The organism is Bosea vaviloviae, from assembly GCF_001741865.1.
In the GTDB taxonomy this organism is placed as follows: Bacteria; Pseudomonadota; Alphaproteobacteria; order Rhizobiales; family Beijerinckiaceae; genus Allobosea; species Allobosea vaviloviae.
The window spans coordinates 3,576,714-3,689,312 of the sequence record NZ_CP017147.1 but is presented as its reverse complement, the minus strand read 5'-3'; the positions used below and the strand labels follow the sequence as shown (position 1 = coordinate 3,689,312).

The window sequence follows — 112,599 nt, the reverse complement described above, 5'->3', positions numbered from 1 at the left end:
AGGATTTTGATTGCATCGGCTTGTCCCGAAAACCGGTTCCCACTTTTCAGGCCGATGCTCCAGAGCGTTTTCCAGCGAAGTCGACACCGGCTCTCGTGAAGACAGCGCGTTAGAACAACGAGCTGGAGCTGTTGAACGATCCAATGGGATCGGGAACTGCTCCAGCCGCGTCAGGCGCCGTCGGGAACAGGCTGAGGCGCCAGGACGCTGCGCAGGATGCGCTGGCACTCGCCGAGCTCGGTCAAGACAGCTGACAGCACTGTCAGATCGTCGAGGCCCTCAGGCGGAACCGGACGCGAATGCTGCGGCGCGAACTCCTGATGCGGCTCGCCCTCCTGCGGATAGGCGGCCATGGCATGAACCGCCCCGGCATCGCCCTGCATCCCTGTCGCTGGCGCAGATGCCCGCTCCGGCCCCGGTGGGCCGACCGGCGCGCCGCGGCCAATCGCCTGGACATGGCGCGGCCCCTGCTCCTTGAGGATGCGCTGCAGCCCCTTGATGGTGTAGCCTTCGCCGTAAAGCAGGCGGCGAATGCCCTTCAGCAGCGCGACGTCGTCGGGACGATAATAGCGCCGCCCACCGCCGCGCTTGAGCGGCTTGATCTGCGTGAAGCGCGTTTCCCAGAAACGCAGCACATGTTGAGGAATGTCGAGGTCTTCTGCGACCTCGCTGATCGTCCGGAAGGCATCTACGCTCTTGGTGTCCATGTCGGCCTCATCGCCGGTGTGGAACTCCAGGCTCACTCGTCTTCGCCCTCACCCAACTGTCCGTTGATGCGCGCCTTCATCACATTCGAAGGCTTGAACACCATGACGCGACGCGGCTCAATCGGGACTTCGACTCCCGTCTTCGGATTACGCCCGATTCGCTCGCCCTTGTCTCGCACGACGAAGGATCCGAAAGAGGATAACTTGACGTTCTCGCCGCGCGCGACCGCGTCACAGATTTCGTCCAGCACCGCCTCGACGAGCTTCGACGACTCCGTCCGCGACAGACCGATCTTCTGATAGACAGCCTCGCACAGATCGGCGCGAGTAACCGTTTGCCCCGCCATTCATATCCTCCAAGGCGTTATGTCGGCCAGCGGGCATGCCGCCTGCCCTTCGCCAATATGGATGGCGGACGCTAGGCGTCCCGGCTGCGCCGGTCAATCCTAGAACACCCGCCAACTCACCCAAATTTTGGAAATTCGTTAGAAAAACCAAGTAAATCCGTCATAATCTGACGGATTTCCCGCGTCGTGCTTCACCACCGGATCAAGGCTGACCCCCAGGTGAAACCGCCGCCCATGGCCTCGATCAGGACGAGCTGTCCGCGCTTGATGCGGCCATCGTGATGCGCTTCGGCAAGCGCCAGCGGAATCGAGGCCGCCGAGGTGTTGCCATGCCGGTCAACGGTGACGACGACGCGCTCATGGTCGATGCCGAGCTTGTGGGCGGTGGCGTCGATGATGCGACGATTGGCCTGATGCGGCACGAACCAGTCGATATCGGCGCCAGTCAGCCCCGTCTCCTCGAAGGTGTGCCGGACCGTCTCCGCCAGATTGACGACGGCGTGGCGGAAGACCTCCTTGCCCTCCATGCGCAGGAAGCCGACGGTCTTGGTCGAACCCGCGCCGCCATCGACATAGAGCTTGTCCTTGTAGCGGCCATCCGAGCGGATATGGGTCGCCAGCACGCCGCGATCGGCGAGCGTGCCCTCGCCGGGCCCCGCTTTCAGCACGACCGCGCCGGCGCCATCGCCGAAGAGGACGCAAGTGGTGCGGTCCTCCCAGTCGAGGATGCGCGAGAAGGTCTCCGCGCCGATGACGAGTGCGGCCTTGGCGGCGCCCGTGGACAGGAACTTGTCGGCCGTCGCGAGCGCGAAGACGAAGCCCGAGCAGACGGCCTGGAGATCGAAGGCGACGCCGCCATTGATGCCGAGCGCGGCCTGGACCTGCGTCGCGGTCGCGGGAAAGGTGTGATCGGGCGTCGCGGTCGCGACGATGATCAGGTCGATCTCGGAGGCGTCCATGCCGGCGTCAGCGAGTGCAGCCTGCGCCGCCTTCAGGGCCAGCGCCGAGGTCGCCTCGTCATCGGCCGCGACATGGCGCTGGCGGATGCCGGTGCGCTGCACGATCCACTCATCGGTCGTGTCGACGCGCTGTGCCAGCTCGGCGTTGGTGACGATGCGTTGTGGCAGATAGGAGCCGCAGCCGCACAGAATGGAGCGCAGAATGGACAAGAAAGCTGTTCCCTATTCGGCGGTGGCGGCCTGCTGCGCCGCCGCCTCCGGCCGCGCAGTCGCGGCCACCATCTCGCGGACCTTCGCCATCAGGTTCTCGCGAGCCATTTCATAGCCCAATTCGGCCGCGCTGGCGAAGCCGATGGCGTCGGTGCCGCCATGGCTCTTGATGACGATGCCTTCGAGCCCGAGGAAGACGCCGCCATTGACCTTGCGCGGATCCATCTTGTCCCTGAGCGCGGCAAAGGCGCTGCGCGCGAAGAGATAGCCGATCTTGGCCATCAGCGAATGGCTCATCGCCGCGCGCAGATAGGAGCTGATCTGGCGCGCAGTGCCCTCGGCCGTCTTCAGCGCGATATTGCCGGTGAAGCCCTCGGTGACCACGACGTCGACCGTGCCTTTGCCGAGATCGTCGCCCTCGACGAAGCCATGATAGGCCAGATGCGGCAGGTTGCTCTCGCGCAGGATGCGGCCGGCTTCCTTCACCGCCTCGACGCCCTTGATCTCCTCGACGCCGACATTGAGCAGGCCGACCGTCGGGCGGTCGATATCGAAGACGACGCGGGCCATGGCAGCGCCCATCACCGCGAGATCGACGAGGTGGCGGGCATCGGCGCCGATCGTGGCGCCGACATCGAGCACGATGCTCTCACCGCGCACAGTCGGCCACAGGCATGCGATCGCCGGGCGGTCGACCTGCGGCATCGACTTCAGGCAGAATTTCGACATCGCCATCAGCGCGCCGGTGTTGCCGGCCGAGATCGTGACATCGGCCTCGCCGATCTTGGTCGCGTCGATGGCACGCCACATCGAGGATTTGTAGCGACCATAGCGCAGCGCCTGACTCGGCTTGTCGTCCATCTTCACCGACACATCCGTGTGGTGGAAGGTGGTGACCGCCTTGAGCCTGGGATGCGCGTCGAGCAAGGGCATGACCTGCGCCTGGTCGCCGAAGATCACGAAACGCGCATCGGGACGCCGCTCCAGCGTCAAGGCAGCGCCGGGAATGACCACGGATGGGCCGTGGTCTCCGCCCATCGCATCGAGCGCGATTGTAACCGGACGTGTCATGAGGTGATGGTGGATCCTGGGAGCGGCCGCCCTTCTTCTGGAGGCAGCGCGTTGCGGGCCGGACAATAGCGACTTGAGCCGCCGCTGCAAGCCGCCGCGAAGGCTCCTGCCCGCCTCATTGTTCGCGTTTCAGCTTGGCCAGCACCGCAAAAGGCGATTCGAGGCGGGGACCGGCTGGCGCCGCGTCGAAGCTCACGCCGGGCTTGCGCGGATAGGGATCGAGTGCCAGCGCCAGGAATTCCAGCGTGACCGCGCCCAGATCGATGACGCCGTCGAGGATGGGCTCCGGCGGATCGGCCTCGTTCAGCCTGACCTCGATGTCGATCTTGTCTTCATCGCCGGCATCGCCGCGCCTTGCAGCCGCCCGCGCCTCTTCCTCCGGCGCGAAATCGAGCTTCACCGGAACCGTGATCGCGACCGGGAAGGACTCGAGCGTGACCACGCAGATCTGGTGCGCCTTCGCCTGGATCGTGCCCTCGAGTTTGACCTTCTCGCCATTGCGCGAAAGCGTGTAGCGCGCCTCCAATGCCTCCAGCGAGGCCAGATCGAGCGCGGCGGCGATGCGCGGCAAGGCATCGGCTGGAGCGGAGACCGTGACGTCGCCGGGGCGCAGCTTGATGCCCTCGACGCGAATGGGTTGGCTCAGGGGCAAGCTCTTTTGCGGATCAGGCGACATGGCTTTGCTCCAACTGCGCCAGGGCCGGAAACAGCTCGGGCTCGCTCAGGATCGCATCGAGCGCGCGGCTCGAGAGCCGCACCTGCGCCTGTCTCATATAATCCGCCAGGATCGCGGCGCCCTCGCCCTGGCTCGCATTGCGGCGCAGCGCTTCGGTCAGCGCCTCCGGCTCCGCCGAGACCAGGGCTGCTTCATAGGCCTTGATCCGGCCGAAGAAACTCTGGGCGATCTTCTTCATCCGCTTGGGCACCGCGATGTCGCTGATGCCGCCATTGCGGAATCCGAGTTCGAGATAGGCAAAGCAGGCATCGACGAAATCCTGCGCCAGATCGGCGGCCGGCGCCGGCAATTCACGCAGGCGGCGCAGCACCAGGAAGGTGTGCAGCGTCAGCGATTCGAAGCGCCCCTCGAAAGTGTCGGGAATGCCGCCTTCGATATAGAAGGCCGGCCGCCGCGACGCCTCGGCGACGCGCGCGAACAAGGCGTTCACCGGTGCGAGCCGGGCTTCACGCTTGCCGAATAGGCCGAACATTACGCAGCCATCTCCTTGCGAAGGTCCCAAGCGGGTCCTTGCCTTGCCAAAGCCATGCTCGGGCGTTACGCCAAGCCTTACCCATTTGACAAGCGGCTTGGGCTTTCGCCCTTGACGCCACGGCCTGGATTTGAGTCCCAATGACCCTCACCAATCGCCGCGCGGCCCTGCTCGGCATCCTTGCGACATCGTCCCTGGCATTGGCGGGCTGCGGCCCGGACGCCGGCGGCTTCATGCTCCCGACCTCTGCGGGCCTCAATGAGGAATATACGCGCGGCTTCGTCATGGATGACGCCCTCATCGCCCAGATCAAACCGGGCATGGACGTACAGGCCGTGCTGACGGCGCTCGGCACGCCATCGACCACCTCCACGGTCGGCAACCGGACCTTCTACTACATCAGCCAGACGGTGCGCCGGCGCTTCCAGTTCCAGGATCTGAGCGTGGTCGACCAGAAGGTGCTGGTGATCTATTTCAACAAGGCCTTCAAGGTCGAGCGTATCGCCAATTACGGCCTGCAGGACGGCGTGCCCTTCGACTTCATCAGCCGCACCACCCCGACCGGCGGCGAGGAGCAGAGCTTCCTGCGCAACCTCTTCAAGGGCGTCACCAAATTCGCGCCATTCGGTGCGTGACAGTCCAAACGGTCTGACGAAACACAAAACCCGCGGCCGTCGCCGCGGGTTTTTCTTTAGGGCGCAGGTCTTTCTTTGAGGCGCATTTGCCTCATTCAGGCGCGAACCGCCGGCTTTCGCTCGGGCAGCGTCATCGCGGCGACCCCGAGCACGACCAGAGCGAGCCCCGCCCAGACTGTCGGGCTCAAGCTCTCGCCGAGGAACAGGATGCCGATGGCAACCCCGATCGGCACGCGCAGATAGGACACGGCCGTGGTCCCGACCGCGCCGAGCGTCCGGATCAGGCGGAAATAGATCGCGAAAGCGAGCGCCGTCGAGAACACCGCAAGCGCAAGCAGCGCCATGAGCGACTCGTGGGAGGGCGCCAGCGTCCAGGGCCGGTCGATGACAAGTGCGAATGGCAGTAGCACGGCAGCGCCCATCAACATGGAGCCGGCGGCCGGCAGGAGCGGATCCATGCCGCCGAAATTCCGGCCAAACAGCGCGGCGCAGGCGTAACACATGGTCGCCAGCACGATCGCCAGTTGCGGCACGACGGCGCTGCCCAAACCGGCAAAGGCCTGGACGCCGACGATCAGGCTGATCCCGGCCACGCCTGCCAGAACGCCCAGCGCCTTGCGCGTGTCCGGACGCTTGCCCGGCGCGAGCACCAGCCCGATCAGGAAAACGAAGACGGGCGTGGTTCCGTTCAGGATCGAGGCGAGGCCGGCATCGACGCTGCGCTCGGCCCAGGCGATCAGCGTGAAGGGCACGACGCTGTTGAGGCAGGCCTGCACCAGGAAGCGCCGCCAACTCGCGACATCGCGCGGTAGCTTCACACCCCGCCAGCGGATGATGGCGAGCAGGATCGCACCGGCAATCAGCGTGCGCGCCGCGATCAGGGTCAAGGGCGGGATCGTCTCCACGCCGATCTTGATGAAGCTGTAGGAGCCGCCCCAGAGCGTGGCGAGAACCAGCAGCAAGACGAGCTCGGTGGCGCGGTTCGCCTCGGCAGCAGGGGTGGTCAGGGCTTGCGGCGTCATGGCTCTCTCCTTGGTTGGAGGGACCATGTCACAGCCGGCATCCCGGAACTTGCAGGAACGCTACGGTTAGGACCGTAGCTTCACCGATTGATTCAGGTAGGCGAGAATTCGATTCAGCACACGAATCCAAGCCTTTGATATAGCGCGAATATTTTTGTCCGCGGACGCCCCCTACAGACTCTCGGCGATCACGTCGACGTCGCGCGCCGCATGGAGCACGCGCAGGATTTCGAGGTTTGTCTCTCCAATCCGATAGAAGATCAGATAATCCCGATGAGGCGCACGCCGAACATTGCGGGCGGCATGGCGTGGCAGAATTGGATACCGCTCGGGTTGCGACACCAGCCTTGCGCAAAATTGCTCAAGCGCTGTCACAAAGCGCAACATCCATCGCCGACTGTCGCGAGCAATGTCGTCGCCGATCTCCTGAAGGTCCCGGCGCGCCGTCGGCGTGAACCAAGCTTCACTCCGGTTTGCCGCTCTCGCCGTCGTAGCGGGCGCGCAACTCGGCAAAGACATCGCCGCCCGCGATCAGATGGCCGGCATCCGCCTCGACCAAGCCGGCCTCAAGCGCCTGATCGAGTGCCATCAGGCGTTTCTCACGCTCCTCGACGAGGCGGACACCTTCCCGCAGCACTTCGCTCTTCGAATTGTACCGCCCCGAGGCGACGAGCGTCTCGACGATGCCTTCAAGGCGGTGTCCCAGTTCCGCACTGACGGCCATGAGATCCTCCGACGTTTGCCCGAACCCATATCTATTATTGCCTCCGGTTTCGTGCAAGCCGCCTCCCGCCTGAGCCCGGTCAAACAATGAAAAACCCCGCGGATCGCTCCGCGGGGTCCATTTCGTTGCGCAATGCGCAACCGCTCAGGAATGCGCCAGGATCGCCAGCAGCAGCAATGCGATGATGTTGGTGATCTTGATCGCCGGGTTCACGGCGGGGCCCGCCGTGTCCTTGTAGGGGTCGCCGACGGTGTCGCCGGTCACTGAGGCCTTGTGCGCCTCGGAGCCCTTCATGTGGCGCACGCCGTCCTTGTCGACAAAACCGTCCTCGAAGGACTTCTTGGCGTTGTCCCAGGCGCCGCCGCCCGAGGTCATCGAGATGGCGACGAAAATACCGGTGACGATGACGCCCATCAGCATCGCGCCGACGGAGGCGAAGGCCTGGTTCTTTCCGGCGATGGCGTTGATCGCGAAGAAGGTCACGATCGGCGCGAGCACAGGCAGTAGCGAGGGCACGATCATCTCCTTGATCGCAGCCTTGGTCAGCAGGTCGACGGCGCGCGCATAATCGGGCCGCTCGGTGCCGTCCATGATGCCGGGCTTCTCCTTGAACTGACGCCTGACCTCCTCCACCACCGAGCCGGCGGCGCGGCCGACCGCGGTCATGCCCATGCCGGCAAAGAGGAAGGGGATCAGGCCGCCGAGCAGCAGGCCGACGACGACATAGGGGTTCGACAGCGAGAAATCGACGGTGACGCCCTTGAAGTACTGGAACGTCGTCGAGCCCGCCTTGTTGGCCTCGCCGATGAAGAAGTTGAGGTCGGAGGTGTAAGCGGCAAACAGCACCAGGGCGCCGAGGCCGGCGGAGCCGATCGCATAGCCCTTGGTGATCGCCTTGGTGGTGTTGCCGACAGCGTCGAGGGCGTCGGTGGAGTGGCGCACCTCCTTGGGCAGGCCCGCCATTTCGGCGATACCGCCGGCATTGTCGGTGACCGGGCCGAAGGCGTCGAGCGCCACGACCACGCCAGCCAGCGCCAGCATGGCCGTGGTGGCGATGGCGATGCCGAACAAGCCGGCCAAGCCATAGGAAACGATGATGCCGGCGATGATCACGATGGTCGGCAGCGCGGTCGATTCCAAGGAGACCGCGAGGCCCTGGATGACGTTGGTGCCGTGGCCGGTCACCGAGGCCTGCGCAATCGAGACGACCGGGCGCTTGCCGGTGCCGGTGTAGTATTCGGTGATGACGACGATGAGCAGCGTCACCGCCAGGCCGACCAGCGCGCAACCGAAGAGGCCGCCCGAAGTGAAGGTGACGCCCTGCACCGTGGTGAACGAGGCCGAGAAGCCGCCGAACATCAGGTAGTTGACCGCCGCGATCGCGCCGATCGAGAGCACGCCGGCTGCGATGAAGCCCTTGTAGAGCGCGCCCATGATCGACTGGTTGGCGCCGAGCTTGACGAAGAAGGTGCCGATGATCGAGGTGACGATGCAGGATGCGCCGATCGCCATCGGGTAGAGCATCATGGTGCCCAGCGTCGCCTGTCCCGCGAAGAAGATCGCGGCGAGAACCATGGTCGCGACCAGCGTCACCGCATAGGTCTCGAACAAGTCGGCCGCCATGCCGGCGCAGTCGCCGACATTGTCGCCGACATTGTCGGCAATGGTGGCGGGGTTGCGCGGGTCGTCCTCGGGGATTCCGGCCTCGACCTTGCCGACGAGGTCGGCGCCGACATCGGCGCCCTTGGTGAAGATGCCGCCGCCGAGACGGGCGAAGATCGAGATCAGCGAGGCGCCGAAACCGAGCGCGACGAGCGAGTCGATGACGGTGCGGCTCGATGGGGTGAAGCCGAGGAACGAGGTCAGGACGCCGTAATAGACCGCCACGCCGAGCAGCGCGAGGCCCGCCACAAGCATGCCGGTGACAGCGCCCGCCTTGAAGGCGACGTCGAGGCCGTCGCCCAGCGACTGCATCGCCGCCTGCGCCGTGCGGACATTGGCCCGGACAGAGACGTTCATGCCGATGAAGCCGGCGAGGCCCGAAAGCACCGCGCCGATCAGGAAGCCGATCGCGACCCATTGTCCGAGCAGATAGGCCAGCACCGCGAAGAGCACGACGCCGACGATCGCGATGGTCATGTATTGGCGCTTGAGATAGGCCTGCGCGCCCTCGGCGACCGCAGCGGAAATCTCCTGCATGCGCTGGTTGCCGGCATCGCGCTTCATCACGTCGCCATAGGCCCAGACGCCATATGCGATCGACAGCGCACTTAAGACTATGATTGTAAGCAGAGCTGACATTGGTTTCCTGACCTTGAGCTTCTCGACCCGCGGAGAGGCTTTGCGCTCCCCTTAACGTTCTTGGACGCCTGACTCATGAAAATGCGAGGCCTAAGGACTCAGGCCCCGCATGGGTCTCGCCAGTGTCAGTCGAATTTGTGCCAAGTTTCCGACAGAATCGCAAACCCTGTGATTGCGTTTTGGTCCAGTTCGAAAGCTTGCCGACGCTTGGACCAAAACAGGTCCGGAGAAAGGCGGAAAGCCGAGGCCGGCCTTGTCTCCGACGATGGGCCAAAACCCGCTCTAACTCTTTGATGAGAGACGGATTCAGATTTCAGATGGGATCACTCTGTGATGCCATCTGACATCATCCGGCTCTGGGGCGGTTCCCGACACGTCAGCCGGCACAAGGACGGGTTCCGATCCGATCGGATCGTTCAGCCGCTCCAGCTCTTTGTTTTAGCGCGTTTTCTCCGCGCAAACGCTTCGCGTTTGTCGCGAGGGAACCGGGGTCCACTTCGCTCGAGAACGCTCTGGTCGTTCACATGCGCTCGCCGGGCAATCGGCTGGCCTGCTGCACCCAGTCGATGAGCTGAGCCTCATCGAGCTGGTCGCCCTCCCGGATGTCGAGATAGCGCGTGTCCTGGCTCTTGGACGCTCCAGGCGGAACAGGATGCAGCGCCGCCCCACGGAAGAAAGCCACTTTGACGTATTTCGTGAAGCAATGGACCCCGAGGAACCAGCCCTGCCCCTCGACGCCGTATAGCGGCGAGTTCCATTTCACTGCCTTGCGCAGATCGGGGACGGTACGAGCGATAAGCGCGTCGAGGCGGTGTCCGATATCGCGCTTCCAACCCGGCATGGCCGCGATATAGGCCTGGACGGGAGCGTCGCCCTCGCCCTTCACAATCTGAGGGTTGCCGCCCGCCAGCAGGGGCGTTTTGCCGGTTGTCGCCAATTGTCCGGACGCCTTGCTGGACATCGCATCAACTCCGCTGATCTTGCCCCGTTCGGCAGATCTCGCCCCGCTCGGCAAGTCAGTCCGATCCTCCGCGGCTCAGGATATCCCACCCTGATCGAGCGAGCAGCCATCTCCCGAAAAGTTCATCCGCCCGAGCGGTCGTTACGCCAGGGCGGAACCGGTCATAACGCGACGTCGCGATTGACGTTCTTGTAGAGCAGATAGCAGGCGTCGCCGAAGCCAGCCGGGTAGAATTGCTGCGGGCAGTAGCCGCCCATCCAGATGAAATCCTGCGCCCAGATCTCGTGCCACTCCGTGCCGAGGAAATAGAGCCCCTGCCCCTCCAGCATATAGAGCCCGTGCTCCATCACATGGGTTTCGACATCGGGGAAACATGTGCCCGGCTTGAACCACATCAGGTTCATCTCGAAGTCGAAGCGCATGTCGCCATAGGGCAGCAGGAACTGGAAGCCGCGCCCCTCCAGCCCGGTGTGATTGGTAACCGGCACGGCGTCGCGATGCGAGACGATCGGCTCCGGCGCCGACAGGTCGATCGCTTCATAGCGCTTGCGCAAGGCCAGCACGCGTGCCGGCTCAGGCCCCTCATTGCGCAAGGAGAAGGCAACTCCGGCCGGGACATAGGCGAAGCCGCCTGAGGTCAAGGCCTGGGCGGGGTCGCTATCGACCGCAAACTGCACCTGCCCGGACAGGACATAGTAGAAATGCTGGATACCGTCCTCGCGGAAGGGCTGGCGCGTGCCGCCGCCGGGCTCGATCTCCAGCACATATTGCGCGAAGCGCGCGCCCATCACGGGGGCGGTCAGGATGCGGCCGATGGTGCGCTCGAATTGCGGCAGGCGGCTGACCAGCACGCCCTCGGGCGGCATGAAGGCATAGTTTTGGCGGACCACGCCGCGATTATGGCCGATCGCTCCGGGAGGAATATGCCCGGCGGCGACAGGAAACTGGTGGGGGCGCATCATTCTTCTCCAGATCGACAACCGTCGCGTCGCGGCAAGATTCTCGCCGGCAAGACTCAAGCGGGCAAGATTCAGCACCGCAAGGCTCAGGCCGGCACGGCCCGCCGCGACAAGCCCTGCCAGGCGACCAGCACCAGCGCAACCGCGACCGGCGGGAAGACGAGCCAGTTGACGCTGTCCCAGCCACCGGCGTTGAGCAGGCCGCCCGACGAGAACGAGGCAATCGCGACCGAGCCGAAGACCAGGAAGTCATTCGCCGCCTGAACCTTCACCCGTTCCTCCGGCCGGTAGCAGTCGGTGACCAATGCGGTCGCGCCGATGAAGCCGAAATTCCAGCCAAGGCCAAGCAGGACCAGCGCGCCCCAGAAATGCGCGACGCTCAGGCCGGTCAGGCCGACGATCGCGGCCAGCGCCGTCAGCAGGAGCCCGATCGCCGTGATCTTTTCCTTGCCGAAACGGGCTATCAGCCTGCCGGTGAAGAAGCTCGGCCCGAACATCGAGAGCACATGCCATTGGATGCCGAGCGCGGCATCGCCGACCGAGTGGCCGCAGGCGACCATGGCGAGCGGCGCCGCAGTCATGACGAAGCTCATCAGGCCGTAGGCGACAAGCGCAGCGGTGACCGAGGCGATGAAGCGCGGCTGGCGCATGATCTCACCAAGCGGGCGGCCACCGGTCTTGGCGGCGGCGGCGACCGGCGGCGCGCGCAGCCGCATCACCACCAGCATGGCGATCAGCGCCAGACAGCCTTGCGCCAGGAAACTTGCAGCGAAAGGCGCTGATGGTGTCAGATCGCGCGTCCAATAGACCGATTGCGGGCCGATGACGCCCGCCGCAATGCCGCCGACCATCACCCAGGAGATGGCGCGCGGCTTGAAGCTCTCGCTCGCCGTATCGGCGGCGGCGAAGCGGTAGCTCTGGACGAAGGAGCCGTAGAGACCGCAGGTGAAGGTGCCGAGGCAGAACAGCCAGAACAGGCGTTCGGTCGCCCCCGCAGCTGCAAGGCTTCCGCCCGCCGCACCGATCAGCGTGCCGATGAGGTAGCCGCCGCGCCGGCCGAGCCGGCGCATCAGGATGGCGGCTGGAATGACGCCGGTGGCGATGCCGAGCTGCAGCAGGCTGACCGGCACGGTGGCGAAGGTCTTGTCGGCGACGAGGCTTGCCCCGACGATGCCGCCCAGCGAGATCACGATCGCCGGATTGGCGCCGCCGAGCGCCTGCGCAAAAGCCAGCACCAGGGTGTTGCGCTTGGCGAGGGCGTCGCCGTCACTGAGGGGAACGTGCTGGTTCATTGATGCGCCGCCCTAGCCATGGCAGCGCTTGCAACGGCCGCCTTTTTAAAAATGAGCGAAGGAGCCCTGCGCGAAGCTTCGCGCCCTGCCCTTTTCGCGATAGTTCACCGCGCCTTCGTCCGTCACCCGGCCGATCGCGACGAGCGCGACGCCCGCAGCCTCCGCCGCAACGATCAGGGAAAGATATTCTCTTTCAGATGCCGTGCAGAGAATTTCGTAATCGTCCCCGCCCGTCCACGCCAGTTCCGCCAGAGCGGGATCGGCCATGATCGCGGCGCGGGCCGCAGCCGAGAGCGGGACCATGTCGAGATCGATCTCGGCGCCTGCTTTCGAGGCCTTGAGCAGCTTGGCAAGGTCGCCGACAAGCCCATCGGACACATCCATCGCCGCCGAAGCATGGACCTGCAGCGCAGTGGCCAATGCCAGCCGCGGTTGCGGATGCAGATAGCGGTCGGCGAGGAAATGGCGATGCTCCTCGCTGAGCCGGGCGACCCAAGCTAGCTTGCCCGGCCCATGCGCCTGAAGCCCGAGCGCCCCGTCACCGATCGTGCCGGAGACCAGGATGACGTCCCCAGGCTTGGCGCCCGAGCGCGGCACCATCCGGCCGGCCGGAACGCTGCCGAAGGCGGTGATCGAGAGGATCAAGGGTCCAGGCGTCGAGACCGTGTCGCCGCCGATGAGCGGGCAAGCCCCCTCTCCCGCGATCCGTGCGAGCCCCTGCGCGAAGTCCGCGAGCCAGGCTTCGGTCCAGCCATGCGGCAAAGCCAGGCTCAGCACGAAGCCTTCGGGCTTGGCGCCCTTGGCTGCGAGGTCGGAGAGGTTCACCGCGAGCGCCTTGCGCGCGATCGAGGCCGCGGGATCATCGGCGAAGAAATGCTCGCCGGCGACCAGCGCGTCGGTCGTCACCACCGTCTCATAGCCGCGCGCCGGCTTGAGCAAGCCGGCATCATCGACGAGGCCGAGCCCGCCTGCTCCCGCGATGGGCGCGAAATAACGGGCGATCAACTCGAATTCGCCGGGTCTGGTTGTATCGCTCAAGGCCGTCCTCGCGACTGCATCCTACGACCCTACCCGTCAGTGCGAGATCACGCCGCCGGCTGATCGAACTCGTCGGCGCGGAAGTCGCGGGCCATCTTGTCGAGCACGGCGTTGATCATGCCGATCTCCTCGCCCTCATAGAAGGCGCGCGCGACCGCGACATATTCCGAGATCACCGCACGCGCCGGCACATCCTTGCGGAAGGCGAGCTCATAGGCGCCGGCGCGCAGCACGGCGCGCACCACCGCCTCGACGCGCTTCAGCGGCCAGCCGGAGGCGAGCACCTCGTCGACCGAGCGATCGACCAGGCGCTGCTCGCGGACCACGCCGCCGAGCAGGTCGCGGAAGAAAGCCAGCTCGGCCTTGGGCAGTTCGATCTCCTCGACCTCCTTGCCGATCCAGAAGGCCTCGAACTCGGCCATGGCCTCGATCACGCCGCGCCCGCCGATCTCCATCTCGTAGAGCGCCTGCACGACGGAAAGCCGCGCGCCTCGTCGCATCTCGGCCCGGCTCATTTGGATTGCTCCGCCAGGGAGCGCTTGTAGCGCAGCACCGCGAGCGCCGCTTCAGCCGCACCGCCGCCCTTGTCCATCTCGGAGCGGTTGGCGCGCGCCCAGGCCTGCGCCTCGTTCTCGACGGTCAGGATGCCGTTGCCCAGCGGCAGAGCGAAGGCCACGGAGATGTCCATCAGGGCGCGCGAGCTTTCGCCGGCGACGATGTCGTAATGGCCGGTCTCGCCGCGAATGACGGTGCCCAGCGCCACGACCGCCTCATAGGGGTCGACAGCCTCATCAGCAGCGCGCAGGCCGATGATGATGGCGGACGGAATTTCGAGCGCGCCCGGCACGGTGACGACGTCGACACGGCAATCGGCCTTGTCGAGCACGGCAAGGGCGCCTTCGAGCAATTCGTTGGCGAGCTTCTCGTAGAAACGCGCCTCGATCACGAGCACGCGGGCGCCGTCCAGCGAGACGGCAGGAGTTGCGGCCTTGTCGGCCGAGATTTGCCGGGGTCCGGCCATGGTTGTTTATCCTCTTGAAGGCGAAGAGCGCCTGGCGCGAAAAGCCCAAAGCACTCGCAGCCCTCATCCTGAGGAGCCGTTTCGTCAGAAATGGCGTCTCGAAGGATGGTCCAGTACGCTCTGGAGCATCCTTCGAGACGCCGCTGCGCGGCTCCTCAGGATGAGGGCTGTGTTGAGACCGGCTCTTAGCCCTGCGGGCGCGCCTCTGCAAGCCGCGCAGCGTAGCGCGCCATCAGATCGACCTCGAGATGGATCGGATCGCCCGCCTTGCGCTGCCCCCAGGTGGTGACGCTGAAGGAGTGCGGAATCAGCAGCACGGTGAAGACATCGTCCTCGACGCTGTTGACCGTGAGCGAGGTGCCGTCGAGGCAGATCGAGCCCTTGGTCGCGATGAAGGGAGCGAGCCCTTGCGGCGCGCGGATATGGAAACGCGCCGTCGCGCCCCATTGTTCGTCGGGATTGGCCTCGATCGGATCGATCTTCAGGATCGTGGCGACGCCATCGACATGGCCGGTGACGAGATGGCCGCCGAGCTCGTCGCCGACCTTGAGCGAGCGCTCGAGATTGACCCGCGTGCCGGGCGCCCAGTCGCCGACCAGTGTCTTGGAGAGTGTCTCCGCCGCCGCCTCGACCTGGAAGATGCAGCCGGGCTCGCCATCGCTGCGCGGCCGCAGGCCCGTGACCGTCAGGCAGACGCCGGCGCAGGCGATCGAAGCACCGATCTCGATGCCGGCAGCGTCATAGGGGCTGGCGATGGCAAGCCGCTTCAGGCTGGGCCCCTTGGCCTCAGCTTCCACGACGGTGCCGATGGCGGTGACGATGCCGGTGAACATCAGGCGGTCCTCACAAAATTCTCGAAATGGTCGTGGCCGATCAGGCCGCTATCGGCAAGTCGGTAGAGATCGGGGTTCGCCAGCATCGCCGCAAGGCCCGGACGCACGGCAACGATGCCGGGGTGGCCCAGCACTTTCGGAGATGTCGAGACAATGACCTCATCGGCGAAACCGGCAAGGGCGAGTTTCTCGCCGATGGTGGGCCCACCCTCGGAAAAGACGCGGTTGATGCCGCGCGCTCCCAGCAATTGGAGCATCTCCGTCAGATCGAGATGGCCGTCCGCACCGGCCGAGACGCGCATGACCTCGACGCCGGCCGCGACCAGCGCCCGTTCACGCTCGATGGGAGCAGCCTCGGTCGCCACGACCCAGACCGGCACCTCGCCCACTGTGGCGACGAGCTGGGACGACAGCGGCAGCCGAAGCTGCGAATCCAGCACGATCCTGATCGGTGAGCGACCCGCCATGCCGGGCAGGCGCACGGTCAGCAGCGGATCATCGACGAGCACCGAACCGATGCCGAGCATGATCGCATCGTAATGCGCCCGCTGGAGATGGACCCAGGCCGACGCCGCAGGGCAGGATACGGCGATGCGCGTGCCCGCCGCCCCGCCGGCATAGCCGTCCCTGGTACGAGCGACCTTGAACGTCACCATGGGGCGCCCTTGCGTCACCCGCAGGACATAGCCGCGATGGATCCGTTGAGCCTTGGCCTCCAGCACGCCCGTGGTGACGCTGATGCCAGCCGTCCGCAGCAATGCGAAACCGAGCCCGCGAAACCGTGGATTGGGATCGGCCATGGCCGCCACGACGCGCTTCACGCCGGCCAGGATCGAGCGCTCGACGCAAGGTGTCGCGGCGCGGATGGTGCGGTGTGAACAGGGCTCGAGCGTGACATAGAGCGTGCCGCCCGCCGCGGCGTTCGGCCCGGCGCGGTCGAAGGCGTTCGCCTCGCCATGCGGCCGGCCGCCAGGTTGGGTGTGGCCGCGGGCCACGATCACGGGACCATCCGCGGTGTCCTGCGTGACGATGGCGCCGACGCAAGGATTGGTTGATGTCGTGCCCTGCCCGCGCGCGCCGAAATCCAGCGCCTGACGCATGAAGGCGCGGTCGATCGCAGCCTGCTCAGTCATCGTTGCGGGCAGGCGGCGGCGCACTCGCGCCGTCCTCGTCATCGGCGCTGAGCTGGCCCAGGATCTCCTCGAAATCGCGGGCTTCGCGGAAATTGCGGTAGACCGAGGCGAAGCGGACATAGGCGACGTCGTCGAGCGATTTCAGCCCTTCCATCACCAATTCGCCGACGGTCGAGCTCGGGATCTCGCCCTCGCCGGAGCTTTCGAGCTGGCGCACGATGCCGTTGACCATGCGCTCGATCCGCTCCGGCGCGACCGGGCGCTTGCGCAGCGCGACCTCGATCGAGGTCTGCAATTTGTCGCGGTCGAAGGCGGTGCGCCGGCCCGAGCGCTTGACCACGACGAGTTCGCGCAATTGCACGCGCTCGAAGGTGGTGAAGCGCCCGCCGCAATCAGGGCAGACGCGACGACGACGGATCGAGGCGTGATCGTCGGTTGGACGGGAGTCCTTCACCTGCGTGTCGAGAGAGCCGCAATAGGGACAGCGCATGGCGTGCTTTCAGATGGGCTTGATGGTTTCGCGCACCAGTGCGGCCCGCAGGTTGGCACTCGACCATGACGGCCAGCCGGTGCCAGCGAAGTCACGATCATGCGACCAGTTCTCGACTTCTTTCACGCCATACTGCGACATCGTCAGCAGGCGCCGCGAGCCGACGAAATTCAGGACATCCCCGCCACGCAGACCAAGCGCACAGCTCAAGATGATATTCGCATCGACGATCAGAACGGGCGAAGGAGGCTTCACGCGTCGCGTTCTTCCAGCCAACGCTCAAGCGCCGCGGTCTCTTCAGGCGAACGGTCCTTGGTCAAGTCGCGGACGGTCTTCAACAGCTCCGCGACGCGGGCAGCGCGGTCAGAATTCACCACAGCGCCACCGGCCGTGTCCGCGGCGTTCTGGGACGGAAGGGACACGGCTCCGGCGGCGGCAAGCTTGCGCAACTCCTCGATCGTGATCGTCGTCATGGTTGTGCCCGGCTCCTAATCCTTCGGATCATACCATGATCTAGTGACGACGAGGCGGCCCTTTCAATAGATCGGGAAGCGCGCGGTCAGCTCGTGCGCCTTGGCCTTGACGGCCTCTTCGACCGCACCGTTGCCGGCCTCACCATTGATCGCCAGGCCATCCAGCACCTCTGCGATCAGTTCGCCGACCTTCTTGAACTCGGCGACGCCGAAGCCGCGCGAGGTTGCGGCCGGCGTGCCCAGGCGAATGCCCGAGGTCACCATCGGCTTCTCCGGGTCGAAGGGAATGCCGTTCTTGTTGCAGGTGATGTGGGCGCGGCCGAGAGCGGCCTCGGCCGCCTTGCCGGTGACCTTCTTGGAGCGCAGATCGACCAGCATCAGATGGTTGTCGGTGCCGCCGGTGACGAGGTCGAAGCCCTTGGTCTTCAAGGTTTCGGCCAGCGCCTTGGCGTTCTCGACCACGGCGCGAGCGTAGATCTTGAACTCGGGCTGCAGCGCCTCCTGGAAGGAGACCGCCTTGGCGGCGATGACATGCATCAAGGGCCCGCCCTGGATGCCGGGGAAGACGGCCGAGTTGATCTTCTTGGCGATCGCCTCGTCATTGGTCAGCACCATGCCGCCGCGCGGGCCGCGCAGGGTCTTGTGCGTGGTGGTGGTGACGACATGGGCGTGCGGGAATGGCGAAGGATGCGCGCCACCCGCGACCAGCCCGGCGAAATGGGCGATGTCGACCATGAAATAGGCGCCGACCTTGTCGGCGATCTCGCGGAAGCGGGCAAAATCCCAGTGCCGGGCATAGGCCGAGCCGCCGGCGACGATCAGCTTCGGCTTGTTCTCGACGGCGAGGCGCTCCATCGCATCGTAGTCGATCGTCTGGTCGACGACGCAGACGCCATAGGGCACGACCTTGAACCATTTTCCGGACTGGTTGACAGGCGCGCCGTGAGTGAGATGGCCACCGGCGGCGAGGTCGAGGCCCATGAAGGTGTCGCCGGGCTGCAGCAGCGCCATGAACACGGCCTGGTTGGCCTGGCTGCCGGAGTTGGGCTGGACATTGGCGAACTGGCAATCGAACAGCCGGCAGGCGCGCTCGATCGCGAGCTTCTCGGCGATGTCGACGAACTGGCAACCGCCATAATAGCGCCGGCCGACATAGCCCTCGGCGTATTTGTTGGTCATCACCGAGCCCTGCGCCTCCAGCACGGCGCGCGAGACGATGTTCTCCGAGGCGATCAGCTCGATCTCGTCACGCTGGCGACCGAGCTCGAGCTCGATGGCGCGGGCGATCTCGGGGTCGCTATCAGCAAGCGAGGCAGCGAAGAAGGAGTTCGAGAGATGCTTGTCGCTCGCGGCTTCGGTCATATCCGGCTCCTGCTGAAAAAGGTGGCCGCTCACGGCCCGGTCCCGTTGCCGCGTCCCGTATCATGGGGTGGAAATCTGTCCAAGCGATAGATGGTGCGGCTAAAAGGATGGCCAATCGCTGCCCGCCGGGATGTCAGCGCCGCCGCGACGGCTTCAGCCCTTTCCCCGGCTCCCCAAGGGAAGGGTGGTGGACCAGCGTCCCCCGCGAGGCCGACTTCAGGAGCCCGCGGAAGGTCGGGCATTCCAGATGCGTCGGCGCGGGGCAATCGGCGATATGGCGCAGCATGTCACGCAGGGCGCTGAGATCGACGATCTGGCGCTGCAATTCGTCTGCCTTGGCATGAAACCGGGCCCGGGGGAGATCGGGCCGGCCGTCCTGTCCGAACAGGCCCGCGATCTCGACCAGCGAGAAGCCCGCCGCCTTGCCTAGGCTGATGAGCGACAACCTGAGGAGCACGTCGGCATCGAATTGCCGGCGCAACCCGCGCCGTCCGAGCGAACCGATCAGGCCGATCTCCTCGTAATAGCGCAGCGTCGAGGCCGGCACGCCCGAGCGTTGGGCCACTTCCCCGATATCCAGAATCGGCATGCTTGACCTCAAGTTGACTTGAACTTGTAGGCTCTCCCGAACGCAGGATTTCAGCAAGAGGAAAAAACCATGCAGGATTGTCGAGCCACGCCGTCGAACCCGATATGGCGGGACCGGCGCACCATTGCGCTGCTGATGGCGGCATCGCTCACCACGATGGCCAATGCCACGATCAGCCCGGCCCTGCCCGGGCTCGAGCGGCTGTTCTCGGGCGATCCGAACGCCGCGATGCTGACGCGGCTGCTGGTGCCGGCGCCGGCGCTCAGCGTCGCCCTCTGCGCGCCGCTCGCCGGGCTGGTGGCCGACCGGTTCGGACGGCGCGCGATGCTGCTCTCCGGCACGATCCTGTTCGTGATCGCCGGATGCGCCGGTCTCGTCCTGCCGGATCTCCCGACGATCTTCGCCAGCCGCCTCGTGCTCGGCGTCGCGGTCGCCCTGATCATGACGGCGCAAACCGCGCTGGTCGGGGACTATTTCACGGGAAAGGACCGCAATGCGCTGACCGGCCTGCAGATTTCGGCGCGCAATTTCGGCGGCCTGCTCTTCATCTCGCTTGCGGGCTGGGTCGCGACGCTCTCGCCGCGCCTGCCTTTCGCCATCTATGGCCTCGCCGCCGCCTTCCTGCCGCTGATGTGGATCGCGATCGTCGACCCGCCCCGATCAGCGCAATCCATCGACGCCAAACCGGCGGACAGCGCCCCAGGACATCCGCCCTGGCGCACGCGCCTCGCCTTACTGGTTCTCTTGCAGGCGCTGACCAACATGATCTTCTTCGTCATGCCGACCCAATTGTCGTTCTTCCTGGAGGAGCGAGGCTATAACAGCGCGGCCATGACCGGCGCGGCGCTGGCCGTCCTGATGCTGTCGGGCGGCAGTTTTGCGCTGCTCTACCCGCGGATCCAGCGCGCGATCGGCCATGTCGGCATTTTTGCCATGGGCTACGCCGCGATGGCGCTGGGCTTCATGCTGCTACCCTTCACCCTGACAGCCTCCTCCTTCGCGGCAACCGCGGCGATCGGCGCAGGCTACGCTCTGGTCTCGCCCTGCTTCATCGCGCTGGCGCTGGGTCTCGCGCCGATCCGGCGCAGAGGGCTGGCAGGCGGGCTGCTGACCGCCTCCGTCTTCATCGGCCAGTTCTGCTCGCCGCTCCTGAGCACGCCGCTGATCGCGCGCTACGGTTTTGACGGACTGTTCCACGGCGCCGCTTCGCTCCTCCTGGCAATGGCGATCACGGCGGCAGCGGCAGGAGGGCTAAGCTGGCTGCGCCTGCGGTCGGCTGTCACATCGCCGCAGATGCCGGTCTCGCGCTGAGCGCAGTCGAAGATCGGGCGGCGCGCGGCGAGTTCCCTGCCGTGGCTCTCTGCCGCGGCAGAGGGACTCTCCTAAGCGCGCTGCGGGGTGACATCAGCGCGTGCACCCTTCAGAAGGGAGGTGACCCGAGCCTAGGAGCCCCGCCGACAGTGACCCCGGATACAGCCCACAGCTCTTCCGCGCCCGCCCGGCGCTCCCCGCTGAGCGCCTTTCTCGCGAGCGAAGCGGCAGGCGGTGTCCTGCTGATGGTGGTGGCGGCGCTTGCCCTCGTCATCGCGAACTCCCCGGCCGCGCCGGCTTATTTCGGCGCGCTCTCCACCTATGTCGGGGGCCTGAGCGTGCTGCACTGGGTCAATGACGCGCTGATGGCCGTGTTCTTCCTGCTCGTCGGGCTGGAGATCAAGCGCGAATTCCTGGAGGGGCAGCTCTCCTCCTGGTCGCGCAGGGCCCTGCCCGGCATCGCGGCGCTGGGCGGCATGGTCGTCCCGGCGCTGATCTATCTCGCTTTGACGCGCGGCGATGCGGTCGCGATGCGCGGCTGGGCCATTCCCGCCGCGACCGACATCGCCTTTGCGCTCGGCGTGCTGGCCTTGCTCGGCCCGCGCGTGCCGGTCTCGCTCAAAGTCTTCCTGACGGCGCTGGCGATCCTCGACGATCTCGGCGCGGTCGCGATCATCGCGCTGTTCTATACCAGCGACCTGTCGCTGCCGATGCTGGGGCTGGCGGCTTTGTGCATTGCCGGGCTCATCGTCCTCAATCGCCTGAACGTGACGCGCCTGCCGGTCTATCTCACTATTGGCGCCCTGCTCTGGTTCTTCGTGCTGAAGTCGGGCATCCACGCCACGCTGGCCGGCGTCGCCCTGGCGCTCACCATCCCGATCGGCGACGGCTCCGACAGCGACGAGCCCGAGCATTCGCCGCTGCACATGCTCGAGCACGGCCTGCACCCTTGGGTGTCCTATCTGATCGTGCCGATCTTCGGTTTCGCCAATGCCGGCGTCTCTTTCACGGGGATGACGCCGGCGAGCGCGCTGGCGCCAGTGCCGCTGGGCATCGCTCTCGGCCTGTTCCTCGGCAAGCAGATCGGCGTCTTCGGCTTCGCCTGGGCGGCCGTGAAAGCCGGGCTCGGTGCGCTGCCGGCCAAGGCAAATTTCGTGCAGCTCTACGGCGTCGCCCTGCTCTGCGGCATCGGCTTCACCATGAGCCTGTTCATCGGGGCGCTGGCCTTCCCCGGCAATCCCGAACTCGGCGACGCCACCAAGATCGGCGTGCTGCTCGGCTCGGTCATCTCGGCGCTGGCGGGAGCCTTCGTGCTCAAGCTCGCAGGGCGCGGTACCAGCACTTAATGTTGACGGCCGTCAGCGATGACTGACGGCGCTATTCTCTGCCGTCATTCCGGGGCCGCCGAAGGCGTGAGCCCGGAACCCAGAACCGACGCGGCTGCCCCGTGCCTTCTCAGGCAGCCGCGTCGGTTCTGGGTTCCAGGCTCGATCCTGCGGATCGCCCCGGAATGACGGGGGTGTTTCCGAGCCAAGGCAGCACGCCCTCGCAAGCCCACGGCCCCGACAAACGAAAAAGCCCCGGACTGTTCGGTCCGGGGCTTTTCAGATCAGGAAAGGCGATCTCTCAGGCGCGGTGACCTCAGATATCCTGCCTCAGATGTCCTGGTCGCCGTGAAGCTGCGCCACCGGGGCAGGTCCGAGGCCGTCCTTGTTGTAGATGTCGTCGCGGAACTGCACGCCGCCATCGGGCGTCGCCCAGGCGGTGACATAGACCCAGTAGCATGGCACCGGATTGCTGATCCGCGCATTGATGCGCTCGCCGGACTGGATCACCTGGTCGATCTTGGCGCGATCCCAGCCGGGAGTGTCCTTGAGCAGCCAGCCGACATAGTCGCGCACGTTCTGGACGCGCATGCAGCCGGACGAGACGAAGCGGAAATCGTCGCCGAAGATGCCCTTCGCCGGCGTGTCATGCATATAGACGCCATAGGGGCTTGGAATGTTGATGCGGACGACGCCGAGCGAATTGAAGTCGCCGCCGGGGTCCTGCCGGAAGGTGTAGCGCGTCGCCTCGTCGGAGTTCCAATTGACGCGCTCGGGCGGGATCTCGCCATTGGGGCCGATGATGCGGATCTTGCTCTCGGTCAGATAGCCAGGCTCCTTGCGCATCTTCGGGATCAGATCCTTGCGGATGATCGAAGCAGGCACGGTCCAGGTCGGGTTGAAGTTGATCTCGGGGATCTTGGTCTGGAGCAGCGGCGACTGCCGGTCGATCTTGCCGACGCCGGCGGCGTGGCGGGTCGCGACGACGCCGTTCTCGACCGTCTCGACCAGCGCGGCCGGGATATTGGCCACGACATAGCGGTTGCCGAGATTGCCCGACCAGGTGCGCAGCCGGACCACATTGGTCTCGAGCTGGCGGATGCGCCGCTCGATCGGCACGTTGAGTGCGGCCACCGTGGCGCGGGTGATGGCGCCGGTAGTGGAAAGCCCGACCCGAGCCTGGAAGTTGCGTACGCCGGCCTCGACATAGGAATCATAGACGTTGCTGGTGCCGGCATTGGCGTTGAGATCGCCAGTGACCACCAGGCGCTGCCGCAATGCGACGACGCCAGGACCGCTCGAGCCGACGCTCATCTTGTCGGTGAGCTGGAGCATCGGCCAGCCGCCGCGGGAAGCGAGTTCGCGATAGGCGACGATCGCAGCTTCAGTCGCCTGCAGCGATTCCGGCGAGAGCATCGGGGTATGGGAGCGGGCGACGGCGTTGCGTGCCCCGGAATCATAGTTCTGACGCCATTCCGCCTGCTGGGCGAAGGCTGGCAAGGCTGCGGTCGTCGCAGCGCCCGAAAGCAACGCGAGCACGGTCTCGCGGCGGGTCAGGCTCAAATTCGACATCGTATCCCTCATCCTCATCACGGCCCGGACCAGCGCTGGACAGAAGCGCAAGCGCAGCACAGAAGCCGCCCGCCATTGGCGAGCGCCGGTTCTATGAACTACGCTCTCTTACCACGGTTAACGTCTTGTGATGAGCGAGGCATTTTTAGGGCATGGCTACATTCAGTGACGTGCATGACCAGTATTCGGCGAAGAGGATCGGGCGCCGTGTCCCTGGCGCAACAGATCTGCCTGCGCTGGGGCGGCTCCGGCACGGTCGAGGCCGGAGCGATATCGAGGCGCTCAGGCGGAAAACGGCCCGCTTAAGGGCCGGTTGCCGCGTTTTCTTCAGAGCTTGTAGCGGATCTGGTCGGTCCAGAAGCGCTCCAACCGGAGCAGTGCGTTGTTCATGCGCTCGAAGTCGTCCGAGGCGATGCCACCGATCTGCTCCACCGTCTGAACATGCTTGTCGTAGACGCCCTTCACGAGATTGTGCACTTCCGTGCCCTTCTCGGTGAGGCTGATCCGAACCGACCGCCGGTCGATCCGCGAGCGGGCATGGTGCAGATAGCCCAGCTCGACCAACTTCTTGACGTTGTAGGAGACGTTCGAGCCGAGATAATAGCCGCGAGTCCTGAGTTCGCTGGCGCTCAGCTCGGCATCGCCGATATTGTAGAGCAGCAGTGCCTGGACGCTGTTGACGTCATCACGGTTGCGGCGCTCGAATTCATCCTTGATGACGTCGAGCAGGCGGCGGTGCAGCCGCTCCACTAGGGTGAGGGACTCAAGGTAGAGAGGCTTCACCTTGAGATCAACATCGCCGGCCGTGGCAACAGCCGCAGTCTTTACGCTCGCTTTCATGGTATATCTCGCCTGTTGTCTATCGGCCGAGATTTTTCTCCCGGTCCGCTTCTGAAGAACACCATAGGCGGCACGAATGAAAACGAGTTTAAATATCAGGATGAATCAGAGATTTAGCCGTTTCGGTGAATCCAAAGTGAAGCTAGAAAGGCTTAAGCTAAAGCGTTTGTTACCATGACTCGACGGAGTCGATCGTTTCAACCCGCTCAGGAATTCTCGTTCTCGGCGAGCCAGGTCGCCAGGAAATAGGCCAGGACCAGCGCGACATAGGTGCTGATCATCGGCGTCGTCATCGGCAATAGCCGCGGGAAGAAGAAGCCGAGCAGGAGCTGGCTGATCGCCGCCAACAGCCAGAGCACGCCGCCCCATGTGCTGGTCAGCCAGAGGCCGACGGCGGCAACGAGATCGATCACCGCGAAATAGACGATGATCGCCTGGAAGCTGAGCAGCCTCGCCTCGAACGGCATCTCCTCGATGCCCACGCCGAAGATCACGGCCCAGGCGAGCAACCCCTTGGCCATCCAGGCTACCGAGAGCAGGCGCAGGAGCCAGACGAGCACGAGCCGCCAGCGCGTAGCCCGGGCGCGCACGCCCGCCACCGACGTCGCTTGCGCGCCGAGCATTGGCTCGCCATCGCCGCCCAAGCCCATCCTCAGGATTCCAGCTCAAGTTCGTCCGCGCCGAGCGGCGCGAAATAGGCCTCGATCGCAGACGGCGAGACCGCCTCCAGCGAAGCCGGCTCCCAGACCGGCGCATGGTCCTTGTCGACCACGACCGCGCGCACGCCTTCATAGAAGTCATGGCCGCGCACGATCCGCGAGACGATGCGGAACTCGGTCTGCATCGCCTGGGCGAAATCGAGAGCGGTCCCGCGCCGCATCTGCTCGAAGGCGAGCGCGATGCTGGTCGGCGATTTGGTGGCGAGCGTCTGCTGGACCTTGGCGGCGAAGGCGCTGCCGCCCGCGGCGGCGGCAGTCAGCTTCGCGCGGATCGCGGCGAGATCCGGGGCGCCGAAGCAGTCGGCGATGATCGCCCGGTCAGCCGCGAGCTTGGCCGGCCCCGGATCGGAGGCGAAGCCGGCGAGGATCTCATCGAGCGCGCCGGGCTTCGTCAGCGCATCCGCCAGTTCGGCCATCCCTGCGCTCGGCACGGCGTGGGTGGCGAGGCCGAGCGCCAGCGCATCGGCCGCGCCGACGCGATCCCCCGTCAGCGCCAGATAGATGCCGCTCGCACCCGGCAGCCGCGGCAGCGCATAGGTCGCCCCGACATCGGGGAAGAAGCCGATGCCGACCTCCGGCATGGCGAAGAGATAGCGTTCCCCGGCGATGCGGTGGCTGCCATGCAGCGAGATGCCGACACCGCCGCCCATGACGATGCCGTCGATCAGGGAGACATAGGGCTTCGGATAGCTCTTGATGCGGGCGTTGAGGATGTACTCCTCGCGCCAGAAGGTCAGCATCTCGGCATGGCGTCCTTCACGGCCGAGGTCGTGCAGATGCCTGATGTCACCGCCGGCGGAGAAAGCCTTCTCGCTGACGCTGGTCACCACGACGCGCGTCACCTGCGGATCGCGCTCCCAGGCAGCGAGCGCACGAGCGAGCTTGCGCACCATGCCGAGGCTCAGCGCGTTCAGCGCCTTGGGGCGATTGAGGACGACGACGCCGGCCGCGCCGCGCACCTCGCAGATGATCTCGGCGTCCTGCGACATGCGGCAGTCATCCCTTGCGCGTTCGCGGCGGTTCTGGGCTGCGCCGGGCGGACTTGTCAACGCGCAGCCGCGCCCGGCGCATCCTGGCCTTGCGACCACCACCCTGTTTTGGAACCGTTCCGATGTGCTAAAGTCGGATCAAATAGAACATCCCGCGCTCGGCGGGGCGGAGAGAAGTTCCATGGCATTCCGGGTTGTGCAGCCGTTTCCCGCCCCGCAGGCGCGGCAGGACGAGGCGTCCGCGCAAAGGGCCGACTCGCTTGGCTTGACGCGGCGCATGCGGCGCAACCGCAAGGCGGATTGGTCGCGCCGGCTGGTGCGCGAAACCGTGCTGACCACCAACGACCTGATCTGGCCGCTGTTCCTGATCGATTCGTCGCAGGCGCGCAGCGCGATCGCCTGGATGCCGGGTGTCGACCGGCTCAACATCGAGGAGGCGGTGCGCCAGGCCGCTCACGCGGCAAGCCTCGGCATTCCCGCGATCGCGCCCTTCCCCTTCGTCGAGAAGAGCCTGCGCGACGCGACCGCGACCGAGGCGCTGAACACGCGCAATCTGATGTGCCGCGCCGTGCGCGCCATCAAGGCGGAGGTGCCGCAGATCGGCATCATCTGCGATGCGGCGCTCGACCCCTACACCTCCCATGGCCATGACGGCGTGATGGAAGGCGAGAGGATCCTGAACGACGCCAGCGTCCACATCCTGACGCAGCAGGCGCTCGCCCTGGCCGATGCCGGCGCCGATGTGATCGCGCCCTCCGACATGATGGATGGACGCGTCGCCGCGATCCGCGCCGCGCTCGACGCCTCCGGCCATGAGGAGGTGCAGATCATGTCCTATGCGGCAAAATACGCCTCGGCCTATTATGGGCCGTTCCGCGACGCGATCGGCACCAACGCCACGCTGATCGGCGACAAGCGCACCTATCAGATGGACCCGGCCAATTCCGACGAGGCGATCGCCGAGGTCGCGCTCGATCTCGAAGAAGGCGCCGACATGGTGATGATCAAGCCGGGCCTGCCCTATCTCGACATCATCGCGCGGGTGAAGGACCATTTCCGCGTGCCGACCTTCGCCTATCAGGTGTCGGGCGAGTACGCGATGATCATGGCAGCCTCCCTGAATGGCTGGCTCGATGGCGACAAGGCGATGCTGGAGAGCCTGACGGCCTTCAAGCGCGCGGGCGCCGACGGGGTGCTGACCTATTTCGCGCCGCGGGTGGCGGAGATCCTGAAGGCCGGCGGCTGAGCCGACGCAGGGTGTCATCCCGCACGCGCTGCGGCACGCAGTGCTGCTGCGCAGATGCGGGACCGCGTGGCGAGAAGGTGCCCTGTTCCGGCGACGATCCCGTATCTGCATCGCGGCACTTCGCGCCGCAATGCGCCCGGGATGACACCAGTGGCTGGCCTGCTCTAGCGTGGCGCGACATGCGCCCTTTCCTCCTGCCGATTCTGCTCGTCCTGACCCTCGCTGGCTGCAGCGAGAGCTTCGACACCGACCAGCAGCGCCTCTGCCGCGAGGCGATCCCGCCGCTGAACCCGACTGGCACGGAGATCGCGATCGACGGTACCGCCGCGGGCCCGCGCCCCAACGCCCTGCGCATCCTCTACCGGGCTCAAATCGGGAGCGGCGCCGCGCGCCGCCGCAGCATCGACTGTCTCTTCGCCGGCGAAGGCGCGGGCCTCCGGCGCGGCGCCTTGATCGGCATCGCCTCCGACGGCCGGCCGATGAGCGACGCCAGCTTCTATCTGCTGCGGCGCTTCTATCTCGAGGACCGCGCCGAGCCGCCGATCGACCCCGGAGCGCCGCGCAAGGAGGATCTACCAGAGATCGCACCCGCTCTGGCCTATGGCCTGCAGCAGGGCCTGAGCGCCCTGCCCGCGGCCGCGATCTACACGCTCCTCGCTTCGGCCTATGCGCTGATCTACGGGCTGACCGGGCGCATTATCCTGAGCTTCGGCGAGTTCGGGGCGCTGGGCGCATTGGCGAGCGTGGTCGGCGTCGCACTGATCCTCTCGCTGTCATTGTCGACGCCGGCCTCCGGGCTCGCCATCGCATTTGCGGTCGCGATCGCAGTCTGCGCCTTTCACGGCTTCGCCATGGGACGCTTCATCCTGCGCCCGCTCGCACGCGCCACGGGCCAGCAGATGCTGATCGCCACGATCGGCCTCGCCATTGCGCTGTCGGAATATCTGCGGCTCGCGCAGGGGCCGGAACTGCGCTGGCTGCCGCCGGTCTTCAACGAACCCTGGTCGCTGGCCAAAGCGGGCAGCTTCGTCGTCACGATGACGCCGCTCGGCCTCGTGCTGGGCCTGATCGGCCTGGCAACCGCGCTTGGCCTCGTGCTGCTGATCAGGCTCTCGGCCTATGGCCGGGCCTGGCGGGCGGTCTCGGACGACGCCCGCACGGCTGCCCTGTTCGGGGTCGACGCGCGCGCAGTCCACGACAAGGCCCTGATCCTGGCCTGCGCCGCCTGCGGCATCGCCGGCGTGACCGTGACCGCGGTCTATGGCGGCATGGGTTTTGCCGGCGGGTTCACCCTGGGGCTGAAGGCGCTGGTTGCCGCCATTCTCGGCGGCATCGGCTCCGTCGCGGGCGCGGCGCTCGGCGGAATTTGCATCGCGATCTTCGAGGTGATCTGGTCCTCGACCATGCCGCTCGAACAACGCGACATCGCCGTCTACGCCCTGCTCGCCGTGGTTCTGATCCTGCGTCCCGGCGGCTTTTTCGGCGACGGCGCGCTGGCGCCACGACATGTCTGAACGGAGCACACGCATGACCCTGCAGGCAAAGCCGAACGAGCCCTTCGCGATCACGCCGCAGGATATCGAGGCTGCGGCAAGGCGCATCGAAGGGCATGTCCTGCGCACGCCGCTGGTGCCGGCGCCGCGCCTCTCCGAGCTCACCGGCGCAACCATCCTGGTCAAGCACGAGAACATGCAGGCGACGGCCTCCTTCAAGGAGCGCGGCGCGGTCAACAAGCTGCTCAGCCTCGACGAAGACGAGACCGCGCGCGGCGTCATCGCCATGTCGGCCGGCAACCATGCGCAGGCGGTGGCCTATCACGCCCGCCGCTTCGGCATCCCGGCGACGATCGTGATGCCCGAGACGACGCCCCTGGTGAAGGTCGAGAACACGCGCTCGCATGGCGCGCGCGTCGTGCTCTATGGCGAGACGCTTTACGAATCCGCGCAAAAGGCACGCGAACTGGCCAATGCCGAGGGCCTCGTCTTCGTCCACCCCTATGACGACCCCGCGGTGATGGCAGGCCAGGGCACGATCGCCCAGGAGATGCTCGACGACGACCCCGATCTCGACGTGCTGATCATTCCGCTCGGCGGCGGCGGGCTGATGGCGGGCAATGCCGTGGCCGCCAAGGCGCTGAAGCCCGAGATCGAGCTGATCGGCGTGGAAGCGGCGCTCTACCCCTCCTTCTTCAACGCCGTGAACGCCGAGGATCTGGCGATCGGCGGCGCGACATTGGCCGAGGGCATCGCGGTCAAGACGGTCGGCGTGCAGACGCTGCCGATCGTCTCCAGCCTGGTTTCCGACATCGTCCTGGTCAGCGAGGATCTGATCGAGCGCGCCGTCAACGCCTATGCCTGCCTCCAGCACACGCTGGCCGAAGGTGCGGGCGCGGCCGGCCTCGCCGCCATGCTGAAGGAGCCGCAGCGTTATGCTGGCCGCAAGGTCGGGCTCGTGCTCTGCGGCGGCAATATCGACACCCGCCTGCTGGCGGCGATCATGGTGCGCGAATTGGAGCGCGAGGACCGCATCGTCGCCTTCCGCCTCACCACCAGCGACCGACCGGGCCTGCTCGGCAAGGTCGCGAGCCTGCTCGGCGATCAGGGCGCCAATATCCTGGAGGTCAGCCATGGCCGGCTCTTCCTCGACGTTCCCGCCAAGGGCGTGAGCCTCGACGTCACGGTGGAGACGCGCGGAGCCGCGCATTCGCAGGCGATCGAAGCGATGCTGCGCGCCAATGGCTTCGCGCCGCACCGGGTTTTGCCGCGTGGCCTTGCGGAACCAGGACGCTGATCAAACATTGTGGGGAACGGCGCGGCTTTTTTTAAGTTTCCCCCCGCGCCCGAAGCAGGACGACCCTTTCGATGAGCGACCCGCGCTACGGCCAATCCCCGATCACGCCGATCGATCCGCGCCCGTTCCAGGACGTCAGCGGCGTGCTGAGCTCGCGGCTCTTCGCCTGGATCGGCGATATCATCATCCTGTTCTTCTTGGGCTCGCTGATCATCGTGCTGCTCGGGATCCTGGGCATCGTCACCTTCGGCGCGACCTGGCTCCTGATCCCGATCGCGACCGTCGCAACGGCGCTCGGCTACGCCGCGCTGACCATCGGCGGCCCGCGCCAGGCGACCTGGGGCATGCGCATGGCAGGCCTCAAGGTCGAGACCGCCAATGGCGGGCGGCCCGATGGGGTGGCCGCGGCGGTGCATGCGCTGCTGTTCTATGTCGCGGCCGGAACGGTCGCGCTGTGGCTGCTCGATATCGGCTGCGGCTTCGTGCGCGCCGACCGGCGCTTCGGGCATGACCTGCTGACGGGGCTGGTCGTCGTGCGCGGCTGAGCGCCTTCACCGTATTTTCGAGCAAAGTGGGCACCATGCCGTCTCAGCATGGAACCAAGCGTCATCCTGGACAAGCCGCACAAGCGGCGCAGCTCCGGGATCCATCGTAGGGCGCAGCTCGCTATGATGGATCCCGGGACGAAGCTGTGCTTCGCCCCGGATGACGGCGCGTTTCCGAGCCGAGATGACGAACGTTACAAGACGACAAACGTCAGAAACGGTATCGCAGGAGCCGGCCTAGTCTCGCCAGGGGTGCGATCGCGGTGAAGACGCTCACCGCCAGGCGTGCCGGCCATGACATCCTGGCGAGCTGCTGCGGATCGTAGCCATCTGGATCATAAGCCATCAATACGGTCATCAGCTCCAGGCGCGGAACCTGCGCCTGAAGCTCGCGCGGATCGTCGAGCGCCCAATGCAGCGTTGCGCCGGTCGCCCTGACCGAAGGCTGGTTCCCGATGAACCAGAGGCCAAGCCAGCTATAGCCGTCGAAGGCGAGTTCGCCGCTCGCGACATGCTCGGTCAGCCTGCGGAGCAGACGCGGCACCTCCTCCTCGGCGATATAAGGCAGAAGTCCCTCGGCGAGGATCAGTGCCGGGCGGTCCGCCGGCACCTCGCCGAGCCAGGCCGGGTCCGTCACCGAGGCGCCGATCAGGCTGTAGCCTTCGCGCTCCGGGTAGAGGCGCCGGCGCAATGCGACGACTTCGGGATAATCGACATCGAACCAGCGGATGCCCGGCGGCGGATCGATCCGGAAGATCCGGCTGTCCAGCCCGCAACCGAGATGCAACACGGTCGCGTCGGGATGGCGCGCGATGAAATCGCGGGTCCAGCCGTCGAGGATATGAGCGCGCATCGCCACGCCGATCATCAGATCGCGGTCGATCTTCAGCTTCGCGAAGTCATAATCGATCTTGCTGACGGCCTCGGCTGCGAAGCGATCCTGCAACAGGGAATCCGGCAGAAGGCTCTCTCCGGCCTTGCTGTAGAGCGTGATGAGGAGGGTTTCTTTTTCCTCGGTCAGCGAGACTTTCTCGATTGTCATCGCGATCACCTCGCGGTCAGGGCGGCCTGCATGGGGCCAGGCACGAAAATGCCCCCCTGCCAGGCAAGACGCAACCGCGACGCGAGTCGCGCGACCTCCCATCGGGCTCGAATCGAGCCGCCGCCCAAACTTTGAGCGAAAATGCCCCGCACCTGGCCAAACAGCCCGACCGAGCCAACCCTGTTCACCCGACGTTCCCATTTCCACACAGCGGGAACATGATCTAGAGTTTGCAGGCAGCAGCAGGTTCGAAGGTTCGAGACGTGACGCGCCCGTTGCGGGATGCCCCGCAATTTTACCTGACGTCGCCGACCACGTGCCCCTATTTGCCGGGGCGCGAGGAGCGCAAAGTGTTCACGCATCTCGTGGGCGCGCGTGCGCGCGACCTCAACGACGTGCTGAGCCAGGGCGGCTTCCGGCGCTCGCAAAGCATCGCCTATCGCCCGGCTTGCGAGACCTGCCGGGCCTGCGTCTCGGTGCGGGTCTGCGTCGACGACTTCCGCCCATCGCGCGGCTTCCGCAAGGTGGCCTCGCGCAACAGCGACCTGGTCGGCCAGGTGCTGCCGCCGCAGCCGCGCTCCGAGCATTATTCGCTGTTCCGCTCCTATCTCGACGAACGCCACCCCGAGGGCGGCATGGCGACGATGTCGGCGCTAGATTTCGCGATGATGGTCGAGGACAGCCATGTCGAGACATCGCTGATCGAATATCGTCGGCGCGGTCCCGATAGCGGCTTCACCGGCCGCGGCCAGGGCGATCTCTTCGCGATGGCGCTGACCGACACGCTGAGCGACGGGCTCTCGATGGTCTATTCGGTGTTCGACCCCAATCTGGAGGCGCGTTCGCTCGGCACCTATATGGTGCTCGACCATATCGAGCGGGCCCGCAAGCTCGGCCTGCCCTATGTCTATCTCGGCTATTGGGTCGAGGGCTCGCCCAAGATGGCCTACAAGGCCCGCTTCTTGCCCCAGGAACGCCTGTCTCCCTTGGGCTGGGAACGCGTCGACTAATTCTGACCTAAACCGATTGAAACGCATTCGCGCCGCGCGAAAAACGCGCTTGCGGCGGCCCTGCCCTGCCCGCACTCTGACGCCAACCGGTCCGGGCGACGCATTCGTCGCATGCAGAGACCAGCGCGGAGGAACCATGAGCGAAGACCTGACCCTGCGGCTCGAGCGCTGCTACACCGGCATCATCCATGACGTGATGCGCGCCATGGGGCTGACCGATTTCACCCTGCCGCCGGAACTGCGCCCGCTCCTGCCTGGAACCAAGCTGGCGGGCCCCGCCTTCACCGTCGAAGGCAAGACCGGCGAGTTCGATGCGCATGAGACCCTGCTCGGCTGGACCGGCCTGCTCTCGGCCGCCAGGCCCGGCCATGTCTGGGTCTGCCAGCCCAACACCGAGGAGGTTGCGCTGATGGGCGAGCTCTCGGCCGAGACGCTGAAGAACAAGGGCGTGCGCGGCTGCGTCATCGACGGCCTCTCGCGCGACACCGAATTCATGATCGAGATGGGCTTCCAGGCCTATTTCAAGGCCTATACACCACGCGACATCGTCGGTTTCTGGCTGCCCAAGACGATCGACGAACCGATCAAGATCGGCACCGTCTGGATCCGGCCGGGCGACTACATCCTCGGCGACCGCGACGGCGTGGTGCGGATTCCCATCGAGGTGATCGAGGAGGTTCTGGACAAGTCCGAAGCCGCGATCTCGACCGAGAACAAGGTCCGCACCGCGATCCTGGCCGGCACCGACCCGCAAGCCGCTTATCTGCAGTTCGGCAAATTCTGATGAGCACGCAAATTCTGATGAGCACACAAGGTCCGATCAGCACGCATGATCCGCGCCTGATCCTGCTCGACCCGCGAGACAACGTCTTCGTCGCGCGGATGCGGCTGCCCGCAGGCGAGGCGATCGAGACCGGCGCAGGCAAGGCAGCCCTCGACCGCGACATCCCGCTCGCCCACAAGATCGCGCGATGGGCGATCGCGCCTGGCGAGAAGATCCTGAAATATGGCGCGCCGATCGGCGTCGCCACGGTCGCGATCGCGGCGGGTTGCCATGTCCATGTCCAGAACATCAAGAGCGATTACACGCCGACCTATCATCTCGAAGACGAGCGCCAGCAAGACGAACGCAAGGACGACGAACGCAAGACGGGGATGAACGCATGACCGAGCTTGCCGGCTATCTGCGCTCAGACGGGCGCAAGGGCATCCGCAACACCGTCGCGGTCGCCTATCTCGTCGAATGCGCCCATCATGTCGCCCGTGAGATTGCCCTGCCCTGGCGCGAGAACGACGTCCACGTCATCGGCTTTCCCGGCTGCTATCCCAATGCCTATGCCGAAAAGATGATGGAGCGGCTCTGCACCCACCCCAATGTCGGGGCGGTGCTGATGGTCTCGCTCGGCTGCGAGAGCTTCAACAAATATGCACTCGAGCGCGTCGTCGCGGCCTCGGGCCGGCCGGTGAAGACGATCATCATCCAGGGCACCGGCGGCACCCGCGCCTCGATCAAGGAGGGGCGCGCCTGGGTCGAGACGCAGCGCGCCGTGCTCGACCGGCAGGAAACCGTGCCGATGGCGGTCTCCGAGCTCATTATCGGCACGGTTTGCGGCGGCTCCGACGGCACTTCCGGCATCACCGGAAACCCGGCGGCGGGGCGCGCCTTCGATCAGCTCATCACCGAGGGCGCTGCCTGCATTTTTGAAGAAACCGGCGAATTGATCGGCTGCGAGCACATCATGGCGGCGCGCGCGATCACGCCCGAGCTCGGCCGGATTCTGGAGCAGTCCGTCGCCAAGGCGGCGCGCTATTACGCCACGCTGGGCTATGGCTCCTTTGCCGCCGGCAATGCCGAGGGTGGGCTCTCGACCATCGAGGAGAAATCGATGGGCGCCTATGCCAAATCGGGGGCATCAGCCATTTCCGGCCTGCTCAAGCCCGGCGACATCCCGCCGCGCGGGGGCTTGTATCTGCTCGATGTCGTGCCCGATGGCGAGGTGCGCTTCGGCTTCCCCAACATAAACGACAATGCCGAGATCGCGGAGCTGATCGCCTGCGGCGCGCATTGCGTGCTGTTCGTGACGGGGCGCGGCTCGGTCGTCGGCTCGGCGATTTCGCCCGTCGTGAAAATCTGCGCCAATCCCGAGACCTATCGGCGCATGCAAGACGACATGGATGTCGATGCCGGCCGCATTCTCGAGGGGCGCGCCGGGCTCGATCAGATCGGCACGGAAATCCGCGACCTCGTGGTCTCATTGGGCCAGGGTGCGCGCACCAAGTCGGAGGAACTCGGGCATCAGGAATTCATCCTGACCTATAAGAGCTTCGAGCCGCTCGGCCCGTCCTGCCTGCCGGCTGGCTGACGGCGCCTGCCCTCGCCGGAGCCATTCCCGATCCAGCTGGGTCGGGAATGGCTCCGGCCTTTCATTTTAACGCGTTTTCTCCGCGCAAACGCTTCGCGTTTGTCGCGAGGGAACCGGCGTCCACTTCGCTCGAAAACGCTCCGGCCGCCGCAGCGAGAGGTTTTGTTCACGCCAATATGGGGCAATTGTTGCGCGGGAAGCGCCTTGAGCCACAATGAGGCAAGCTTCGCGCAAGCTTGGCATGCTCTGGTAACGGCTTGGGGGCGTCATGCTGGACTCCTTGTACAAACTCGCAAGTGAAACCTCGTCGGAGTCGCGCCGTCGGCTGCTCCACGTGGTCACGAAGCTGTTTTTCTACGATCCTGACCCGACGGTGACGTCGAAATATCACTATGGCGAGATCGCGCTCTCGTCGCTGGGGCACATCAACAGGCGAGCACGCCAGACCTATGCGGACGAGGTCGCGGCGGAACCGAACCTGCCGCGCAGCGTCGCCAATGCCCTGGCCGGCGACCCCGATAGCGAGGTTGCGCGCCTCGTCCTGCGGCTTTCGCCGGTCCTGACCGATCGCGACCTCGCCGCCATCGCCCTGAACCAATCGCAGGACCACCTCACCGCAATCGCCGAACGTGCGCGCCTGTCGGAAAAAGTGACCGATATCCTGGTCGAGCGCGGCGACAACGGCGTGCTGAAGACGGTTGGCGGTAATGAGGGCGCGCAATTCTCCGACAACGGCTTCGAGCATCTGCTGGAGCGCGGCCGCGAGGAGCCGGAGATTAACCGGACGGTCGCGGTCCGCTCGGATCTCACGCAGGAGCGCGCCGAGCGCGTGATGCGCATCCTCGCCGAGCTCGGCGGTGAAGACGCGGGCGGCACTAACGCGAATAGCGAGGCCGGCGCCATCGCCCAGCAGGCTCGCCAGCAGCGGATCGAGGTGACCGGCCTCCTGACGGATCTGGCAGAAAAGACGCGCTTGCTGGACGACGTGCTGCTCATGCTCGCAGAGGAAGATCGCGCCTATCATCTCGCCCAGGTCATCGCTCGGGAGGCGGAGATCGCGGTCGAGCATGCGCTTCGAACCCTGTTGCGCCGGGACACCAACGGCATTGCCCTGGCCTGCCGCGCGCTGGATGTCGGCTATCCCGCCTTTGCGGCGATCCTGGCCCTGCGGGCGCGGCGATTGATGTTCGCCAACAAACGCATCGAGGACGACCTGCGTCACTACGCCCAGATCGACTCGGCCGCGGCCGAGCGCGGCATGCGCTTCACCCGCATGAAGGCCAAGCTCTCGGGGGACGGGACGAGCAAGACGATCGAGCTTCAGACCGGTGGCCAGCGGCGGTCCTGATCATCTACGCGCCGTCATTTCGGGCGCAGATGCGGCTCGTCGGGAACGACGGCGCGGATGATGGCAGGCGGTCGCCGGATTGGCGATTGACCAAACGGATGACCCGCCTTAGCCGGTGGCTATGGGCGGGATGATCGACAGGATCAGGCTGGGACGCAGCGCAGTTGCGCTGGTCCTGGCTTATGCGCTCATCCTGCAAGGCGTGCTCTATGCGATCGGGGCTGGTCTGGCCGCCTCGCCCGCGAACAAGCTGACGCATGTTCTCTGCACGCCGGGCTCCACGGTCACGCAAGAGAGTCCGGGCATCCCGGCTCCGACGCCCGATTGCTGCGTCATGGGCTGCGCCTCGTTCGCGGGCGCGCTGCCTGCGCCCGCTGCCATCGCCCTGCCCGCACGCATCAACCGCTTCGCTGCGGTGGAAACGGCAGAGCGCCGCCCGACCGCGCCGTTGCGCGCCGCGCTCCTCTACCCCCTGGGCGCGCGCGCCCCACCCGTCCTGAGCTGAACCAGCCCGTTCGTCTCCAGCTCAGGATCCCTTCCATGACCACCGTTTCCACGGCGGAGGCCGCGCCCATGCGCGCCGCCGACCGCGCCGCTTCCTTCTATCGCGCCGTCTGGCGCTGGCATTTCTATGCCGGACTGATGACGCTGCCCTTCCTCATCTTGCTCGCCGTGACGGGCGGGCTCTATCTCTTCCACCATGATCTCGACGGGCTGATCCATCGCGATCTGAAGCAGGTCGAGCGGCGCGCGGAGGCGCCGCGCAAACCGAGCGAGATCGTCGCCCAGGCCGTAGCGAGCGTTCCGGGCCGAGCCGTCAAATACGTTCCCCCTGAATCTGCGTCCGCCTCGGCCGAGGTCACCATCCGCGATGCGGCCGGCGCGCGACAGGTCGTCTATGTCGACCCCTACGACGCCCGCGTGCTCGGCACGCTCAGTGACCGGGGAACCGTGATGTGGGTGGTGCGGCAGCTGCACAGCCTGGCCTATTTCGGGCCGGTCGCGAACGGCGTGATCGAGATCGTCGGCGGCTGGTCGATCCTGCTGGTCGCGACCGGCGTCTATCTGTGGTGGCCGCGCAGAGGCGGCGGAGGCGTGGTCACGGTGCGGGGACAGCCGCGCCAGCGCGTGTTCTGGCGCGATCTCCACGCCATCACCGGCATCTTCGCCGGGGTCCTCATCGTTTTTCTCGCGATCTCAGGCATGCCCTGGTCGGTGTTCTGGGGCGCCAAGGTCAATGAATGGGCCAATGGCAACAATTTCGGCTATCCGGCCGGCGTGCGCGTCGCGGTGCCGATGTCGGACGATCCCCTGCACCAGCATGGCCCGACCGCCTGGTCGCTCGAACAGGCGAAGATGCCGGAATCGAGCGCAAATCCCGGGCAGGCGATCGGCCTCGACGCCGCCATTGCGCGCTTCGATGCGCTTCGCCTCGCACCCGGATATGCCGTGAACCTGCCCTCCGGCCCCAAGGGCGTCTACACCGGCTCGGTCTATCCCAACGACCTGTCGCGCCAGCGCGTGGTCCATCTCGACCAATATAGCGGCGAGCCATTGATCGATATGGGCTATGCCGATTACGGCCTCTTCGGCAAGGCGCTGGAATGGGGCATCAACGTCCATATGGGCCAGGAGTTCGGGCTGGCGAACCAGCTCCTGATGCTCGCGGCCTGCATCGCGATCATCCTGCTCTCGGTCTCGGCCGGCGTCATGTGGTGGAAGCGCCGCCCGGCTGGGCGCCTCGGCGTGCCACCGCTGCCGGCCCGGCCGGGAACGCTCTACGGCGTCTTCGCCATCCTGGCGATCGGCGGCGTGATCTTCCCGCTTGTCGGCGCATCGCTGATCGCGATGCTGCTCCTCGACCGCCTGCTTTCAAGAAGAAACTCAACCTGAAGTTGTATTGGCGCTCTTCTTGCGATGTTTTCGCGAGAGGAGCTTGGCAAGCACACGGAAAACTCATCGATTTCACGGCGATACTCGCGAAACGAGCGGCCCGCTTAAGAGTAAAGCAAGTGCTGGTGCGGCATTTTGCCGAAACGTCAATCATCCCGAGGATCCGATGCTGCGTTTCCTGACCCAGATGCCGGCCGACATGTCGTCGGATTCGCGCCGGCAGCTGCTGAACGCCGTCACGGACCTGTTCCTGCTCGACGACGAGCCGACCGAGATCGCCAAGGAGCATTACGGCCAGATCGCGCTGCACACGCTGCCCCGCCTCGAAGGCGACGGCCGCAAGCACTATGCCGAGCAGGTCGCGGAAATGGAGAGCCTGCCGCGCGAGGTCGCAACCTCGCTGGCCGGCGACCCCGACAGCGAGGTCGCGCGCCTCGTGCTGAAGCTCTCGCCGGTGCTGACCGACGCCGATCTCGCCGCCATCGCCGTCAGCCAGTCGCAGCGCCACCTCGCCGCCATCGCCGAGCGCGGCCGGCTGTCGGAAAGCGTGACCGACATCCTGGTCGAACGCGGCGATCGGACCGTGCTCGAGACCGTCAGCGGCAATGAAGGCGCCAACCTTTCCGACAAGGGCTTCGAACGCCTGATCGAGCGCGGCGCCGGCGATGCCGGAATCGGCCTTGCCCTCTCGACACGCTCCAATCTGAGCCCGAGCCGGGCCAGCCGCGTGATGCGCATCGTCGAGGAGCTCAGCGACGAGAATGGGCTCTGGTCCAAGCCCAATGACGAGGCCGTGACGCTCGCGCGGCAGGCGCGCCAGCATCGGATGGAAGTGAAATTGCTGCTGGTCGATCTCGCCGCCGAGAAGCGCGCGCTCGACGATGTCGTCATCATGCTCGCCGAGGAGGATCGCGCCTATCATCTGGCGCAAGTCTTCGCGCAGGTCGGCGAGATCAGCATCGAGCAGTCGCTGCGAATCCTGATGCAGCGCGACGTCAGCGGCATTGCGGTGCTGTGCCGCGCCCTGAACCTCGGCGCGCCCGCTTTTGAGGCGATCCTGACGCTACGCGCGTTGCGCCTGATCTTCGCCAGGAAGGCCGCCGAAGACGACCTGAAGAGCTATATGAAGCTCGATTCGGCGACGGCGGAGCGCACGCTGCGTTTCCTCAAGCTCAGGCTGAAACTGGCCTGAAACGCAGCCGGCAGGCGACCGGCCACAAAACCGCGACAATCGCCGCCCTTTCTGGTATCTGTTCCACGGTTGGTCGCGAGGATGCCTTCGACGTGAGATGTTCGCTTCTCTCCGGCGCGTTATGCGCGCTCGCCTTGAGCGCGGCGGGCGCCCAGGCGCAGGTCTTCCTGCCCTTCAGCACTTTTGACGCCCTGCCCTCCTTCGCCTGGTCGGAGCCGACGCTCGCGCCCGGCGGCGTGAAATGGGAGGGCAACTATGCCCGCATCTCCAGCGGTTTCCAGGTGACGAGCTCGAAGCGGCTAGGCACCTCGGCCGGCCCGACCTTCGGGCTCGAGGCCGGGACGATGCGCCGCGACGGCAATTTCGTCTACGGCATCGTCGGCGCGCTGCAATACATGCCCGCGATCGGCGGCTACGGCACGCCGAGCTTCGGCAATGTCGCCTATACCCGCGACTTCGCCGGCGCCTTCCAGATCAAGGCCGGCGTGCTCGCGACGCCCGACGTCCTGCTCTACACCAAGGTCGGCATGTCGGCCGCCAACGAGACGCTGCGCTTCGGAGGCTCGCCCTGGTCGGCCCCGTTCTCGCGCTCGGATATCGCGCTCAGGCCCGAGGCCTATGTCGGAGCCGAATGGGCGGTGACGAATAATCTGACGCTGGGGCTCGAAGTCGGTGTCGTCGGGCAGGCGATCCGCTGAGATTTTGATTCAAGCGGTTGTGGAGCTGATTCCGCAGACGACTGTAAACGCTTGAAAGATCTGAGATTTCCAAGAAGAGCGCGGGGAACCCCTCTCCTGTAAGGAGAGGGGCAGGGGTGAGGTGTAGGCCCCTGGACCAGTTGCGTGACGACCTTACCGTCATTGCGAGCGAAGCGAAGCAATCCAGGAAGGCTCGCTCTACGGCCCTTAGATTGCTTCGCTTCGCTCGCAATGACGACGGAACAGCGGTGAGGTCACAGCCAAAGCGTCAAACGGCCGACCCCTCACCCTGCCCTCTCCCTACGGGAGAGGGTTCCCCGCGGTTCCTCGCGTCGTCCTCTACCCCCCGAACTTGTTGTTCTTGGCGAAGCCTTTTGGCGGCAGGCGGCCGGATTCGCCGCGGTGGCCGAGCCATTCCATCAGCTCGCTCTGCGCCACGGTCCAGGTCCGGCCCGAGGTGTCGCGCCAGGTCAAGCCGTCCGCCAGCTTGAAGACCTTGGCGTCGGAGACGCCGCCGTCCTTGTAGCGCTGCAGGCGCACGCCCTTGCCGCGCGCCATCTCGGCCACTTCCGAAATCGGGAAGCAGTTGAGCTTGCGGTTCTCGCCGATGATCGCGACATGGTCGCCCTCCGCCGGCACGGCGAGCAGGGCAAGCACCGGCGTCTCGACATTGAGCACCTGCCGACCCTTGCGGGTGTTGGCCACGACATCGTCGGTCGAGGCGACGAAGCCGCGCCCATCCGTCGTCACCATCAGGAGCTTCAGCCCCGGCCGATACGGGAAGGCCGAGACGATTTCGGCGGTCTCCTCGAGCTCGATCATCAGGCGGATCGGATCACCGAAGCCGCGCCCTCCGGGAAGCTTGGACGCCTCCAGGGTGAAGACCTTGCCGTTCGAGGCCAGCACCAGGAGCTTGGCCGTCGTCTCCGTGAAGAAGGCCGTCTTCAGCCCGTCATCGCCCTTGAAAGTCAGCGTCGACTGATCCTGGACATGGCCCTTCAGCGCCCGGATCCAGCCCTTCTTCGAGATCACCACCGTCACCGGCTCGCGCTCGACCATGGCCTGGGTCAGGTCGACATCGGTCGTGTCGGGCATATCGGCGAAGGAGGTGCGGCGCTTTCCGATCACCGTCTCGGGGCCGAAGATCTTCTTCACCTCGCGGATGTCGTGCTGGATGAGCTTCCACTGGACCGGCTCCGATCCCAGCAGCTCCTCGATCTGGCCCTTCTCCTTGGTCAATTCGTCGAGCTCTGTCTTGAGCTGCATCTCCTCCAGCTTACGCAGCGAACGCAGCCGGGTGTCGAGAATGGCGTTGGCCTGGAGCTCGGACAGCTCGAAGAATCGCATCAGCTCGACCTTGGGCTCATCCTCCTCGCGGATGATCTTGATGACCCGATCGAGGTCGAGATAGACGATCAAGAGGCCGCGCAGGATCTCCAGCCGCTTGTCGATCTGGCCGAGCCGGAAGCGCGAGCGGCGCAGCAGCACCTCGCGGCGATGGTCGAGCCAGGCGCGCAGGGCCTCATTGAGGCCGAGCACGCGCGGCACCACCCCGCCGGTCAGCACGTTCATGTTCATCGAGATGCGCGCCTCCAGCTCCGAGAGCCGGAAGAGCGATTCCATCATCAGATTGGGATCGACATTGCGGGCGCGCGGCTCGATGACGACGCGGATGTCCTCCGCCGACTCGTCACGCAGGTCGGCGACCAGAGGCAGCTTCTTGTCGTTGAGCAGCTCGGCGATCTTCTCGATTAGCCGGCCCTTCTGGACCATGTAGGGAATCTCGGTGACGACGACCTGCCAGGCGCCGCGCTCCAGATCCTCCTTGACCCAGCGCGCCCGGGTGCGGAAGGCGCCGCGCCCGGTGCGGTAGGTCTCGGCCATCGAGGCCCGGGTCTCGACGATGATGCCGCCGGTCGGGAAATCCGGCCCCTGCACGAAGGTCATCAATTGTTCGGAAGAGGTTTCCGGGTGCTGGATCAGATAGAGCGCGGCGTCGCAGAGTTCGGCGGCGTTGTGCGGCGGGATCGAGGTCGCCATGCCGACCGCGATGCCTTGCGAACCATTGGCGAGCAGATTCGGGAAGGCGGCGGGGAGGACGATGGGCTCCTCATCCTCCCCGTTGTAAGTCTCGCGGAAGTCGACCGCGTCCTCCTCGATGCCGTCGAGCAGGAGGCGCGCGACCTCGGTCATGCGCGCTTCGGTATAACGATAGGCGGCGGCGTTATCGCCGTCGATATTGCCGAAATTGCCCTGCCCATCGACGAGCGGATAGCGCTGGGCGAAATCCTGGGCGAGACGCACCAGCGCGTCATAGACCGACTGATCGCCATGCGGGTGGAACTTACCGATGACGTCGCCGACGATACGGGCGCATTTCTTGTGGACCTGGCCGGGGTCGAGCCGGAGCAGCCGCATGGCGTGCAGGATGCGGCGATGGACCGGCTTCAGACCGTCGCGCGCATCCGGCAGGGCGCGATGCATGATGGTGGAGAGCGCATAGGCGAGATAGCGCTCTTCCAGCGCGGTCTTCAGATCGATGCGCTCGGATTCATCCTCCGGCGGCGGCTCGACAGGCTTGCCCATGGGAATACCTTACCAACTCTCGGCGCAGTCCATTCCACAGCCCTCATCCTGAGGAGCCGCGCAAGCGGCGTTTCGAAGGATACGGGTTGAGGGAAACAGCGCGAATCACTTCGCACGACGATGCCGGCTGCGTACAGGCTTCGCCAAGCACACAGGCCCACAAACGCGGAAAAATCAGTGGATTTTCGTCGCCAGTTCGACCAGTCGCGCCCGCTCGGCCGGCTCGGCCAGCCCGCGCGGCTCGTAGAGATGGCGGCGCAGGAAGAAGCCGGTCAGCGCGAAGCCCGCCGCGATGTCGGTCGCAGTCGGCGCGCGAGCGCCCTGCCCCTCCCAGAGGAAGGCTGGAAGCGCGAGCAGGCGATCGCGATAGGGCTCGGCCGCCCGGCTGCTGACCGCCTTGCCGGATTTCGGCGAGACATGGCTGAGATCGTCCATAGCTCCCGTCACGGCGCAGCGCGTGAGATCGAGGCCAAATCCCAGCTCCGACAACATCGCCACCTCGAAACGCACCACCAGCGCCGGCGCCAGGCGCGGTTCGTCGAGATGCTGGATCAGGACGGCGAGCCCCTCATGCAGCGCCGGATGAGGATCGCGCTCCGGCAGCAGGCGCAGCAGCGCCGCGACCGTCGCCAGCCCGTAGAGCGCGACCGGCGCCTCGATCAATCGCGCCGCATGCGATTTCAGCAGCTCGACCTTGTACTCGCCGAGATGTTCGTCGAGCCGCGCCCGCCAGGTCAGCGAGACGGCGTTGCCGGGCTGGAGCGAGGCCTGCACCTTCGACGAGCGGCCGCCGCGCACGAGGCCGAGATGGCGGCCATGTGCGAGCGTCATCACCTCCAGGATCACGGAGCTCTCGCCATGCTGGCGCTGCCCGATGATCGTACCTTCGTCGGTCCATTCCATCGGCGCAGTTAGAGCAGGATGCGCGAGAGTTTCCAGCAAATCTGTACGCGCAATGGCCACGACAAGGGCCCAACCCTAGCGCCTCGGGTTCGACGCCAGCGCCGCGACGCATGACCGGCCAATTGCCCGACACCGGCCCGTCGGGCATTGCGGATGTTCAGATGGCGCCCACCGTCACAGCTAGAGGATTGATCATGGATCTCGATCTCGCTTCACGAACCGCTCTCGTCACCGGGGCAAGCTCGGGCATCGGCGCCGGAATCGCCCGCGTGCTCGCCAGGGAAGGCGCCCATGTCGCCGTGACGGCGCGGCGCGGCGAGCTCCTGGAAAAGCTGGTGCAGGAGATTACGGCTGCCGGCGGGCGGCCTCCGGTGATCGTGCTCGGCGATATCACGGATGCCGGCGATGTCGCCCGTATCGTCAGCGAGGCGACAGCCGCGCTCGGCCGGATCGACATTCTGGCCAACAGTGCCGGCGGTTCCAGGCCGATCGCGACCGATGCCGCCGATGCCGCCTGGGACGAGGCCTTCGCCCTCAACTTCACGGCCGCGCGGCGCTTGACCGAAGCCGTGCTGCCGGCGATGCGGGCGCGGCGCTGGGGCCGGATCGTCAACATCAGCGGCTCGATGGAGCCGCGCAGCCTGAACGCGGCGAGCGCGGCCAAGGCCGCGCTGCATCTCTGGGCGAAGGGGCTGTCCTGCGATGTCGCCGCCGAGGGCGTCACCATCAACACGATCCCGCCCGGCCGGATCAACAGCGAGCAGATCCTCACCAGGCTGCACCCCACGCAGGAAGCCCGCCAGGCCTTCATCGCCCGCAACATCCCGGCCGGCTATTTCGGCGAGCCCGAGGATATCGGGCATCTCGTGGCCTTCCTGGCCTCGCCGCAGGCGCGCTACATCACCGGCGCCGTCATCCCGGTCGATGGCGGCATGCACTTCTTCGCGCATTGAGAGCGAGCATCCAGCTCAGCACCGGCAAGGCTAAGAACGAGGCTCCGTCATCCGGCGCGACCGCAGGCCGTCATTGCGAGGAGCAAAGCGACGAAGCAATCCAGGGGTGGCAGAGCTCGACGTCCCCCAGGATTGCTTCGCGGAGCCTGTACTCGGGCTTGCCGAAGGCAAGACCCGGGTGCTCGCAATGACGCTTCAAGCCGCTCGAAAACGCTCTACCCCACCACACGCTCGACCCGGCTGATCACCCGCTTCTCGCGCAATTCGCTGATGATGGCGCTGAGATGCTTCAGGTCCCAGACCGTCAGATCGATCGTCACATCGGTGAAGTCCGCATTCGGGCGCACCATCGCGACCGCGTCGATATTGCCGTCATGCTCGGCGATCGTCGTGGTGATCTGGGCGAGCGAGCCGGGCTCGTTGATCGAGTTCAGCTTGATGCGGGCCGGAAAGCGCTGCGGCGCCTTGTCGTCGAGATCCCAGCGCACATCGAGCCAACGCTCGGGCTCGTTGTCGAAGGCGGCGAGCGCGGTCGACTGGATCGGGTAGATCGTCACCCCCTCACCCGGCGTCAGGATGCCGACGATGCGGTCTCCTGGTACGGCGCCGCCATCGGGCGCGAAGCGCACCGGCAGATCGCCGCCGAGTCCGCGGATCGGGATGGCGGTGCTGTCGGCGTCGGGCGCCTCGCCCGGCAGCTTGAATTTGAGGTTGTCGCCCTTGCGCAGCTCGAACCAGCCCTTGCCGTTGCCTGTGGTCGCGCCGGCCGATTTCGTCTCGGGCGCGCCGCGCTTTTCGAGCTCGAGATCGGGATAGACCGCCTTGACCACATCGCCGGAATACATCTCGCCGCGCCCGACGGCCGCCAGCACGTCGTCGACGGCGGTGCGGGCCAGCCGCTTCAGCGAGGCTTTCAGCTTGTCGTCGGAGAACGGCCGTTCGGCGCGGGTGAAGGCACGCTCCAGGATCTGCCGGCCAAGCCCGGCATATTGCCGGCGCACGGCCGCGCGCGTGGCGCGGCGGATGGCGGCGCGGGCCTTGCCGGTGACGACGAGCGATTCCCAGGCAGCCGGCGGCGCCTGCCCCTCGGCGCGGGTGATCTCGACCTCGTCGCCATTCTGCAGCTCGGTCAGGAGCGGGGCGATGCGGCCATTGATCTTGGCGCCGACCGCGCTGTTGCCGACATCGGTGTGGACGGCATAGGCGAAATCGATCGGCGTCGCGCCCCGCGGCAAAGCGATCAAGCGGCCCTTGGGCGTGAAGCAGAAGACCTGGTCGTGGAAGAGCTCGAGCTTGGTGTGCTCCAGGAACTCCTCCGGGCTGTCGCCCTCGGCCAGCAGATCGACCGTGCGCCGGAGCCATTGATAGGCCCGGCTCTCATCGGCGAACTGGGTCAATTCGGTGGTGCGACCGTCCTTGTAATGCGCATGCGCGGCGATGCCGAATTCGGCGATGCGGTCCATGGTGTCGGTGCGGATCTGCAGTTCGACGCGGCTGTGGCCCGGTCCGACCACGGTGGTGTGGATCGAGCGGTAGTCGTTCTGCTTGGGCGTCGAGATGTAATCCTTGTAGCGGCCGGGCACCATCGGCCAGGTCATGTGCACGATTCCGAGCACGCGGTAGCAATCCTCCGCCGAATCCACGATCACGCGAAAGCCGAAAATGTCGGAGAGCTGCTCGAAGGAGACGGATTTGCGCTCCATCTTCTTCCAGATCGAATAGGGCCGCTTGCGCCTGCCTGAGACCTGCGCCTGGATGCCGCGCGCGGCGAGCTTCTCCTTCAGATCCTTTTCGATGATGCCGATGACCTTGCCCTCGCGCTCGGTCACCTCCTCCAGCCGCTTGGTGACGGTGGCGTGCGCCTCGGGCTTGATGTGGCGGAAAGCCAGCTCCTCCAGCTCCTCGCGCAGCTCCTGCATGCCCATGCGCCCGGCGAGCGGAGCGTAGATCTCGGCGGTTTCCTCGGCGATGCGCAGGCGCTTCTCGGGCGCGACGAAATGCAAGGTGCGCATGTTGTGGAGCCGGTCGGCGAGCTTGACCAGCAGCACGCGGACATCGTCGACGATGGCGAGCAGGAGCTTGCGGAAATTCTCGCCCTGCGCCGCCTTCTTGGAGACGAGGTCGAGCTTCTTGATCTTGGTCAGCCCGTCCACCAGCCGGCGGATATCGGGCCCAAACATGCTCTCGATCTCTTCGAGCGTGGCGGCGGTATCCTCGACCGTGTCGTGCAGGACGGCTGCGACGATGGTCGCATCGTCGAGCTTGAGATCGGTCAGGAGAGCTGCGACTTCGAGCGGGTGGGCGAAGAACGGGTCACCCGAGGCGCGTTTCTGCGTGCCATGCGCCCGCATGGCGTAGACATAGGCCCGGTTGAGCAGGTCTTCGTCGGTATTGGGGTTGTAGCTCCTGACCCGGTCAACGAGCTCGTATTGCCGCATCATGCCCATGCGGGCCCTCTGTATCTGCGTAGCGAGACTGCTTGCCTGCTTCTCATTCGATCAATCAATATCGGCGCGGGCGGGGAAGGCGGCAAGGCGGATTCCTGTGTGGCGGGCATGAAAAAGCCCGGCAAGGCCGGGCTTTAGCAAACGCAATGAAGATTTTGCGTGACGATCAGTCCTCGTCGTCGGCGCTCTCGGTCGGCGGCACGAGTCCGTCGAGGCCGCGCAGCAGGTCGTCCTCGCTCATGCGGTCGAACTGGACCTCGGAATCGGGCGTCGAGGCGTTCGGCACCGAGGTCGTCAGCAGCGGCACGGTCTCGGCCTCCGGCTCGTCGACCTCGACATGCTTCTGCAGCGAGTGGATCAGGTCTTCCTTCAGATCCTCGGGCTTCAGCTTCTCGTCGGCGATCTCGCGCAGCGCGACGACCGGGTTCTTGTCGTTGTCGCGGGGAACCAGGATCGACGATCCGGATTGGATCATCCGCGCGCGGTGGCTGGCGAGCAGCACCAGCTCGAAGCGGTTGTCGACCTTGTCGATGCAGTCTTCAACGGTTACGCGAGCCATGGCGCGGCTCCTTCTGATCTTAGCGATGCAGGGGAAGATGATGTGGCCCGGCCATACAGCCAATGCGCGCCGATTGCAAGATTTTGCTGGCACAGCCCGTCCGGCTTTCGCCTCAGCTGCCGCGCATCCGCCTGACCATGTCGTCGAGGCTGGGCTCGCGCGCAGCCGCGCCAGGCGCATGCCCGCCCGCCATCGCCGGCAATTCATGCCTGTCGAGCTGGGCGAAGCGCAGCCGCATCGTCGTGGCGACGCCTTCTCCGAAGGCAATCGCCTCGCGGTTGCCGATCGAGGACAGGAAGTTGATCGTGCTCGCCGAAGCGTCCGAGATCGCCGAGCGGATGATCTGCTGGTCGCGCTCGTTCGACAGGCGCATTGCGAAGATCGTCGAGCATTGCGACAGGATCGTCGGATCGAGTTCGCCGGGCCGCTGCGTCACGACGCCGAGATAGCAGCCATATTTGCGGCCTTCCTTGGCGATGCGGGCAATGGCCTGCCGTGTCGGCGCGAAACCGAGCGCCGGGTCGGACGGCACATAGCGATGCGCCTCCTCGCACAGGACGAGGACTTCATAGGCGCCGTGGCTCGCCACCGCGAGGTCGAAGGCCAGGCGTGACAGCACCGAGGCGACGGCATTGACGACCTCGGACGGCAAGCCGGCAAGCTGGAAAGCGGTGATCGGCCGCCCGTAATGCGGCACGCGGAAGATCTGGCTGACGATCGGCGCCATGGTCTCGATCATGTTGGCGCGGGCGAACATGAAGCGGTAGCGCGGATCCCTGTGGAGCGCCTCGAGACGCACCCTCAGCGAGCGCAGCGATGCCCGTGGCCAGCGCAATTCATGCAGGCCGATCAGTTCGTCGATGACCGTGAAGGCGTCCTTCATCCGGTAGGGTGTCGGCGCGTCGAGCGCGTTGCCCGTCGCCTCCCCCGGATCGCGCGGGCCGCCCATGTCGAGCGGGCGCTTGAGCAGCGATGTGCCGAGATCACGCGCGATATCCAGTGGCGAGGGCGCGCGGTAGCGTTCGCGCGCCGTGGCGATGACCTCGCGCAGGATGTCGGCTTCCTCATCGAGCTGCGGGCGGCCGCGGAAGACGACGTCGCCGAGCTCTTCGAGCCTGAACATCCAGAACGGCAGATCGAGCCCCTCGCTGTCGATCGTCAGCGCCTTGTCGGGAAAGGCATGGGCGTATTCGTTGTGCGGATCGAGGATCAGCACGCGCAGGCGCGGACGGGCGGCCACCGCCTTGCGCAGCAGCAGGGAGACTGCGCTCGACTTGCCGACGCCGGTCGTGCCGAGGACGGCGAAATGACGCGACAGCATGTCCTCGATGCAAACCGTCGCGGGGATGGTCGAATCCTGCGTCAGATGGCCGATGGCCACGCCCGAGCGCGTGCCGAGATCATGGACCAGAGCGAGATCGCCCGCGCGGATGCGATGGGCGATCGCGCCGATCGGCGGATAGCTACTGATGCCGCTCTGGAAGCGCGGCGCCTCGCCATCGATGTCCGAGACTTCGCCCAAGAGCTCGACCTGGACATGAATGGCGTTGTCGGAGGTCTCATCCCAGACCGTCTTGACCGCCGACATCTCGTAGACAAGCCCGACGGTGCGGGTATGCCCCAGGCTGATCGAGATCATCTTGCCGATCGTCCAGGAATCGGGCCCGACCGCGCTGTCTCCGGAAACCATGCTCGCGATCGTCGCGCGCGAGCCGTCGCAGGACACGACGCGGCCCAACGCGCGATCGGGCGGCTGGTTGGCGTCGCGCCGGTCGGCCGCGAGATCGGTTCCGAATTGTACGGTCTTTACTGCAAGCTGCACGCTCACGGCTGCCTTTTCGCTGGTCTGATCGGACTCGGACCATAATCCTGGCCCTTTACGATTGCCTTTAACGGGCCATGGCGTGCGAGCTGCGCTTGCGGATGCGGTTACCAAATCGCCAACAAGAGCAGCGGCATCGGACTCATCAGCGAAACTGGCCGCGCCGATCACATTCCTTGCCTTGAGCCGCGGGCCCCTCGCGTCTATGCACGCGCGACAAGAGCCACGCGCGATAAGAGCGAGGGACGGCGATGACGACGAACCGACTGCGGCTGGGCGTGAACATCGATCACGTCGCGACGGTGCGCAATGCCCGCGGCGGCGCCCTGCCCGATCCGGTGCGCGCCGCGCACCTCGCCATAGCCGCCGGAGCCGACGGGATCACCGCGCATCTGCGCGAGGACCGCCGCCATATCCGCGATGCCGACATCGAACGGCTGATGGCCGAGCTGACCAAACCGTTGAATTTCGAGATGGCGGCGACTGACGAGATGGTCGCGCTGGCGGAGCGCCTCAAGCCGCATGCGGCCTGTCTCGTACCGGAGAAGCGCGAGGAGCGCACCACCGAGGGCGGGCTCGACGTTGTCGGCCAGCGCGCCGCGCTGACCCCGCAGATCGCTCGCCTCAAGGCTGCGGGCTGCCGCGTCTCGCTCTTCATCGAGGCCGACGAGGCGCCGATCGCGATGGCCGCAGCGCTCGGCGCGCCGGTCGTCGAGCTGCATACCGGCAGCTGGTGCCATGCCGTCCAGGATGGCGAGACGGCCAAGGCGGAAGCCGAGTTCCAGCGCCTCGCCAAGGGGGCGGCCCTTGCCGCGACGCTCGGGCTCGAAGTCCATGCCGGGCACGGGCTCGACTACGAGACGGCCCGCATTCTTGCCGGCGTGCCGGGCTTCGTCGAATTCAACATCGGCCATTTCCTCGTCGGCGAAGCGATCTTCATCGGCTTCGAGCAGGCGATCGCGCGGATGCTGCAGGCGATGGACCAAGGTCGCGCCAGGATCTGAGCAAGACGACGCCCCGACAGAAAGCGCCCTGGCATGTTTCGGGGATCGAGAAAGCGAAAACGATGACCGATCGGGACAGGCAGAGCCTCACGATCATTCCGCCGAGCCATCCCTTGCGCGGTCGCGTCGCCCCGCCTGGCTCGAAGTCGATCACGAATCGCGCCTTGCTACTGGCTGCCCTGGCGAAAGGAACCAGCCATCTCACAGGCGCGCTCAAGAGCGATGACACGCGCTATATGGCCGAAGCCTTGCGCGCCATGGGGGTCACGATCGCGGAGCCCGACGAGACGAGCTTCACCGTGACCGGAGACGGCCGGCTGCGGGAGCCCGCCGCGCCGCTCTTCCTTGGCAATGCCGGCACGGCGACGCGGTTTCTGGCAGCGGCCACGGCCCTGATCGACGGGCAGGTCGTGATCGACGGCGACGAGCATATGCGCAAGCGGCCGATCAAGCCGCTCCTGACCGCACTGCGCTCGCTGGGCATCGACGCGACCTCGGAGACCGGCTGCCCGCCTGTCACGATTCGCGGCACGGGCGGTTTCAAAGCTGGTCGCGTCGAGATCGATGGCGGCCTTTCCAGCCAGTATGTGTCCGCGCTCCTGATGCTGGCCGCCTGCGGCTCGGGCCCTGTCGATGTCGTGCTGGCCGGCGACGACATCGGCGCACGCGGCTATATCGAGTTGACGCTTGCAGCGATGGCGGCTTTCGGCGCGCATACCGACCGCCCCGACGCCTCCAGCTGGCGGGTCGCGCCGACCGGCTACCGCGCGGCGGATTTCGCGATTGAACCCGATGCCTCGGCGGCAACCTATCTCTGGGCAGCCGAAGCGCTGACCGGCGGTGCGATAGACCTCGGAATGACAGCCTCAGCCTTCACGCAGCCGGATGCCCGGGCTTACGACGTCATTGCCAGCTTCCCTCGCCTTCCCGCGATCATCGACGGATCGCAGATGCAGGATGCCGTGCCGACACTGGCGGTGCTCGCCGCTTTCAACGAGACGCCGGTACGCTTCACCGGCATCGGCAATCTTCGCGTCAAGGAATGCGATCGGGTGGCTGCGCTCGCCGTCGGCCTGTCCCGGATTCTGCCCGGCCTCGGCCGTGAAGATGGTGACGATCTGCTCGTCGCGTCCGATCCGACACTGGCCGGACGGACCCTGCCGGCATCGATCGACACTTATGCCGATCACCGCATCGCGATGAGCTTTGCCCTGGCCGGATTGAAGCTGCACGGCATCACCATTCTGGATGCGGGCTGCGTCGCCAAGACCTATCCCGATTATTGGCAGGCCCTCGGTTCGCTCGGCGTCGCCTTTGACGGCTAGAGACGGATCAATGCGAAAAACCGGTTTCCACTTTTTCGCGTCCTGCGAGAGCCGGATGATTTCGGATGGGCTCACGAAGTGATCCCATCCGAAGTCTGAATCCGTCTCTCATCTAAGAGTGAGAGCAGGACCAATGCGAAAAACCGGTTTCCACTTTTTCGCGTCCTGCTCTAAATCCGAGACATGATCCTCGGTATCGGCTCCGACCTCTGCGACATCACCCGCATCGAGCAATCGCTCGCCCGGTTCGGCGAGCGCTTCACCCATCGCGTCTTCACCGAGGGTGAGCGCCTGAAATCGGATCGGCGCGCGACGCGGGCCGCGTCCTATGCGCGCCGCTTCGCCGCGAAGGAAGCCTGCTCCAAGGCGCTGGGAACCGGGATGCGGGCCGGCGTATTCTGGCGCGACATGGAGGTTATCAACCTTCCCGGCGGGCGGCCGACATTGCGCCTGACCGGCGGCGCGGCCGAGCGGCTCCTGGCGATGACGCCGCCGGGTCATGAGGCGGTCATCCATGTCTCACTGACCGACGACCCGCCAATGGCCCAGGCCTTCGTCGTGATCGAGGCCCGTGCGAAGGCCGCGAACTCCGCCTGAAAGGACGCCGATGCAACCGTCTTCGCCGATGGAGGCGTCGGACGCCAACGAGGCCAGGCGCAATTTCCACGATCAGGCCGGATATTGCCGCGAGCTCGGCTCACCCTTCACAGCCGAGCTCTGCGATCTGCTAGGCAGCCGCCTCGACCATTCCAGCCGTTTTGGCCGGCGCGTGCTGAACTGGCCGGGCCATGCCCGGGCCGATGCGCTGGCGCTGCGGGCAGCTGGCGCCTTCAACGCGCTGGCGCGGAGCGGACAGGTTCCGGCCTTGCAGGAGGTCTATCCTCCCAAGCAGGGCGATCGCGAAGCGCTCTGGCACGCCTTGGCGCGAACGATCGTCAGCCATGACGCCTTCCTGCACGATTATCTCGACAGCGCTCCGCAGACCAACGAAGTCCGGCGCAGCTCCGCCCTGCTCGGCGGCGGGCTGACCATCGCGCGCGAATTCGGCCTGCCGCTGAGCCTGCTCGAGATCGGCGCGAGCGCCGGGCTCAATCTCGGCTTCGAGCACTATCGTTACGAACTGGGAACGGCCGCTTACGGCCAAGCCGGCTCCGGTGTCGTGATCTGCAGCGAATGGCGCGGTAGCGCGCCCGAGCTTACGACGCCGCTCGCGGTCGTGACGCGGCGCGCCTGCGATCTCAACCCGCTCGACGCGGCCTCGGACCGCGACCGGCAGCGGGTACTGTCCTATATCTGGCCAGACCAGAGCGCGCGGGTGGAAACGACCGAAGCGGCCTTCGATTTCGCCGCGGGGATGCCGTGGCGGGTCGAACAGGGGGACGCCGCAACCTGGGTCGAGGCGCGTCTCGCGGAGCCGACCGAGGCAGGCCTGACGCGTGTGCTGATGCACAGCATCATGTGGCAATACATGCCCGAGGCAACGAAAGAGCGTATCACGGGTGCAATGCGGAAGGCTGGCGAAGCCGCCAGTCTGGAACGCCCCCTCGCCTGGCTCCGCATGGAGGCCGACGGCAGGAAGGAGGGCGCCGCCGTGACGCTGACCACCTGGCCGACCGGCACGGATCGCGAGATCGCCCGGGCCGATTTCCACGGCCGCTGGGTGGCGTGGTCCTGAAGCAGAGCATTGCGCGAAAAAGTGGGTACCGGTTTTTCGCAAGAGCAATGCTCTCAACTTTTAGGATCGGTCACGTTTTTCGTATTCGGACGATGCCGTCCGAATACGACGTGACCGAGTGCATCGGCTCGAAAAGTGGGAACCGGTTTTCGGAACAAGCCGATGCAGAATCAAAACCCTACAGCATCGGACCGATACGATACTCGGTCTGATGCTGTAGGGGCGTCAGGACCAGTCGCTCGTCACTTCTCGTCGTTCAACCAGCGATAGAGGATGCCGCCGAAGGCGCCGCCGAGGATCGGCGCGACCCAGAACAGCCAAAGCTGGGACAAAGCCCATCCGCCGACGAACAAGGCCGGCCCCGTGCTGCGCGCCGGGTTCACCGAGGTGTTGGTCACCGGGATGCTGACCAGATGGATCAGCGTCAGCGCCAGGCCGATCGCGAGCGGTGCGAAGCCGGCGGGAGCCTGCTTGCTGGTCGCGCCGAAGATCACGAAGAGGAAGACCGCCGTCAGGACGAATTCGGCCACCAGCGCCGCAACCAGGCTGTATTTGCCCGGCGAATGGTCGGCATAGCCGTTGGAGGCAAAGCCCTTCGAGACATCAAAGCCCGGCGCGCCGCTGGCGATCACGTAAAGCAGCGCCGCCGCTGCGATGCCGCCGACCACCTGGGCGATGACATAGGGCGGGATCTGGCTTGCCGGAAAGCGCCCGCCGGCCGCGAGCCCGATCGTGACAGCAGGGTTGAAATGGCCGCCGGAGATATGGCCGACAGCATAGGCCATGGTCACGACCGTGAGGCCGAAGGCGAGCGAGACGCCAAGCAACCCGATCCCGACCTGTGGAAACCCGGCGGCAATGACGGCGCTGCCGCAGCCCGCGAATGTCAGCCAGAACGTGCCTATCGCCTCAGCTACATATTTCTTCGTACTCATGGCATTTCCCCCAAGAATCAGTGGCCAGCATGCTGCATCCTAGGGTTGGTGCGGTCAATCGACGCAGTTTGGCCCCTGCCCTGCGTCAAAAGCGGAGTTTGAACTTCCCGAACCGTGCTGCGTTGCAGCAGCGACGGACCAGCGATTTGCCGCTTCACAGGGGGGTGAATGGACCAAGCCGCGAGAATGGACCAAGCCGCGATTTGGCTCAGCAGTACCTGGCTCGGCAATACCTGGCTCGGCATGCCGCTTTCGTTTCTGCCGTCCTGGCTGATCAGCCTCGGGGCCTTCACCCTTGCGGTGGCGCTGGCCCTGCTGGCGCATAGGACTGCCTTCGCCATCCTGACGCGGCTGGTCAGCGGGATGGACCTGTTCTGGCGCTCGCTGGTCTCGCGCACGCATGGGCCGACACGTTTCGCCGTGATAACGGTCGCACTCGGCTTTGCCGCGAGCGTCTCCCCGCTGAGCAATGGGCAAGCGGTGCTGATCCGCCAGATCCTGCTGGTCTGCTTCGTGGCGCTGGTGGGCTGGATCGCCAAGACCGCGCTGCATGTCTGGACGACGGTCTATCTGCGCCGCTTCAAGCTCGATGCCGACGACAATCTCCTGGCGCGCAAGCATGTGACGCAGACCCGCATCCTCCAGCGCGTCGGCGACATCACGATCGTCATCGTGGCGCTCTCGGCCGCGCTGATGACCTTCGACGGCGTCAGGCAATACGGGGTCAGCCTGCTCGCCTCGGCGGGCGCGGCCGGCATCGTCGTCGGCCTGGCGCTCCAACCCGTTTTGAAGAACATCTTCGCCGGCATCCAGCTCGCCGTGACGCAGCCGATCCGCATCGACGATGCCCTGCTGGTCGAGGGCGAATGGGGCAATGTCGAGGAGATCACCTCGACCTATGTCGTCATGCGGCTCTGGGACTGGCGCCGGATGATCCTGCCGCTGAGCTATTTCATCGAGAAGCCGTTCCAGAACTGGACGCGCGACAATGCCGCGCTGATCGGCACCGTGATGCTCTATCTCGACTACGAGACGCCGATCGACGCGCTGCGCGCCAAGGTCGAGGAGATCGCCAACGGCTCGAAGCTGTGGGACCGGCGGGTGGTCAATGTGCAGGTGACGGACTTCCGGCAATCGACGATGGAGGTCCGCATCCTGGTCAGCGCCGGCACCTCGCCACGCGCCTTCGATCTGCGCTGCGAGGTGCGCGAGAAGCTGATCGCCTTCCTGCAGCGCGAGCATCCCCGCTCACTGCCACGCCTGCGCGCCGAGACCATGTCCGTCGAGCCGACAGGCCCCGCCAATGCAGTCATTGCACGGCGCGCCGCCGAATAGCCGTTATTGGCTCTCACTGCGAGCCAGAGCAATGCTCTCACCTTTTGGAATCGATCACGTCGCCTTCGGACGATGCCGTCCGAAGGCGACGTGATCTGGCGGATATGCGGAGCCTTGGCGGCTCGCCGTTGTCCGCAGCGCAACATTCCGCTAGACCGCGCACTATAAGTCGAACCAGGAGCGCCCGCGTGGCCAACGACGCCGACATCAAGAGCAAAGCAGCCCGAGACAAGGGCGCCAAGGACGAAGGCGGCGTTCTCGAGACGATCAAGGTCGTCGTCCAGGCGCTGCTGATCGCACTCGTCATCCGCACGCTGCTGTTCCAGCCGTTCAACATTCCGTCCGGCTCGTTGATCCCGACCCTGCTGATCGGCGATTATCTGTTTGTCTCGAAATATACCTACGGCTACTCCAAGCATTCGGTTCCGTTCAGCCCGCCGCTGTTCGACGGACGCGTCTGGGCGGCCGAGCCCAAGCGCGGCGACATCGCCGTGTTCAAGCTTCCGACCGACAATTCCACCGACTACATCAAGCGCGTCATCGGCCTGCCGGGTGACCGCATCCAGATGATCAACGGCATCCTGCACATCAACAATGTGCCGGTGAAGCGCGAGCGCATCGCTGACTACGTCTCCACCGATAATTGGGGCCGCAGCACGCCGGTCATCCAGTATCGCGAGACCTTGCCCAATGGGGTCAGCCACGAGATCATCGAGCGCGAGGGCGACACCGGCACCTTCGACAACACCCCCGTCTTCCTGGTGCCGCCGGGGCATTTCTTCATGATGGGCGACAACCGCGACAATTCGCTCGACTCGCGCGACCGCAGCGTCGGCTTCGTGCCCTTCGAGAACTTCGTCGGCCGCGCCGAGATCATCTTCTTCTCGATCGAGGACGGCGCCTCGGCCTGGCGCGTCTGGGAATGGCCCTGGACGGTTCGCTGGAACCGCCTGTTCAGCGCGATCAAGTGAGCAAGCCGGGAGAAGGCGGGCGCAAGACGCCAGACCTGGCGAAGCTGGAGACGGCGCTCGGCCATGTCTTCGCCGATCGCACGCTGCTGACCACGGCGCTGACCCATATGAGCGCCGACGGGCCGCGCCTGGGCAGCTATCAGCGCCTGGAGTTCCTCGGCGACCGCGTCCTGGGCCTGAGCGTAGCCGACATGCTGTTTCGGCGTTACCCTCTCGCCGAGGAAGGCGACATGTCGCGCCGGCTGGCCGATCTCGTGCGAAAGGAGACCTGCGCCGAGGTGGCGCTCGCCTGGGATCTGGGCCAGTTCATGCGGCTCGGCGAGGGTGAGATCCTCGGCGGGGCGCGCAAGAACAAGGCGATCCTGGCCGATGCCTGCGAGGCGATCATCGGGGCGGCGTTCATCGATGGAGGCTACGAGGCGGCGCGCGTTCTCGTCGAGCGCGCCTTCGGCGAGCGCCTGCTGAAGCCGGTCCGCCCCTTGCGCGACGCCAAGACGGCGCTGCAGGAATGGGCGCAGGGCCAGGGCTACCCGACGCCGACCTATAGCGAACGCGGCCGCACGGGACCGGACCACGCCCCGGTCTTCCGCGTCGCCGTACGCATCACCGGCCTGGACGACGCCGAAGCGCAGGGCCCGTCCAAGCGGCTGGCCGAGCAGGCGGCGGCAGAGGCCTTCCTGAGGCGCGAAAGCCTCTGGAGCGAAACCATGGAGAACGACAATGGCTGAGGCGGGACACCCCCCCCAGGAGAAACCTCTCCAAGAGACTCGGCCCACACGCTGCGGGTTTGTGGCGTTGATCGGCGCGCCCAATGCCGGCAAGTCGACGCTGCTCAACCAGCTCGTCGGCGCAAAGGTCTCGATCGTCTCGCGCAAGGTGCAGACGACGCGTACGCAGGTGCGCGGCATCGCGCTGTCGGGCGTGGCGCAGGTGATCTTCGTCGACACGCCCGGCATCTTCGCGCCCAAGCGCCGGCTCGACCGCGCCATGGTGACGAGCGCCTGGGGCGGCGCGACCGATGCCGACCTGATCGGCGTGCTGATCGATGTCGAGCGTTTCGACAATGAGGAGAACACCCGCCTGCTGGAGAAGCTCGCCGAGCTGAAGCAGCCGAAGTTCCTGATCCTCAACAAGATCGACCTGGTGGCGAAGGAAAAGCTGCTCCAGATCACCACCCAGGTGAACGAGCTGGGCCGGTTCGAGGCCACTTTCATGATCGCGGCGCTGACCGGCTACGGCGTCAAGGACGTCCTGGCCTGGCTGGAAACGCGGCTGCCGCTCGGCCCCTGGCTCTATCCGGAAGACCAGATCTCGGATGCGCCCCTGCGCTTCCTCGCCGCCGAGATCACGCGCGAGAAGATCTTCGAGCGGCTGCATGACGAACTGCCCTATCGCTCCACGGTCGAGACCGAGAGCTGGCAGCAGAGGCCCGACGGCTCCGTACGCATCGAGCAGACGATCTATGTCGAGCGCGAGGGCCAGCGGAAGATCGTGCTCGGCGAAGGCGGCCAGACCATCAAGGCGATCGGCCAGAAGGCGCGCGTCGAGATTTCCGAAGCCGCAGAGGCCAAGGTGCATCTCTTCCTGTTCGTAAAGGTACGCGAGAACTGGAGCGACGATCCGGAGCGCTATCGCGAGATGGGGCTGGAGTTTCCGAAGGGCTGAGGTTTTCCTAGAGCCGTTTCCGATCCAATTGGATCGTTCACCGCTCGCGAAAGGCTGCCGCCAGTTCCCTGACGAAGGCATGCCCCTTCGGCGTCGCGACATTGCTGCGCAGGACCACCTCGGAACCGCCGAGTTCGGGCAGCCCCCACTCCAGCCCGACATCGACCGCGCCTTGCGGCGCGATCCGCGCGGCCAGGGGCGATACGCCGAGCCCGCCCACAACGGCGGCGAACACCGCCGCCATCCCGCCACCGATGAAGGCCTCGCGCCAGGCGATGCCGGCGTGGTCGAGCACCTCAGTCGCGTGCCGCCGCAAACCGCATTCCGCCATCAGCGAGACGACCGGCACGGGCTCGTCCGGCTGGCGCATCAATGTGGGCGCCGCAAACCAGCCGAAGGCGTCCCGCCGCAGCACCTCCCCCGTCCGGCCCGGGCCGAGGCGGCGCAGCACCACGACATCGAGCTCGCCGCGCTCGAAAGCCTCCTCCAGCACGGCCGAGGCCGCGATGCGCAGGCTGATCAGCCAGCGCGGATCGTGGCCGGCAAGCCGGGCGAGCAGGACCGGCACATCGGGGCCGACCGCCTGCTCGCTGATACCGATCGCGATACGTTGACGCGCATCCGAGAAAGCCTCGCGTGCCCGCTCATGCGCCGCCATCAGATCGCGCGCGGCGGGCAGGAAGCGCTCGCCCTCGGCAGTGAGCCGCACCAGGCGCGGATGCCGCTGCAGCAAGAGGCGGCCGAGCATCTCCTCCAGGCGCTTCACCCGGACGCTGACGAGGGATTGCGTGGTGCCTAACGCCTGCGCCGCGCGGGTGAAGCTGCGGAATTCTGCAGCGCCGAGGAAGGCGGCGACGGCGTCGATGTCGAGGGAGAGACTCATATCATCATAAATCCATATCTTTGATATCTATATAGATACGGTTTTCAGATTTAATCGACAAGCCTAGCTTCCTGTCACGACGCAACCGCGCCGCCTTTACAGGAACCAGAGCCATGCCCCTGATCCGTATTTCCATGAGACGCGGCCGCCCGGCCTCCGAGCCTGCAGCCATCGTCCACGGCGTCTACAGCGCCTTGCGCGAGACCTTCGAGGTGCCAGAAGACGACCTCTTCGCCGTGATCCACCAGCATGAGGCCGACGAGTTCATCTATGCCGCGAATTATTTCGGCTTCAACCGCTCGGATGCGCTGGTGATCATCCAGCTCACGATCTCAAGCTCGCGCGGCGTGACGCAGAAGAAAGCGCTGTTCGCCAAAATCGTCGAGAATCTGCGCCGCGAGCCAGGGCTGCGCCCCGACGACATCTTCATCAACCTGGTCGAAACGGCCCGCGAGAACTGGTCGTTCGGAGCCGGCATCGCGCAATATGTGTAAAGACAGCGCGGCGCGCCTTGCAACCGCGCCCGATCCGACGCAAAGACGCGCGGGGTTTTTTCAGCGAGGCGCGAGCGATGACCGACGACGACGTTCTGGCCGAATTCCGTGATGCCGGCGCGTTGCTCGACGGGCATTTCATCTTGTCCTCGGGCCGGCGCAGCGCGGTCTACCTGCAGAAGATGTTCATCTTCCAGGATCCGGTGCGGACGGAGCGGCTGTGCAAGGCGCTCGCCGCCAAGATCGAAGCCGCTTTCGGCACGGTCGACTACGTCGTCTCGCCGGCGGTGGGTGGCATTGTGCCGGGTTACGAGACAGCGCGCCATCTGAAGGCCAAGGCGATCTTCGTCGAGCGCGAGGACGGCCAGTTCAAGCTGCGGCGCAGCTTCTCCATCCCCAAGGGCGCGCGCGTCGTCATGGTCGAGGATATCGTCACGACCGGGCTCTCCTCGCGCGAATGCCTGGCCTCGATCGCGGGCGAACCTGGCACGATCCTGGGTGCGGCCTGTCTCGTCGACCGGTCGGCCGGCCGCGCCGATCTTGGCGTCCAACTGGTCAGCCTGATGAAGCTCGACGTTCCCGACTATGCGCCCGACGCGCTGCCGCCGGAGCTTGCCGCCATTCCCGCAGTGAAGCCGGGAAGCCGCGGCCTGAGCGCCTGATATTGCGCCTCGCCGGGCTGCGGCGAGACGCCACATGACAGATTATAAATTGCCGGCAAATCAGCCGTGGTTCGACATTGTTAGACCGCGATTTATTTCAATTCTGAACATTCAAAGACATTTCAGGCAGGAGTCATTGCCATGGCAGCCGACCCGCGTATCGCGCTTTTCATCGACGGCGCCAATCTCTACGCAACCTCGAAGCAGCTCGGCTTCGACATGGATTATCGCCGCCTTCTCAAGGAGTTCCAGGGGCGCGGCAACCTGATCCGCGCCTTCTATTTCACCACGCTCGTGGAGAGCGAGGAGTATTCCTCGATCCGCCCGCTGGTCGACTGGCTCGACTACAATGGCTACCGCGTCATCACCAAGGCGGCCAAGGAGTTCACCGACGCCACCGGCCGTCGCCGGGTGAAGGGCAATATGGACATCGAGCTGGCGATCGAGATGCTCGAGCTCGCGCCGCATCTCGACCAGATCTACCTTTTCTCGGGCGATGGCGATTTCCGGCCCTTGGTCGAGGCGGTGCAGCGCAAGGGCGTGAAGGTCTCCGTGGTCTCCACCATCGCGACCAACCCGCCGATGGTCTCTGACGAACTGCGCCGGCAATGCGACGATTTCCTCGATCTCGCTCAATTGATGCAGAAGATCGGGCGCGACCCGTCGGAGCGTTCCGCGCGCGGGCCGAGCGCGCCTGGAACGCCAGGCAACCCCGGCCTGGAGCGGCGCTACGGCATCCGCCAGGGCGACGAGACCGTCGAGGGGTGAAGGCTTCTTCCTTCTCCCCACCAAGATCGGGCTTGCCCGATCTTGGTAAGTACGAGGTCCATGTCGGAAACATCCGACATGGATGGGGAGAAGGTGGCTGCGCGAAGCGCTGACGGATGAGGGATGAGCCTCAACCCAAAACTAGAAAAGGGCCGCTTGCGCAGCCCTTCCCTCATCCGTCTGCTTCGCAGACACCTTCTCCCCCATCAAAGTCGGCTGTTGCCGACTTTGACACTTTGAGTTGCCCATCTCGGGCAAGCCCGAGATGGGTGGGAGAAGGGTTTACCCGCCCGCCTTCATGATTCGGGCCTTGTCGCGGTTCCAGTCGCGATTCTTCTCGGTCTCGCGCTTGTCGTGCAGCTTCTTGCCGCGCCCCAGGCCGAGCTCGACCTTCGCCCGGCCCTTCTCGTTGAAATAGACCTTGAGCGGGATGACCGTGTAGCCGTCGCGCTGGATCGCGCCCATCAGCTTGTTGATCTGGCGGCGGTGCAGCAGGAGCTTACGCGGCCGGCGGACATTATGGTTGAAGCGATTGGCTTCGAGATATTCCGGGATATGGGCGTTGAACAGGAAGAGCTCCGTGCCCATCGGCCCGGCATAGCTCTCGCCGATCGTCGCCCTGCCGCCGCGCAACGACTTGATCTCGGTGCCCTGCAGGGCGATGCCGGCTTCGAGCGTCTCGATGATCTCGTAATTGTAGCGCGCTTTGCGGTTGTCGGCGGCGAGCTTGTAGCGATCGGGATCGGGCTTGTTCATGCGCCTTGGCCTAGCGCATGCGCCTCGACCAGAGAAGCCATTGCTTGCGATTCCGATTCAGGATCCGCGCTCAAATCATTGAGAACGCCGAGCTTGAGCTGGCCTGCAAGCGGATGCTTGCGCATGACCGCGAAAAGCGCGTCGCGGTCCTCGACCTTGAAATGACTCGGCTCGTACATGGCTTTCTCCCGACGCTCGCCGGGGAACCCGTCGAGCGCGATTGCTCTATTTAGGCATTCAGGAGCCCGGCGAACACCATGGCGTCGCGAATGATCTTGCCCGTTGGCGCCGTCACCGGCAGCAGTGGCAGGCGGATCTCTTCCTCGATGCGGCCGAGCAACTTCAGGCCATGCTTGGCGCCGGCCAGACCCGGTTCCTTGAAGACGGCGTCATGCAGCGGCACGAGCCGATCCTGGATCTTCAGCGCGCCGGCATAATCGCCCTTCAACGCCGCCACCATCAGATCGGCGCAGAGCTTGGGCGCGACATTGGCGACGACCGAAATGCAGCCATGGCCGCCGGCCGCCATATAGGCCAGCGCCGTCATGTCCTCGCCCGAGAGCTGGATGAAGTCAGCCCCCATGGCGTGGCGCTGCTGCGAGACGCGGGCGAGATTGGCGGTCGCGTCCTTGACGCCGGCGATATGCTTCAGCTCGTAGAGCCGCGCCATGGTCTCGACCGACATGTCGACCACCGAGCGCGGCGGGATGTTGTAGATGATGATCGGAATACCGATGGCATCGTTCACCGCCTTGAAGTGCTGATACATGCCCTCCTGGGTCGGCTTGTTGTAATAGGGCGTCACCACCAGCACGGCGTCGGCGCCGGCCTTCTCGGCATGGACGGCGAGGTCGATCGCCTCATGCGTGTTGTTGGAGCCCGCACCCGCGATCACCGGCACGCGGCCCTTGGCCTGCGCGACGACGACCTCGACGACGCGCTTGTGTTCGTCATGGGAGAGCGTCGGGCTCTCGCCGGTCGTGCCAACGGGCACGAGGCCCGAGCTGCCGCTCTCGATTTGCCATTCGACCAGCGCGCGCAGCGCCTCCTCGTCGATCTTGCCGGCTTTGAACGGCGTCACCAGCGCGGGCAGCGAACCGGTAAAGGCAGTGTGCTTGGTCATGAGCGCGGCGTCCTGACGCGGAAGTCCAATCGAAGGGCCGACAGACATAAACCCTCAGCCGCCACAGGCAAAGCCGGCAACCCATCAAAAAGCGTGGTCCTCATGGTTAAGGCTTCATAAACCGCCATCGCCCACCATCGCAGATCAAGCGCCCCTTCAAGGAGCCTGCGATGGCCTCGCCTCCCGCCTGCCCGCGCTCTGTCCGCAAGCACTCTGTCGGCAGGCGACTGGCCTGGCTGATCTTTGCGACTCTGTTCCCCGCGACAGTGGTGCTGGCCGGCGACGATGGCGAGCTGCGCGCGCAACAACCGCGCCTGCTTGCTGTCGATGTCGAGACCACGGCCGCGCTGCCGCCCTACCCCGATGCGCAATTGCGATTCGAGGCCAGCGCCGGGCTGGATGCCGTGAAGGCGGCTGTCGCCGCCTATCGACGCGGCGCGCTGCCCGAGGGAGACACGATCGCAGCCATAATCGACGACCGCACGGCCAAGGCCCTGCTCGAATGGGTCGCGATCCGCTCAGGCGCTAACGCGATCCCGTTCTCGCGGCTCAACGCCTTTCTCCAGGCCTACCCCAATTATCCCGCCACGACGCAGTTCCGCCGCCGCGCCGAGGAGGCGCTGATCGCCGAGAAGAAGGACGCGGCCACGATCCGCGCCTTCTTCTATGCGCAGCGACCGGTCGGCCCGGCCGGACGCGTGGCGCTGGCGCTGGCGCTCAAGGCACAAGGACAGAGCGACGACGCGGCCGCGCTGATCCGCCAGCTCTGGCGGCAGGACCATCTCGGCCAGCCGCTGGAGACCGTGGTGCTCGCCGAATTCGGCGACATCCTGACCCGCAACGACCATAGGCTGCGCACCGAGCGCTATCTCTTTCGCGAGAACACAATGGCGGCGATGCGCAACGCCGCCCGCGTATCGGCGGATTATGTCGTCCTTGCCCGCGTCAGGCTTGCCAGCGCCCGGGAAAAGCGCCCGCTCCCGGCATCCCTGATCGCCTCCGTGCCTGCCTCATTGAAGAGCGACATCTCGTTTGCCTTCCTGCAGGCGCAGCAGGCGAGACGAGCGGACAAGCCGGCCGACGCCGCCAAGGCGCTCGCCAAGGTTCCGCGCGACCCCAATCTGCTCGGCGATGGCGACGAATGGTGGACGGAGCGCCGCTTGATCGCGCGCAAGCTGCTCGATGCCGGCGACGCCGCGACGGCTTACGAGGTCGTAGCCGGACATGGCGCCGAGGGCCCGGTCGCGCGCATCGACGCCGAATGGCATGCCGGCTTCATCGCCCTGCGCTTCCGCAACGATGCCGCGACCGCGCTGAAGCATTTCGTCGAGGCAGGCAAGCTGGCGGAGACGCCGATTTCGGTTTCGCGTGCCGCCTATTGGGAGGGCCGCGCCGCCGAGGCGCTGGGCAAGGAGGATGTATCACGTGTTGCCTATGAGCGCGCAGCCGAACATCCCATCGCCTATTACGGCCAGCTCGCCCGCGCCCGTCTCAGCCTGCCCGACCTGCCGCTGCGTCGCGCGGCTTCAGCAGCCCTCGGCCCCCTGCCGGGGCATCAGGGCGTACAATTGCTCTATCGGATCGGCGCGCGCGACCTTGCCATGATCATGCTCGGCGACCTCGCGCAACGGCTCTACACCACGCCGGCGCTGGAGGCCGTGGCTTTGATCGCCAGGCGCGAGGGCGATGCGAAATCGCTGCTCGTGATCGGCAAGCAGGCCCTGCAACGCGGCTTTCCGCTCGACAGCGCGGCGTTTCCGACCTTCGGCGTGCCGGATTTTCCGGTGTTGGGCGATCCGATGGAGCGCGCCATCGTCCACGCCATCGCCCGCCAGGAAAGCGCCTTCGACCCTGCGGCGGAATCGCATGCCGGCGCGCGCGGATTGATGCAAATGATGCCCGCGACCGCGCGCGAAACGGCAAGGCGAGCCAACCTGCCCTTCGACTGGCCACGCTTGGGGCGCGATGCGCTCTATTCGGCCCAGATGGGCGCGGCCCATCTCAACGACCTGCTGAGGGACTGGCGCGGCTCCTACATCCTGACCTTCGCGGCCTATAATGCCGGTTCGGGCAATGTGAAGAAATGGATCGCCGCCTATGGCGATCCGCGCGACCCGCAGGTCGACGCCGTCGACTGGGTCGAGCGCATCCCCTTCTATGAGACGCGCAATTATGTGCAGCGGGTGATGGAGAACCTGCAAGTCTACCGCCAGCGGCTCGACCAGCGCACCGCCTATCTGATCGATTACGACCTGAAGCGTGGCGGCAAACGGAATGACTAGCAGCGCCACTTATGCCCGCTTGCGCGCGATACAGGCACCCCAGAACAGGCTGGAGAAGAACCAGTTCGGCGCGTCGAACCCCGCCTCGCCGAGCAGGCCAGCGACTTCGGCCTCCGAACGGGGCGGATCGGCGCCCTGCAGAATCTTGCCTAGCTTCGCCCGGACCTCGTCGGGGGCTGCGCCAAACATGCGCCAGCGCTCGCCCCAGGCCGCGAGCAGAAGCGGCTCGCTCGCATAGGCATAGCGATTTCCGGCGAGAATGAGGGGCGCACCCGGCTTCAATCGCGCGGCGACAGCATCGAGGATATCGCGCTTGGCGGCATCGCCCGGCAGATGGTGCAGCACGCCGATCAGCGTGGCGGCGTCGAAGCGCGGCTCCAAAGCCAGATCCTCGACATAGCCGAGACGCATCTCGGTCCGCTCCAGCAATTCGTGCTCGCGCAACCGCGCCAGCGCCAGATCCAGCATGGGTTGCGACGGATCGACGGCGGTGAAGCGCCATTGCGGCTCCAGCGCGCCGGCGGAAACGATCTCCTGCGCGCCGCCGCCCGCGCCCACGACCAGCACTTGCGCCGGCCTGCCCGACCCCAGCGTCGCCGCGAGCATGCAGGCGGAGAGTTCATGGCAGGCATCGTAGCCGGCCAGGGCAATGCGGCTCTGGACCTGATATTCGGCGGCCCGGCCGGGATCGAATTTCTGCGTCGATTCGGGCGGTGGCGTCGTCATCATCTCGTCCGGCGTTTGGATGCGCCATTCGGCATCGCGCGCTCGGCCATCCGGCGCAAGACCGGGCAGCGCATGTCTCCCGAGCGTTTGAACGCAAGGGAATCCGTGATTAGCTGGCGACGACCGGGCCTACTGAGAGACGATATGACCACCCAAGCCGATTTCTCATCGCTGTTCATCGGCGCCCGCGACGGGCTGAAGCTGCATGCGCGCGATTATGGCCCCCTCGCCTCGCGGGCCTTACCCATCGTCTGCCTGCCGGGTTTTGCCCGCACCGCTGCCGATTTCCACGAGCTTGCGCTCGCGCTGTCGCAGGATGCGGAGAAGCCCCGGCGCGTGCTGGCGCTCGATTATCGCGGGCGTGGGCGCTCGGACTACGACAAGATTTGGAAGAACTACGATATCCGCGTCGAGCTCGACGATCTGATGCAGGTGCTGACCGCCGCCGGCATCGAGAGCGCCGTCTTCGTCGGCACCTCGCGCGGCGGGCTCCTGACCATGGCGCTGGCGGCGGCGCGGCCAGCCGTGATCAAGGGGGCCGTGCTCAACGATGTCGGCCCGGTGATCGATGCGCGCGGCCTGCTCAGAATCCGAGGCTATGTCGGAAAGCTGCCGCTGCCGCGCAGCTTCAGCGAGGGAGCGGAAATCCTCAAGCGCCTCTCGGACCAGCAGTTTCCGCGCTTCGGCGAGGCGGAGTGGGAGATGATGGCGCGCCGCACCTGGACCGAGCGCGATGGCCGGCTCGTCCCGGACTACGACCCCAATCTGATGAAAGTTCTGGAGGAGCTTGACCTCGAAGCGCCGCTGCCGGTGCTGTGGACCTATTTCGCCGGGCTGAACGGCGTGCCGCTGCTCGCGATCCGCGGCGAAAATTCGGATCTTCTGGCCGAAAAGACCCTCAAAGAGATGGGCGAACGCCATCCCGACTGCGAGATCTTCGTCGCGCCGGGACAGGGTCATGCCCCGCTGCTCGGCGCCAAGGACATGGTTCGGCGGATCGGAAAACTGATCAACCGGGCCGAGCGGCTGGCGGCTTGAACGAACCTCGCGGCAGAACCCTCTCCTTACAGGAGAGGGTTCTCCGTCACGGTTCCGGCTGCCTCGCGGATGCGGGTGATGGCGAGCGATCGGAGGTCCTTGATATCGCTCGATGGATTTCAAAGCAGCCGCTGAAATCAGCGTCCAGACGGCGTCCGCCCAGCCTTGGCCGCTCGCGAATGCGCGGTCTCGCCGCCATGGCTGAGGATATCGGCGTCCTCGCGCCAGTTCTCCGCGAGCCCCTTGCCTGGGACACCGGCGAAGGCCGAGATATAGCGCATCTCCGGATCGCGCAGCGCCGCGATCTGGTCGAAATGCCAGATGCCGAGACGGTTGAGATCAGCCGTAATGGCGGGGCCGATCCCCTTGATCAGCGTCAGATCATCGGCCTTGCCGTCGCGGGCTTGCGTCAGGAGGTTCTTCGGCCGCTCGCCTTCGAACCCGTCATCGGATAGCGCCGCGACATTGCCCTGACCATGCGAGCCGTCGTCGCGGGAGGAGGAGACTTCGCCCGCCTTGACGCGCTTGGCGAAGGCGGTCTCGGCGCCCTGCGCCAATGCCTTGGCCTGCGCGACCCAATCCTCGCGCTCGATCCGGCCGGGAAAGGCGAGATAGCTGCCGACCCATTCGATGTTCTGCGCGCTCCAGGCGGCGATCTGGTCGAAATGCCAGATACCGAGGCCGTGCAATCGGCCCTCGTTCTGCCGGCCGATGCCCTTGATCAGTTTGAGGTCGTCGGGGCTCCCGGCGCGCGCGGCGGCGAGGCCGACGGGGCGCTCTCCGGGAATGGCGTCCTCGCCCTCGACCTTCGGCACGCCCTTATTGGCCTCGCGGATCGATTTGATGCCCTTCACGACAGTCTTGCCGTCATCCGTCTTGCCGCCCGGGACAGTCTTGCCGCCCAGGACAGTCTTGCCGCCCAGGACAGTCTTGCCGCCCAGGACAGTCTTGCCATCATCGACGACCGGTTTCGCGGGCACGATAAGCGTGGCGTCGTCCGGCACCGACACGGGCGCGACATTCGCGCCACCGAGCATGGGCATGTCGAATTTGGGCATGTCGAGATTGGGCATCTCGCCAAAATCGCGCGGGGCTGCCGCCACGGTAGCCCGCGGCTCCCGCGCCGAGCGCAGGACACTGGCGAGCGAGCAACCCGCGACATAGATCGCGACGAAGAGCAGCGCGCTCTCGAGCCACAGCGCCGGCACGCCGTTCAGCGTCTGCGACCAGGTCAAGGCGGCGACGACGAGCCAGACGCCCAGGAGATAGCTCAGCTTGCGGTTCCAGAGCTTGCCACCGTCATAGCTGATCCAGCCCATGACGAGGCCGAGCGCGAAGGCCGCGAGCAGGAACCAGGCGAATTGCGTGGCGAGATACAGCATAGCGACGCCCCATAGTCACTGGAGCAATTGAGCGATCCAATTGGATCGCTCGATTGCTCTAGCTCCTTGTTTTAACGCGTTTTCTTCACGCGAACCGGTATCCACTTCGCTCGAAAACGCTCTAACAGCCTCTATTTCGCGACCGTGAACTGAACGCGCCGGTTCATCACCCGCGCATCGGGGACGCCGTGAGGCACCAGCGGTCTGTCCGTGCCGAAGCCGGCAACAGTCAGTTGAGCCGGGTCGATGCCGCGCCGGACGAGCTCGTCGCGCACGCGCAAGGCCCGGCGCTCGGACAGCTCGAGATTGTTGAAGCCGCGCCACTCGCCGTCGCGATTGGCGTGCCCCTCGATGATGATGCGCGAGGCCGGGCACTGTTTCAGGATGGCGAAGGCCTCATTGACGACCCGTTCGGTCGTGGGGTCGAGCGGGACCACGGCGGTGCCTTGCCCGAACAGCACGGTGTTGCGCTTGGTCAAGGCGTCCAACTCGTTCTGGCAAGTGTTGGGCGGGTCGATGAGGCAACCGGTCTGGCGCAAGCCGACGGAGGCGGAAACCTTGAGAGGCCCCGGCGCGGTGGCCGCGCTGGTCTCGACCTCGCTCTTGATCAGGTCACGGCAAGTCAAACCCTGGATGACGGCACCGTCTTCGCTGAGGCTGGCCGAGCCGAGATCGAGCCGCAGCAGGTTGACCAGCGCGACATACGCCGCCGCAGTGAAGCCCGTGGGCGCGCCCGGCAGGAGCGTGGTCGAGTCGCTGACCTTGCCGCGCAGCGACGATGCCTCGACCAGCGCCAGCAGATCCTCGCGGGAGCGCGCGTCAGGCAGATATCCCGTCATCGAGACGCCGGATTTATCGACGGCGAGCCGCAGCCCATAGGGCCTGACCGCGAAGGCGCCACCAGCGGTCCCGGCCTTGAGGCTGAGGCCGGCAGGAATCGGTCGCTGGGCCAGCGCCGCCTCCAGGGCGCGCAAGCCCGCCTCATCCGCGACCTCGCCGGACAAAGCGAGCTCCGAACGATCGAGCGAGACCGTGCCGCGCGTCATGCTGCCCAGAAGCTCGAAGGCGAAGCGCGTCGCGGAAGCGTAGTCCGGCGTTGCCACGAGATTGGGCTCCACTGTCGTGCGGTCATCGAGCGGGCCCGCATTCGCCAGACCGGAAGCGGCGCGCAAGGCCGCGCGAGCGGCCTCATCGCGCACCAGGCCGGCGACGACCAGGCCTTGCTCGGTCTTCTCAGCCTGCCAACGTAATATGACGGGAGCCGGAGCCAGTACGGGAGGCGCAACGGTCGCAGGCTGAGCCGATCCTTGTGCCGTCTCTTGGGCCGTCTCTTGGGCCGTCCCTTGGGCCGATCCTTGGACAGCGCCGGCTGTCGAGGCCAGCGGCGAGCTTGTCGCCCCAGGCGTCAGTGTGGACTCGGCCGGAACGGGAAGCGCCGGGACCGGAAGCGGCGCAGGCGGCGGTGCGGGTGGGCAGGCGATCGTCGCCTTGGCGACGGAATCGGGCCCATCAAGCTGGGCGACGAGCAGCCGCAAGGCCTGGCAGGCTTCGAAACTATCGGGGCCAACACCGGTCAATTCATAAGCGTCTCCAACGAGTTCGGCCTTTCCGCTGCGCAGGCGGGCGAGATCGCCGATCGCGCGCGTCACCTTGGCGAGAAAGGCAGCGGGCGCGCCGAGGGCCGGCTTGGTCAGGTCGTTGAGCGGCGTCGGCTCGGGAAAGCTGCGGCGCAACAGCGCCTGGAGCTGACGCCGGACATCCTCGGACGGATAAAAACCGGTGACCGTCACAGCACCATCGGCCGCGCGGTCCGCGCTCCAGCGATAGGGCGCGACCAGCGGCGGCTCGAGCGCACAATCGACGGGCTGGAAGCCGCCTTTCGCCAGATTGGGCAAAGCGCTCTTCAGGGCCAGGAAGGCGTCAGGCGTATTGGCGCTGCCCTCAATGCAGAAGCGGCCGTCATCCAGCGCGACCTTGCCGGAAGACAGCTTCGGCAACTCCGCGAGCACGGCCTTGGTCATGTCGGCAAAGCCTGAGGGAGCACCGAAGGCGAGGCTTTGACGATCCTCGATCCGCAGACCGGGCAAAGCGGCGCCGGCCGCTGCGACATTGGCCGTGGCCGCGGCTTCATCGGGCACGGAGCCGCTGAGCGTGACCACGCCGCCCCGGCGCGTCGCAGACCAGCTATAGGGCCGCTGCGCCACGGCCTGTGACAAGCCGCCGAGCGCGCGGCGCACGCCGAATTCCGAACGAAGCTGCGCCATGGCCTTGGCCGCGCCATCAGCAGAGAGCGCCTCGCCGCCGATCGAGACATCGCGGCCGACGACTTGCGCCACGACCGGCCGCGCCCCGGGCGCCTGCCCCGCCGCCGAACTTGCGGCCAGCATCGCGCGGTTGCCGACATCGCGCTGAATGGCATCGTCGAGAGCGAGGTTGCCCATGCCCCAGAGCAAGGCGAGCGGCGCCAAACCCCAAAGCCAACGCAGCGGTTGCCCCATTCCCGAAATCCCCGCAGCCAGCCCGGCCCCACACGCTTCGATTGCGCACGATAGATCTTGCCCCAAGTCAGGCCGGATCGTGAAGTTCTGTCAAGCGCGTCGCCCTAAGCCGCCTTAGATCACGTCGCATCCGGGTGGCATCGTCCGAATGCGACACTGCTCCCTCGTCATTGCGAGCGAAGCGAAGCAATCCAGAGGACGTAGAGCGAGCCCTCCTAGATTGCTTCGCTGCGCTCGCAATGACGGCAAGGCGCAGAGGCCAACCCCTCCCCGCGCATGGCCGACCCGGTTCGGAGCGGCGCGCCCTCGCCAGGATGCGAGAAACCGGTTCCCACGTTTCATCCTGCTCCAGCCAATAAAAAAGCCCCGGGTTTCCCCGGGGCTTCTCGATCCAATCGGAAAACCGATCAGAAATCGCGCTGGATGCGCAGACGACCCTGGAAGGTGTCGTCGGACTTGATCGCGCGGCCAACAATATTCTGGTCGGCGGTGAAGGCAGTCACGCTGCGGCGGGTTTCGACGCGGGCGTAGAGGACTTCCACACCGATGTCGAGGCCGGCGACCGGCGACCAGATCAGGTTGGTGCCGACGCGGATTTCGCTCGGGTCGAGGGTCGAAACAGCCGCGCTGTAGTCCAGCTTGGAGTACGAACCATAGAGACCCTGGCGGATCGTGGGGGTCCAGTAGTGCAGCAGACCTGCGGTCAGGGCGTAGCCCTTGGTCAGGTGAGCCTTGCCGATGGCGTCGAGAACAACGTCGGAGTTGTTGACGTTGAGACGGCCAGCGCGGCTGGAGCCGCCCCAGGTCGAACCGGTGCCAGCGCCGCCGTAGCCGAGGTAGGACAGGCCACCCTCAGCGTAAGCAGCCTGCAACCAGAGATAGTCGCCAGCGGCGAGCATCGGCAGGTTGATCTTGACGCCGCCCTGAACGGCGAAGCCGTACTGGTCGTCGTTCGACAGGTTGGTGCCCGTGCCGATGCCGGTGGTGCCGATCGGGCCAGTCGTGCCACGCTGAAGCAGCGCGCCCGACAGCTGAGCCGAACCCCAGCCCTGGGTGATGTTGATGTTACCAACAACGTCCGGGATGGTCTGGCCGCCGAGGGTCGCAGTGGAAACGCCAGCGATGTTGGTGGTGATGCCACCGACCTGCTCACGCTCCGAGCGATCTTCCAGCGACACCGTCGCCGAGATGCCGCCACCGAAGGTCGCGGTGTAGGCCAACAGGTTCAGAGCCTGGTCCGAACCACGGATGACGCCGTAGTTCAGGTCGTCAGCGTAGAAGTCGAAGAACGACTGAGCGCGACCAGCGGTGATCGGGCCGAACTGGATGAAGGCCTTGTCGAGGCTGTAGCTCGCCTGGCCGTTGCCGGTACCGGGCACACCAGAAACGCCGCCACGAGCAGCGCCGGCCCAGACGCCGTTGCCGTTGAAGGACTGGCCGTAGACGCCGTTCGAGTTGGTCATCTCGAAGCGAACGAAGGTGCGCAGCGTGCCATAGGCGGTCGCGGTGCGGGCGTCGATGTTCAGACGACCACGAGCGCGGAAGCCGTAGCCGTCCTGGCCGCGGTTGAAGCGCTCGCCAACGCTGTATTCAGCGCGAACACGACCACCAACGCGCAGGCAGGTTTCCGTGCCCGGGATGTAGAAGAAGCCCGCGCCGTAGGTGGAGCAGACACGAACGTATTCGACCGGAGCGGCCTTCCGCGAGGGAAGATCGGCGGCCTGAGCCCCGGCAACCGCGGCGATACCGGCGGCAGAACCGAGGAGGAGGCTCTTAACGAGCTTCATTGGTAACCTCCAAAATGAGTTTCGAGACCCTCGGGCTTCGGTTCGCTTTCTCGGCAGCAGGCCCCAGGAGACCAAACCGCCAGCTTACCTATTCCCGGCCTTTCGCCCGCGTCCCTGAACCATTCAGAGGCGAAGACGAAAAACAGCGACCGGGAATGTCCCGACGCAGGTTCACCATACGAATGCCGGATTGCCGATCAACCTCGATCACGCCGCCGAGAGGTCCGGGGGGGTGCTTTGGAACCCGGTGTTGCAGGAGCGCCACGCTTTGAGGGCCGAAATTTACCAGCTCTTAACCGCGCTCGCCCGGATGGGCCTTTCGAGCGGTCTCCGCGGGTAGAATCGCATTCCCGGTGGCGGCGAGGCCATTCGGGGAGGGCTGGCGGTGATTCCCGGTCGCCGGCCCGGCGCGATTCTCCCTTCTCCCGAAGTCCAGCAGGCGCGGGGAACCCCTCTCCCGGATGGGAGAGGGGCAGGGGTGAGGGTGTGCCGCAGATCACGAGGGCGAGACTGCGCCGCAGCGCCTTTTGGTTTGGCCGCGTGCCCCCCATCAGGGAGGAGAATGGAGCTCTCCGGTCAGCCCACAGCCTGACGGATGGCCGCCACGACTGCGTCGCGGTCATCGCGAACCTGCGCATTGCTGAAACGCAGCAGGGTGCAGCCATGGCGCTCAATCTCCTGCGTGCGGGTCGTATCGTAGTCGCGTTCCCAATTATGCTGCCGGCCATCGATCTCGACGATCAGCCTGCGCTCCACGCAGAGGAAATCCACGGTGTAGCCGAGCAGCGGCACCTGCCGGCGGAACTTGAGACCATCGAGACGGCGGTTGCGCAGCAAGCCCCAGACGATGTCCTCGGGCTCGGTCGCCTGCGCGCGCAGGCGTCTGGCGAAGCGGCGTTGTTCGGTCGTCATCGTGGCAGATGGTGGACCGTTGGCGTTCCAACAATCAACGGCACACCCTCATCCCTGCCCTTCTCCCATCCGGGAGAAGGGTTCCCCGCGCCCTTTACGTCGACCATGACGGCACCCAAGGGCGCTCAGTATTCCCACTCCGCCCCAACGCCGACCGCAGCAGAGCCGTCGGCCCTGGTCTCGGCCTGGACCTTGAGGCGGCGGGTGACGTCGATCCCGATCGAAACGCCGCTATCTTCGGGCTTGGCGCCGGCCTTCACGCCGATCGAGACGTTGTTGCCGATATAGCGGGAGGCGCCGATCGTCGGCCCGCCCGCCCCGACCTGGATGTCGAGATTGTCGACGCCGAGCGATTTGCGCAGCCGCTCGAAGGAATCGTCGCCGCCGCCGCCAGCGAACTGGGCAGCCGTCTGCGCGAGTTGCAGTGCCTGGAAGGCCGAGAGCGAGCCCGAGGCGCGGGCGAACAGGATGCGCGACAGCACCTCGTCCTGCGGCAGCTCGGGCTGCGAGGTGAAGGCGAAGGCCGGCTGGTCGGCCGGGCCCGTGATCAGGATCCTGGCCGTGACGTCCGATGCGCGCGTCTCGGCGACGAAATCGAGCTCGGGAATCGTGCCGCCAGTGAAGCTCAAGCGGCCACGGCTGAAATCGAGGCGCTGACTCAGCACGCTGAGGCGGCCGCGCCTGAGATCGAAGCCGCCATCGAGCGCGGGAGCAGCCAGCGAGCCACCGACGCGCATCTCTCCGCCGAGTTCGGCATCGATGCCGCGCCCCCGGATGAAGACGCGATTCGGCGCGGAGACCACCAGCGCCAGCGCAGCGTCAAAAGCGGGCGCCGGCCGGCCCCTGCCCTTCCCGACCGGTTTGGCCTTGCGAGCTGCGGCGAGACGCGCGGCCGCGGTGCCCGTCGCCTTGATGTGCTTGATGCCGTCCACCGGCCGCAGCGAGGCCGGCAAACGATCCGGCACCGCGACATCGAGCGAGACGACATCGACCCGCCCACCGATGCGCGGGCGCTGCGCCAGCGGCCCGGCGATATCGAGGCCGAGATCGGCGACGGCCGTGACGATGCCGTTGGCGACGAGCTGGGCGCGCTGGCCCTGGATGCGCAATTGGCCCGGAAAGCCGGCCGCCGGATCGAGCCTGACCTGCCCGCTGGCCGAGAGCGTGCCGCCATTGGCGGTGGCGGCGACGGCGCGCTCGATCGTCAGGTTCTCGCCGGTCGCCGCGATGCGCGCCTCGATCCCGGTCAGGCGCATGCCCTGCAAGGCGTCGGTGAAGCTGCCCCTGGCGAAGCTCGCCGTGCCGCTGAGACGCGGGGCGGCGGCCGTCCCCACTGCCCGCATGTCGAGCGCCATCGCCCCGGTCAGCCGCTGGCCCTGAGCCGCGATCATCGGATTGGCGAGCGCGGCGTCGACCGTGCCCTGCGCCGTGAGATCGAGTGCACCGGCAGCACCGAGCGGCGCGGAACCGCGCAGGCTCAGATTCGCGAGCTTCCCGGCATTCAGCGTCGCATTGACGCTGGTGCGATTGCCAACGAGCTGGCCATTGCCGTCGATCGCGATCGGCGGCAGGCCGGCGCTGCGGGTTTCCGGCGTCGCCAGTCCCGCGACGCGCAACTGCCAGGGACCGGTCAGCGCATCCGGCCGGCCTTTCACCTGCGCCTCGGCATTGAGCGTTCCCGCCAAATCCAGATTGGGAGCAGCGATGCGCGCGGCCGAAAGCGGCACGTCGCGGGCGGTCAGCCGCAGATCGAGCGTCTCGCCGGCGCGGCCGTCGAGCGTCAGGCGCCCGCGATCGATCGCCAGCGCCAGATCGGCGATCTCGACGCCCCCGGTTGGGAAGCTCAGCCTGGCCGGCTGGCTGAGCGCGATGCGCCGCCCGTCGCGGCGCGCCTCGAAGGAGGCCAGTTCCAACCGCAGCGGGTCGGCCGGGACGAGCCGGCCCGCTCCATTCAAGGCGAAGCCGCGTGCAGCCGCGCTCAGGGTGAAGGCGCTGGCCTCGGGCGCCCCCTTCGAATCGAAGCGGATCGAGCTCACCGGCTCGCCGGCCAGGACCGCCCTGTCGATCGCGAGCGCGGCATCGAGCTGCGGTTTGCCGAAAACGTCGCGGGCGGCAGCTGTGACATCGAGCTTGTCGATCGCGAGCGAAGGGCCGGCGAGTTTCGCAGCCCGCGCGGTCAGATCGAGATTCTGCCGGCCCTCGACCACCGCCAGCGTGATATCGGCGTTAAGCTGACCGCCGAGCTTGGTCAGCGCCAGCGCCGAGAGATCGTCGAGATTGCGCGCGGCGAGCGTCAACCGGCCGGCGGCGCGGCTGGCGGGATCGAGCGTCAGCGCGCCGTTCAGCCTGACCGAGCCGATGCCGAGATCCAGGCTCGAGAGGTTCCAGCCATCATCGGGGCCGCGCGCGAGCCGGACGCGACCGGTTGCGGGCTTGTTGTCGACCTCGCCATCGAGCGCGAGCGTCGTGTCGAGCGCGCCTTGCAGATCGCGGATCGTGGCATCGATCGCCAGGCGCGGAATCGGCCGGGCGAGCGCGGTGGCGTTGGTGACGGCGAGGCGGGCCGTGGCGTCGAGCTTATCGAGCGGGCCGGTCAGTTGCGCGGTCGCCTCGCCGCGCCCGGACAGGCGCGGATCAGCGCGCTTCAGATCGGGCAGCGCCAGGGCGATGCGCAGATCCGAGCGCTCGTGCCCGACCCCGCCATCGGCGGTCAGGGCCGCATGTTGCCCGGTGAGGCGCAGGCCCGTAACCGTAACATCGGAGGCGAGCGCCTTGATCTGGCCGGCGAGCGCCAGATTGCCGGCCAGCAGGCGGTCGAGCACGGCGTCGCCAGTGGCGAGCCGGTCGGCGCGGCCATTCAGCACCACGCCATAAGTATGTGTGCGCGGCGTCGCGTCGAGATCTGCCGTGACATCGGCGCGGCCCGCCAATGCCCGCCCGGCAAACCCGCTCAGGCGCGACAAATCGGGCAGGAGCAGCTTCGCCTGGCCGAGCATGCGGGCCTGACCGAGCTTGCCCTTGTAATCGACGTCGACGCCCGACATGGCCAGCCGCAATGTCTCGAAATCGGCGGTCGCGTCGTCATTGCCGGTGCCGCGCAAGCTGAAAACGACGCGCTCGCCGACGATGCGCGCCAGCTTCGGATCGCTCAGCGCAACGCCCGTCGCCTCGCCATCGGAGACCAGCGCGACCTTGGTCCCCGCCTCGCCGATCGTCCCGGTCGGCGTCGCGGTGAAGCGGGCGGCGAGCTTGCCGAGCGTGCCGGTCGGGAGCTTGGCGTCCTCAGCTTCCAATGTCGCGACGATGCGCGGGCCCGCGACCGGGCCTTTGACCGTCGCCTCGAAAGCGAGCTTGGCGATCTCGGCGCCCGAGGCGACGGTGCGGCCTTCGAGATTGGGGCGCGCGGTCGCCGTGAGGCGCAGATCGAGCGTCTTGTCGGGAGCGTAGCGTCCGAGCACGTCGAGCCGGGCGAGCGCCGAGACCAGCGCCAGATTGCGGATGTCGACGCCGCCATCGTCGCTGAAACCGACCGCACCATCGAGCCGCGTCGAGCCGGCGAAGACCGGCGCGGCGGGGGCCGGCATCAGCCCTTCGATGCGCGCATCGAGCGCCAGCGCCAGATCGCGTCCCGCACCGACGCGGGACAGATTGGCCGAGCCCTGGGCGCCGATGGTCTCGCCGGCGGTGAAAACCAGGTTGGACCTGAAGGCGTCGAGCGGGCCGTCGCCATTGAGGTCGAGCTTGACCGGCGGCTGGCCCGGCAAACCGGCGACATGGGCGATCAGTCCGCCCTCGGGCTCGTCGATCTTCACCGCGAGCTGAAGCCGGGTCGATTGTGGGATGAAGCCGAGCCGCACGGTGAACACGCCAGCCCGATCGAGCCGGCGCGCCTCGAGCCTGAGATCGAGCCCCTCAGCCGGCGCGCCCAGCGTCGCCGAGCCGGTTGCGCCAAGGCGCGCGGCCGTGCCGAGGACCGGCTCACCGAGCGAGAGTTCGCCGAGCTGGAACGCGGTGACGATGACCTTGAGCGGCAGCTCCGGCAGAATCGGCTGGTCGTTGGCGGGCGCCGCTCCCGGCTGCGGCACGGGCTTGCGCAAGATTTCGAGCCTGCCGATCTCGAGCCGGTTGACCTCGAGCCGTCGCAGCAGCAGCGCCGAGCGGGTCCAGATCAACCGGGCGCGGTCGAGCCGAAGCCAGGGACCGTCGCGATCAGACAGCACGATGTCGCGGATCGTGACGTCGGAGGAGAGCGCGCCGTCGACCGCGCCGATCGAGACCTGGCTGGTGTCGCTCGACAGCGCCCGCGAGATCAGATCGGCGACGACGCCGCGATCGCTCTGGGCATTCTGGGCGAAGCCGCCGAAATGAGCCGAGGCGAGCAGCCCCGCCAGCAGCACGAAAGCCGAGAGCGCCAGGCGCGGAAGGGTCAGGAGCCGCGCCATCAGAAGGCCTGCCCGATGCTGATATAGATCGCGACCGGCTTGTCGCCCTTGCGCGCGTTGAGGGGGGCTGCGACGTCGAGCCTGATCGGGCCGATCGGCGTGTAATAGCGCAGGCCGAGGCCGGCCGAATATTGCAGCTCCTGCTTGAAGTTCGGGATGCTGGATTCGAAGGCCATGCCGGCATCGAAGAACGGCACCAGGCCGATCGTGTCGGTGACCTTGATGCGGGCCTCGACCGAGGCCTCGAACAGGCTGCGCCCGCCGGTCAATTGCCCGAGCGGTCCAAGCGGCGAGAGCGTGCGATAGGCATAGCCGCGTACCGAGCCGCCGCCACCGGCATAGAAACGCCGCGTCGCCGGGATGTCCGCGAGCTTTTCGCCGGCGATCGAGCCCAGCCCGACGCGGCCGGCGAGCACATAGCGGGCGTCCTCGTCGATTGCGTAATAGCCGGAGACCGCGGCCTTCGACTGCACGACATTGACGGTGGAGCCGAGGAAGCTCGGATAGGGCGTGACCGAGGCCGTGGCCCGGATGCCGCGCGTCGCGTCGAGCAGGCTGTCGGTCGAATCGTACTTCACCGAGAGCGGAATGCCGACCAGGGTGTAGTCGACCTGCCCGAGCACGTCGCTGGTCTGGCCGCGCTCGACCTCCAGCCCGGCCTGGACCGAGAAGGTGTCGCTGAAGCGCCGGCGGATCGCGGTCGTCACATTGGCGTAGCGCGCAGTGTAGCCGCCATAGCGGTTGGTGCCGACGCGCTCACGCGCGCCCGTACCGTCGACGAGCCAGTCATAGCGCGTGCCCCACAGCGCCGGCTTCATGAAGCTGACCGTGAAGCGCCCGCCGAGATCGGAGCGCTCGAAATCGTCGAAGCTGCTGATCTTGGTGCCATTGATGCGCGGCGCAAGGAAGATGTCACCCTCGAGACGCAACCGCTCCGCTCCGCCGAACAGGTTGCGATGCTCCCAATAGGTCTTCACCGCCGGGCCATCGATGGTGGAGTAGCGGGCGGAGAAGCCGATCAGGCGCTTGGGCCGCTCGGTGACATCGACGAAAACAGGCAGATTGCCGGCGGCATCGAGCTTGTCCGCCTCGCGGATGCGCACCGAGCCTATGGCGGGAATTGTCGCGACCGATTTGCGCGTATCCGCCAGCGCCTTGGGCGAATAGGGGTCGCCCGGTTCGAGATAGATGAAGGAGCGCACCACGGCGGGCGGGATATCCCCGGTCTCGCCGATCGTGACGGCGCCGAAGCCAGCAAGCGGGCCGGGCTCGACGACATAGGTCACATCCATGATCCGCGCGGCATGGTCGACCACAGGCCGCATCTCGACCACCTTGGCGAGCGGGCGCGACTGGTTGCGCAGATGGTCGACAAGCGCAGCCTGCGCCGCGCGCAGCGCGCCCGAGGTCGCGGCATCGCCGGGCTTGAGCTTGGAGACCTTGGCCGGGTCGGCGATGACCGGGGCGCCCTCCCCGCGCTCGACGACGGCAACATTGCGCAATCCGAAGACCGGGCCGGGCTGGATCCGGACCGTGATCGGAACCGGCTCGCGATTGCGATGCGTCTCGGCGGCGCGCACCAGGGCTGCGCCGGGCTCCACGCCCGGCTTCAGCGCGACACCGTCGACGGCGATCGCGACCTCGGCATTGAAATAGCCCTGCGACCAGAGCGCATCGACCAGCGGGTTGAGATCGGCGGCCATGCGCCGCGCCAGGGTCTCGCCATCAGGCGGTGCGTCCTGGCGCAGGCGATAGAGCAGCGAGGCGTCCTGCAGGGTGCGCGTCAGCGCCTTGGCGTCAGCGGCGTCCCCGAGATCGAAGCTGAGCTGATAGGGCAGCGTGCTGGTGCTGACCGCGGGAGGCTGCTCCTTGGAACCGAACAGGCCAAAGACGTCCAGCGACGAGAAATCGAAGGCCTCGGCCGGCGTGGACTGTCCACCAAGCATCGCGGCGAAAGCGCAGACGCCTCCACCCGCGACATTGCGGGACACCCTCCGCCACAACCGCATCCGCCCTCCCAATGACGCCACCAGCACACAACGAATAAGGTCGAACTGTGTTCTGAAAATGATGGAAACATTGCCGATGATCTGGCGATCACCGGCAATATCCTGAGTTTAAAGGCTGGTCCCGAATTGAAAGCCTAACGCAGCGTCAGAGATACTGTCGCCAGCGGGCTCAACTTCGTCACGATCTCGCCCTTTCCGGGAGAGAGCACGCCGCCGCAGAGGCTGCCGGTGGTGACGATCTGGCCGGCGCGCAAGCCGCCCATGAAATCCTGCTTGCGGTTCGCCCAGGCGAGGAAAGGCGCCATCGGATCGCCATTCGCATGCACCGCCGGCTTGTCATAGATCGTGACGCCGTTGAGCGAGATGAAGCAGCCGAGCGCGGTCGGATCGTCGAGCGTCTTGATGTCGAGTTCGGGGCCGATCAGGTAGCCGCCATGACCGAGCGCATCGGCCAGCCAGAGCGCGAAGGGAACGCCCGTCCAGTTGGCGAGGCGGCTCTCGACGATCTCGATGCCGAGATAGGCCTTGTCGCAATGGCCGAGCAATTCGGCGCGCGAATAGGGCTGGTTCGGGCGGAACGGCACGTCGCTGGCGAGCCGCAGGGCGATCTCGATCTCGACGCGCAATTCGGCGCCGATCGCGCCCTCATAGACATCGCCGGGCTTGAGATAGGGGCCGGGCATGATGCCCGCGACCGGCAACCCGTCCTCGGCGATCGCGACTTTCCAGCCGGCTTCCGGCTGCTTCAGCACCTTGGCGATCTCTGCCTGCACGCCCAGCCCCTCGCTGAAGGAAGCCGGCACGGGCTGGCTCGCCATCTCGATCAGGCTCTTGCCGCGGCGGGCGGCGACCAGCGCGTCGCGCAAGGTTTCGGTCGTGGTCGGCATTTTCGTCTCTTCCCTGTCGGCTTGTCTGTCGGCTTGGTGACGATCATCTCCCGCCCATGCAGCATGGACGGCCTCGCGCTTGCCAAACTGCTACAGTAGCAGGAGCCGTCTGGACAACCCGCATCGCGACACGACCTGCTGCCATGAGCTGCCGGTCCTTTGCGGCCGAGCTGACGCGCATCACCGATTTTACCCGGCAATCACAGGAGGACATCACCATGACGGCTTCTGAGAACGACCGGCGCATCGACTATGTCGAATTCAATGTCGCCGATCTCGCGCGGGCGCGCGCCTTCTACGAAAAGGCCTTCGGCTGGAGGATGACCGATTACGGGCCGGACTATTGCGCCTTCACTGATGGCCGGCTCGAAGGCGGCTTCACCACGCAAGGGACGCCGAACCCGGGCGGGCCGCTGGTCATCCTCTATGCCGACGACCTTGCCGCGACGCAGGCCGGCATCGAGGCGGCAGGCGGGCGCATCGTCAAGCCGGTGTTCGATTTCCCCGGCGGCCGGCGCTTCCATTTCGCCGATCCCGATGGGTATGAGCTGGCGGTGTGGTCGAAGGTGTGAGGCGGCCATCGTTCCCCTGCGTCACGCAATGCAGACCTGTCGAAATTTCAAGGGCATAGGCCCAGCTTCGTGATAAAGTCGCTTCCGTGAATTAGGGAGGCGGTCGATGCGCATTATCGTGCAGTTGCTTTCAGCCTATCTCGCCTGGCTCAGCCAGGAGCTTCTGGTGACGCCGGATCTCATCACGAAAGACAGGCGAGGCAACCTGCCCCCGCCCTCCGGCGGCATCGGGGCGTTTTGAATTAGCCTCGGCGACGGCCCCTGTCGTCATTGCGAGCGTAGCGAAGCAATCCAGGAGGGCTCGCGCGGCCGCCCCTGGATTGCTTCGCTACGCTCGCAATGACGGGAAGAGCGGCGCCCCTACTTCCCCCAGCGCAGCGCCAGCGGGTCGAGCTCCCGTGCCAATTCGATCAGGCCCTTGCGGGTCTGCATGAGCATCTTCGCGCGGGTCGGAGGAATCCGCGCCCGCCACGGCTCAGGATTTCCGGGTTTCGCCCTTGCCGAACAGTTTGCTGTGCAACGACTCCGCCAGACGCAGGCCGACCTCGCTGAAGACGACCGATTTGGCCTGGCCCACCGGGTTCGAGATCAGCCCCTTTGCGTGCAAGCGATCCATGGCGCCCCAGTCAAACGACTTCCAGGCGCTGTCGCTCTGGTGAAGTCCGAGCAGCAGCAGCGCCAGCACGGCGTCGTCAATGCGGTCCTCTTCAGTCGGCGGTCGCGTCCACGCTCAACAGCGGCGCCCGGGCGGGATGCCTCTATAGGGTTCCGGTGATGCTGTGTCGTCCTTCGTGGAAGCGGAATGGTCAATCGGCAAAACCGAGAACAGCGGCCACGGCGCGGTCCAGGCGTAAAAGCTCATCCGCCGTCAATCGACCGACCGAGCGCGCGATGCGTTCGGCTTTCACGGTGGTTGGCTTGTCAGCCATGATCTGAGACTTCAAACGCAGGCCGTTGGCGGCCGTCGGATCGAGCGTAATGCGGAAGTCCGACGCTTCGCTCAACGTCGTGGTCATTTGGCAAACCACCACTGAAGGGTGGTTTCGAGGCATGCCATCGGACTGGATGACGACAGCAGGCCTCGGCTTGCCGTAGTCGCCCGAGGCAGAAACGATGACGATATCGCCGCGCCTCACTGCTCGTCCGAGGGATCGGGATTGTCGAACTCTGAGACCGATTCGATCCAGGTGAGAGCCTCGGCCTCGTCGGCAGGATCGAGTGCAGCGGATTGGCGGGCGATCCGCGCCCGTACCTCGGCAGAGCGCATGTCGGGGAGAAGAAGGCGCACCTCGCGCACCCCCTGCTCGCGCCGTCGCCGGCGCATATCGCGCATCCGTTCTGCAGCCGCCGCCATGGGACCGTCCCCGAACTCGACGTCCGACCGTAACGCGTTACAAAACGGGAGACAAGGCCAGAGCAGGATGCGAAAAAGTGGGAACCGGTTTTTCGCATTGATCCTGCTCTCACTTTTGATGAGAGACGGATTCAGATTTCAGATGGGATCACTTCGTGATTCCATCTGAAATCATCCGGCTCTTGGCATCATGATACGAGCGCTCAGCCTTTCGCCGAGCCGGCGACCAAGCGGCCGCGGAGGCGACGCGTGACGCCACCCAGAAGCGGCATGAACAACAGCGCGAGACCGATCGTCATCAGCGTCGCGACCAGCGGGTTCGCCCAGAAGATCTTGAGCGAGCCCTGCGAAAAGATCATCGACTGGCGGAAGGCGTCCTCGGCCTTGTCGCCGATGACCATGGCAAGCACGAGCGGCGCGATCGGGTAGTCGAGCTTCTTGAAGACATAGCCGACGAGGCCGAAGACCAGCGCCAGCCAGATGTCGAACTCCTTGCTCGCGGCGGTGTAGGCGCCGATGAAGCAGATCACCACGATCACCGGCCCGATGATCGAGAACGGGATACGCAGGATCGAGGCGAAGAGCGGCACCGTCGCCAGCACCACGACGACCGCGACGACATTGCCGAGATACATCGAGGCGATCAGGCCCCAGACGAAGTCCGGCCGGTCGGTGAACAGCGTCGGGCCTGGGTTGAGCCCCCAGATCATCAAGCCGCCCATCATCACGGCGGCCGTCGCGGAGCCTGGAATGCCAAGCGCCAGCATCGGCAGCATCGCCGCCGAGCCCGCCGCATGGTCGGCCGTCTCGGGCGCGATCACGCCCTCGGGATCGCCCTTGCCGAAGGTTTCGGGATGGCGCGAGGAGCGCTTGGCCATGGCGTAGCTCATGAAGGAGGCCGCCGTCGGCCCGCCCGGCGTGATGCCCATCCAGATGCCGATCAGGCTCGAACGCAGCAAGGCAAGCCAATAGCGCGGCAGCTTGGCGGCGGTCGTCAGCACATCACTGACGCGCACTTTGGCGGCGATGCCGTCGAATTTCAGGCCCTCCTCCATCGTCAGCAGCAATTCGCCGATGCCGAACAGGCCGATCACCGCGATCAGGAAGCTGACACCGGCGAGCAGGACGTCGAAATCATAGGTCAGCCGGACATTGCCGGAGACCGAATCCATGCCGATGGCCGCAAGCGTGAAGCCGATGCCCATCGAGACGATGGTCTTCAGCGGCGAGGCGCCGCCAAGCCCGATGAAGCTGGCGAAGGTCATGAAATAGACCGCGAAATACTCAGGAGAGGAAAAGCGCAGCGCGAATTTCGCGACCCAGCCCGAGAGCAGCGTGATCAGGATGACGCCGGCAAGCGCCCCGAAACCGGCCGAGAGGAAGGCGAAGGCAAGCGCCTCGGTCGCCTTGCCCTGCTTGGCCATGGGGTGGCCGTCGAAAGTCGTCGCGACGGAGGACGGCTCGCCCGGGATGTTGAACAGGATCGATGTGGTCGAGCCGCCAAACAGCGCGCCCCAATAGAGCGAGGTCAGAAGGATGATGGCCGAGACCGGATCCATCGAGAAGGTCAGCGGCAGGAGCAGCGACACGCCATTGGGCGCGCCCAGCCCCGGCAGGACGCCGACGAGCACGCCCAGGAGCACGCCCGCGAACATCAGCAGGATGTGGTGGGTCGTGAGCGCGACCGAAAAGCCGTGCATCAGGTTGGCGACATTATCCATGGCTTACGGCACCGTTTTCCGTTGCGAGCCGATCACAGGCCGATGAGAGGCTCGAGCGGGCCCTTGAGCAGGCCGATCTGGAAGAATTTCTCGAGCGCGAAATAGAAGAAAGCTGCGGTTCCCAGCGCCGTCACCAGCGTCGCCGGCCAGCCATAGCGACCCTGGAAACGCATGGTGAAGACGAGATAGAGGATCGTCGCCGCATACATGCCGAGCGTGACGCTGAGGATGACGAAGCCCGCCATCGGCAGCAGGAACGAAGCGACGCGCCGGGCCTGTTCATGATCGAGGACGCTCTTGCGCAACGCCAGGTCGCCGGCGAATTGCTTGCCGACCGTCAGTCCGAGCGTGCCGAGGCTCGCCAGCGCGACGAGCGCGCCGACATAGAAGGGAAACGCGCCCGGCTGCGGGCCCGACGAATCCCAGCCGATGCCGAATTCGAGCGCGCCTTTGACGATGACGAGACCGAAAGCCATGGTCGCCAAAGCGGTGGCGGTCTCGGCCCAGAAGCGAGTGATCATGCGGCTGTTCTCCTGTCGGGGCGGGAGGCGTCATTGCGAGCGAAGCGAAGCAATCCAGGAGGTCTCACGCAGTCCCCCTGGTTTGCTTCGTCGCCACGCTCCTCGCAATGACGAGGCGGCACGGCCGCCCTACTTCACCACCCAGCCTTCGCTCTCGAAGACCTTGCGGCTGGCGGCGTCGTCCTTGGTGACGAAATCGGCGAGTTCCTTGCCCTTCATGAAGCGGCTGGTCTGCGCCGTGCGGGCGACGAACTCCTGCCATTCCGGCGTCTTGCTGACCTTCTCCAGGAGATCGGCGTAGAAGGCGACCGCGTCAGCGGGAACCTCGGCCGGCAGCCAGACGGTGCGGGGCATCTGGAAGGTCTCCAGCGGCAGGCCGGCCTCCTTGCAGGTCGGGATGTCGCCCCAGCCCTTGCCCTCGAAGACCGGATCGCTCTTGGCGAGCCGCACCGGCGAGAAGACGCAAAGCGGCTTCACTTGGCCGGCCTTCCACTGGCCGATATTCTCATTGGGGTTGTTGACGTTGGAATCGATATGGCCGCCGGCGAGCTGCACCGCCGCGGCGCTGCCGCCCTGGAACGGCACATAGATCCATTTCACGCCCCCCGCTTCCTGGATCATTGAGGTCAGCGTCTGGTCGGTGTCCTTGGACTGGCTGCCGCCCATCTTGAAGCCCATCGGCTTGGCCTTGACCGCATCGAGATAGCTCTTGGCATCGGCATAGGGCGCGCTGCCGTTGACCCAGAGCAGGAACTCGTCGAGCGCCAGCGCCGCAACCGGCGTCAGGTCGGTGAATTTGTAGCCGAGCTTGGCGACGTAAGGCAGCAGATAGGCGTTGTTGGTGCCGAAGATGACGCGGTTGGGATCGCCCTTGGCGCCCTTGCCGTAGACATAGCCTTCGGCGCCGGAGCCGCCGCCCTTGTTCACCACCACGATCGGCTGGTCGACCAGCTTGTGCTTGGTGATGATCGACTGGATGACGCGGGCGAAATTGTCGGTGCCACCGCCGGCGCCCGAGGTCACGACGAATTCAATGGGCTTGGTCGGCTGCCAGGCCTGTGCCGCGCTGATCCCGCTGAGCGCGAAGGCGCCCGCGAGCACGGCTTTGATGCTGAACGATGTCATGGTCGTCTCCCTGATGTTTGCGTTTCGGGGCGGCTCTTGAGGCGGCCGCCCTCAGTGAATGATCTTGTCAGGCCGCGGTCTCGTCAGGCGGCCGTCTCGTCAAGCGGCGGCTTGGGCCCTCGCCTTTCCGTCCTGCGCCATCTTGATGGCGAGCGAGAGCGCGGCGCGGGTGGCGCCGAGATTGGCGATGCCCTTGCCCGCGATCTCGTAGGCCGTGCCGTGGGCAGGCGTGCAGATCGGGAAGGGGAAGCCGCCGATCAGGGTAACGCCACGGTCGAAGCCGATCAGCTTCATCGCGATCTGACCCTGGTCATGATACATCGTCAAAACGGCGTCGAAATCACCGTTCTTCGCACGCAGGAACACGGTGTCGGAGGGGAACGGCCCCTCGACGGTGAAGCCTTGCGCCTTGGCGGCCTTGACCGCCGGCTCGATCGTCTCGATCTCGTCACGGCCGAAATTGCCGCCATCGCCGGCATGGGGATTGATGCCCGCGACCGCGATGCGCGGCGGGTTGAAGCCGGCGGCGCGCAGATTGGCATCGGCCAGCGTCAAGGCCCGCAGGATACGCTCCTGGGTGATGTTCTGCGCGACCTCGGAGAGCGGAATATGCGAGGTGACGCGGGCGTTCCAGAGCTTGTCCAGGATGTTGAACTCGCTCGCCGCGCCCTCGAAACCGATCGCGTCGCGCACGAAGCGGATCTCGTCGTCATAGCCGGGATAGGCAAAGCGCATCGCCGCCTTGTTGAAGGGCGTGAAGAAGACCGCATCGGCCTGCCCCGAGGCCGCGAATTGCAGCGCGCGGCGGAAATTCCCGGTCGCGGCCTTGCCGCCGGCGAGCGTCGCCTTGCCGCGCTCCAGATCGGCCGGATCGTGGTTGGCGAGATCGATGAAGACCGGAGCGTCCGAGCCTGCGGGAATGGCGTCGCCGTCGCGGATCAGCTGGACAGCCGGATCGACCTTGCCATCCTGCGCTCCGAGATCGAGCAGGCGCTTGTCGCCGAACACAACATAGCGGGCGGCATGACGCAGATCGGGCTCGACCAGGATGCGGGCGGTGAGTTCAGGGCTGATGCCGGAGGGGTCGCCCATCGCGACCGCGATCACCGGCAGCGCGCCATTCGCACGGCTTTCCATGAGATAGTCTCCAGCTTCGTCTTGTTGGGCTCTGGCTAGCACGCCCCCCTCTTCGCTTCAAGTATGCTGTATGCAGCATATTCTCCTTGCTGTAGACAGACATCGAAAGGCGCGAACCGGCCCGGCCGGATGACGGCGCCGCCCAAGGGAAACAAGACCACGATGAATTTCCACGCGCATTACGCCGGCATCACGCAGCCGATCGAGACCTGCCTGATTGGCAGCGGCGGCTTCGGCCGCAGCTACCTTGCCCAGGCGCGCCGGATCGCGCTGGTCAATGCCCGCATCGCCGTCGACATGACGGCGGAAGCGGCCGGGCGCGCCTTTGCCGCGGCCGGGATCGCGGCAAGCGAGATCGCGCTCTGCGAGACGGCGACTGAAGCGCGCGCGGCCTGGGCGGCTGGCCGCCATGTCGCGGCGGGGCGGCTGGAGAGCGTCATCGACCTGCCCTTCGCGATGCTGGTCGAGGCGACGGGCGGCCCCGAGGCGGCCACCCGCCACAGCCTGATGGCGATCGAGGCCGGCCGGCATGTCGCGCTCGTCTCCAAGGAGGCCGACAGCGTGGTCGGACCCGGCCTTGCCCGCCTCGGCCGCGACAAGGGCGTGGTCGTCACCCCCGTCGACGGCGACCAGCCCAGCCTGTTGATCGCGCTGGTGAGCTGGGCCGAGGTTCTGGGGCTGGAGCTGATCGCGGCGGGCAAATCGAGCGAATATGACTTCGTCTTCGACGCGGCGACCGGGTCCGTCAGCTGCAATGGCGCAACCAAACTGCTGCCGGAACTGCGCGAGCACTGGCTGCCGGGCGAGCGCTCGATCGTCGGCACCGCCGCGGAACGCGCGCGCATCCTCGGCCAGGCCTTCCCGCTACGGGCCGTTCCCGATCTCTGCGAGATGACGCTCGTCGCCAATGCGACCGACCTCGTCGCCGACAACGCCGCTTTCCATGCCCCGCCGGCGCGCATCCCGGAGATCGCCGACCTGTTTTCGCAAGCGACGCAGGGCGGCCTGCTTTCGGGGACGCGGCGAATCGACGTGTTCCACCATCTGCGTCTGGCCGAGGAAGCGAGCTTCGCCGGCGGCGTCTTCGTCGTCATCGCCTGCGAGAACGCCGAGACCTGGGAGATGCTGGCCGGCAAGGGCCATGTCGTCAGCCGCACAGCTAAGACCGCGATGCTCTATCTGCCGCGCCATCTGCTGGGGGTGGAGGTCGCCACCTCCATCCTCGACGCCGCAGGCCTCGGCCGCTCCGGCTATGGCGACGACTACCGCCCGCGCCAGGACCTCGTCGCCGTGGCGCAGCGCGATCTTGCGGCCGGCACGGTGCTGACCATGGGCGGGCACCATCACAGCATCGAGGGCGTGGGCGCAGAGGTCCGTCCTGCCACAGCCCTCGCCGAAGACCGCCCTGCCCCGTTCTATCTCGTCGCCGACCGCAAGCTCGTGGCCCCCGTCAGGGCCGGCCAGGCGATCACGCTGGGCGATGTCGAAATCGCCACTGATTCAGACTTGCTCGCGATGCGCCGGCGGCAGGATGGCCTGTTCGCGGACAAGGCAGAGTTCGCAGGCAAAGCAAGAGATGCCGGTTTGACAGCGCAGGGAGGCCATGCCGTAAACGGCGCGAGCACAGGAGCAATGGCAGCACGATGAGCGAAGCGGTGGCCGAGTATCCGAGGATCACGCGCCGCACCTTGCATGAGGAGGTGCTGGAGCGCCTTCGCGACATGATCATCGAAGGCAGGCTCGAACCTGGCCAGCGCATCAATGAGGGCCAGCTCGGCGCGCAGCTCGGAGTTTCGCGCACGCCTTTGCGCGAGGCGATCAAGACGCTCGCCAGCGAGGGGCTCGTCGAGATCCTGCCGGCCAAGGGCGCGATCGTGCGCAAATTCACCGCCAAGGATCTCGCGCAGATCCTGCAGGTGCTGAAGACGCTGGAACAGCTCGGCGGCCGCATGGCCTGCGAGCTAGCCAGCGACGCGACGATTCAAGCGATCAACCTGCTGCACGAGCGAATGCTCGCGCTCTACAAATCCAACAACCGGCTCGAATATTTCAAGCTCAACCAGGCGATCCACAGCGCCATCGTCGCCGCCTCTGGCAACCCCGTGCTGATGGAAATGCACGAGACGCTGCAGGCCCGGATCAAGCGCTTGCGCTTCATCGGCAATGAAGGGCCGCAGAAATGGGCCGGCGCCGTCGCCGAGCATGAGGAGATGATGGCGGCGCTCTTGAAGCGCGACGCAGACGCGCTTCTCGACGTCATCGGCCGGCATATGGAATCGACCAGGCTGCGCGTCGCCGACGTGTTTTGATCAGGCAGAATCCAGCCCGCCCCGACAGCGGTGGGGCGCGGACCGCCTTCGCGCCCGAATCAAGACCGACTTAAGCCCATTCGACGCCCGGCTCGCATCGATGCTAACACCACCCGACCATGCGCATCGCGGTGCTCTCCGACATCCATGCCAATCGCGAAGCGCTGGAGGCGGTGCTCGAGTTTGTCGAGGAGCTGGCGCCGGACCAGATCGTTGTCCTTGGCGATCTGGTCGGTTACGGGCCCGATCCCGAATTCGCGGTCGAGACAGTGGCGCGGCTCGTCTCCGACGGCGCGCTCTGCCTGCTCGGCAACCATGACGAGGCCGCGCGCTCCGACAGGGACAGGCTGACGCCGAATGCGCGCGAAGCGATACGCTGGACCCGCACGCGGCTGAACGACGACCACCGCGCCTTCCTCGCGGCGCTGCCGCTGTCGATCACGCGCTTCGGCTGCCAATGGGTCCATGCCAGCGCCCACCGGCCCGAGAGCTGGGACTATATCTCCAATCCCGAAGCGGCGATGCGCTGCCTGGCAGCGAGCACGGAGGCGCTGATCTGCTGCGGACATACGCACCAGCCAACCGTGTTCTATAGCCACCCGAACCGGCGACCGACGATGTTCGTCCCACGCGACGAAGTCGCCGCGCCGCTCTTGGCCCGGCACCGGCACGTCATCGTCACAGGGGCCGTCGGCCAGCCGCGCGACGGCAATCCAGCGTCGTGCTTCGCGCTGCTGGATCTGGAGGAGGCCAGCGTGACGATGCGGCGCGTGCCCTATGACAGCGAGGCGACAGCGGCCAAGATCAAGAGGCTCGGCCTCTCCAGCTGGCTGGGTCTGCGCCTGCTGATCGGTCGATGAGGAGGGAGGACGCCGTGGAACGACCCAACACCGGCGCCAAGATCGACGGCTTCGAACTGATCGAGCCGCTTCCCTCCGGCGGCATGGCGTCACTGTGGCGGGCACGGCACGCGGATTTCGACGTCCCCCTCATCCTCAAGATCCCGTTCCTCGATCCCGGGCAGGACGTTTCGGTGATCATCGGCTACGAGGTCGAGGAGATGATCCTGAAGCGGCTCTCCGGCCCACATGTGCCGCGCTTCATCGCCTCCGGCGATCTCGCTGAGCGGCCCTATCTCGCCATGGAGTTCGTCGCGGGCGTAAGCTTGGCGAAACGCGCCGAGGCCGCACCGCTTGCCACTGAGGAGGTGGCGCGGATCGGCATCGCGATCGGCACGGCGCTCACGGATCTCCATCGCCAGGGCGTCGTCCATCTCGACCTCAAGCCGCAGAACGTCATCCTGGGGGAACGCGGCGCGGTGCTGCTGGATTTCGGGCTGGCGCGACACGCCGATCTGCCGGATCTGCTCGGCGAGGAAAGCGCGGTGCCGATGGGCACGCCCGCCTATATCGCCCCCGAACAGGTGCTGGGCGACAGAACCGACCCCGCCAGCGATCTCTTCGCGCTCGGCTGCATTCTTTACCAGCTTGCGACGGGCGAAGAGCCCTTCGGAAGGCCCTCGACCACCGCCGGCATGAAGCGGCGCCTCTACCATGCACCACGCCCCATGCGCGCGATCAGGCCCGACATCCCGGCCTGGCTCGAAGCGATCGTAGCGCACTGCCTCGAGGTCGATCGCGGCCGGCGCTACGCCGACGCCGCCAAGCTCATCTTCGATCTGCGCAACCCCGAGCAGGTCGTGCTGCCGCGCTCAAACCGCGCCCGACCAGGCGGAATTCTCGGCTGGCTGAAGCAGCTGTTCCACCGTCCCAGCGAAGCCGTGCTGGTCGGAACGGCGGCGGAAGGTCGTCGCCGGGCCGGACCTTCGATCGTGCTCACCGCCGTCGATCTGTCGGACGGAGCCGACCCGCTGGCGGCGGCGATATTGGCCGAGACCCAGCGGCTTCTCGCGGCGCGGCCCGATTCCTGGCTCGCCTGCCTGACCGTGATCAAGACGGATCTGGTCAAGGAAACCCAATACGCCGACTCCAAAGGCCGCTCGATCTACGTCAGGCGGCTGGTCGCGCTGAAGGACTGGGCGCGGCCGCTGCATCTGAGCGAGGAGCGCGTCAGCTATCACGTCATCGAGGCTGTAAGCGCCGCCGATGCGATCCTGCGCTATGCCGAGCACAACCAGATCGACCACATCGTCATCGGCGCCCGCTCCTCTTCGGCGCTGCGCCGCCATCTCGGCAGTGTTTCGACCAAGGTCGTCGCGGAGGCGCATTGCTCGGTTTCGGTGGTGCGGACCAAGGGCGCAGCCGGCGAGCAGGGCTAGAGGCTGTTCTGAACCAGCGAGCTTGACTCGGCTTCGGGAAATCCCGTGCTGATGGACATGCAATCAAATTTCACATCGGCAGCCGTATGTTGACGGATAATTCCTTTAAAGCAGCAGCTGCTCACATGGCAGTTTTCGACAAATATTCGCTGGTTGACGTGGCCCTGAATTAAGCCTCCTGATCTCTGAGCGTCGCGAGAGAATCTGCGTGACGACGAAAGGTCGAGCGAATGGTTGCTGAGCTGACTATCGCTGAACGCCAAAATGCCATCACAGTGTCATTGCTCGTCGCGCTCTGCGGGCTGGCAATGGCGATCGCCGGGCACGACGACCCGTTGGGGGTTCATGGCGTTATCGTCCTCCTGGCCGGACTCGGCGGCGTCTTCCTGGTGCTCTCGAAGTATTTCGAGCCGGAGCCCTCGGATGAGCGTCTGACGCGCTATTACGATGACCCAACCAAGGTCGGGATCGTGCTCTCGCTGGCCTGGGCCGTCGTCGGCATGTTCTTCGGGGTCTGGGTCGCTGCGCTCCTTGCTTGGCCTGACCTGACCTTCGATGCGGCCTGGGCGAGCTTCGGGCGCCTTCGTCCGATCCACACCTCGGGCGTGATCTTCGGCTTTGGCGGCAACGCGCTGATCGCGACCTCCTTCCATGTGCTGCAGCGGACCACGCGAGCCCGCCTGCCCGATCAGTTCAGCCCGTGGTTCGTGCTGCTGGGGTACAACCTGTTCTGCGTGCTGGCCGCGAGCGGCTATCTGATGGGGCTGACCCAGTCCAAGGAATATGCCGAACCCGAATGGTATGCCGACATCTGGCTTGTCATCGTCTGGGTTACGTATTTCCTGATCTACATCCGTACGCTGCAGCGGCGGAAGGAACCGCATATCTATGTGGCCAACTGGTACTACATGGCCTTCATCCTGGTCGTGGCGGTACTGCATATCGTCAACAACCTGGCCATTCCGGTCTCCTTCGGCCATGCCAAGAGCTATTCGCTCTTCTCGGGCGTCCAGGATGCGATGACGCAATGGTGGTACGGCCATAACGCGGTGGCGTTCTTCCTGACCGCGGGCTTCCTCGGGATGATGTATTACTACCTGCCCAAGCGAGCCGGGCGGCCGATCTACTCCTATAGGCTGTCGATCATCAGCTTCTGGGGCATCACCTTCATGTACATGTGGGCGGGCTCGCACCACCTTCACTATACGGCCCTGCCGCAATGGGTGCAGACGCTGGGCATGACCTTCTCGGTCGTGCTGCTCGTGCCGTCCTGGGCCTCGGCCGGCAACGCGCTGCTGACGCTAAACGGCGCGTGGCACAAGGTGCGCGACGACGCGACCCTGCGCTTCATGATGGTCGCTGCCATCTTCTACGGCCTGGTGACGTTCGAGGGCTCGTTCATGGCGATCCGGGCGGTCAACTCGCTGTCGCACTACACCGACTGGACGGTTGGCCATGTCCATGTCGGTGCGCTCGGTTGGGTGGCGATGATCACCTTCGGTTCGTTCTACGCCCTGGTACCTTCGATGTGGAAGGTCGAGCGGATGTATTCGCCCAAGCTGGTCGAGGTCCATTTCTGGCTCGCCCTGGCCGGCACCGTCATCTACGTCTTCGCGATGTGGAACTCCGGCATCATCCAGGGCCTGATGTGGCGGACCTATAACGACAGCGGCACGCTCGCCTATTCCTTCACCGACAGCGTCGTCGCCATGCATCCCTACTATATATCGCGAATGGTCGGCGGGCTGCTGTTCCTGACCGGTGCGATCGTCGCCTCCTACAATGTCTGGATGACGATCCGGATGTCGCGCATGCGGACTGCGACGCAAGGCTCCGAGGCCGACCAGCCTGCCCTGCAGGGCGCCACACCTGCGCTGCAGCCCGGAGAGTAAGATCATGGCCGAATTCTTCCATCGCAAGCTCGAACGCAGTGCCATTGGCTTCGTGCTGGCCATCATCGGCGTCTCGGCGATCGGCGGCTTCGTCGAGATCGCGCCGCTATTCACCATCCACGAGACGGTCGAGAGCGCGCCGGACATGCGTGTCTACACGCCGCTCGAGCTGGCCGGCCGCAATATCTACATCCGTGAGGGGTGTTATGCCTGCCACAGCCAGATGATCCGCACGCTGCGCGACGAGGTCGAACGCTATGGGCCGTATTCGCTCGCGGTCGAGTCGAAATACGACCATCCCATGCTGTGGGGCTCGAAGCGCACCGGCCCGGATCTGGCTCGCATCGGCGGCAAATACTCCGACGCCTGGCATGTCGCGCACCTGATCAACCCGCGCAACGTGGTGCCGCAATCGGTCATGCCGAAATATGGCTGGCTGATGCGCAACGATTTGCAGACCGGGGATCTCGGGAAGCATCTTGCCGCGCAGCGTGTCGTCGGCGTGCCCTATAGCGACGCGATGATCGCGAATGCGACCGCCGACGCCTATGGCCAGGCCAGCCCGGAAAGCCCCTATGCCGGCGGCGTGAGCGAGCGATACGGCGATGCCACCAACAGCCGGGCCTTTGACGGAGAGCCTGGACGCCTGACCGAGATGGACGCCGTCGTCGCCTACCTCCAGGTGCTTGGCCGGCTGACGGATGCCGCCCATCGCCAGAGCGCTGCGGCGGAAAGGTGATGCAGATGGATCTCGACCATCAGACGCTCGTCGGCTTCGCCAAGAGCTGGGGGTTGTTTTACCTGATCGCGCTCGCGGCCGGCGTGCTGATCTACGCGTTCTGGCCATCAAACCGGAAGCGCTTCGACCGCGCGAAAAACAGCATCTTCGACAAAGACGACAGGCCGGGGAGCTGAGGAATGGACCATGCGAAGCGGGACCCCATCTCGGGACAGTTGACGACCGGCCATGAATGGAACGGCATCGAGGAACTCGACACGCCGATCCCGCGCGTGGTGCTGTTTTTCCTGGCTGCGACGACGCTGTTTGCCGTGATCTATTGGCTATTGATGCCGGCCTGGCCGCTCGGTTGGACTTATACGAAGGGGCTCCTCGGCATCAATCAACGCGAGGTCGTGACACAGCAGGTCCGCGATGCGGCCGCGGGACGAACGATTTGGACCAACCGCGTCGCCAATGCCTCCTACGCTGAGATCGCGGCCGACCCTGCGTTGATGACGCATGTCCGCGATAGCGGACGGACATTGTTCGGCGACAATTGCGCCGTCTGCCACGGCAGCGAGGGCAAGGGCGGCCCTGGCTTCCCCAATCTCGCCACGGGCTCGTGGCTCTGGGGTGGCAGTCCAGAGGTCATCGCCGAGACCATCCGCGTCGGTATCAACGGGACGAGCAAGCAGACGCGCGCTGCGCAGATGATAGCCTTCGGTAGCGTGCTCGACCGCGAGCAGCTGTCAAACGTCGCTACCTTCGTCCTCTCGCTTTCCGGGCAGAAGCTGGCCGCTACCGAGCTGGCGCGCCTGCCCGCCGGCAAGGAGGTGTTTGCAGCGAGTTGCGTTGCCTGCCATGGCCAGGACGGCAAGGGGAAACAGGATCTCGGCGCGCCCGATCTGACCGACGCCAACTGGATATATGGCGGGGACCCGCAATCGGTCATGAACAGCGTCCTCTATGGACGCCAAGGCCAAATGCCGAGCTGGGAAAGTCGGCTCTCGCCCACCGATATCAAGGTGCTGGCGCTTTATGCGGCCTCGCTTCAGGGAGCCGGGCGGTGACGGCGCGGGCTGAAACCGTGGCGCGACGCCGCATCAATGGCAAAGTGCTGTGGCTGGGGCTCGCGGCAGCGCTGGCGGCGCTGCTGATCCTTGCCAATGCGCATCTGGTCTATGTCGCCATCGGTTCGCAGCCTGAATGCGTGCCGCATGCGAAATCTGCGGGCGAAGCAGGAAAGTTCCGCGCCGCCCGAGCGGTTTGCTGAAGGAGCGGGGCTCATGGGCACGATCGAGAACGGCCACGACATTCCTCTCCCCCTATCGGTGCAGCGGCGGCGCAATCTCCCGGCGGGCGCAGCCTTGTCCTGGCTGGCAGCAGGCTGGCGTGATCTCCGCCACAGCCCCGTGCCGAGCCTCCTCTACGGAGGCGCAGTATTCCTCGTCTCCCTAGGCATCGTCTGGGGCTTGTTCCGCTACGAGCTCGACTACATCCTGCTGCCGGCGCTGGCGGGCTTCATGGTGGTCGGACCGCTCCTTGCGATCGGCCTATATCAAAAGAGCCGCGCGATCGAGGCGGGCCAGCCCGTCAGCCTCCTGCGCATGATCTTCGTCAAGGCGTCGTCCGGCGGGCAGGTCTGGTACACCGGTGCAATCCTGTGCCTGCTTATGCTGGTCTGGATGCGCGCTGCCGTGATCATCTATGCGCTGTTTTTCGGCTTGCGGCCTTTCCCGGGCCTCAAGGATGTCCTCACCATGCTGGTCTCGACACCGGAAGGCTGGGCGATGCTGCTGGTCGGCACGGTGGCGGGCGGCCTATTTGCAGCCTTCTCCTTCGCAATCAGCATCTTCGCGATTCCGATGCTGCTCGACGAACGGGTCGATGCCTTCACGGCGATGGGCACGAGCATCTCCTTGGTTTGGAACAACCTGCCGGTCATGCTCGCCTGGGGCGCGATCGTGCTCGCACTTTTCCTCGTCAGCCTGGCGACCGGTCTTCTAGGGCTCATCGTCGTCTTCCCGCTGCTTGGCCACGCGACCTGGCACAGCTATCGGGCGATCAAATGAGCTGCTGTGCGCCGCCGTTCGACCCGCATGCGGCGTTCGACGGCTCGGCGGCACGGCAGGAGATCCGGCTTGCCAGCCGTGAACTCGGCGACGGTCTGAAGCAGACCGATTTCTCGGTGCCCGGCGTCCACTGCGCCGCCTGCATCCACGCGGTCGAGACCGGGCTTATGCGTATCGCCGGCGTCATCCATGCCCGCGTCAATCTCTCGACAAAGCGCGTGGCCGTGAAATGGCGCGGCGAAGAACCGCCCGACCTCCTGGCCGCACTGGCGTCACTCGGCTATCCCGGCCACCTCTTCGAGACCGAAACAGATCGCGCCGATCCTGAACGCGCCCGGCTCGTGCGGGCTTTGGCGGTCGCCGGCTTCTGCTCGATGAATATCATGCTGCTCTCGGTCTCGGTCTGGTCTGGAGCCGAACCAGAGACCCGCAGCGCCTTCCACTGGATTTCGGCCGCGCTGGCGCTGCCTTGCCTCATCTATTCCGGCCGCGTCTTCTTCGCTTCGGCCTGGTCGGTGCTGCGGTATGGCCGCACCAATATGGACGTGCCGATTTCGATCGGTATCTGCCTCGCCTTTGGCCTCAGCCTCTACGACACCCTCCATGACGGCCCGCACGCCTATTTCGACGCAGCAACCTCTCTGATCTTCTTCCTCCTGATCGGGCGGACCCTCGACCATCTGATGCGCGAAAAGGCGCGCGCCGCGGTACTGGGCTTGATGCGCCTGTCCCCGCGCGGCGCCACCGTGCTACGCGCTGATGGCAACCGCGACTATCTTCCGCTTGCCGAGATCGAGCCCGGCATGCGCATCGCACTGACCGCAGGCGACCGAATCCCGATCGATGGCGTGGTCGAGGCGGGAGTCTCCGAACTCGACTGCGCCGTCGTAACCGGCGAGAGCGCGCCGCGCTCCGTCGCGGCGGGGGCAGCCGTGCGTGCGGGAACGCTCAACCTCTCCGGTCCGCTGACCATTGTCGCGACCGCCAGGGCGGATGACTCGTTTCTCGCCGAGATGGTGCGATTGATGGAGGCGGCCGAAGGCGGACGCGCCGGCTATCGTCGCCTCGCCGACCGCGCTGCCGCGCTCTATTCCCCGGTCGTCCATGCCGCGGCGCTCCTCACCTTCCTCGGCTGGATGGCGGTGAGTGGCGACTGGCACCACGCGATCACGATCGCCATCGCCGTGCTGATCATCACCTGCCCCTGCGCGCTCGGCCTTGCTGTTCCGATCGTACAAGTCGTGGCGTCGCGGCGGCTGTTCGAGAACGGCATCATGGTCAAGGACGGGTCCGCCATCGAACGGATGGCCGAGATCGATACCGTCGCCTTCGACAAGACGGGCACCCTGACCTTCGGCGTGCCCCGCCTCGTCAACGCTGATGCGATCCCTCCGGCTGTCCTGGCTATCGCCGCGGAGATCGCCCGCCGCTCCAGTCATCCGCGCTCGCGTGCCATCGCGGCTGCGGCACCGCAGGGCGGCATAGCGATCTCCGAGGTCCGTGAGCACGCCGGCCTCGGCATCGAGGCCCGGGTCGACGGCCAGCTCTATCGTCTTGGAAGGACTAAATGGGCGGTTGCCGATACGCAGACAGGGCACGAGGATGATCATGACGACGGCACAGGGCTCGGCCGCGACGGCGAACGCCTCGCCCGCTTCACTTTCGAGGAGAGCTTGCGCCCGCGGGCGCGCGCTGCCGTCGATGCCCTGCGCGCCGAAAGCATACAAATCGCGCTGCTTTCCGGCGACACGCCCATCGCGGTGCAGGCCATGGCCGCCCGACTTGGGATCGATGATGTCGCGGCAGGCCTCCTGCCATCCGAGAAGGTCGAACGGCTTGCTGCACTGGGCGCGCAAGAGCGCAAGGTGTTGATGGTCGGGGACGGGCTCAACGATGCCCCGGCACTTGCCGCCGCATATGTGTCGATGGCGCCCGCGTCGGCGGCCGATATCGGCCGCAACGCGGCGGATTTCGTTTTCCTGCGGGATGGTCTGGATGCGGTCCCCGCAGCGCTCTCCGTTTCGCGCGCGGCTGGCCGGCTCGTACGGCAGAATTTCGCGCTCGCTATCCTCTACAACGCCGTTGCGTTGCCGATCGCCATCGCTGGCTATGTCACTCCACTGATCGCAGCGCTCGCCATGTCGCTCTCCTCCGTTCTCGTCGTCGCCAATGCGCTACGCCTCAACGTCGAATACGCCAGTCCGCGTCGCTCGATAAGGCGGTTGCCGACCAAGGCGAGGCTCGGACCGGCACCGGAGCCGGGACGATGAGCAGCCTCGTATTCCTCGTGCCCCTGGCTCTGCTGCTCGGAGGCGCAGCCCTCGCCGCTTTCCTCTGGTCTCTCAAGAGCGGGCAGTACGAGGATCTTGACGGAGCCGCTGAGCGTATTCTTCTCGATGGCAAGGACGACCAAATTAGAACAGACGAGCGAAGCGCTCAGCCGGACCAGCCTACAGCGCAGAATATCCCTGTGAAACGAAGGCAATTCTAGAGCATTTCCGCGTTAAATACGCACCCGAACTCAACGACATCGAGGTTGTCTGCACGATCTCAAGGCCCATCATCTCGCCCAACAGACCTTCAACGACGCACTGGCTCTCGATCGTGCCATCCACGCAGCTGTCGCTGCCTTGAACCGCGAGCGCAGCCTCGATCCGTTGGGCAATCGAAGATCGCTGCTTAGGAAGCCTGCGACCTCGTGCGCCAGCCCAACCAGCCGGCATGAACATCCGCCATGCCCGAGCCCTCTGTTTCGGCCATGCGTTCATCCTGAACGAGGTGAGACCGAACCCGGCTTGATTCCGGCGCTTCGTCAAGCCTTGTCGCAACTTGGCAAGTACGTATGGGAGGGCAGGTACATATGGGAGGCCTGCTGCTTCTCGCCCGGCCGACGTCAGGGGCTGCGCCGCGATATGGCGACCCGGTCTTTCAGGTGAGGTTCGAACGCGAAGCCATCGACCTGCGCGAAGTCAACTTATAACCCCCTCTTTAGGTTGTAATAATCAACTTTCAGTTGAATTTTCACGATGCATTAACCATCCCGTCCTAGCCTTCATCCGTAGGAATCTATGATCGTAAGTATCGAAAGAGACTTCACCATGATTTTGCCAAAAATCGCCATCGCTGCGTTTTTTTGCGTGGTGTGTTCGTCTCATTCTAGAGCCGCAACGGCAGTCGGGAACTTTCAAGTACAGATTAATATACAGGCCGCATGCGTCGTTGCGAGCGCGACGGACCTTATTTTCGGCAATGTCGGCGTCCTCGCTGCCAATATCGACACGACGAGCACAATCTCCGTCCAGTGCACGAACACGACGCCCTATACGATCGGCCTCAACCAGGGCGTGAACGGCGCGAGCGTCACGACACGTCAGATGAGCGGCACCGGGGGACTGGTGAACTACTCGTTGTTTCGCGACGCCGGCCGGACCCTGAACTGGGGCGAGACGATCGGAACCGATACGGTCGCGGGAACCGGAAACGGCTCCGGACAGAGCTTCACGGTCTATGGCCGGGTGCCTGTCCAGACCACGCCGGGCCCCGCACTCTATTCCGACACGATCACGGTGACGGTCACCTACTGAGACGCTAACCGCGCCGCCGCGTGAGCCGCGGCATCGCAGCAGAACCCAACGCAACCGATCGCTTCGCAATGATGGAGGCCGCCGAGCGGGTCGCCCGGCAGATTCTTGCCCCCAGTTCGAAAGGAAACACGCGATGAAGACCATGTCCGCCCTCGTCGTCCTGGCGGCCAGCCTCGCGGGACAGGCGAGCGCCGCCTCGCTGCAGGTCGCGCCGGTGCTGCTCGATCTGCCGGCGCCAGCGACCACCGCCACGATCACGCTGCGAAACACCGATGTCGAGCCGATCACCGCGCAGCTCCGAATCTTCCGTTGGACACAGGAGAACGGTGTCGAGCGGCTCGAGCCGACCAACGATGTCGTCGCCAGCCCGCCCTTGGTCGATCTGCGTTCACGCCAAGACTACACGGTGCGCGTGATCCGTGTCGCCAGCCGGCCGCCGGGCAAGGAGGAGGCCTACCGGCTCGTCATCGACGAGTTGCCCAAACCCAAGCGCGCCTCGGGGACCGTTGCGCTGGTCATGCGCCATGTCGTGCCCGTCTTCTTCACGGGAAAGTCGGCCTCGCTTCCCGCCATAAGCTGGAGCGCCGGCCAGCACGGCCGGGGCATGACGCTGGCTGCTGTCAACAGCGGTGACACCCGCGTTCGCCTGTCCGCCGTAACCCTGCGCGATGCGTCGGGACAGGTGCTGTCGGCGGGCAAGGGGCTGCTCGGGTATTCCCTCGGCAGGTCTTCGATGCGGTGGGATATCGCCGCGCCGGCGCGCCCGACGAAATCCGGTGCAAACGTCACCATCTCCGGCATGACCGAAACTGGTCCGTTCAATGCGACATTCCCCGTGCAAACGGCACGGTAGGGCGTTGGCGGTGCTTCTGCTGATGTTCGGTCATGCCTGCTGGGCTGCGGAAGGGCGAGCCGGCGATGGCCGCCCCGAACGCAGCTTGCATCTCGACGTTCTCCTCGACGGGCAGGCGATCGGGCTGATCGGAGCCTTTCACCAGGGCGGAAACGGCGAGGTCTCGGCCCGCCGCAAGGAACTCGAGGAACTTGGCATCAGGGTGCCCCAGGCATTCCAGCGGGATGAGGATGTGCCCCTCTCCGCGATCCCCGCTTTGACCTATCGTTATGATGAGGCGGCCCAGAGGATCGATATCCGACTGCCGCAGGCGGGCCGGCTGCCCAAGACCTATGACGCGGCAGCCAGGGACGTCCCTTCGCCGACGGCCGGTTCTGCCGGGACCGGCGCCGTGCTGAACTACACACTGTTCGGCAGTTCCGAGGGCAAGCAACTCGGCAGTTTCTGGCGCTATCCTAGTCTTTCGGCGAGCCTCGATGCGCGTGTCTTCAGCCCGTTCGGCGTTCTGTCACAGACGGGCATCGTCAGCGACCAGTCGCTCGACGGCGGGCGCACAGAGGCGCTGCGGCTGGAAACGAGCTGGAGCTATTCCGATCCCGGCGCCATGCTGACTTACCGTGCCGGCGACATGATCTCGGGCGGCCTGGCCTGGACCCGGCCGATCCGCATGGGCGGGCTGCAGATCCAGCGCAATTTCGGGTTGCGGCCGGACCTGATCACCTTGCCCCTACCCAGCGTCACCGGCAGCGCAGCCGTTCCCTCGACCGTCGATGTCTTCGTCAACGGCACCAAGACGGTCTCCCAGGATGTCGGCAGCGGTCCGTTTCGCATCACCAACATCCCGATCCTGTCGGGAAACGGCAATGCGAATGTCGTCGTGCGGGATGCGTCGGGCCAGCAGACCGAGGCGAACCTGCCCTTCATCGTCTCGAGCAAGCTGCTGCGCCCAGGCCTGTTCGACTTCTCCGCCGAGATCGGCGCGCCCCGGCTGCAATACGGGCTGCGGTCGAGCATCTATGGCGGCGACATCGCCGGCTCCGGTAGCGCCCGCTACGGGGTCAGCGACAATGTCACGGTGCTGGCTCATGCCGAGGCGACGCACGGGCTGGGCACGGCGAGCCTCGGCGGCGTGTTCGGTCTCGGCCGGTTCGGCCTTATCAGCGCGGCCGGAGCGGGCAGTTGGCAGGGTGGTGCCACGGGTGGCCAGGCATATCTTTCCTTTGAGACGCAGCTTTGGGGTGTCTCATTCCTGGCCTCATCGCAGCGGAGCCTCGGCGCGTATCGCGACCTCGCCTCGGTCACGGTGCCGCCGGTCGCCGCCCTTCCCGGCGCGAACGGCCTGGCGGGCTATGTCGCGACGGCTGGAACCCCGGCAGCGGACGCCGTCACATGGGGGCGCCTCCTGCTGCCGCCGCGCGCGCTCGACCGGCTCTCGGTCGGCTTTCCCGTGCCCATGCTGGGCGGCGGCATCAGCTTCGGCTTCGCGCATGTGAAGCCGGCTGTCGGACGCTCGAACCGCGTCGTCAATGCGAGCTATACCCGTGCGCTGCCGCAAGGCGGGTCGTTCTACGCGACGGTTTTCACCGATCTGGACGATCGCCGCTCGGCCGGCATTTTCGCCGGCTTGTCCTTCCCCTTCGGCGCCGACATCACCGCGTCGACAGGCACGAGCCGCTCCGGCACACACTGGGCGCTCGCGGCCGATGTCAGCAAGCCGCTCCGGCAGGAGGTCGGCAGCGTCGGCTGGCGCGTGCGCGATGTCGAGGGCCAGGGCGGCCAGCAGCGACGCTCGGCATCGCTCGCTTATCGCGGCAATTATGGCCAGATCGAAGCCGGCGTGACGCAGGCCAGCGATCGGCTCTCGGGAACGGCCCAGCTCGACGGTTCCATCGTGCTGGCCGGCGGCGATCTGTTCCTGGGCAATCGCATCGACGATGCCTTCGCGGTTGCCAAGGCGGGAGCTCCCGACGTTGATGTCCTTTACGAGAACCGCGTCGTCGCGCGCACCAACGCCAGCGGCAACGCGCTGATTCCGACCTTGCGATCCTACCAGTCCAACAAGGTTTCGATCGATCCTCGCGGGCTCCCCGTGACCTCGCTCGCCGAGACGACGCTGGAGGTCCTGGCCCCGACAGACCGCGCCGGGGTCGTGGTCGATTTCGGTGTCAGATCGGCCTCGAACGCGGCGATCGTCATCCTGCATGGCGCCGACGGCAAGCCGCTCCGGGCAGGCCTGAGCGGCGCGCTTCAGCCCGGGCTGCGCGGGACGGCGGCGGCACCCGAATTCGTCGTTGGCTATGACGGTCGCGCCTTCGTCGAGAATCTAGGGCCCGGCAACGACATCGTGGTCCAGCTCGATAAGGGCGAATGCCGGGCCCGTTTTTCCTTCGAACCGCGTCAAGCCACGCAGGTCACGCTGGGGCCCGTGTCATGTCGATAAGACGCTTCTTCCGGCGTTGTCTGGCCCTGCCGGCAGTCGCCGTGCTGGCCCTGCTGTCGATCGAGGCTCCGGCTGTGGCGCAGTCCTGCTCGTTGAGCATCACGCCGCTGGCCTTCGGCGATATCGACGTGACCGCCAATGCGCAGGTGGATGCCAGCGCGACGGCGACGGTATCGTGTACTGGGCTTGCGTTCTCGACGGTCGGGGTCTGTCTCGACCTCGGGCCGGGTTCGGGTGGAGGTACCAGCGCCGCCAATCGCTTCATGCTGAATGGTGCCAACCAGCTTCGCTATGGGCTCTTCAGCGATGCTTCCGCCGGATCGCCATGGGGCTCCGGTGCCTGGCCGGGGGGGAGCGCCTCGCCGGTGGGCTTCAATATCGTCCTGTCGGCAGGCGGCAGCGGCAGCCGCAGCCAGACGATCTTTGGCCGCGTCTACAGCGGCCAGGCGACCGTCGCCCCGCTATCCTATTCCAGCAGCTTCACCGGAACCGATGCGCGGATCCGCTATGCGCTTCTGTCCTACCTGCTCGGGTGCAACCTGCTGACGAACTCGCAGACGACGAGCTTCGCGGTCACAGCCAATGTGCCCGCGACCTGCCGCGTCACCACCAACAATCTGAGCTTCGGCTCATTTGGCGTCCTCAGCGCCCAGCAGGATGCGAGCACGACGCTGGCTCCGACTTGCACCAATGGGACGTCGTACCAGATCGGCCTCGATGGCGGCCTCTCGGGAGCGACCAACCCGACCTTGCGGCGCATGACCAAGGCAGCCGAGATCGTAACATACGGCCTCTATCGGAATGCGGCCCGAACACAGGCCTTTGGCCAGACGCTGGGTACCGATACGCTTTCGGCAACAGGAAACGGGGTGGCCCAGACCGCCACGGTCTATGGGCGCGTGCCCGTACAAGCGACCCCGTCGCCCGGGCTCTACAGCGACACGATTGTCGTGTCGGTGACCTATTGAACTCGAAGAAGGCTCATGGCGCCGAAATTTCGAAATCCGCCAAGATACAAACGCCATCGACATCTCCGACCGCCCGCCCGCGCAACTCAAGTCAGAAATCAACGAGCACATCCTCGAAATCCGCTTTGCCACACGACATCTAACCGCAACGCCCGGAAGCAGACGTTCCCGATGTCAGCAATGGGCCGATTCCGGGTGTTCCGACGCCCCGCCGGCAATGTCGGCCAAGGGTCGGAACGAGAGGTTCAAACTCAAACACCCTCCCGCTTGACTCCACCCCCTCCCTCGCCTCCGCTGTCCACAAAACAAGACCTTCGAGGGAACCGCCATTCATGCTGACCTTGCGCCAGATCGAGGTGATCCGCGCCATCATGATCACCGGCACGATCTCGGGCGCGGCAAAACTCCTCAATGTCTCGGCGCCCGGCATCAGCCGCTTGATGAAGCACACCGAGCGCACGCTCAGGCTCAAGCTGTTCGAGCGCCGGCATGGGCGCTATGTGCCGACGCCCGAGGCCAACGACATCTTCGAGCAGATCAACGGCGTCTATAAGAAGGTCGACGACCTGCATTACACGCTTGCGCGCATCGAGCGCGGCGGCGGCATCGAGCTCAGGATCGGCTCGGTGCCGAGCATCTGCCATGTCATGGTGCCGCGCGCGATCGAGCGGCTGCGGCGCAAGCATCCCGATCTCAGGCTCGACATCAACATCCTGAAGATCGAGGAGGCGCTCGACTATCTCCTGCTCGGCAAGGGCGAGATCGCGGCGATGAGCTACAAGCTCGACCATCCCGGCATCGATTTCGTGCCGCTGAGCCAGGGCGAATTGCTCTGCATCGTACCAGACGGGCATGCACTCGCCGGCCGGGCGTCGATCTCCGCCGCCGAGATCGTGCAGCACCCGCTGATCGGCATCGACCCCAACGACCCCTATGGCCGGGTCATGGCCGAGATCTTCAAGCGACAAGGCCTGGCCTATGACATGGTCATCAAGGCGCGCTTCGGCACGACGGTGTGCTCGCTGGTGCGCGCCGGCCTCGGCATCGCGGTGATCGACCAGTTCACCGTGGCGCATGGCTCGATGCAGGGCATCACCACGATTCCGATCGCCGAGCCGACGCAGTTCCAGACCTATGTCGCTGTGAAAAACGACAAGGCACTCTCGCTCTATGCGGAAACTTTTGTGGCGCTGCTGCGCGAGGAGATGAACGCGGTGGTGACGCCGCGGGCGCAATTGGCCGCCCAATCGCCCCTGCCGAAAATAACATCAGGTTAGGTAATGGCGATGGATTGGTTATCGCGTTATCCCGTCAAATCGGGCTATGTGACGCTCGGCAATGCCCGCTGAGATGACGAGCGAGCCGAGAGGGACGGATATGCCGGCTTTTCCCATAGCCAACCGCACGAAGCGCGTGCTGCTCGGGCTGATCGGCTCGCCGATCGCGCATTCCGCCGCGCCCGCGATGCACGAGGCTGCCGCGCGCGCCGCCGGCTTCGTGCTGCATTACCACCTCATCGACATCGCCGGGGCCAAAGAGGCTGATCTCGCTGTAATCCTGGACGGCGTACGCCGGCTCGGCTTTTCCGGCCTCAACATCACCTTCCCCTATAAGGAAGCGGTCATCCCGCTGCTCGACGCGCTTGCGCCCGAGGCCGCCGCCATGGGCGCGGTCAACACGATCGTGGCGCGGGACGGCCTGCTCACGGGCTACAACACCGACGCCAGCGGCTTCGCCACGGCCTATCGCGCGCTGAAGCGCAGGGATGGCGACGGGCCCGTCGCGATCATCGGAACCGGCGGCGTCGGCAAGGCCATCGGCTTCGCGCTCGCCTCCTGTGGCGTCAAGGCACTGCGCCTGTTCGATCTCGACCCGGCCAAATCCGCGGCGCTGGCGGCGCAACTTGGCCAGCACGTAACCGTCGAGATCGCAGCCAGCGTGGAGGCCGCCGTCAGCGATGCGGCGGGCATCGTCAACGGCACGCCGATCGGCATGCTGCCGAACCGCGACACGCCTGTCCCCACCGGGCTCATCGACAGGTCTCAATGGGTTGCCGACGCGGTCTATCATCCGCTCTGGACACCGCTGCTGAAAGCCGCTCAAAGCGCCGGCGCGACGGTGATGACGGGGCGCGAGCTCAGCATCAACCAGGCCATCGACGCCTTCGCGCTGTTTACCGGCCAGGCGCCATCGCATAGCGCGATCGCTCTGGCTTTCGACGAAACCCTGGCGGCGCAGGAGGCCACCCACCGCGCAGCCTGAAGACGACCCGGAGCAACCGGGCGAGACAAGAAACCAAGCCAAGAAACGAAGCTAAGAATGTGGAGGAAATACCCATGACATCGCATTGGATCATCGCAGCGACGCTGACGGCGGGCCTTTCGGTCCCGGCCCTGGCGCAGGACAAGGTCAAGCTCGTCGACGTCGTTGAGCTCTCGGGCGCGGGCGCGACCTCGGGCACCAACTGGAAGAGCGGCATCGACCTTGCCGTCGCCGAGATCAACGCCAAGGGCGGCATTCTCGGCAAGCAGATCGAGATCGTGCATTACGACACGCAGAGCAATCCCGGGAACACCCGGGCCGCCGTGCAGCGCGCCATTGATGAGGGCACGTATGCGGTGCTCGGCCCGGTCTTCTCCGGCCCCATCGGCGCCTCCATGCAGATCGCCCAGCGCGCCGAAATCGCCCAGATCGTCGGCGGCGAGGCGGCCGGCCTGACCAAGCAGGGCAACCAGTACCTGTTCCGGACCTCGCTCAGCCAGACTGCAGCGATGCCCAAGATCGCCAATTACCTGAAGAACACCGTCAAGGCAGGCTCCGTCGCCGTCGTCTGGGTCAATAACGATTTCGGCAAGGGCGGGCGCGACGCCATCATCCCCGAGCTTGAAAAGGCCGGCATCAAGGTCGCCGTCGATGTCGCCACCGAACAGGGCCAGGCCGACTTCGCCGCCGACGCGATCAAGATCAAGAACGCCAATGCCGACGCCGTCTTCGTCTATCTCAACGAAGAGGAGAGCGCCCGCTTCCTGCGCGCTGCCAAGCAGCAGGGCATCACCAAACCGCTGATCGGCGAGACCACCCTGCTCGGCTCCAAGGTGATCGAGCTCGCGGGCGAAGCCGCCAACGGCGTCAAGGGCCATGTCGGGCTCTCGATCGAGGCGCCGATCCCGGCCTTCCAGGAGTTCGGCAAGAAGTTCATCGCCAAATTCAACTACACCCCCGACCATAACGGCCTGAAGGGCTATATGGCCGTCTACATGGTCAAATGGGCGACCGAGAAGCAGAAGAAGTTCGACAAGAAGGGCGTCGCCGACACGCTGCGCGGCGCGACGATCAAGCCCTCCGAGGAGCCCGGGATCCTGATGGAGACCACGATCGAGCAGAATGGCGACCTCGACCGCGAAAGCTTCCTCGCCGAGGTGATCAACGGCAAGCAGGTGATCACCGCCACCTTGCCGAAGCTCAAGCCGTAAGGCGCGAGCGCGCTCCCGTCATTGCGAGCGTGAGCCGAAGCAATCCTGGAGCGGCAGCGCTCCGCCTCCCCCTGGATTGCTTCGTCGCTTCGCTCCTCGCAATGACGGTGAGGGCGACGAGCCTGCCTTCATCCAGAGATGGTCGGGTCAGGCCCGACCATGACGCTCCATCGCAGGGCACCAAGCCATGGCCGAATTCATCGCCTATCTCATCGCCGGCATCGCAACGGGCGCGATCTATGCGCTCGCCGCCATCGGCTTCACGCTGGTCTGGCAGACCTCGCAGACGATCAACTTCGCCCAGGGCGAGTTCGTCATGCTGCCGGCCGTGCTCGTCCTGCTCGCGATCAAGCTGTTCGGCGCGCCGATCTGGCTTGGCGCGCTGATCGGCATCGCCGCCTTCCTTCTGGTCTTCGGCGTCGGCTTCAAGCTCACCGTGGTCGATCCGATGATCAAGCACGGCGTGCTGCCGCTCGCGATCGCCACCATGGCGCTGTCGATCATCATGAAGGAAGGCGCCAAGGATGGCTTCTCGGCCGAGGCGCAGAACTTCCCCTCCTTCGTGCCCTCGCAAACCATCTCGGTCTTCGGCGCTTCGATCTCGCTGCAGCATCTGGCGATCATCGCGGTCGCCTTCGCGGTGATCTGGGCGCTGCAATGGTTCGTCGGCGGAACCCGCCTCGGCCGCCAGATGCAGGCGACGGCACAGAACCCGACGGTCGCGCGCATTCTCGGCATCCCCGTGGAGCGCATGGTGCTGCTGACTTTCGTCATCAACGCCGCGCTCGCCGTCGTCGCCTCGGTGCTGATCTCGCCGATCTATCTGGCGAAATTCTCCAATGGCGAGGTCATCGGCCTGTTCGCCTTCATCGCGGCGATCGTCGGCGGCTTCAACCAGGTCCGCGGCGCGCTCGTCGGCGGTTTGATCGTCGGCATCGTCGACAGCATGGCCGCCGCCTACATCTCGACGCAGTACCGGCTCGCCGTGCCGCTCGTCCTGCTCGTCGTCGTCATCCTGCTCAAGCCGGAAGGCCTGATGGGCCGCAAAGAGGAGCGTCGCGTATGACCGCGCCCGCAACCCATGAGAGCCTGCAGCATGAGAGCCTGCCGCAGCGCAGCCGCCTCTCCCTGCCCGCCTTCGTCGACGGCTCGCTGCTCACGCTGATAGCGGGCGCCGTCATCCTCTGGTTCGCCCCGGTCGGCATGGGGCGCTACGGCACCTATGTGCTCTCGCTCTGGCTGGTGATGAGCGTCGCGGTGATGGGGCTGAACCTGACGCTGGGCTATGCCGGCCTCAAATCGCTGGCACAGGCCGCCTTCATGGGGTTGGGCGCCTACACGACGGCGATCCTGACCACGAAATACGGCGTCTCCTGGTATGCCGCCTTCGCGCTGTCGGGGCTCCTGACCTTCGCTGTCGGCCTCGTGCTCGGCTTTCCGGCGCTCAGGGTCAAGGCGCATTACCTCGCCTTCGTCACGCTCGCCTTCTCGACGCTGATCTGGCTGATCATGCGCAACGAGCAATGGCTCACCGGCGGCGTCTTCGGCATCTCCAACATCAACCGGCCGGAGTTCCTCGGCATCAAGCTGTTCGGCGCGCTCGAATTCCACCGCTTCGTCGTCGTCGTCACCTTCATCCTCGCGGTCGTGCTGTGGTGGATGATCCGCAGCCCCTGGGGCCGCGCCTTCACCGCCTTGCGCGAGAACCCGATCCGGGCGGCAAGCCTTGGCGTCGACACGCGAATGTACACGCTGCTCGCCTTCGCCATCGGCTCGGCCTATGCGGGCTTTGCCGGCGTGCTCTACGCGCCGCTGGTCGAGTTCATCGACCCCTCGCCCTTCTCGCTGTCGCAGAGCTTCTTCCTGCTGCTGATGGTGGTGGCGGGCGGCTCGGGCTATCTGCTCGGCCCCTTCATTGGCGCGCTGCTCGGCGTCGTGCTGCCGGAATGGCTGCGCTTCGCCGGCTCGCTCTATCTCATCATCTTCGCGACCATCGTCATGCTGCTGCTGATCGCCTGCCCGCAAGGGGTGAGCGGGCTGCTGGAGCGCGGCTGGGCGAAGCTTAGCGGCAAGGCGGGAGCGCGCTGATGGCCCAGATTCTCGAAGCCAACAAGGTTCTCGAAGTCACCAACCTCCACAAGGCCTTCGGCGGCATCAAGGCCGTCAATGGGGTCTCCTTCTCGGTCAATGAGGGCGAGATCCTCGGCATCATCGGCCCCAATGGCTGCGGCAAGTCGACCCTGTTCAACTGCATCCTCGGCCAGCTCGAGCCGAGCGAAGGTTCGGTCAAGCTCGACGGCCGGGACGTCACCAATCTGCGTCCCTCCGAGCTCAACCGGCGCGGCGTCAGCCGCACCTTCCAGCTGCTGCAGGTCTTCCCCGAGCTCTCGGTGCGCGAGAACCTGATCCTCGCCGGCCAGGAGCATGAAGGCTCGATGCTGTCGCGCTTCTTCGGGTCGCGCGATGCGGGGCTGTCCAGGAAGGCCGACCAGATGATCAGCTTCTTCAAGCTCGGCCATCTCATCGACGAGAAGGCGGGCGGGCTGTCCTACGGCCAGCAGAAGCTGCTCGACGCGGCAATGGCCTTCATGGCCGGCCCGCGTCTCGTGCTGCTCGACGAGCCGGCCGGCGGCGTCAACCTGACCATGCTGGGAGATCTCAAGGAGCGGCTGCGCGCCATCAACGCCGAACAGGGCGCAACCTTCGTGGTGATCGAGCACAACATGGATTTCGTGATGTCGCTGTGCTCGCGGGTGATCGTGCTGGCCGAAGGCAAGGTGCTGGCCGAGGGCACGCCGGCGCAGGTCAGGGCCAATCCGGCGGTCATCGAAGCCTATCTGGGGCATTGAGGAGAGCGTCATGAGCACACCCATCCTCGAACTCGACGGCGTGGTCGGCGGCTATGGCGCCATGACCATCCTGAACGGCACGAGTTTCAAGATCCCGCGTGCCGCGATCACCACCGTGATAGGCCCCAACGGCGCCGGCAAATCGACCGTGTTCAAGGCGATCTTCGGCCTGCTCAAGGTGCGCGAGGGCCAGATTCGTCTGGAAGGCGCCGACATCACCAACTGGAACCAGCGCAAGCTGCTGGAAGCCGGCATCTGCTATGTGCCGCAAGGCCGCAACATATTCCCCGAGCTCTCGGTGCGCCACAATATCGAATTGGGCGCCGTCGCCGCCGGCTCTGATATCACCGACATGCCCAAGCGCCTGGAGGCCGCGCTCGACCGTTTTCCGGCCTTGCGGCGCAAGGCCGACAACCAGGCCTCGACCCTCTCCGGCGGCGAGCAGAAGCAGCTCGAGATCGTGCGTGGCCTCCTGCTCGATCCCAAGCTGGTGCTGATCGACGAACCCTCGATCGGCCTTTCGCCGATGCTGGTGAAGGAGACCTTCGGCATTCTGAAGGATCTGCGCGCCAAGGGCGTGACGATCCTGATGGTCGAGCAGAACGCCCGCTCGGCGCTGGAGATCTCCGATGAGGGCCTGGTGCTCGAACTCGGCCAGACCCGCATGCAGGGACCAGCGGCCGAGATCCTGGCCGATCCGCGCGTCGGCCAGCTCTTCCTCGGCGGCGCGATGACGGAGGCGGCATGAGCGCCAAGCTGAACATCGCCCTCATCGGCGCGGGCCTCATCGGGCTCGCCCATCTGCAGCGGCTCGACACATCCCCGGACTGCGCCTGCGCCGCGATCTGCGATCCGACAGACGAAGCTCGGGCGCTCGCGGCCGAGCGCGGCACGCCCTGGTTTGCCTCACCCGAGGCGATGCTGGCGGCGATGACGCCCGATGGCGCGATCATCGCCACACCCAATGTCTTGCATGTGCCGGGCGCGCTCGCCTGCCTCGAAGCCGGCGTTCCGGTGTTGGTCGAGAAGCCGCTGGCTGAGAGCGTGGCTTCAGCGCAGAAGCTGGTCGAGGCACAGGCCCGCACCGGCATACCGGTCCTCGCCGGCCATCACCGCCGCCACAACCCGATCGTCAAGGCAGCGCGCAAAATCGTCCAGGACGGCGGCATCGGCCGGCTGGTCGCGGTCAACTCGCTGTTCCTGATCCGCAAGCCTGACGATTATTTCGACGTCGCCTGGCGGCGCGAAGCCGGGGGCGGCCCGGTGCTGATCAACCTGATCCACGACATCGATAATCTGCGCTTCATCTGCGGCGAGATCGACGCGGTGCAGGCCATGAATTCGAACGCCACGCGCGGCTTTGCAGTGGAGGACACCGCCGCCCTCACCTTCCGCTTCACTAACGGCGCGCTCGGTACGGCAACCGTCTCGGACGCAACGCCCGCGCCCTGGAGCTGGGAGCTCTCATCGGGCGAGAACAAGGCCTATCCCCAGCGCGACGGGCATTGCTATCTGATCGCCGGCAGCGAGGGCTCGCTGTCGCTGCCGAAGCTCGAGCTCTGGCGCTATGAGGGCAAGCAGGGCTGGTGGGAGCCTTTGCTTAGGGAAAGCCGCGCGGTCGCGCCCGTTGAGCCTCTGGCTGAGCAGCTCAGGCATTTCTGCGCCGTGATCCGGGGCACCGAG

General features: G+C 65.8%; 109 protein-coding genes (1 of these 109 cut by a window edge). 56 read left to right on the top strand and 53 right to left on the bottom strand.

Annotated features, from left to right (window positions below; genetic code table 11):
- Window positions 1-170: 170 nt before the first annotated feature.
- The 6 genes from BHK69_RS17005 to BHK69_RS16980 form a co-directional block, all read right to left on the bottom strand.
- On the bottom strand, window positions 171-707 hold the full coding sequence (locus BHK69_RS17005) for a MerR family transcriptional regulator (RefSeq protein ID WP_069693735.1): 537 nt from the start codon (window positions 705-707) through the stop codon (window positions 171-173).
- A 32-nt stretch (window positions 708-739) separates the two neighbouring features.
- Window positions 740-1,054 (bottom strand): integration host factor subunit alpha, encoded by a 315-nt coding sequence (locus BHK69_RS17000; RefSeq protein ID WP_069691132.1) that lies wholly within the window; start codon window positions 1,052-1,054, stop codon window positions 740-742.
- A 191-nt stretch (window positions 1,055-1,245) separates the two neighbouring features.
- Entirely contained in the window at window positions 1,246-2,223 is a 978-nt protein-coding gene (locus BHK69_RS16995; RefSeq protein WP_069691131.1) for a beta-ketoacyl-ACP synthase III, read from the bottom strand.
- Window positions 2,224-2,235: 12 nt separating this feature from the next.
- Window positions 2,236-3,294 carry a phosphate acyltransferase PlsX gene (gene plsX, locus BHK69_RS16990; RefSeq protein ID WP_069691130.1) on the bottom strand — a complete coding sequence of 353 codons (1,059 nt, stop codon included), beginning with the start codon at window positions 3,292-3,294 and terminating at the stop codon, window positions 2,236-2,238.
- Window positions 3,295-3,409: 115 nt separating this feature from the next.
- On the bottom strand, window positions 3,410-3,970 hold the full coding sequence (locus BHK69_RS16985) for a YceD family protein (protein WP_069691129.1): 561 nt from the start codon (window positions 3,968-3,970) through the stop codon (window positions 3,410-3,412).
- Window positions 3,960-4,502: a ubiquinol-cytochrome C chaperone family protein gene (locus tag BHK69_RS16980; protein WP_069691128.1), complete on the bottom strand. Its 543-nt coding sequence runs from the start codon at window positions 4,500-4,502 to the stop codon at window positions 3,960-3,962. Before BHK69_RS16980 ends, BHK69_RS16985 begins: the two co-directional genes overlap by 11 nt.
- A 140-nt stretch (window positions 4,503-4,642) precedes the next feature.
- Between BHK69_RS16980 and BHK69_RS16975 the strand changes: the two genes are divergently transcribed.
- Window positions 4,643-5,137: an outer membrane protein assembly factor BamE gene (locus BHK69_RS16975; RefSeq protein ID WP_069691127.1), complete on the top strand. Its 495-nt coding sequence runs from the start codon at window positions 4,643-4,645 to the stop codon at window positions 5,135-5,137.
- A gap of 95 nt (window positions 5,138-5,232) precedes the next feature.
- On the opposite strand, the gene BHK69_RS16970 is transcribed toward BHK69_RS16975, so the two are convergent.
- The 17 genes from BHK69_RS16970 to BHK69_RS16890 form a co-directional block, all read right to left on the bottom strand.
- Entirely contained in the window at window positions 5,233-6,159 is a 927-nt protein-coding gene (locus tag BHK69_RS16970) for a DMT family transporter (protein WP_069691126.1), read from the bottom strand.
- A 171-nt stretch (window positions 6,160-6,330) separates the two neighbouring features.
- Window positions 6,331-6,678, bottom strand: a complete 348-nt coding sequence (locus BHK69_RS33600; RefSeq protein WP_083269497.1) for a type II toxin-antitoxin system RelE/ParE family toxin — start codon at window positions 6,676-6,678, stop codon at window positions 6,331-6,333.
- On the bottom strand, window positions 6,623-6,883 hold the full coding sequence (locus tag BHK69_RS16960) for a type II toxin-antitoxin system ParD family antitoxin (protein ID WP_069691125.1): 261 nt from the start codon (window positions 6,881-6,883) through the stop codon (window positions 6,623-6,625). Before BHK69_RS16960 ends, BHK69_RS33600 begins: the two co-directional genes overlap by 56 nt.
- Window positions 6,884-7,027: 144 nt before the next feature.
- Complete coding sequence (locus tag BHK69_RS16955; RefSeq protein WP_069691124.1) at window positions 7,028-9,184, bottom strand: sodium-translocating pyrophosphatase; 2,157 nt, start codon at window positions 9,182-9,184, stop codon at window positions 7,028-7,030.
- Window positions 9,185-9,704: 520 nt separating this feature from the next.
- Window positions 9,705-10,145 carry a DUF1801 domain-containing protein gene (locus tag BHK69_RS16950; RefSeq protein ID WP_069691123.1) on the bottom strand — a complete coding sequence of 147 codons (441 nt, stop codon included), beginning with the start codon at window positions 10,143-10,145 and terminating at the stop codon, window positions 9,705-9,707.
- Window positions 10,146-10,306: 161 nt separating this feature from the next.
- Window positions 10,307-11,104: a (S)-ureidoglycine aminohydrolase gene (allE, locus tag BHK69_RS16945; RefSeq protein WP_069693733.1), complete on the bottom strand. Its 798-nt coding sequence runs from the start codon at window positions 11,102-11,104 to the stop codon at window positions 10,307-10,309.
- Between the two features lie 86 nt (window positions 11,105-11,190).
- Window positions 11,191-12,396, bottom strand: coding sequence for an MFS transporter (locus BHK69_RS16940; protein ID WP_069691122.1), 1,206 nt, complete (start codon window positions 12,394-12,396; stop codon window positions 11,191-11,193).
- A gap of 45 nt (window positions 12,397-12,441) precedes the next feature.
- Window positions 12,442-13,434: a thiamine-phosphate kinase gene (gene thiL / locus BHK69_RS16935; RefSeq protein WP_069691121.1), complete on the bottom strand. Its 993-nt coding sequence runs from the start codon at window positions 13,432-13,434 to the stop codon at window positions 12,442-12,444.
- Window positions 13,435-13,481: 47 nt separating this feature from the next.
- On the bottom strand, window positions 13,482-13,949 hold the full coding sequence (gene nusB / locus BHK69_RS16930) for a transcription antitermination factor NusB (RefSeq protein ID WP_069691120.1): 468 nt from the start codon (window positions 13,947-13,949) through the stop codon (window positions 13,482-13,484).
- Window positions 13,946-14,455, bottom strand: a complete 510-nt coding sequence (ribH, locus tag BHK69_RS16925) for a 6,7-dimethyl-8-ribityllumazine synthase (protein WP_069691119.1) — start codon at window positions 14,453-14,455, stop codon at window positions 13,946-13,948. Before ribH ends, nusB begins: the two co-directional genes overlap by 4 nt.
- Window positions 14,456-14,640: 185 nt before the next feature.
- Window positions 14,641-15,288, bottom strand: a complete 648-nt coding sequence (locus tag BHK69_RS16920; RefSeq protein WP_069691118.1) for a riboflavin synthase — start codon at window positions 15,286-15,288, stop codon at window positions 14,641-14,643.
- Complete coding sequence (ribD, locus tag BHK69_RS16915) at window positions 15,288-16,445, bottom strand: bifunctional diaminohydroxyphosphoribosylaminopyrimidine deaminase/5-amino-6-(5-phosphoribosylamino)uracil reductase RibD (protein WP_244548225.1); 1,158 nt, start codon at window positions 16,443-16,445, stop codon at window positions 15,288-15,290. Before ribD ends, BHK69_RS16920 begins: the two co-directional genes overlap by 1 nt.
- On the bottom strand, window positions 16,414-16,911 hold the full coding sequence (gene nrdR, locus BHK69_RS16910; protein ID WP_069691116.1) for a transcriptional regulator NrdR: 498 nt from the start codon (window positions 16,909-16,911) through the stop codon (window positions 16,414-16,416). The genes ribD and nrdR overlap by 32 nt, the downstream gene beginning before the upstream one ends.
- 9 nt (window positions 16,912-16,920) lie before the next feature.
- Window positions 16,921-17,166 carry a hypothetical protein gene (locus BHK69_RS16905; RefSeq protein WP_069691115.1) on the bottom strand — a complete coding sequence of 82 codons (246 nt, stop codon included), beginning with the start codon at window positions 17,164-17,166 and terminating at the stop codon, window positions 16,921-16,923.
- Window positions 17,163-17,384 carry a hypothetical protein gene (locus tag BHK69_RS16900; RefSeq protein WP_069691114.1) on the bottom strand — a complete coding sequence of 74 codons (222 nt, stop codon included), beginning with the start codon at window positions 17,382-17,384 and terminating at the stop codon, window positions 17,163-17,165. Before BHK69_RS16900 ends, BHK69_RS16905 begins: the two co-directional genes overlap by 4 nt.
- Before the next feature lie 63 nt (window positions 17,385-17,447).
- Window positions 17,448-18,746 carry a serine hydroxymethyltransferase gene (gene glyA, locus BHK69_RS16895; RefSeq protein WP_069691113.1) on the bottom strand — a complete coding sequence of 433 codons (1,299 nt, stop codon included), beginning with the start codon at window positions 18,744-18,746 and terminating at the stop codon, window positions 17,448-17,450.
- A 133-nt stretch (window positions 18,747-18,879) separates the two neighbouring features.
- Entirely contained in the window at window positions 18,880-19,335 is a 456-nt protein-coding gene (locus BHK69_RS16890) for a helix-turn-helix domain-containing protein (protein WP_083269496.1), read from the bottom strand.
- A gap of 69 nt (window positions 19,336-19,404) precedes the next feature.
- Here BHK69_RS16890 and BHK69_RS16885 point away from each other — a divergent pair, with 69 nt between their 5' ends.
- Together BHK69_RS16885 and nhaA are read left to right on the top strand one after the other, a co-directional pair.
- Window positions 19,405-20,646: an MFS transporter gene (locus tag BHK69_RS16885; protein ID WP_069691112.1), complete on the top strand. Its 1,242-nt coding sequence runs from the start codon at window positions 19,405-19,407 to the stop codon at window positions 20,644-20,646.
- Between the two features lie 149 nt (window positions 20,647-20,795).
- The gene (nhaA, locus tag BHK69_RS16880; RefSeq protein ID WP_069691111.1) at window positions 20,796-21,992 is read left to right on the top strand and encodes a Na+/H+ antiporter NhaA; all 1,197 of its coding nucleotides are present in this window, start codon (window positions 20,796-20,798) and stop codon (window positions 21,990-21,992) included.
- 309 nt (window positions 21,993-22,301) lie between these two features.
- On the opposite strand, the gene BHK69_RS16875 is transcribed toward nhaA, so the two are convergent.
- The 4 genes from BHK69_RS16875 to BHK69_RS16860 form a co-directional block, all read right to left on the bottom strand.
- On the bottom strand, window positions 22,302-23,543 hold the full coding sequence (locus BHK69_RS16875) for a L,D-transpeptidase family protein (RefSeq protein ID WP_083269495.1): 1,242 nt from the start codon (window positions 23,541-23,543) through the stop codon (window positions 22,302-22,304).
- A 327-nt stretch (window positions 23,544-23,870) separates the two neighbouring features.
- Complete coding sequence (ldtR, locus tag BHK69_RS16870; protein WP_069691110.1) at window positions 23,871-24,383, bottom strand: transcriptional regulator LdtR; 513 nt, start codon at window positions 24,381-24,383, stop codon at window positions 23,871-23,873.
- Between the two features lie 206 nt (window positions 24,384-24,589).
- Window positions 24,590-25,033: a DUF6163 family protein gene (locus BHK69_RS16865; RefSeq protein WP_069691109.1), complete on the bottom strand. Its 444-nt coding sequence runs from the start codon at window positions 25,031-25,033 to the stop codon at window positions 24,590-24,592.
- Between the two features lie 2 nt (window positions 25,034-25,035).
- The gene (locus tag BHK69_RS16860) at window positions 25,036-26,091 is read right to left on the bottom strand and encodes an enoyl-CoA hydratase/isomerase family protein (RefSeq protein ID WP_069691108.1); all 1,056 of its coding nucleotides are present in this window, start codon (window positions 26,089-26,091) and stop codon (window positions 25,036-25,038) included.
- A gap of 181 nt (window positions 26,092-26,272) precedes the next feature.
- Between BHK69_RS16860 and hemB the strand changes: the two genes are divergently transcribed.
- The 4 genes from hemB (at window position 26,273) to BHK69_RS16840 (ending at window position 30,672) form a co-directional block, all read left to right on the top strand.
- A complete protein-coding gene (gene hemB / locus BHK69_RS16855) occupies window positions 26,273-27,337 on the top strand; it encodes a porphobilinogen synthase (RefSeq protein WP_069691107.1) in 1,065 nt (354 codons plus the stop codon).
- 179 nt (window positions 27,338-27,516) lie between these two features.
- Window positions 27,517-28,851 carry a branched-chain amino acid ABC transporter permease gene (locus BHK69_RS16850; RefSeq protein WP_069691106.1) on the top strand — a complete coding sequence of 445 codons (1,335 nt, stop codon included), beginning with the start codon at window positions 27,517-27,519 and terminating at the stop codon, window positions 28,849-28,851.
- 13 nt (window positions 28,852-28,864) lie between these two features.
- A complete protein-coding gene (locus BHK69_RS16845) occupies window positions 28,865-30,127 on the top strand; it encodes a threonine ammonia-lyase (protein WP_069691105.1) in 1,263 nt (420 codons plus the stop codon).
- 71 nt (window positions 30,128-30,198) lie between these two features.
- Complete coding sequence (locus BHK69_RS16840) at window positions 30,199-30,672, top strand: RDD family protein (protein WP_069691104.1); 474 nt, start codon at window positions 30,199-30,201, stop codon at window positions 30,670-30,672.
- A 211-nt stretch (window positions 30,673-30,883) separates the two neighbouring features.
- Here the strand turns inward: BHK69_RS16840 and BHK69_RS16835 are convergent, their stop codons facing one another.
- The gene (locus BHK69_RS16835) at window positions 30,884-31,714 is read right to left on the bottom strand and encodes a class I SAM-dependent methyltransferase (protein WP_069693731.1); all 831 of its coding nucleotides are present in this window, start codon (window positions 31,712-31,714) and stop codon (window positions 30,884-30,886) included.
- Between the two features lie 263 nt (window positions 31,715-31,977).
- Here BHK69_RS16835 and BHK69_RS16825 point away from each other — a divergent pair, with 263 nt between their 5' ends.
- The 9 genes from BHK69_RS16825 (at window position 31,978) to BHK69_RS16785 (ending at window position 40,218) form a co-directional block, all read left to right on the top strand.
- Window positions 31,978-32,724, top strand: coding sequence for an arginyltransferase (locus tag BHK69_RS16825; protein WP_069691102.1), 747 nt, complete (start codon window positions 31,978-31,980; stop codon window positions 32,722-32,724).
- 136 nt (window positions 32,725-32,860) lie between these two features.
- Window positions 32,861-33,508 (top strand): RraA family protein, encoded by a 648-nt coding sequence (locus tag BHK69_RS16820; protein WP_069691101.1) that lies wholly within the window; start codon window positions 32,861-32,863, stop codon window positions 33,506-33,508.
- The gene (locus BHK69_RS16815; protein ID WP_069691100.1) at window positions 33,508-33,891 is read left to right on the top strand and encodes a UxaA family hydrolase; all 384 of its coding nucleotides are present in this window, start codon (window positions 33,508-33,510) and stop codon (window positions 33,889-33,891) included. Before BHK69_RS16820 ends, BHK69_RS16815 begins: the two co-directional genes overlap by 1 nt.
- Complete coding sequence (locus tag BHK69_RS16810; protein ID WP_069691099.1) at window positions 33,888-35,087, top strand: UxaA family hydrolase; 1,200 nt, start codon at window positions 33,888-33,890, stop codon at window positions 35,085-35,087. Before BHK69_RS16815 ends, BHK69_RS16810 begins: the two co-directional genes overlap by 4 nt.
- A 334-nt stretch (window positions 35,088-35,421) precedes the next feature.
- Window positions 35,422-36,435 (top strand): DUF2336 domain-containing protein, encoded by a 1,014-nt coding sequence (locus tag BHK69_RS16805; RefSeq protein WP_069691098.1) that lies wholly within the window; start codon window positions 35,422-35,424, stop codon window positions 36,433-36,435.
- A 130-nt stretch (window positions 36,436-36,565) separates the two neighbouring features.
- The gene (locus tag BHK69_RS16800; RefSeq protein ID WP_148663461.1) at window positions 36,566-36,940 is read left to right on the top strand and encodes a hypothetical protein; all 375 of its coding nucleotides are present in this window, start codon (window positions 36,566-36,568) and stop codon (window positions 36,938-36,940) included.
- 35 nt (window positions 36,941-36,975) lie between these two features.
- Window positions 36,976-38,328 carry a PepSY-associated TM helix domain-containing protein gene (locus BHK69_RS16795; RefSeq protein ID WP_069691096.1) on the top strand — a complete coding sequence of 451 codons (1,353 nt, stop codon included), beginning with the start codon at window positions 36,976-36,978 and terminating at the stop codon, window positions 38,326-38,328.
- A 166-nt stretch (window positions 38,329-38,494) separates the two neighbouring features.
- Window positions 38,495-39,520, top strand: coding sequence for a DUF2336 domain-containing protein (locus BHK69_RS16790; RefSeq protein WP_069691095.1), 1,026 nt, complete (start codon window positions 38,495-38,497; stop codon window positions 39,518-39,520).
- A 92-nt stretch (window positions 39,521-39,612) separates the two neighbouring features.
- Window positions 39,613-40,218, top strand: coding sequence for an outer membrane protein (locus BHK69_RS16785; RefSeq protein WP_158516230.1), 606 nt, complete (start codon window positions 39,613-39,615; stop codon window positions 40,216-40,218).
- 339 nt (window positions 40,219-40,557) lie between these two features.
- On the opposite strand, the gene parC is transcribed toward BHK69_RS16785, so the two are convergent.
- Both parC and recO read right to left on the bottom strand, forming a co-directional pair.
- Complete coding sequence (gene parC, locus BHK69_RS16780; protein WP_069691093.1) at window positions 40,558-42,804, bottom strand: DNA topoisomerase IV subunit A; 2,247 nt, start codon at window positions 42,802-42,804, stop codon at window positions 40,558-40,560.
- A 174-nt stretch (window positions 42,805-42,978) separates the two neighbouring features.
- The gene (gene recO / locus BHK69_RS16775) at window positions 42,979-43,707 is read right to left on the bottom strand and encodes a DNA repair protein RecO (protein WP_069691092.1); all 729 of its coding nucleotides are present in this window, start codon (window positions 43,705-43,707) and stop codon (window positions 42,979-42,981) included.
- Window positions 43,708-43,901: 194 nt separating this feature from the next.
- Between recO and BHK69_RS16770 the strand changes: the two genes are divergently transcribed.
- A complete protein-coding gene (locus BHK69_RS16770; RefSeq protein ID WP_069691091.1) occupies window positions 43,902-44,660 on the top strand; it encodes an SDR family oxidoreductase in 759 nt (252 codons plus the stop codon).
- Window positions 44,661-44,875: 215 nt separating this feature from the next.
- On the opposite strand, the gene BHK69_RS16765 is transcribed toward BHK69_RS16770, so the two are convergent.
- From BHK69_RS16765 to BHK69_RS16755, 3 genes are all read right to left on the bottom strand, one after another.
- A complete protein-coding gene (locus BHK69_RS16765; RefSeq protein ID WP_069693730.1) occupies window positions 44,876-47,101 on the bottom strand; it encodes a RelA/SpoT family protein in 2,226 nt (741 codons plus the stop codon).
- A gap of 172 nt (window positions 47,102-47,273) precedes the next feature.
- Complete coding sequence (rpoZ, locus tag BHK69_RS16760) at window positions 47,274-47,666, bottom strand: DNA-directed RNA polymerase subunit omega (RefSeq protein ID WP_069691090.1); 393 nt, start codon at window positions 47,664-47,666, stop codon at window positions 47,274-47,276.
- A 112-nt stretch (window positions 47,667-47,778) separates the two neighbouring features.
- Window positions 47,779-49,494, bottom strand: a complete 1,716-nt coding sequence (locus tag BHK69_RS16755; RefSeq protein ID WP_069691089.1) for an ATP-binding protein — start codon at window positions 49,492-49,494, stop codon at window positions 47,779-47,781.
- 245 nt (window positions 49,495-49,739) lie between these two features.
- Here BHK69_RS16755 and BHK69_RS16750 point away from each other — a divergent pair, with 245 nt between their 5' ends.
- The 4 genes from BHK69_RS16750 to BHK69_RS16735 all read left to right on the top strand — a co-directional run bounded on the left by BHK69_RS16750 (window position 49,740) and on the right by BHK69_RS16735 (window position 53,492).
- The gene (locus tag BHK69_RS16750) at window positions 49,740-50,492 is read left to right on the top strand and encodes a pyridoxine 5'-phosphate synthase (protein WP_069691088.1); all 753 of its coding nucleotides are present in this window, start codon (window positions 49,740-49,742) and stop codon (window positions 50,490-50,492) included.
- A 62-nt stretch (window positions 50,493-50,554) separates the two neighbouring features.
- A complete protein-coding gene (locus tag BHK69_RS16745) occupies window positions 50,555-51,817 on the top strand; it encodes a 3-phosphoshikimate 1-carboxyvinyltransferase (RefSeq protein WP_069691087.1) in 1,263 nt (420 codons plus the stop codon).
- A gap of 183 nt (window positions 51,818-52,000) precedes the next feature.
- Window positions 52,001-52,414, top strand: coding sequence for a holo-ACP synthase (gene acpS / locus BHK69_RS16740; protein WP_069691086.1), 414 nt, complete (start codon window positions 52,001-52,003; stop codon window positions 52,412-52,414).
- Between the two features lie 10 nt (window positions 52,415-52,424).
- The gene (locus BHK69_RS16735) at window positions 52,425-53,492 is read left to right on the top strand and encodes a DUF2332 domain-containing protein (RefSeq protein ID WP_083269493.1); all 1,068 of its coding nucleotides are present in this window, start codon (window positions 52,425-52,427) and stop codon (window positions 53,490-53,492) included.
- 242 nt (window positions 53,493-53,734) lie between these two features.
- On the opposite strand, the gene aqpZ is transcribed toward BHK69_RS16735, so the two are convergent.
- Window positions 53,735-54,427: an aquaporin Z gene (aqpZ, locus tag BHK69_RS16730; protein WP_069691084.1), complete on the bottom strand. Its 693-nt coding sequence runs from the start codon at window positions 54,425-54,427 to the stop codon at window positions 53,735-53,737.
- Between the two features lie 186 nt (window positions 54,428-54,613).
- Here aqpZ and BHK69_RS16725 point away from each other — a divergent pair, with 186 nt between their 5' ends.
- The 4 genes from BHK69_RS16725 to era all read left to right on the top strand — a co-directional run bounded on the left by BHK69_RS16725 (window position 54,614) and on the right by era (window position 58,398).
- Complete coding sequence (locus tag BHK69_RS16725; protein ID WP_069691083.1) at window positions 54,614-55,762, top strand: mechanosensitive ion channel family protein; 1,149 nt, start codon at window positions 54,614-54,616, stop codon at window positions 55,760-55,762.
- A gap of 188 nt (window positions 55,763-55,950) precedes the next feature.
- Window positions 55,951-56,733, top strand: a complete 783-nt coding sequence (gene lepB, locus BHK69_RS16720; RefSeq protein WP_425285519.1) for a signal peptidase I — start codon at window positions 55,951-55,953, stop codon at window positions 56,731-56,733.
- Entirely contained in the window at window positions 56,730-57,461 is a 732-nt protein-coding gene (rnc, locus tag BHK69_RS16715; protein ID WP_069691082.1) for a ribonuclease III, read from the top strand. The genes lepB and rnc overlap by 4 nt, the downstream gene beginning before the upstream one ends.
- Complete coding sequence (era, locus tag BHK69_RS16710) at window positions 57,454-58,398, top strand: GTPase Era (protein WP_069691081.1); 945 nt, start codon at window positions 57,454-57,456, stop codon at window positions 58,396-58,398. The genes rnc and era overlap by 8 nt, the downstream gene beginning before the upstream one ends.
- Window positions 58,399-58,435: 37 nt before the next feature.
- Here era and BHK69_RS16705 read toward each other — a convergent pair whose 3' ends face one another.
- Entirely contained in the window at window positions 58,436-59,281 is an 846-nt protein-coding gene (locus BHK69_RS16705; protein WP_069691080.1) for a LysR family transcriptional regulator, read from the bottom strand.
- Window positions 59,282-59,394: 113 nt separating this feature from the next.
- Between BHK69_RS16705 and BHK69_RS16700 the strand changes: the two genes are divergently transcribed.
- From BHK69_RS16700 to BHK69_RS16690, 3 genes are all read left to right on the top strand, one after another.
- Entirely contained in the window at window positions 59,395-59,775 is a 381-nt protein-coding gene (locus tag BHK69_RS16700) for a tautomerase family protein (RefSeq protein ID WP_069691079.1), read from the top strand.
- A gap of 77 nt (window positions 59,776-59,852) precedes the next feature.
- On the top strand, window positions 59,853-60,437 hold the full coding sequence (gene pyrE / locus BHK69_RS16695; protein ID WP_069691078.1) for an orotate phosphoribosyltransferase: 585 nt from the start codon (window positions 59,853-59,855) through the stop codon (window positions 60,435-60,437).
- 141 nt (window positions 60,438-60,578) lie between these two features.
- Window positions 60,579-61,205 (top strand): LabA-like NYN domain-containing protein, encoded by a 627-nt coding sequence (locus BHK69_RS16690; RefSeq protein ID WP_069691077.1) that lies wholly within the window; start codon window positions 60,579-60,581, stop codon window positions 61,203-61,205.
- Between the two features lie 282 nt (window positions 61,206-61,487).
- On the opposite strand, the gene smpB is transcribed toward BHK69_RS16690, so the two are convergent.
- The 3 genes from smpB to dapA are packed head-to-tail and all read right to left on the bottom strand — an operon-like array spanning window position 61,488 to window position 63,084.
- A complete protein-coding gene (gene smpB / locus BHK69_RS16685; RefSeq protein ID WP_069691076.1) occupies window positions 61,488-61,961 on the bottom strand; it encodes an SsrA-binding protein SmpB in 474 nt (157 codons plus the stop codon).
- Window positions 61,958-62,140: a hypothetical protein gene (locus tag BHK69_RS16680; protein WP_069691075.1), complete on the bottom strand. Its 183-nt coding sequence runs from the start codon at window positions 62,138-62,140 to the stop codon at window positions 61,958-61,960. Before BHK69_RS16680 ends, smpB begins: the two co-directional genes overlap by 4 nt.
- Before the next feature lie 50 nt (window positions 62,141-62,190).
- Window positions 62,191-63,084, bottom strand: coding sequence for a 4-hydroxy-tetrahydrodipicolinate synthase (dapA, locus tag BHK69_RS16675; protein ID WP_069691074.1), 894 nt, complete (start codon window positions 63,082-63,084; stop codon window positions 62,191-62,193).
- Window positions 63,085-63,254: 170 nt separating this feature from the next.
- Between dapA and BHK69_RS16670 the strand changes: the two genes are divergently transcribed.
- Window positions 63,255-65,366, top strand: a complete 2,112-nt coding sequence (locus BHK69_RS16670) for a lytic transglycosylase domain-containing protein (protein WP_069691073.1) — start codon at window positions 63,255-63,257, stop codon at window positions 65,364-65,366.
- Window positions 65,367-65,375: 9 nt separating this feature from the next.
- Here BHK69_RS16670 and BHK69_RS16665 read toward each other — a convergent pair whose 3' ends face one another.
- The gene (locus tag BHK69_RS16665; protein WP_069691072.1) at window positions 65,376-66,092 is read right to left on the bottom strand and encodes a class I SAM-dependent methyltransferase; all 717 of its coding nucleotides are present in this window, start codon (window positions 66,090-66,092) and stop codon (window positions 65,376-65,378) included.
- 144 nt (window positions 66,093-66,236) lie between these two features.
- Here BHK69_RS16665 and BHK69_RS16660 point away from each other — a divergent pair, with 144 nt between their 5' ends.
- Window positions 66,237-67,130: an alpha/beta fold hydrolase gene (locus BHK69_RS16660; protein ID WP_069691071.1), complete on the top strand. Its 894-nt coding sequence runs from the start codon at window positions 66,237-66,239 to the stop codon at window positions 67,128-67,130.
- 137 nt (window positions 67,131-67,267) lie between these two features.
- Here the strand turns inward: BHK69_RS16660 and BHK69_RS33595 are convergent, their stop codons facing one another.
- The 7 genes from BHK69_RS33595 to BHK69_RS16625 all read right to left on the bottom strand — a co-directional run bounded on the left by BHK69_RS33595 (window position 67,268) and on the right by BHK69_RS16625 (window position 81,047).
- Window positions 67,268-68,512 carry a helix-hairpin-helix domain-containing protein gene (locus tag BHK69_RS33595; protein WP_069691070.1) on the bottom strand — a complete coding sequence of 415 codons (1,245 nt, stop codon included), beginning with the start codon at window positions 68,510-68,512 and terminating at the stop codon, window positions 67,268-67,270.
- 131 nt (window positions 68,513-68,643) lie between these two features.
- Entirely contained in the window at window positions 68,644-71,010 is a 2,367-nt protein-coding gene (locus BHK69_RS16650) for an OmpA family protein (RefSeq protein ID WP_069691069.1), read from the bottom strand.
- A 407-nt stretch (window positions 71,011-71,417) separates the two neighbouring features.
- Complete coding sequence (locus BHK69_RS16645; RefSeq protein WP_069691068.1) at window positions 71,418-72,797, bottom strand: porin; 1,380 nt, start codon at window positions 72,795-72,797, stop codon at window positions 71,418-71,420.
- A gap of 576 nt (window positions 72,798-73,373) precedes the next feature.
- Window positions 73,374-73,709, bottom strand: coding sequence for an endonuclease domain-containing protein (locus BHK69_RS16640; protein WP_069691067.1), 336 nt, complete (start codon window positions 73,707-73,709; stop codon window positions 73,374-73,376).
- Window positions 73,710-73,834: 125 nt separating this feature from the next.
- Window positions 73,835-78,151: a translocation/assembly module TamB domain-containing protein gene (locus BHK69_RS16635; protein WP_069691066.1), complete on the bottom strand. Its 4,317-nt coding sequence runs from the start codon at window positions 78,149-78,151 to the stop codon at window positions 73,835-73,837.
- Window positions 78,151-80,160, bottom strand: a complete 2,010-nt coding sequence (locus BHK69_RS16630; RefSeq protein ID WP_069691065.1) for an autotransporter assembly complex protein TamA — start codon at window positions 80,158-80,160, stop codon at window positions 78,151-78,153. Before BHK69_RS16630 ends, BHK69_RS16635 begins: the two co-directional genes overlap by 1 nt.
- Window positions 80,161-80,294: 134 nt before the next feature.
- On the bottom strand, window positions 80,295-81,047 hold the full coding sequence (locus BHK69_RS16625; protein WP_069691064.1) for a hypothetical protein: 753 nt from the start codon (window positions 81,045-81,047) through the stop codon (window positions 80,295-80,297).
- Window positions 81,048-81,265: 218 nt separating this feature from the next.
- Here BHK69_RS16625 and BHK69_RS16620 point away from each other — a divergent pair, with 218 nt between their 5' ends.
- Window positions 81,266-81,619: a VOC family protein gene (locus BHK69_RS16620; RefSeq protein ID WP_069693728.1), complete on the top strand. Its 354-nt coding sequence runs from the start codon at window positions 81,266-81,268 to the stop codon at window positions 81,617-81,619.
- A gap of 106 nt (window positions 81,620-81,725) precedes the next feature.
- Complete coding sequence (locus tag BHK69_RS33425; RefSeq protein ID WP_280142012.1) at window positions 81,726-81,860, top strand: hypothetical protein; 135 nt, start codon at window positions 81,726-81,728, stop codon at window positions 81,858-81,860.
- 234 nt (window positions 81,861-82,094) lie between these two features.
- On the opposite strand, the gene BHK69_RS16615 is transcribed toward BHK69_RS33425, so the two are convergent.
- The 7 genes from BHK69_RS16615 to BHK69_RS16585 all read right to left on the bottom strand — a co-directional run bounded on the left by BHK69_RS16615 (window position 82,095) and on the right by BHK69_RS16585 (window position 87,477).
- Window positions 82,095-82,304, bottom strand: coding sequence for a DUF6429 family protein (locus BHK69_RS16615; protein ID WP_244548224.1), 210 nt, complete (start codon window positions 82,302-82,304; stop codon window positions 82,095-82,097).
- A gap of 121 nt (window positions 82,305-82,425) precedes the next feature.
- Entirely contained in the window at window positions 82,426-82,755 is a 330-nt protein-coding gene (locus BHK69_RS16610; RefSeq protein WP_069691062.1) for a type II toxin-antitoxin system PemK/MazF family toxin, read from the bottom strand.
- Window positions 82,752-82,973, bottom strand: a complete 222-nt coding sequence (locus BHK69_RS16605; RefSeq protein WP_244548223.1) for an antitoxin MazE-like protein — start codon at window positions 82,971-82,973, stop codon at window positions 82,752-82,754. The genes BHK69_RS16610 and BHK69_RS16605 overlap by 4 nt, the downstream gene beginning before the upstream one ends.
- A gap of 203 nt (window positions 82,974-83,176) precedes the next feature.
- Complete coding sequence (locus tag BHK69_RS16600; RefSeq protein WP_069691061.1) at window positions 83,177-84,694, bottom strand: tripartite tricarboxylate transporter permease; 1,518 nt, start codon at window positions 84,692-84,694, stop codon at window positions 83,177-83,179.
- Window positions 84,695-84,726: 32 nt separating this feature from the next.
- Window positions 84,727-85,215, bottom strand: coding sequence for a tripartite tricarboxylate transporter TctB family protein (locus tag BHK69_RS16595; RefSeq protein WP_069691060.1), 489 nt, complete (start codon window positions 85,213-85,215; stop codon window positions 84,727-84,729).
- A 129-nt stretch (window positions 85,216-85,344) separates the two neighbouring features.
- Entirely contained in the window at window positions 85,345-86,340 is a 996-nt protein-coding gene (locus tag BHK69_RS16590; protein ID WP_069691059.1) for a Bug family tripartite tricarboxylate transporter substrate binding protein, read from the bottom strand.
- Between the two features lie 99 nt (window positions 86,341-86,439).
- A complete protein-coding gene (locus tag BHK69_RS16585; protein WP_069691058.1) occupies window positions 86,440-87,477 on the bottom strand; it encodes a 4-hydroxythreonine-4-phosphate dehydrogenase PdxA in 1,038 nt (345 codons plus the stop codon).
- 162 nt (window positions 87,478-87,639) lie between these two features.
- On the opposite strand from BHK69_RS16585, the gene BHK69_RS16580 reads away from it, so the two are divergent.
- The 24 genes from BHK69_RS16580 to BHK69_RS16465 all read left to right on the top strand — a co-directional run.
- Window positions 87,640-89,124 (top strand): flagellar biosynthesis protein FlgA, encoded by a 1,485-nt coding sequence (locus BHK69_RS16580; RefSeq protein ID WP_244548222.1) that lies wholly within the window; start codon window positions 87,640-87,642, stop codon window positions 89,122-89,124.
- Window positions 89,121-89,786 (top strand): GntR family transcriptional regulator, encoded by a 666-nt coding sequence (locus BHK69_RS16575; protein WP_069691056.1) that lies wholly within the window; start codon window positions 89,121-89,123, stop codon window positions 89,784-89,786. Before BHK69_RS16580 ends, BHK69_RS16575 begins: the two co-directional genes overlap by 4 nt.
- A gap of 119 nt (window positions 89,787-89,905) precedes the next feature.
- Window positions 89,906-90,646 (top strand): metallophosphoesterase family protein, encoded by a 741-nt coding sequence (locus tag BHK69_RS16570; protein ID WP_069691055.1) that lies wholly within the window; start codon window positions 89,906-89,908, stop codon window positions 90,644-90,646.
- Between the two features lie 14 nt (window positions 90,647-90,660).
- On the top strand, window positions 90,661-92,064 hold the full coding sequence (locus BHK69_RS16565; protein ID WP_083269490.1) for a bifunctional serine/threonine-protein kinase/universal stress protein: 1,404 nt from the start codon (window positions 90,661-90,663) through the stop codon (window positions 92,062-92,064).
- A 230-nt stretch (window positions 92,065-92,294) separates the two neighbouring features.
- Window positions 92,295-93,956, top strand: a complete 1,662-nt coding sequence (gene ccoN / locus BHK69_RS16560; protein ID WP_069691053.1) for a cytochrome-c oxidase, cbb3-type subunit I — start codon at window positions 92,295-92,297, stop codon at window positions 93,954-93,956.
- A 4-nt stretch (window positions 93,957-93,960) separates the two neighbouring features.
- Window positions 93,961-94,695 carry a cytochrome-c oxidase, cbb3-type subunit II gene (ccoO, locus tag BHK69_RS16555; protein WP_069691052.1) on the top strand — a complete coding sequence of 245 codons (735 nt, stop codon included), beginning with the start codon at window positions 93,961-93,963 and terminating at the stop codon, window positions 94,693-94,695.
- 5 nt (window positions 94,696-94,700) lie between these two features.
- Window positions 94,701-94,871, top strand: coding sequence for a CcoQ/FixQ family Cbb3-type cytochrome c oxidase assembly chaperone (locus tag BHK69_RS16550; RefSeq protein WP_069693726.1), 171 nt, complete (start codon window positions 94,701-94,703; stop codon window positions 94,869-94,871).
- 3 nt (window positions 94,872-94,874) lie between these two features.
- A complete protein-coding gene (ccoP, locus tag BHK69_RS16545; RefSeq protein WP_069691051.1) occupies window positions 94,875-95,747 on the top strand; it encodes a cytochrome-c oxidase, cbb3-type subunit III in 873 nt (290 codons plus the stop codon).
- Window positions 95,744-95,950, top strand: a complete 207-nt coding sequence (locus BHK69_RS16540; RefSeq protein ID WP_148663459.1) for a hypothetical protein — start codon at window positions 95,744-95,746, stop codon at window positions 95,948-95,950. Before ccoP ends, BHK69_RS16540 begins: the two co-directional genes overlap by 4 nt.
- A 13-nt stretch (window positions 95,951-95,963) precedes the next feature.
- Complete coding sequence (locus BHK69_RS16535) at window positions 95,964-96,749, top strand: DUF2189 domain-containing protein (protein ID WP_069691050.1); 786 nt, start codon at window positions 95,964-95,966, stop codon at window positions 96,747-96,749.
- Window positions 96,746-99,019: a cation-translocating P-type ATPase gene (locus tag BHK69_RS16530; RefSeq protein ID WP_069691049.1), complete on the top strand. Its 2,274-nt coding sequence runs from the start codon at window positions 96,746-96,748 to the stop codon at window positions 99,017-99,019. Before BHK69_RS16535 ends, BHK69_RS16530 begins: the two co-directional genes overlap by 4 nt.
- Window positions 99,016-99,240, top strand: a complete 225-nt coding sequence (gene ccoS, locus BHK69_RS33590; RefSeq protein WP_069691048.1) for a cbb3-type cytochrome oxidase assembly protein CcoS — start codon at window positions 99,016-99,018, stop codon at window positions 99,238-99,240. The genes BHK69_RS16530 and ccoS overlap by 4 nt, the downstream gene beginning before the upstream one ends.
- Window positions 99,241-99,847: 607 nt before the next feature.
- Complete coding sequence (locus tag BHK69_RS16520) at window positions 99,848-100,333, top strand: Csu type fimbrial protein (protein ID WP_069693724.1); 486 nt, start codon at window positions 99,848-99,850, stop codon at window positions 100,331-100,333.
- A gap of 133 nt (window positions 100,334-100,466) precedes the next feature.
- The gene (locus tag BHK69_RS16515; RefSeq protein WP_069691047.1) at window positions 100,467-101,186 is read left to right on the top strand and encodes a fimbrial biogenesis chaperone; all 720 of its coding nucleotides are present in this window, start codon (window positions 100,467-100,469) and stop codon (window positions 101,184-101,186) included.
- 10 nt (window positions 101,187-101,196) lie between these two features.
- A complete protein-coding gene (locus tag BHK69_RS16510) occupies window positions 101,197-103,626 on the top strand; it encodes a fimbria/pilus outer membrane usher protein (protein ID WP_244548530.1) in 2,430 nt (809 codons plus the stop codon).
- Window positions 103,617-104,594 carry a Csu type fimbrial protein gene (locus BHK69_RS16505; RefSeq protein WP_158516229.1) on the top strand — a complete coding sequence of 326 codons (978 nt, stop codon included), beginning with the start codon at window positions 103,617-103,619 and terminating at the stop codon, window positions 104,592-104,594. Before BHK69_RS16510 ends, BHK69_RS16505 begins: the two co-directional genes overlap by 10 nt.
- 332 nt (window positions 104,595-104,926) lie before the next feature.
- Window positions 104,927-105,871: a LysR family transcriptional regulator gene (locus tag BHK69_RS16500; RefSeq protein WP_069691045.1), complete on the top strand. Its 945-nt coding sequence runs from the start codon at window positions 104,927-104,929 to the stop codon at window positions 105,869-105,871.
- A 100-nt stretch (window positions 105,872-105,971) separates the two neighbouring features.
- Window positions 105,972-106,856, top strand: a complete 885-nt coding sequence (locus BHK69_RS16495; RefSeq protein ID WP_069691044.1) for a shikimate dehydrogenase — start codon at window positions 105,972-105,974, stop codon at window positions 106,854-106,856.
- Between the two features lie 74 nt (window positions 106,857-106,930).
- A complete protein-coding gene (locus BHK69_RS16490; protein ID WP_069691043.1) occupies window positions 106,931-108,067 on the top strand; it encodes an ABC transporter substrate-binding protein in 1,137 nt (378 codons plus the stop codon).
- A 187-nt stretch (window positions 108,068-108,254) separates the two neighbouring features.
- Window positions 108,255-109,133, top strand: coding sequence for a branched-chain amino acid ABC transporter permease (locus tag BHK69_RS16485; protein WP_069691042.1), 879 nt, complete (start codon window positions 108,255-108,257; stop codon window positions 109,131-109,133).
- Window positions 109,130-110,155 carry a branched-chain amino acid ABC transporter permease gene (locus BHK69_RS16480; protein ID WP_083269487.1) on the top strand — a complete coding sequence of 342 codons (1,026 nt, stop codon included), beginning with the start codon at window positions 109,130-109,132 and terminating at the stop codon, window positions 110,153-110,155. The genes BHK69_RS16485 and BHK69_RS16480 overlap by 4 nt, the downstream gene beginning before the upstream one ends.
- Entirely contained in the window at window positions 110,155-110,916 is a 762-nt protein-coding gene (locus BHK69_RS16475) for an ABC transporter ATP-binding protein (RefSeq protein ID WP_069691041.1), read from the top strand. Before BHK69_RS16480 ends, BHK69_RS16475 begins: the two co-directional genes overlap by 1 nt.
- 10 nt (window positions 110,917-110,926) lie before the next feature.
- Window positions 110,927-111,664 carry an ABC transporter ATP-binding protein gene (locus tag BHK69_RS16470; RefSeq protein WP_069691040.1) on the top strand — a complete coding sequence of 246 codons (738 nt, stop codon included), beginning with the start codon at window positions 110,927-110,929 and terminating at the stop codon, window positions 111,662-111,664.
- On the top strand, window positions 111,661-112,599 hold the 5' portion of the coding sequence (locus BHK69_RS16465; protein ID WP_069691039.1) for a Gfo/Idh/MocA family protein. Its footprint extends 114 nt past the window's final position; only the first 939 of its 1,053 coding nucleotides appear in the window; the start codon lies at window positions 111,661-111,663; its stop codon lies off the right edge, out of view. The genes BHK69_RS16470 and BHK69_RS16465 overlap by 4 nt, the downstream gene beginning before the upstream one ends.

Excerpts from the sequence above, each read along its gene's own strand:
- BHK69_RS17000 (WP_069691132.1), bottom strand. The coding sequence starts at position 1,054 with ATGGCGGGGCAAACGGTTACTCGCGCCGATCTGTGCGAGGCTGTCTAT.
- BHK69_RS16570 (WP_069691055.1), top strand. The coding sequence starts at position 89,906 with ATGCGCATCGCGGTGCTCTCCGACATCCATGCCAATCGCGAAGCGCTG.
- BHK69_RS16505 (WP_158516229.1), top strand. The coding sequence starts at position 103,617 with ATGTCGATAAGACGCTTCTTCCGGCGTTGTCTGGCCCTGCCGGCAGTC.
- nusB (WP_069691120.1), bottom strand. The coding sequence starts at position 13,949 with ATGAGCCGGGCCGAGATGCGACGAGGCGCGCGGCTTTCCGTCGTGCAG.
- glyA (WP_069691113.1), bottom strand. The coding sequence starts at position 18,746 with ATGACCGAAGCCGCGAGCGACAAGCATCTCTCGAACTCCTTCTTCGCT.
- nrdR (WP_069691116.1), bottom strand. The coding sequence starts at position 16,911 with ATGCGCTGTCCCTATTGCGGCTCTCTCGACACGCAGGTGAAGGACTCC.
- BHK69_RS16820 (WP_069691101.1), top strand. The coding sequence starts at position 32,861 with ATGAGCGAAGACCTGACCCTGCGGCTCGAGCGCTGCTACACCGGCATC.
- BHK69_RS16550 (WP_069693726.1), top strand. The coding sequence starts at position 94,701 with ATGGATCTCGACCATCAGACGCTCGTCGGCTTCGCCAAGAGCTGGGGG.
- BHK69_RS16495 (WP_069691044.1), top strand. The coding sequence starts at position 105,972 with ATGCCGGCTTTTCCCATAGCCAACCGCACGAAGCGCGTGCTGCTCGGG.
- parC (WP_069691093.1), bottom strand. The coding sequence starts at position 42,804 with ATGGGCAAGCCTGTCGAGCCGCCGCCGGAGGATGAATCCGAGCGCATC.
- BHK69_RS16850 (WP_069691106.1), top strand. The coding sequence starts at position 27,517 with ATGCGCCCTTTCCTCCTGCCGATTCTGCTCGTCCTGACCCTCGCTGGC.
- BHK69_RS16845 (WP_069691105.1), top strand. The coding sequence starts at position 28,865 with ATGACCCTGCAGGCAAAGCCGAACGAGCCCTTCGCGATCACGCCGCAG.
- BHK69_RS16690 (WP_069691077.1), top strand. The coding sequence starts at position 60,579 with ATGGCAGCCGACCCGCGTATCGCGCTTTTCATCGACGGCGCCAATCTC.
- hemB (WP_069691107.1), top strand. The coding sequence starts at position 26,273 with ATGGCATTCCGGGTTGTGCAGCCGTTTCCCGCCCCGCAGGCGCGGCAG.
- BHK69_RS16665 (WP_069691072.1), bottom strand. The coding sequence starts at position 66,092 with ATGACGACGCCACCGCCCGAATCGACGCAGAAATTCGATCCCGGCCGG.
- BHK69_RS16660 (WP_069691071.1), top strand. The coding sequence starts at position 66,237 with ATGACCACCCAAGCCGATTTCTCATCGCTGTTCATCGGCGCCCGCGAC.
- BHK69_RS16790 (WP_069691095.1), top strand. The coding sequence starts at position 38,495 with ATGCTGCGTTTCCTGACCCAGATGCCGGCCGACATGTCGTCGGATTCG.
- ldtR (WP_069691110.1), bottom strand. The coding sequence starts at position 24,383 with ATGAAAGCGAGCGTAAAGACTGCGGCTGTTGCCACGGCCGGCGATGTT.
- BHK69_RS16515 (WP_069691047.1), top strand. The coding sequence starts at position 100,467 with ATGAAGACCATGTCCGCCCTCGTCGTCCTGGCGGCCAGCCTCGCGGGA.
- BHK69_RS16725 (WP_069691083.1), top strand. The coding sequence starts at position 54,614 with ATGGACCAAGCCGCGATTTGGCTCAGCAGTACCTGGCTCGGCAATACC.
- BHK69_RS16750 (WP_069691088.1), top strand. The coding sequence starts at position 49,740 with ATGACGACGAACCGACTGCGGCTGGGCGTGAACATCGATCACGTCGCG.
- BHK69_RS16575 (WP_069691056.1), top strand. The coding sequence starts at position 89,121 with ATGAGCGAAGCGGTGGCCGAGTATCCGAGGATCACGCGCCGCACCTTG.
- BHK69_RS16865 (WP_069691109.1), bottom strand. The coding sequence starts at position 25,033 with ATGGGCTTGGGCGGCGATGGCGAGCCAATGCTCGGCGCGCAAGCGACG.
- BHK69_RS16700 (WP_069691079.1), top strand. The coding sequence starts at position 59,395 with ATGCCCCTGATCCGTATTTCCATGAGACGCGGCCGCCCGGCCTCCGAG.
- BHK69_RS16490 (WP_069691043.1), top strand. The coding sequence starts at position 106,931 with ATGACATCGCATTGGATCATCGCAGCGACGCTGACGGCGGGCCTTTCG.
- BHK69_RS16960 (WP_069691125.1), bottom strand. The coding sequence starts at position 6,883 with ATGGCCGTCAGTGCGGAACTGGGACACCGCCTTGAAGGCATCGTCGAG.
- BHK69_RS16590 (WP_069691059.1), bottom strand. The coding sequence starts at position 86,340 with ATGACATCGTTCAGCATCAAAGCCGTGCTCGCGGGCGCCTTCGCGCTC.
- BHK69_RS16985 (WP_069691129.1), bottom strand. The coding sequence starts at position 3,970 with ATGTCGCCTGATCCGCAAAAGAGCTTGCCCCTGAGCCAACCCATTCGC.
- BHK69_RS16645 (WP_069691068.1), bottom strand. The coding sequence starts at position 72,797 with ATGAAGCTCGTTAAGAGCCTCCTCCTCGGTTCTGCCGCCGGTATCGCC.
- BHK69_RS16920 (WP_069691118.1), bottom strand. The coding sequence starts at position 15,288 with ATGTTCACCGGCATCGTCACCGCCATCGGCACCGTCGTGGAAGCTGAG.
- BHK69_RS16815 (WP_069691100.1), top strand. The coding sequence starts at position 33,508 with ATGAGCACGCAAATTCTGATGAGCACACAAGGTCCGATCAGCACGCAT.
- ribH (WP_069691119.1), bottom strand. The coding sequence starts at position 14,455 with ATGGCCGGACCCCGGCAAATCTCGGCCGACAAGGCCGCAACTCCTGCC.
- BHK69_RS16580 (WP_244548222.1), top strand. The coding sequence starts at position 87,640 with ATGAATTTCCACGCGCATTACGCCGGCATCACGCAGCCGATCGAGACC.
- BHK69_RS16605 (WP_244548223.1), bottom strand. The coding sequence starts at position 82,973 with ATGGCGGCGGCTGCAGAACGGATGCGCGATATGCGCCGGCGACGGCGC.
- BHK69_RS16860 (WP_069691108.1), bottom strand. The coding sequence starts at position 26,091 with ATGTCGCAGGACGCCGAGATCATCTGCGAGGTGCGCGGCGCGGCCGGC.
- BHK69_RS16875 (WP_083269495.1), bottom strand. The coding sequence starts at position 23,543 with ATGTCGAATTTGAGCCTGACCCGCCGCGAGACCGTGCTCGCGTTGCTT.
- dapA (WP_069691074.1), bottom strand. The coding sequence starts at position 63,084 with ATGACCAAGCACACTGCCTTTACCGGTTCGCTGCCCGCGCTGGTGACG.
- BHK69_RS33595 (WP_069691070.1), bottom strand. The coding sequence starts at position 68,512 with ATGCTGTATCTCGCCACGCAATTCGCCTGGTTCCTGCTCGCGGCCTTC.
- allE (WP_069693733.1), bottom strand. The coding sequence starts at position 11,104 with ATGCGCCCCCACCAGTTTCCTGTCGCCGCCGGGCATATTCCTCCCGGA.
- BHK69_RS17005 (WP_069693735.1), bottom strand. The coding sequence starts at position 707 with ATGGACACCAAGAGCGTAGATGCCTTCCGGACGATCAGCGAGGTCGCA.
- BHK69_RS16795 (WP_069691096.1), top strand. The coding sequence starts at position 36,976 with ATGACCACCGTTTCCACGGCGGAGGCCGCGCCCATGCGCGCCGCCGAC.
- BHK69_RS16840 (WP_069691104.1), top strand. The coding sequence starts at position 30,199 with ATGAGCGACCCGCGCTACGGCCAATCCCCGATCACGCCGATCGATCCG.
- BHK69_RS16955 (WP_069691124.1), bottom strand. The coding sequence starts at position 9,184 with ATGTCAGCTCTGCTTACAATCATAGTCTTAAGTGCGCTGTCGATCGCA.
- BHK69_RS16620 (WP_069693728.1), top strand. The coding sequence starts at position 81,266 with ATGACGGCTTCTGAGAACGACCGGCGCATCGACTATGTCGAATTCAAT.
- rpoZ (WP_069691090.1), bottom strand. The coding sequence starts at position 47,666 with ATGGCTCGCGTAACCGTTGAAGACTGCATCGACAAGGTCGACAACCGC.
- BHK69_RS16810 (WP_069691099.1), top strand. The coding sequence starts at position 33,888 with ATGACCGAGCTTGCCGGCTATCTGCGCTCAGACGGGCGCAAGGGCATC.
- era (WP_069691081.1), top strand. The coding sequence starts at position 57,454 with ATGGCTGAGGCGGGACACCCCCCCCAGGAGAAACCTCTCCAAGAGACT.
- BHK69_RS16900 (WP_069691114.1), bottom strand. The coding sequence starts at position 17,384 with ATGACGACGATCACGATCGAGGAGTTGCGCAAGCTTGCCGCCGCCGGA.
- BHK69_RS16635 (WP_069691066.1), bottom strand. The coding sequence starts at position 78,151 with ATGGCGCGGCTCCTGACCCTTCCGCGCCTGGCGCTCTCGGCTTTCGTG.
- BHK69_RS16650 (WP_069691069.1), bottom strand. The coding sequence starts at position 71,010 with ATGGGGCAACCGCTGCGTTGGCTTTGGGGTTTGGCGCCGCTCGCCTTG.
- BHK69_RS16940 (WP_069691122.1), bottom strand. The coding sequence starts at position 12,396 with ATGAACCAGCACGTTCCCCTCAGTGACGGCGACGCCCTCGCCAAGCGC.
- BHK69_RS16600 (WP_069691061.1), bottom strand. The coding sequence starts at position 84,694 with ATGGATAATGTCGCCAACCTGATGCACGGCTTTTCGGTCGCGCTCACG.
- pyrE (WP_069691078.1), top strand. The coding sequence starts at position 59,853 with ATGACCGACGACGACGTTCTGGCCGAATTCCGTGATGCCGGCGCGTTG.
- BHK69_RS33425 (WP_280142012.1), top strand. The coding sequence starts at position 81,726 with ATGCGCATTATCGTGCAGTTGCTTTCAGCCTATCTCGCCTGGCTCAGC.
- BHK69_RS16770 (WP_069691091.1), top strand. The coding sequence starts at position 43,902 with ATGGATCTCGATCTCGCTTCACGAACCGCTCTCGTCACCGGGGCAAGC.
- BHK69_RS16640 (WP_069691067.1), bottom strand. The coding sequence starts at position 73,709 with ATGACGACCGAACAACGCCGCTTCGCCAGACGCCTGCGCGCGCAGGCG.
- BHK69_RS16745 (WP_069691087.1), top strand. The coding sequence starts at position 50,555 with ATGACCGATCGGGACAGGCAGAGCCTCACGATCATTCCGCCGAGCCAT.
- BHK69_RS16835 (WP_069693731.1), bottom strand. The coding sequence starts at position 31,714 with ATGACAATCGAGAAAGTCTCGCTGACCGAGGAAAAAGAAACCCTCCTC.
- recO (WP_069691092.1), bottom strand. The coding sequence starts at position 43,707 with ATGGAATGGACCGACGAAGGTACGATCATCGGGCAGCGCCAGCATGGC.
- BHK69_RS16670 (WP_069691073.1), top strand. The coding sequence starts at position 63,255 with ATGGCCTCGCCTCCCGCCTGCCCGCGCTCTGTCCGCAAGCACTCTGTC.
- BHK69_RS16885 (WP_069691112.1), top strand. The coding sequence starts at position 19,405 with ATGCAGGATTGTCGAGCCACGCCGTCGAACCCGATATGGCGGGACCGG.
- BHK69_RS16975 (WP_069691127.1), top strand. The coding sequence starts at position 4,643 with ATGACCCTCACCAATCGCCGCGCGGCCCTGCTCGGCATCCTTGCGACA.
- BHK69_RS16970 (WP_069691126.1), bottom strand. The coding sequence starts at position 6,159 with ATGACGCCGCAAGCCCTGACCACCCCTGCTGCCGAGGCGAACCGCGCC.
- BHK69_RS16765 (WP_069693730.1), bottom strand. The coding sequence starts at position 47,101 with ATGATGCGGCAATACGAGCTCGTTGACCGGGTCAGGAGCTACAACCCC.
- BHK69_RS16800 (WP_148663461.1), top strand. The coding sequence starts at position 36,566 with ATGATCGACAGGATCAGGCTGGGACGCAGCGCAGTTGCGCTGGTCCTG.
- BHK69_RS16950 (WP_069691123.1), bottom strand. The coding sequence starts at position 10,145 with ATGTCCAGCAAGGCGTCCGGACAATTGGCGACAACCGGCAAAACGCCC.
- BHK69_RS33600 (WP_083269497.1), bottom strand. The coding sequence starts at position 6,678 with ATGTCTTTGCCGAGTTGCGCGCCCGCTACGACGGCGAGAGCGGCAAAC.
- BHK69_RS16630 (WP_069691065.1), bottom strand. The coding sequence starts at position 80,160 with ATGCGGTTGTGGCGGAGGGTGTCCCGCAATGTCGCGGGTGGAGGCGTC.
- BHK69_RS16595 (WP_069691060.1), bottom strand. The coding sequence starts at position 85,215 with ATGATCACTCGCTTCTGGGCCGAGACCGCCACCGCTTTGGCGACCATG.
- BHK69_RS16520 (WP_069693724.1), top strand. The coding sequence starts at position 99,848 with ATGATTTTGCCAAAAATCGCCATCGCTGCGTTTTTTTGCGTGGTGTGT.
- BHK69_RS16585 (WP_069691058.1), bottom strand. The coding sequence starts at position 87,477 with ATGGAAAGCCGTGCGAATGGCGCGCTGCCGGTGATCGCGGTCGCGATG.
- aqpZ (WP_069691084.1), bottom strand. The coding sequence starts at position 54,427 with ATGAGTACGAAGAAATATGTAGCTGAGGCGATAGGCACGTTCTGGCTG.
- ccoO (WP_069691052.1), top strand. The coding sequence starts at position 93,961 with ATGGCCGAATTCTTCCATCGCAAGCTCGAACGCAGTGCCATTGGCTTC.
- BHK69_RS16470 (WP_069691040.1), top strand. The coding sequence starts at position 110,927 with ATGAGCACACCCATCCTCGAACTCGACGGCGTGGTCGGCGGCTATGGC.
- BHK69_RS16500 (WP_069691045.1), top strand. The coding sequence starts at position 104,927 with ATGCTGACCTTGCGCCAGATCGAGGTGATCCGCGCCATCATGATCACC.
- BHK69_RS16735 (WP_083269493.1), top strand. The coding sequence starts at position 52,425 with ATGCAACCGTCTTCGCCGATGGAGGCGTCGGACGCCAACGAGGCCAGG.
- ccoS (WP_069691048.1), top strand. The coding sequence starts at position 99,016 with ATGAGCAGCCTCGTATTCCTCGTGCCCCTGGCTCTGCTGCTCGGAGGC.
- BHK69_RS16680 (WP_069691075.1), bottom strand. The coding sequence starts at position 62,140 with ATGTACGAGCCGAGTCATTTCAAGGTCGAGGACCGCGACGCGCTTTTC.
- BHK69_RS16485 (WP_069691042.1), top strand. The coding sequence starts at position 108,255 with ATGGCCGAATTCATCGCCTATCTCATCGCCGGCATCGCAACGGGCGCG.
- BHK69_RS16475 (WP_069691041.1), top strand. The coding sequence starts at position 110,155 with ATGGCCCAGATTCTCGAAGCCAACAAGGTTCTCGAAGTCACCAACCTC.
- ccoP (WP_069691051.1), top strand. The coding sequence starts at position 94,875 with ATGGACCATGCGAAGCGGGACCCCATCTCGGGACAGTTGACGACCGGC.
- BHK69_RS16535 (WP_069691050.1), top strand. The coding sequence starts at position 95,964 with ATGGGCACGATCGAGAACGGCCACGACATTCCTCTCCCCCTATCGGTG.
- BHK69_RS16480 (WP_083269487.1), top strand. The coding sequence starts at position 109,130 with ATGACCGCGCCCGCAACCCATGAGAGCCTGCAGCATGAGAGCCTGCCG.
- plsX (WP_069691130.1), bottom strand. The coding sequence starts at position 3,294 with ATGACACGTCCGGTTACAATCGCGCTCGATGCGATGGGCGGAGACCAC.
- acpS (WP_069691086.1), top strand. The coding sequence starts at position 52,001 with ATGATCCTCGGTATCGGCTCCGACCTCTGCGACATCACCCGCATCGAG.
- BHK69_RS16530 (WP_069691049.1), top strand. The coding sequence starts at position 96,746 with ATGAGCTGCTGTGCGCCGCCGTTCGACCCGCATGCGGCGTTCGACGGC.
- ccoN (WP_069691053.1), top strand. The coding sequence starts at position 92,295 with ATGGTTGCTGAGCTGACTATCGCTGAACGCCAAAATGCCATCACAGTG.
- BHK69_RS16980 (WP_069691128.1), bottom strand. The coding sequence starts at position 4,502 with ATGTTCGGCCTATTCGGCAAGCGTGAAGCCCGGCTCGCACCGGTGAAC.
- BHK69_RS16625 (WP_069691064.1), bottom strand. The coding sequence starts at position 81,047 with ATGCCGACCACGACCGAAACCTTGCGCGACGCGCTGGTCGCCGCCCGC.
- BHK69_RS16705 (WP_069691080.1), bottom strand. The coding sequence starts at position 59,281 with ATGAGTCTCTCCCTCGACATCGACGCCGTCGCCGCCTTCCTCGGCGCT.
- smpB (WP_069691076.1), bottom strand. The coding sequence starts at position 61,961 with ATGAACAAGCCCGATCCCGATCGCTACAAGCTCGCCGCCGACAACCGC.
- BHK69_RS16890 (WP_083269496.1), bottom strand. The coding sequence starts at position 19,335 with ATGCCGATTCTGGATATCGGGGAAGTGGCCCAACGCTCGGGCGTGCCG.